Source organism: Microbacterium hanjuni (genome assembly GCF_043556395.1).
Taxonomy (GTDB): domain Bacteria; phylum Actinomycetota; class Actinomycetes; order Actinomycetales; family Microbacteriaceae; genus Microbacterium.
Genome location: NZ_JBIGIK010000002.1, coordinates 840,511 through 933,316 on the forward strand (window position 1 = coordinate 840,511; position 92,806 = coordinate 933,316).

Below are 92,806 nucleotides of genomic sequence, written 5' to 3' on the forward strand. Positions count from 1 at the left end.
CCCCGTCGGTATCTGGTGCTTCGCCGGAGCCGGCGTGGGCGACGAGGTCGTCGAGCATGTCCTGGGTGAAGGCGCCCCGGCTCATCGCCACGAGATTGTCGATCGGCAGCCCCTGGATCGGCGCGAGCGCATCGGCGCTCTGTCCGCCCTGCGCGAGCAGCTCACGAAGGATCGGGCCGCCGTTCGGGTCGCCGAGCCACGTTGCGATCGTCGTCGAGCCGCTGAGCCGTGTGGTGGTTGCCATGACTTCTCCTCCTACATAACCGGACAATGCTGTCCGGTTATAGGCTACCCGGATGTCGCCATTGCCGGAAGAGCTCCCCCGCACCAACCGCGGGCCTGCCGCCGGGCCCGGAAACCGGCGGGCGCTCATCGACGCCGCACGGCGGATCTTCGAGGAGCAGGGGCTCAACGCGCCGCTCAGTGCGGTGGCCCGGCGGGCGGGAGTCGGCCAGGGGAGCCTTTACCGGCACTTCCCCGATCGCGTCGCCCTGGCCACGGCGGCATTCGAGGAGAACGTGGCCGAACTGGAACGGCTGGTGCAGCCTTCGTCCGCGACGCTGGAGGATCTCTTCGATCACGTCGTGGAGCAGGCTCTCCCCTCGACGGCGTTCATCGAGCTGATCGGCGCGAACCGCCACGACCCCGACGTCCTGAGGTTGGGCGAACGTTTCCGCGCGCTGGTCGTGAGCCTGCTGCAGCGCGAGCGCACAGCGGGGCGCGTCGGCGCGCACGTGGAGGTCGAAGACGTCCTGCTCTCGACGGGGATGCTGGCGACCGAGCTCGCCCGCGCCGAACCCGAGGATCGCGAACGGGTGGCCGAGCGTATCCGCGCTCTGCTCCGCCGCGCGCTCGCGCCCTAGCATCCGTTCGCCCGCACCGACGTGCGGCGCTTGCGCCCCGGACACGCGATGTGGTGCGGGGGAGCGGGGTGGGTTCGTGTTCGCCCGCGCCGGAGTGTGGATGCTGTGACCAGCACCCCGCGAAAGGGTGCGGACGAGGTGCTGGGTCAGGCGTCGCGGCGGGCGCCCTCCGAGGGCGTCACGGTGAACGTGTGGGGCGCCGTGTACCCGGCGGCAGCGAAGGCGTCCGCGACGGCGGCCGCAGCATCCTCGATCCGATCAGCGGGGAGGAGCGCGATGGCCGCGCCGCCGAAGCCCCCGCCGGTCATGCGGGAGCCGATCGCTCCGGCGGCGAGCGCCGTCTCGACGGCGAGGTCGAGCTCGGCGACCGAGATCTCGAAGTCGTCGCGCATCGAGACGTGCGAGGCGGTGAGGAGTTCCCCGATCGCGCGGGGCCCGTCGGTGCGGAGCGCTTCGACCGTGTCGAGCACGCGCTGGTTCTCGGTGACGATGTGGCGCACGCGGCGGAAGGTCTCGTCGTCGAGCAGGTCGCGGGCGCGATCGAGGTCGGCCACGGCGACGTCGCGCAGCCAGGGCACCCCGAGTGCCGCGGCGCCCGCTTCGCACGACGCGCGGCGCTCGCGGTATCCGCCCGAGGAGTGCGCGTGTTTGACCAGGGTGTCGATGACGAGGATCTCGAGCCCCGCCGCGCCGAAGCCGAGGTCGACCGAGGCGGTCTCGAGCGAGCGGCAGTCGAGGAAGGTGGCGGCATCGGCGCGCCCGAGCATCGAGGCCATCTGGTCCATGATCCCGGTCGGCGCGCCCACGGCGTCGTTCTCCGCGATGCGGCCGATGCGGGCGAGGGCGACGCGGTCCAGGCCCGCCCCCCACACGTCGTTGAGCGCCGAGGCGACCGAGCTCTCGATCGCCGCCGACGACGACAGGCCCGCGCCCACCGGTACGTCGGATGCGATCGCGATGTCGACACCGCGCGCTGTCCCGTCGCCGGCCGCGGCGCGGAGCGCCCACGCGACTCCGAGCGGATACGCGGCCCAATCCAGCCCGCCCTGCTCGATCGCGTCGTCGAGGTCGGCGAGGGAGACGTCGACGGGCTCGTCGGCGAAATCGCTCACCACCCGCACCAGATCGTCGTCGCGCAGCGCGACCGCCGCGGCGGTGCGGTGCCCGATCGCAAAGGGCAGCACGAAACCCTCGTTGTAGTCGGTGTGTTCGCCGATGAGGTTCACCCGGCCGGGAGCCGACCACACGCCCTCGGGCGTTCGGTCGGTGAGCGTGGCCAGCAGCGCGGCGGCCGCGGGGATCGGGTCGCTCATGCGCTGACCTCCGCGACGGACGCGACGGCAGCGCGAAGGCGCTGCGCCTGGGATTCGGGGGTGACGTCGGCGATCCAGGCGCCCATGGCCGACTCGGATCCGGCGAGGAACTTCAGCTTGTCCGCCGCGCGACGCGGCGAGGTGAGCTGAAGGTGCAGGCGCACCGCGTCACGGCCCACGGTGACCGGTGCCTGATGCCACGCCGCGATGTACGGCGTCGGGGTGTCGTAGAGCGCGTCGACCCCGCGCAGCAGCTGCAGGTACAGCGGCGCGAGCTCGGCGCGTTCGGCGTCGTTCGTGGCGGCGAGGTCGGGGATGTGGCGGTGGGGGAACAGGTGCACCTCGATGGGCCAGCGCGCCGCGAACGGAACGAACGCGGTCCAATGCTCGCCGCGCAGCACGACCCGCTCGGATGCCTGCTCATCCGCGAGGATGCGGCCGAACAGATCGGGGCCGAGCTGCTCGGCCGCATCGAGCTGTCGACGGGTGCGCGGGGTGACGTAGGGGTAGGAGTAGATCTGCCCGTGCGGGTGCGCGAGTGTGACGCCGATCTGCTCACCGCGGTTCTCGAAGGGGAAGACCTGCTCGATGCCGGGGAGGGCGGAGAGGGCGGCGGTGCGATCCGCCCACGCCTCGATGACGGTGCGGGCGCGGGTGACGCTGAGTGAGCCGAAGGATCCCTCGTGCTCGGGGCTGAAGCACACGACCTCGCAGCGTCCGATCGAGGTGCGCGAGCGCCCGAGGCCGAGCTGGGCGAGGTCGTCGGCGCCCTCCGGCGGGTTGATGGCGGCCGGGGCGTCGCCGACCGCGCGTGCGAGCGCCGGGCCGAAGGAGGGTGACTTGTTCTCGAACACGGCGACGTCGTACTGCGAGGGCACCTCCGACGGGTTCGTCGGCGACTGCGGCGCGAGGGGGTCGAGGTGCGCCGGGGGCAGGAAGGCGCGGTTCTGCCGCGCGGAGGCGATCGAGATCCAATCGCCCGTCAGCACGTCCTGGCGCATGGTGGCGGTGGCGGGCCGTGGGTCGAGCGTGCGTTCGTCGACGAAGCGTCGGGCGCCCAGGGTCGAACCGGCGTCGTCGAAGTAGATCAGCTCGCGGCCGTCGGCGAGGTGCGTCGGCCGCTTCACGATGCCGGCGCTCAGGGTCTCGCCCGGCAGATCGACGCTCGCGCGGGGGGCGACAGCATCCGCCCCGTCCTGGGGTACCTCAGCCATGTTCACGTCAACACGCTAGACGACGGCCGTGGTAACGTCAACACGCCTGCCCTGCCCGCCCCGAGGAGCGCCGTGATGACCGAGACCAGCGAGTCGCTCGGCCGCCGCGCGTCGATGGCCGATGTCGCCGCCCGTGCCGGTGTGTCGGGGCAGACGGTCTCGCGCGTCGTGAACGGCAGCCCGCGGGTCGATCCCGCCACGCGCGCCCGGGTCGAAGCGGCCCTGGCCGCCCTCGGCTATCGCCCGCACGCGGCAGCGCGCGCGCTGCGCACGGGGCGCAGCCAGACGATCGGGGTCATCGTGTCGACGCTCGCCTCCGTCGGCAACTCCCGCATGCTCGAGGCCGTCGCCCGCGCGGCGGCCGATCGGGACTACGCGCTCACCGTGGTGACCCTCGGCGCGAACGGCCGCGAAGCGCTCGCCGGAGCGTTCGACCGGCTCCGCGGCCAGGGGGTCGACGGTGCCCTCGTGCTGAACGAAGCCAGCGCGCTCGCCCGCGAGGCCGAACCGCCCCGGGGTTTGCATCTCGTCGTCGTCGACTCGCCCGCCGACGATCGGTTCGCCGTCGTGGAGTCCGACCACGAGGGAGGAGCGCGGACGGCGGTGGAGCATCTGTTGGCTCTCGGGCACGAGACGGTCTGGCACCTCGCCGGGCCCGAAGCGTCCTACGCCGCCGCGGCGCGCGAACGGGGCTGGCGGGCCGCCCTCGAGGGGGCGGGGGTCCTCGCGCCTCCCGTCGTGCGCGGTGACTGGAGTTCAGCATCCGCCCTCGTCGTCGGTGGCAGCATCGCCGACCGTCCCGACGTGTCGGCGGTCTTCGCCGCGAACGATCAGATGGCCCTGGGGATGCTGCGGGCGCTCGCCGAAGCCGGCCGCCCGGTGCCCGGATCGGGGGCGGGCGGGGTGTCGGTGGTCGGCTTCGATGACGTTCCGGATGCTGCGCAGTACGCGCCTTCCTTGACGACGGTCCGCCAGGACTTCGACGTGCTCGGGCACCGCGCCGTCGCCGCGCTGGCGGAGGGCATCGAGTCGGGCGTCGCGCCCGCCGGGGTCTCCACCGTGCCGACCGAGCTCATCGTGCGCGCGAGCACCGCCCCGCGCTGAGCATCCGCCCGCGGCGCGCTTCGTCTGAAGCATCCGTCCCGGCGCTGAGCGCGCAGGATCCGTCCGGGCGCGCTTCGTCTGCAGCATCCGCCCGCCCAGTACGTACGTTCTCGTCGAACCCGCCCCTTATCGCGCGCATGGACGTGCGTGTTCGCCCAGTACGTACGTTTTGGGCGAACGGGCGGCGCGAAGGAGAGCGAACGGGCGGGGCGAACGGGGGCGAACAAGAGCGAACAAGAACACGAGGTCGAGCAGCAGCCGCGAGTTGGCGCGCGACCAATTCGCGGGTCAGGCTCCGCCGATCGCCTCCGCGACCACGGCGCGAGCCTGCTCCTGCACCTCGTGCAGGTGGTCTTCGCCGCGCAGGCTTTCGGCGTAGAGCTTGTAGACGTCCTCGGTGCCTGAGGGGCGCGCGGCGAACCACGCGTCTTCCGTCTGCACCTTGAGCCCGCCGATCGGCGCGCCGTTGCCGGGCGCGTGCGACAGCTTCGCGGTGATGGGCTCGCCGGCCAGCTCGGTCGCGGTCACGGCGTCGGGCGACAGCTTGGCCAGCGCCGCCTTCTGTGCGGGAGTCGCGGGGGCGTCGATGCGCTGGTAGGCGGATGCTCCGTACTCGCCCTCGAGCTCGCCGTAGCGCTGCGACGGGGTCTTGCCCGTGACGGCGAGGATCTCGGCGGCGAGGAGGGCGAGCAGGATGCCGTCCTTGTCGGTGGTCCAGACGGTGCCGTCGAAGCGGAGGAACGAGGCTCCGGCAGATTCTTCTCCACCGAAGGCCACCGAGCCGTCGAGCAGACCCGGGACGAACCACTTGAAGCCCACCGGCACCTCGAGCAGTCTCTTGCCGAGGGATGCTGCGACCTTGTCGATGATCATCGACGACACGAGGGTCTTCCCGACCGCGGCGCCCGTCGGCCATCCCTCGCGGTGCGAGAAGAGGTAGTCGATCGCGACGGCGAGGTAGTGGTTGGGGTTCATCAGACCCGCATCGGGGGTGACGATGCCGTGGCGGTCGGCGTCGGCGTCGTTGCCGGTGAGGATGTCGAACTCGTGGCGGCGGGCGACGAGCGCGGCCATCGCCGAGGGCGACGAGGGATCCATGCGGATCTTCTCGTCCCAGTCCAAGGTCATGAACTTCCACGTCGGGTCGACGTCGGGGTTCACCACGGTCAGATCCAGCCCGTAGTGCTCGGCGATGAGGGCCCAGTACTCCACCGACGCGCCTCCCAGCGGGTCGGCGCCGATACGCACCCCGGCCTTCTTGATCGCGGCGATGTCGATGATGCTGTCGAGGTCGCGCACGTACGCCTCGCGGAAGTCGTACTCGCCCAGCGCATCGCCGTCGAGGTCGGCGTACCGGGTGCGGTGCACGCCGTCGAGGCCGGCGGCGATCAGCTCGTTCGCCCGGTCGGCGATCCAGCTCGTCGCGTCGGTGTCGGCGGGGCCACCGTGCGGGGGGTTGTACTTGAAACCGCCGTCACGCGGCGGGTTGTGGCTGGGCGTGACGACGATCCCGTCGGCGCGACCCGGGTCATCGACCGCGCGGCCGCGGTTGTAGGCGAGGATCGCGTGGCTCAACGCCGGGGTCGGCACCCACGCGTCGCGCGAATCGACGCGCACGTCGACACTGTTCGCGACGAGCACCTCGATCGCGGTGCGTTCGGCGGGGAGCGACAGGGCGTGGGTGTCGCGCCCGATGAACAGCGGTCCGGTGATGCCCTGGGCGGTGCGGTAGTCGACGATCGCCTGGGTCGTGGCGAGGATGTGGTTCTCGTTGAAGCTCGTCGTCAGCGACGAGCCGCGGTGGCCGCTGGTGCCGAACGCCACCCGCTGCTCGGGAATGGTGGGGTCGGGCTTGCGGTCGTAGTAGGCCGAGATCACCTCGTCGACGTCGATGAGATCGGATGCTTCGGCGGGGAGTCCTGCGCGACTGCTCATGCGCACCAGTCTGCCCGTTGCGGCCTCGTCTCGGCATATCGCGATCAAGATTCGCGGCGGAATGCTAGCGGCGACCCCGGGTCTAGGCTGAGCGGGTGACGCTGGACCCCACCGACGCGGATTCCCCCACCCGCCGCACCTACAGCTACCTCGGGCCGGCCGGCACCTTCACCGAAGCGGCGCTCGCACAGGTGGTCGAAGCCCGCGACCAGCACTGGCGGGCCGTGCGCAATGTCGGCGAAGCGCTCGCCGACGTCGTCGAAGGCCGGTCGGACGCGGCGATGATCGCGATCGAGAACTCCGTCGACGGCGGCGTCTCGACCGCGCAGGACGCCCTGGCCACGATGCCCGGCATCCGCATCGTCGGCGAATACCTCGTGCCCGTCAACTTCGTGCTGGTCGGCAGGCCCGGCGCGACCCTCGCCGACGTCTCACTCGTCTCGGCGCATCCGGTCGCGTACGCGCAGTGCCTGCAGTGGCTGACGCGCACGCTGCCCGCGCACGCCCACGTGCCGGCGGCGAGCAACGTCGCCAGCGCCCTCGGGCTGCTCGACGGCAGCAGCGCCGCGGATGCTGCGGTCGCAGCTCCCGGGATCGTCGCCCACCATGACCTCGAGGTGCTGGCCGAGAGCATCGGCGACAACCCCAACGCGGTCACCCGCTTCGTTCTCGTCAGCCGTACGGTCGCGCCGGCTCCACCGACCGGAGCCGACAAGACCTCGCTCATCGTCGAGCTGCCCGAGGATCACCCCGGCGCTCTGCTCGAGCTGCTCGAGCAGTTCGCGACGCGGGGGATCAACCTCAGCCTGCTCGCTTCGCGCCCGATCGGCGATGCACTGGGCCGGTACCGCTTCGTCATCGACGCCGACGGTCACGTCGAGGACGAGCGCATGGCCGACGCCCTGCTGGGCCTGCGCCGATTCAGCCCGAAGGTCATCTTCCTCGGCTCCTACGCCCGGGCCGACCGCGCGATCATCCGCTATCCCGACCGCTACTCCGACGACGTGTTCGTCGAGGCGCGCGACTGGTTACGGGGTCTGCTGAGCGGCGAGCCCGAGGCGTGAGCATCCGCTCGTCCCACCGCGTGAGGTGCGAGAGACGAGCGGATGCTGCCGGTCAGGCGGCGATCGGAAGGACGGCGCCGGCCAGCAGCGCCAGCGTCTGCGCGCGCCCGTCCGCAGCGTCGAGGGACTCGGTCTCGTAGGCTCCCGCGATGGGGGAGATCATGATCTCCTCGACACCGTGCTTCGCGGCGAAGGCGGTCAGTTCGGAGGCGACGTCCGACCCCGATCCCACGAACCACGAGGCGCGCGCCTGCGCCATGATCGAGTCGGCCGAGGCGCCGAGCGGGGCGGACTTCGCCTGCTCGATGCTCTCGAGCGGCACCAGGGGCATGTTGGAGCGCAGCCGCGCCATCATGCGCAACTGCGGGAGCGCCCGCTCCTCCGCCTCCTCGGTGATGGGGGAGGCGATGACGTTGGCCGTGACGAAGGTACGGGGCGCCGACAGCGTCGCGCTCGGCTGGAAGGCCGTGCGGTACAGCTCCAGCGCTCGCTCGAGCCCGGCGCCCGCGAAGTGGTTGGCGAACACGTACGGCAGACCCAGCGCCGCGGCGAGCTGAGCCGAGTAGTCGCTGGAGCCCAGCAGCCACACCTCGGGCGAGCCCTCGGCGGCCGGAGTCGCGTGCACCTGGTACTCGCCGCCCGAGGAGAAGCGCACGGTGGCGCCCTCGGGGGAGGTGAGCGAGAGGATGTCGCGGATGTGGTCGGGGAAGCGCTCCACGTCGCTCGTCGTACCCGAGCGGAACAGCAGCTGCGTGATCACGGGGTCAGACCCCGGTGCGCGCCCGATACCGAGGTCGATCCGGCCCGGGGCGATCGCCTCGAGGGCGGAGAACTGCTCGGCGACGACCAGCGGGGAGTGATTGGGCAGCATGACGCCGCCCGAGCCGACGCGGATACGCGAGGTGCGCCCGGCGGCTGCGGCGATCAACACCGGGGGCGTGGTCGAGGCGACGGCCGGCATGTTGTGGTGCTCGGCGAACCAGTACCGGCGGTAGCCGAGGTCTTCCGCGCGCGCGACGAGGTCGAGGGAGGCGGAGACGGCTTGAGCGCTCGTCTGACCCGCGCGGACGGGCACGAGGTCGAGGACGGAGAGGGCGAGGGGGGATTCAGTGCTCACCTCAGAGCAAACCCCGTAGCCGCCGTTCGCATTCCGTCCCCCCGGACGAATGTGCCCCGGGTCAGCGGGCGCGCTTGACCGCCTCATAGGAGGCGAGGGCCTGCTTGCGCGTCTCGCCGAGGTCGACGATGGGCGCGGGGGCGTCGGCGGCGAGGTGCTCGGGGGCCCAGCGGCGCACGTACTCGTCGTGCACGTCGAACTTCGTGCGCTGCAGCTCGGGGTTGAAGATGCGGAAGTATGGTGCGGCGTCGGCGCCGGACCCGGCCACCCACTGCCAGTTGAAGGGGTTGCTCGCGCTGTCGGCGTCGACGAGCGTGTCCCAGAACCATTGCTCGCCCTCGCGCCAGTCGATGAGGAGGTTCTTGATGAGGAACGAGCCGGTGACCATGCGTACCCGGTTGTGCATCGCGCCGGAGTGCCAGAGCTCCCGCATGCCCGCGTCCACGAGCGCCACTCCGGTGCGCCCCTGCTGCCACGCCTCGAGATGCTCGGTGTTCAGCGGCGGCCAGGGGAACGCGTCGAACCCGCGGCGCCAGTTGCGCGTCGCGAGGTCGGGGAAGTGGAACAGCGTGTGCCACGCGAACTCGCGCCAACCGAGTTCGGAGAGGAACCGCGTCGCCGACGCCGCGTGGGTGCCTGAACCGCGGTGGCGGACCGTCTCGTGCCATACCTGGTACGGGCTCACCTCACCCCACCGCAGGCGCGGCGAGAGGTGGGAGGTCGCGTCGCCCGCCGGTTCGTCGCGCGAGCGGTCGTAGTCGCCGAGGTCGTCGGAGAGGAAGCTCTCGAGGCGCGCGAGCGCCGCCGGCTCGCCCGGCTCCCACGCTTCCCGGAAGCCGCCCGCCCAGTCGGGGGAGGTCGGCAGCAACTGCCAGTCGTCGAGCTCGTCGGAGGCGGGGGCGGACTTCGGGCCGCGGATCTCTTCGGGCTCGGGGAGCGGGGCGCGCGGGGTCGGCATCTCCCGGCAGGCCCGCCAGAAGGGGGTGAAGACGGAATAGGGGCTGCCGGATCCGGTGCGCACCGTCCAGGGTTCGAAGAGGAGGGATGCGGCGTACGACCCGACTTCGAGCCCCTGCTGACGCAGCCCGTTCTTGAGGTCGGCGTCGATATCGCGCTCGGGGCCCCCGTAGCGGCGGTTCCAGAAGACGGCTCCCGCGCCGGCATCCGCCACCACGGCCCGGACCGCGTCGGCCGCCGCACCGCGGCGAAGCACGAGTGTCGTGCCGCGCTCGCGAAGTCGCTCGCTCAGCGAGGTGAGACTGCCGTGCAACCACCACCGGGCGGCGCCGCCGAGCGGACGCACACCGTCGGACTCCTCGTCGAGGACGTACAGCCCGATGATCGGCTCGCCCCGTTCGACGGCGGCCTGCAGGGCGGGGTTGTCGGCGAGCCGCAGGTCATCGCGGAACCACACGATCGAAGGGCTCGTCATCCTGCCACGTTACCCAGGGCCTCCGACCCCGCCTGACCGCTTGACACGCGTTCGCGGCTCGGGGGCTTACAGCTTCGAGGTGTCGTGGCCCCGGGGCAGCACGATCCGAAGGCCCCCGGGGACGATCCAGCAGTGGATGCGGGTCGCCTCGCCGAATTCGTCGCCGTCGAGTTCGACCGGCTGGGCGGGGGCGGTCGCCGTCTCCATCTCGTGACCGCGCAAGTAGCGCACCGAGCTGTCGCGACGCCGCTCGAGCACCCGACGCCCCGCGCGGAACCGGCGCAGCACCGAGTTGTCCCACGCGACCTTGCGCCACACCCCCAACCACCCGAACGGACCCGTCGGCTGGATCACCGCGACATCCATGAGGCCGTCGTCGATCGAGGCGCCGGGGATGAGCTCGATGCCGGCCGGCAGCGTGCCGCAGTTCGCGAACAGGATGCTGTGCACCTTGGCGGCGTGGAGGCGGTGGTCGTCGAGCTGGTACATGATGCGGAACGGTTTGGCTCCGACGAGCGAGCGGGCCGCCCCGTCGACGTACGCCACCCAGCCGACGGTCTTCTTCAGCTGGGGGTTCGTGTTCGCGATCATCGCCGCATCCAGTCCCATGCCGGCCATCACGACGAACCCGTGCTCCTCGGTGGTCCCGTCGGGTCGACGCAGCCGCGCGACGCACGCATCGACGGGGTGGCGGTCGCCGTCGAAGGTGGCTCGGATCATCGCGTCGGGGTCGCCGAGCGGGAGGTTCAGGTTGCGCGCGAGCAGGTTGCCCGTGCCGCTGGGCACGATCGTCATCGGCATGCCGGTGCTGGTGAGGGCTTCGGCCACCGCGCGCACGGTGCCGTCGCCGCCCGCGACGAGAACCGCGTCGACGCCCTCGAGGAGAGCCTGCTCCGTAGCCCTGCCGCCCAGGTCGTCGACCGTGGTTTCGAAGAAGAGCGGTGCGCTCCATCCGGCGGCGGTGGACAGCTGCGTCACACGGGCGCGCAGCGTCGCGGGGTTCACCTTGGTGGGGTTGTACACGAGCGCCACCCGCTGACCGCGGCGTTCGACCGTCGCCGCCGCGGGCTCGGGGCGTTCGTCGGCCATGGCTCCACCCTAGGGCGCGGTCGGGCGGGGTCCGGGCGCGCGGCAGGGGAAGCATCCCGACCCTAGACTTGAGGGGTGATCGACGTGACCCTGCTGCGTGAAGATCCCGCTCTCGTCAAACGCTCCCAGATATCGCGGGGCGCGTCTCCCGACACGGTCGACGAGGCGCTCGAAGCCGAGCGCGTGCGACGAGCGGCGATCACCGCCTTCGAAGAGCTGCGCGCCGCCCAGAACGCCCACGGGAAGCGCGTCGCGCAGGCGCCCAAGGACGAGAAAGCCGCTCTCGTCGCCGAAGCCAAGCAGCTGAGCGAGCGCGTCAAAGCCGCACAGCACGCGTCGACCGAGGCCGAAGCGGCCGCGAACCTCGCTCTGTCGAAGATCGAGAACATCGTGCTCGACGGCGTTCCCGCCGGTGGCGAGGCCAACTTCGTCACGCTGCGTACCCACGGGGAGCCGCCCGTGTTCGACTTCGAGCCGCTCGATCACCTCGCGCTCGGCGAGAAGCTCGGCGCGATCGACATGGAGCGCGGCACGAAGGTGTCGGGCAGCCGCTTCTACTTCCTCACGGGGATCGGCGCGCGCCTCGAGATCGCGCTCATGACCCTCGCGCTCGATCGGGCGATGGCCGCGGGCTTCATCCCCATCATCCCGCCCACGCTCGTGCGCCCCGAGGTGATGCGCGGCACCGGGTTCCTCGGTGAACACGCGGACGAGGTCTACCACCTCGCCGACGACGACCTCTACCTCGTCGGCACCAGCGAGGTGCCGCTTGCCGGCTACCACATGGACGAGATCCTCGACCTCGAGCGTGGCCCGAAGCGCTACGCCGGATGGTCGACCTGCTACCGCCGCGAGGCCGGTTCGTACGGCAAGGACACCCGCGGCATCATCCGGGTGCACCAGTTCAACAAGCTCGAGATGTTCGTCTACACGAACCCCGACGCCGCCGAAGAAGAGCACCTGCGCCTGGTCGAGATGCAGGAGCGCATGATGCAGGACCTCGGTCTGTCGTACCGCGTCATCGACGTGGCCGCCGGCGACCTGGGCTCGAGCGCCGCCCGCAAGTACGACATCGAGGCGTGGGTGCCGACCCAGGACGCCTACCGCGAGCTCACCTCGACCTCGAACTGCACGACCTACCAGGCGCGCCGCCTCGACATCCGCTACCGCCCCGACGGGGGCAAGACCTCGCCGGTCGCGACCCTCAACGGCACCCTCGCCACCACGCGGTGGATCGTCGCCCTGCTCGAGACCCACCAGCGCGCCGACGGTTCGGTGACCGTTCCCGAGGCCCTCCGGCCCTACCTCGGCGGCCTCGAAGTGATGGAGCCCCTGACATGACCCGCGGCGGTGACACCCTGCCCGAGACGGGGAGTGTCGAGGTGACCTCCGTCGCCGATGCCGCCGAGATCGTGGACGGCATCGCCGACAACCCCAGCGTCGGGCGCATGCTCATCGCGCTGGATGTGGACGGCACCGTCATCCTCGAAGACGAGACGCTCTCGCCCGACATCGTCGAGGCGATCGAGCACGCCCGCTCACGCGGCCACGAGGTGATGCTCGCCACCGGGCGCGCCTGGGACAGCACCCACACGATCATGAAGCGCCTGGGGATCTGGCCGGAATACGCGGTCTGCTCGAACGGGGCCGTCGTGATGCGCCGCCTCGGCGACGACACCGGCTCGGTGACCGCGGCCGATTACGAGCGGGCCCACACCGAGACCTTCGACGCGTCCGAGGTGCTTGCGCTCCTGCGCGAGCACCTGAGCGACGCCCGGTACATGGTCGAACTGCCCGACGGCACGCGCCTGTACACCGAGTACCTCGAAGACTGGAACCTGCGCGGCGCCGGCAAGGTGTCGTTCGAGCAGCTGACCCACCAGCCCGTCTGCCGCGTCGTCGTGGTCTCGCCCGACCAGACCGACGAGGACTTCGTCGACCTCGTCGCTCGCATCGGTCTCAACCAGGTGTCGTACGCGATCGGGTGGACGGCGTGGCTCGACATCGCGCCCATGGGCGTCGACAAGTCCACCGCCCTCGAACTGGTGCGCGGTTGGCTCGGCATCGACCCCGCCCACGTGCTGGTCATGGGCGACGGGCGCAACGACATCGGCATGTTCGAGTGGGCTCGACGCAACGGCGGCCGGGCGGTCGCGATGCAGCAGGGCCCCATCGAGGTGCACGAGGCGGCGAGCGAGGTCGGTCTCAGCGTGACCGAGGGCGGCGTGGCCGCGGTGCTGCGCGGGCTCTGACCCCGGGCGGTCGGGCCCGTAGCATCCGCTCGTTTGGCGCGCCTATCAGGGCTTGTCCAGGGGCGATGGTGACAATGGGCGGTAATGAGGGTCGACTAGACTCGACGCCGTTCGACGGATGCTTCCCCGCTCTCACGCGAGATTCGGGGAGGGATCTTCGGGAGGGTTGTCCGAGCGGCCGATGGACCTGGTCTTGAAAACCAGTGGGCAGAGATGTCCCGTGGGTTCGAATCCCACACCCTCCGCACCGTAATTCTCCCTTCCCCCGCACCCGGGGTGGGTAGGGAGCATCCGCCCGAGAGGACCCGAGTGAGCGAGATCGAGCCCGCGCCGCGCGGCCGCCGTACGGTGGCACGCCACGGGCGTCTGACCTCCCCGCATCCGTTCTCCCAGCTCATGAAGATGATCGCCGTGGCGATGGCGGTCGTGCTGGTCGCCGGAGCCGGTGTCGCCGCGTACCTCGTCTACGACCTCTCCTCGGGGTATGTCGAGGGTGCCGTCGACCTCGAGGGTCAATCGCCCGTGCCGCCCGACATCGGTGCGATCGAGGGGGGCGTGAACCTCTTCATCGCCGGGACCGACAAGTGCGAGCCCGAGTACGAGGCCATCTTCGGCGGACGGTGCACCGGTCCCGACGCGGAGAGCGAGCTCAACGACGTCAACATGCTCGTGCACATCTCGGACGAGCCGCGCCGGGTGACCGTCATCTCCTTCCCGCGCGACCTCGAGATCCCGATCCCCTCGTGCACGGACGAGGACGGCAACACCACCTCGGCGATGAGCAAGCAGCAGATCAACACGACCTTCTCCTACGGCGGGCTGTCGTGCACCGTCAAGACGATCTCGGAGCTCAGCGGGCAGAACATCCCCTTCGCAGCCACTCTCACGTGGGGTGGGGTGATCGAGATCACCAACGCGATCGGCGGCGTCGACGTCTGCGTCTCGGGCGGTATCCGCGATCGGTATACGGGCCTGGACCTCAGCCCCGGGATGCACACCATCCAGGGCGTCGAGGCGCTGCAGTTCCTGCGCACTCGTCACGGGGTCGGCGACGGTGGAGACCTCGGCCGGATCTCGAACCAGCAGCAGTACATGTCGCGTCTGGCACGCAAGTTGGTGAGCGACCAGGTGCTCTCCAACCCCGCCACGCTGTACAGCCTCGCCTCCACGGCGCTCGACAGCATCGACCCGTCGACCTCCCTGACGAACCCGCTCACGCTCGCGCAGATCGCGCTCGCCGTGAAGGACGTGCCGTTCGATGAGATCGTGTTCCTGCAGTACCCGACCAGCCCCGATCCGTCCAACCCCAACCGGGTGGTGCCGAACTACGACGCGGCCGATGAGCTGTGGGCGGCCCTCGAGACGAACCGGCCGCTCGAGCTCACCGGCGAGGTGAGCCAGGGAGACGGTGTCGTCGTGGTCGACCCGACGACTGCGCCGACGGATGCTGCGACCCCGCCGCCGACGGACGCCGCTACGCCCACGCCGTCCGAGACGGCGATCGCCCTGCCGGATTCGATCGCGGGACAGACGGCGGCCCAGGAGACCTGCTCCAACGGCAACCTCACCGGCTCGGGCTGACCCGGTCGCGCGTCGCGCGCCCGGCGGGGGCTTCCCCCGCACGGTCCTGGGGGTCTGCACGTATCCCGGCGCATTTCGGTGCGGGGGAGTGCCGGGCGCCTCGCTTCCCCCGCACGGAATTGAGCGCGGTGTCGCCCGCACCCGCGATTCGGTGCGGGTGAGCGAGATCGTCTGGTTTCAGACCACCCGTGCTCTGCCGTTAGGATGGACGCGCGCATCCGGTCGTTTCAACGCCGTTTGCCTGGAGACGTCGCATAGTTCGGCCTAGTGCACCACCCTGCTAAGGTGGAGTCCCCTCACGGGGACCGAGGGTTCAAATCCCTCCGTCTCCGCCACTTGGGGCTACTCAGATGCCCTTTTCGGCCCGGTTTGGCACCGATCGCCACTTCTGGACACCCTGGACCTCGTCTCAGTACGTGGCAAATTCGTGGCACGAAATGTCCTGGTCAGGCATACCTATCGTGCCGGTGTCGCCTAACGGTGGACCCGTTACAGATTGTTGACTCCACGCAGCCCGCCCGCGCCCTTGTGTTGCAGACTTCCGCCCGCGCCACGTTTTTGCCACGAGAGGACCGAGGGGTCGAATCCCTCGGCCTCCCCCTTTCCATGTCGAGCAGCACGGAGGGGCCTGCGGTCAAGCCCGACCCACAGGGGAGCCCTCCAGCCTTCGAGGGGATGTGCGCCTTGGATGCACCAGGCGTGGGGGCGTTGTGGCCTAAAGCGGCCGACAAGTGCAGCACCATCCACCAGGCGGCTGCTGCGGCAGTTCGACATGGTCGCCGATAGTTCTTTTACGTCTCCGTACCGTGTGAGACGTGGCTCGACGTTCGCTCGGCCCGCGATACTGGAGGGCCCTCGTCTCATCGTTCGAGTGCTTCAGTCGGCTACCGGTCGGCGCTCTCATGCCACCAGCTGAGCGAGGAACCGTTCGACGTGCAGACGGCGCGCCGCGTGTCGGCCGGCGTTTGTGTCCGCGGCAGGTATTCGGTATTTCGCAGCCCAATCGGACGTGGACTCATCCGCGTGCTGAGTCTCGACATGGTCGAGGACGGCGCGTGTTCTGTCGCGATCGTCGGCCGGACGTGACCCGGTTCGTGGCGGTTCGATGAGGGCGCCGATGTGGCGGAGGGAGAAGCCGGGCAGGATTGGTGAGGTGAGCGCTCCTTCAGCGAGCGCGAGGATGTCGCCGCGGACCGAGGCCTCGATTGAAATCTTTCTAGAGCGCGCAATGGTGTTGGCACGGAGGGTGGCGAGGGCCACGTGAAGACTCGCGCCGGGACCTTGCGCGAGGCGGCGGTACTCGTGGGTAACCCGCTCTGCGTTCGCGGGTGAGGGATCCGCGCCGGTAAGCAGGAGAGGATCGCGCACGATGACTTCCATCGCCGGAGGCACTTCCGGGTGCGTGGCCAAGCGAGCCCACAGAGTAGCCTCGGCGGCGGCGGCGGGCTGGCTCGGCACGATCCCGGGACCGGTGAACATTACGAGCTCCGACAGGCTCACGCGGGCCGAGATATTCTCGTCTTGGTCCAGTTCCAAGCGCAGCAGTCAAAGGCCTGCCGATTTCGGCGAGGTGGGTGCTTTCCTGCCTATGGGGCAAGAACGGAATCCACGAGCGCGGCGACGCTTGGATCGCTCAGATAGCCGTCGACGTTATGGAACTTGAAGGCGCCGATTCTGGGTTCAAGCTCCAGGTCGACGTCGAAGAATTGTGACAATGGTCGCACGATGGCGACCAAGTCTCCAGGGTCTGCCAGACTAACCCATCGTTTCACCTGTGGTGGCCTGGGTAGTTTGGTGCCAGGCAAAGGTGAGGGAGTGAGTTTCTCGAAGACAACCTGGGGCATTGCTAAGGGCGCGCCTAGTGTGAGCATTAGGTCGATCGTCGGCAGATCAGGATTCGCCATAAGTGTTTCCCAGGTGATCACGGCTCCGAGCGAGTGAGCGATGACGACGCGGGGGCTATTTCGTCCGACGGCGTCTCGCACGATCGATTGGACCCGCAGCCTCTGCTTGGTTCGTTCAGCGTCGAAGTACGTGGCAACTTCGCCGAAGAACATGGCTACGAATTGCCTGACCAAGGTCGGCTCCGCCTTTAGCAGTCGAGCAATGCGTTCGACGCCTTCGCGGATCGGCACGGTCAATTGCCCCTGCGAGACTGTTCGACCCTCATCCAAGCCCGGCACGATTTCCACGTTGCCCAGCCAACTCGCAACCATCTCCCGAACGCCGGGTGTTAGTTGCTCAGGGTCAGGGCCTCCCTGGGTCACTAGGCTTCGAAGGTCGGGCGAGTAGTACGCCACCTCGATTTCAGGGAGGTTGCGATTGTCCGAGCCGCGATAGCCCGACCGGAGGTATCTTGTCCAGGCCTCGCTTAGTCCTTCCGCGGTCTGTGCTCGGTGATAGTTCCACACCCCGTGAACCCCGACGATCGCCGTCATTCGCGACTCCATTCGTAAACGGCGACCTTTCCACCTGATCGCACTGCCAGCCGCCCGTCAAGCGGACCAGCTGATAGTTCTGTAACTGGGCCGATCACCGTGAGTGGCGCATCGAGAGCGCGAAGGGTGAGCAGATCCGACGTCCTCACACTCGCGTCGTCTCCTCCGCTGACCACTACCGCTGTTCCGTCGACGGTCGCGCACGTGATGCTGCTGATTGCTCCGTCGTGACCAGACGGTGATCGGGCGAGTTCAGTGCCGTGAGTCACGTCCCACGCCGTCAGCCCTCCTCGTGCGTCCCCGGCGACAGCAACGAGCCTGCCGCCCACACGAGCACAGCTTAGGGCGCGGATCTGGGCGGCGTGCCCGGACACTACGCTGAGCGGCGTTGAGGTTCCTCGCTTCCAGACTCTTACGTTGCCTCGATCGTCTCCTGTCACGGTGTGCGGGACGCCATCCATCACGCCTGTAGCGATCGCGCGGAAGGGGAACTCGCCTGGGGGGATCCGCCTGACCTGTTCGGTGTCTGAGCGCCATTCGAATGCGCTCCCGTCCACGGTGAGTGCGTAGACAATGAAATGGACGCCGTGTGGCACAGTTCTTAGGGTGCTAACCGCCTTGCCTCCCGTGGAGAAGGCGCTGATCTGCCGACCGGTGCGAAGGTCTGACACGCCCACGCTGCCATCAATGCGGCCTATGGCGGCGACATAACTTTCCTCCACTGCGGCGAGAGCTAGCGATACGACAGCTGAGCCGCGATCCACCGTCCCTCCTACGAGTTCGCGCGACATGACGTCCCAAACTCGCAGCAAACCTGACTCATGTCCCGTGACAACCCGAGCTGACTCCGTCGAAGGGAGGAGTGCGGTGGTGGTAATCCAGTCTTCCAACTTCGACTCTGCGTCCACAACTCTCACCTTGGTGCCGAGTATGGTCCAGGTTGGGTCCCATGAGCTTTGATTCGAAGCGTGGGCTTGCAAAGCGTGGGACAGTTCGTGATCGCCGTCCTCGATTGCGGCCAGCATCAGAAGATCTCGTCGCTGGTGCGGAGTAGTGCCGGCCAGGCGGACAAGACCGTAGGCGGGCGGGGGTGACCAAGCGCGCTCTGAGCGCGGGGCGACGAGCCGCTGGATCGCTGCAGGATCAACTAGTACGAGGACCTCAGGATCTTGGAGCAGTTCTCCCGCGCGCCCGGCGTCTCGCGCGTGCTCGAGCAGGTGCCGCTGGAGGTAGGGCGGTGCATCCGCCCACTGGAGTGCACCACCCAGTCGGCGAGAGTCCATGACAACGTCAAGCACTTTCGACAGATCCGTTTGGACGAGTCGTGCAACCAGGTGACGCGCAATCCCCTCATGGAACGGCCGGTAAAGAGACGTGCCGTCTGTATCTGGCGTCGCCCGGAGGTAAAAAATGATCCGGTCCCGGACGCGTGCAGCCTCCTCCGCTGTCCACAGATCGTCTCCGGCCAGCGTCGCTGCAATGCGGCCTGCCAAGCTGAGGGGGATGCCTTCCCCTTTGGCGAGCGAGAACGCTGTCAGAAGCAAGCGGCTACTCTCACCATCCTCGTTTTGGAGTTGTAATTCGAGCACATCGGGCAGTGATTGCGGGATTCCCTCTAGCGCCGCCGACAGCGCGTGCTCGTTGTCTGGAGCAACGTTGCGGGCGAGGTGATCGACGAACAAACCCGCAACGAGGAACTCGCCCCAACTTTCCGTGTCGTGAGAGAGGGCAAGTTTTCTTGACACTTGGTCAGCGGCAATCTCGGCGTAGCGCGAATGTTGCTGCCCCCATTGTGCGTCTGCAGTCAATGCATCTCGTACATATGCGAAGAGGTCTGACCGTAGAACTAGAGTTGATACGGCACTGAGGTCGATTACCTGGTCGATTCTCGCAAGCTCAATAATTGGCTCCGCCGCCGGCCAGTTCGGACCCGATCTCGTTCCGATCAGCAGTCGGCAAGTTGCGCTCGCATTTCGCCGGTCGCTAGCAAGGGGGATGAGGAGTTGGCGAACTATTTGTGAGGCTTCCGGCGATTCGTCGATGGCATCGACGACTATCGTCGCAGGACGCGGCGCCTCGCCGACCGCATCCACTAGAGCGGCCACCACGCTTCTTGCCCCTTTCTCAATATTGCGCTCCATGGCGCTGGATAGTCCAAGCTGCTCCGCGATCGTGTGAACGATCTCGAGAAGCCCCCTCCCTCTCGCATGGACGGCTGCCGCGCGTTTCAGGGGCGATGGCACGACCGGCAGATGTTGCCAAGCCCGTGCGGTGGGTTGGCGCAGCGGCTCGAGCATCGAGCAGACCAACACACCAAGAAGCGCGGACTTCCCCGACCCTGGATCGCCGGTGACTATACGGATGCGGTCGTTTGGAGAATCGTGGTCTAACCACTGCGAAAGATTGGAGAGCTGGTCGTCACGTCCCCGAAAGAGCCCCGGTGATGAGTCGGTGTGCTGGTGGGCTAGCGCTCGCGTGAGAAAGTGTCCGACGTCAACCCCGTCGACGAACGGGGCAACTGCTACCGGCGCAGCGTCGCGGGCAGCTTCGGCGGGCGATGGTGGGAGGTAATGGGGGTTCGGGAAAAATGGTGCGAACCGGTCAAGGTCCACGACCGTTGGATCGAGGGGAGTGCTCGTTGGGAATTGGGGGTAACCAGTGCCTTCGGCGAGTTCCGCGATCCGATCCCGAAGGGTTCGCGCGACAAGGTCCCACTTCAAGTGAGGAAGAGAGGGAAAGGCGTCGATGGCGTCCGGATCAGAGAGTAGCGAGGTCACCGCCTTGCTTAGACGAAACTCGTATGCACGGTCGTCCCACGCAGACGCTGCGAGCACGACTGCTCGTGGCTCTGTATTCCCTCTCTTGTCGTCCCACGGAACCGTCGTGCTCTTTCCGGCGAAGCACGTATCTAGCACGAAGAGCGTCGGCGGCGACTGCGAGAACTCCACCGCTTCGAGCCAGCGCTCAACGATGGCTCCTGGGTGCGCTGTACTATCACGCCCGATGATATGGAGCTTGTCGATAGAGGGGGAGACGCTGGCGTGACTGATGACGTGGACTATGCGTAAGTCGTCTGCCGCTCCTGAGTGGACGAGGCTTTCCACGTGCGCGCCCAGTTCTTCGGCAGTTGGTTCGCTGTGCAGACGGACGGCGTAGCCGATCCCCTTCAACTGCTCTGCAACCGCTGCTGCGACCTCGCCAGCGCCATCGAGATCTTGATAGCCAGTTGAGGGACCGGGCAGCTCCCCAGGGTTCAAGGGCGCGTCGAAAGAAGTGACGAACAGCACGAGTGCCGTAAGTCGATGCCCCATTGCCGCAGAATAGCGGACCGCCGGTCGCGCGGCGGTAATTAAGGCGGCGGTCATGGAAGTGCTGGTCCGGGCGCGGACTTCTCGAAGATGACTGCCGACGTAAGCAGGGACTTCAACGTTCCCGTGAGCGGGCGGTGTGTGCCCGCGTTCATCGCAGAATCCGGCAGGACGCGATAGGTCGCACCGGGCTCTAGATCCATCTGCAGTGCGCGAGGAATCCAGCTCGATTCGCGTGCAATCGCTTACGACGAGGTCCCGCGACGGCAAGTGCTACATGGGGACTCAGCGCGGCTGAAGCGCGAACTATGAGGCTACCTTGAAGAACTTGGCCGCTGGGTCCTGGGCGGACCGACGGACAGCAGAGAGCTCGCCAACCGGCTGGTGCTCCCGTGCCTTTGGTGCAAAACTATTCCCCCGAGGGAAGGGTTTTGCGCAGGATGGATATCACGACCGATGAGGCGGCCGAACGGCTGGGCGTGTCACGTCGCCGCGTGGTCGAGATGTTGAACTCGGGAGAGTTGTTGGGGCGGCATATTCACCGCACGTGGGCAGTTGATCTCGGCTCGGTGCAACATAAGGAACTCACGCGTGGGAATGGCGGCCGTCCGCTCAGTGTCGCATCGACGCGCACAATGATCGATGTGCTGTCCACGGGCAGCTGCGGGGATGCCCGGAAACTACGAAACACAGCTATGCATCGTCCGGTGTCGGTTTTCGCGTCCGCGCTGGCTCAGGCGGTAACTGTGGACCGGTACGAGACGCGACAGCCCCCGCTCGCCGCTGAACTCATGCATTTGACGGGCGAGAGCGCGTTCGATGAGATCGTCAGCGACCCCGGGGAACGACTTGCGGGGTTAAGCCGCACGGTTCACGGGTATCGACGCGTCGCCTCGATGGAGGAGTTGATCGACGAGGCGCGCTTGGTCCCAAATGCCGAGGGCAACGTGTACCTACATACTTTTCGTGATGATGTCTTTCCTTGGAAGCGTGCGCCGCGAGCGTTGATCGCGGTCGACGCTACGCGTTCGACAAACGCGCGGGTGCGAGGCGCCGGCCTCGAGGCTCTCGAGCAGATGAGGAATCGATGGCTGGGCGCCGGCATGTGATCTCCGTGCCCGGGAGTGTCCCACCCTGGCCGCTCGCATTTGAGATTGCGGAAGCCGCGCCCCCGGGCGGTTGGGTACTCGTGGGTGGGCTTATGGTTCATGCGCACGCGATCCGTGCGGGGGTTGAATCCAGCCGACCTACGCAGGATATTGACATGCTGTTGGACGTCACCGCTACGACGGTGAACGTGGTTGCGGGTGCGATCGTTGGGCTGGGGTTCCAGACCCTCGAACCCACATCGGGGAGCCCTATGCATAGATTCGTGCGCGGGCCGGACGTCGTGGATGTGATGGTGGCACGGAACGTGAATGGACCGACACGATGGCGGGCGAGACCGCTGCTGAGATCGCCCGGCGCGGCTCAAGCGCTGCGACGTCGCGACACCTACACCGTCATGGATGGCGACCGGAGCATCGATGTTGACGTGCCTGACGCTGTGGGCGCGATCGTGGCAAAAAGCGCTGCGTTCACAGTCGATCCGCGCAATCCCGCGCGGCATCTCGAGGATTTGGTCGTGCTCGCCGCGGCTGCGGGGCCCGTGCGTTCGCTCGATCTCGCCTCGCTGAGTCGAAAAGATCGTCGGCATCTCAGCCGTCCCGTCGCCTTGTTGACGAACGCTCGACATCCCGCGTGGGACGTGCTCGACGCCTATGACCGTGTACTCGGCCAACGCGTGTGGGCGGCGATCGAAGAACAGAGCCCGCCTGGCGGCTCCCGCAAGCGCTACGAATGACGCATGTGGGCTTCCGGCCCGGCGTTGCAACACTGAACTTCATGACGCTGGGTCCGCGGGCGCTCGGTGTCGAAAGGGCTATTGCGGGGAGCCAAGGTCGGGAGTGTTTCAGACGGTCGGAGAAATGTGCTCCGCAGCACAGCCACTCATGAGTATGTGCCACCTTCACGCCACGTTTATTGGGGCGTAGCAGGCGCCCCCAGAGGCACCCCGCGGGTCGGATGATACGGACAAACTCGCCTCGCGACGGTTCGATCCGACGGAGTGCTAGTTCAAATCCCTCCGTCTCCGCCAGAGTTCCCTGGTCAATCGGGGGAATTTTCTCGTTCGAGATCCCCGAGAGTGTCGCGCTGATCGACGCCACCGAAACGTGCCCAGAGCGCCGGGATCGCGGCCGCCCGGCCGGGAGCACGTATCGGCGACATCTCCCGCGCGATCGGAACCGTGCTTGACGAGGCGGGCTACCCGGTCAACCTCGAGTTCGGCGGCCACGGCATCGGATCGACGATCCACCAAGACCCGCACGTCGCGAACAGCGGACGCCCCGGCAGGGGCTACCGGTTGGAGCCCGGACCGCTGCTCGCTCTCGAGCCGTGGATGATGGCCGAGAACGCGACGCTGGTCACCGGCCCCGGCGGGTGGACGCCGCGCAGTGCCACCAGCAGCCGCACCGCGCACAGCGAGCACACCATCGCGATCACGGACGGTGAGGCCGAGATTCTGACCCTCCCTTCGCATCTTGGTGCGGCCAACGACCCTGTCAACGGATGAACCGAGAGGGGGGATACCAGTTCGGCGGCCGTTCGGGGTCCGGTTCTGTGAATCCTTCACCGGCGGATAGCCTCGAACGAGGAGCCGGGATGGCCGTCGCAGCGCGACCGAGTGGGCCGATCCCGCACGACGAGGAGAAGCGCACATGTCAGTTGGACTGCTCGCTGTCGTCGACGACATCTTGACCGCGGCGCTCAAGGCCAGCGCGAAGACCGCGGGTGTCGTCATCGACGACGCCGCCGTTACTCCTCAGTACGTGCAGGGCATCACGCCGGCGCGTGAGCTGCCGGTCGTCTGGAAGATCGCGCTCGGCAGTCTCGTCAACAAGTTCGTCATCATCATCCCGATCGCGCTGCTGCTCACGGCCTTCGCGCCCTTGGTGCTGCCGTTCCTGCTCATCCTCGGCGGCGGTTACCTGTGCTTCGAGGGCGCCGAGAAGGTGCTCGAGTGGTTCGGCGCGCACCACGAGGCGGCCGACGACGAACCGCGCGACGAGAAGAAACTCGTCTTCGGCGCGATCCGCACCGACCTGATCCTCAGCACCGAGATCATGCTCATCGCCCTGGCGAGCCTCGACTCCGACTTCGGGATCTGGATGACCCTCGGTGCACTCATCGTCATCGGCCTGGCCATGACGATCCTCGTCTACGGCGCTGTCGCTCTGCTCGTGAAGATCGACGACGTCGGGCTACGACTGATGAAGAGCGAATCCCGCAAGGTGCGCCGCGCGGGTGTGCGCGTCGTGGCCGCGATGCCAGCCGTTTTCCGGGTCATCAGCATCGTCGGCACGGTCGCGATGCTGTGGGTCGGTGGCCACCTCGTGATCGAGAACCTGCACGAGACCTTCTGGTCGGGCCCGTACGACGTCGTTCACGCGGTGACGCACGCGATCGAGGCGGCCGGCCCCGTCATCGTCTGGATCGTGGACACCGCGATGTCGGCGGTCTTCGGACTGGTGCTCGGACTGATCATCGTCGCGATCGTCATGGGGATCTCGCGCGTCCTGCCCCGCAAGCAAGCCGTCGCCGGCGCACCGGCGCCGTCGACTCACTGACCGTCGCTGCCGCGCCCGGTCGACCCAGCGAGAGCGTGGTCGGTGAGGCTGTCGAGCAGCCGTGACAGTCGGTCGAGGACGCCCGTCTGCGGCGCCAGATCGAAGCTCTCAGCCAGGCCGCGGGGGTCGTCGTAAAGCACTTCCGACCCGCCGGCCGGGAGGGCTCTCACGAGCACCCGAAGGGGCAGGTCCAGGCCTGTCCGCGCGTCGGCGAGCATCAGGGGAGTGCCGACCTCAGCGTTGCCGAAGATGACGACGGTCTCGAAGGGCAGGTCCATACCCACGGCGCGGGCACCGGCTGCGTGATCGATCACGGCGAACTCGTGGATACCGCGGGAGCGGATGCCTTCGCGCAGCCGCGCGAGAACGGGCCCGGCCGTGTCCGCTGATGTTTTGACGACCATGCTCCCGTGCGCGCCGTTCCCCGTGTCCATGGCTTCTACGGTGGCAGGTGCCCGACCCGGGTACCAGGGCCCTGTCATGCCCCTTTGTGCAGAGAAAACTTCAGATTTTCCCTCGGCCCGTCCGGAGCAGCGTGCGGCAGAAGTCGGGCGGGGAGCGCCGATCGAGCGACTGTCCGACGCGAATGCACCATCGATCCCGTAGGCAGCCGCTCCTCGGAGTCGCTCCCCGGGACCGCTCACAGGTCTTCGGACGACGAGGCTGACCGTGCTGTCAACTGCCGTCGGAAGTCCGTTCCGGAGGCGGCTGGTCGACCTTTGACGCCCTCTCGACGCCGATGATAGCGTCGCGACCACCAATATGTCGGGTCGAGCAACTTAATGCGCCCGCTGGTTCATGTCAGGCATTCAAGGGAGATTGCTATGAAGAAACCTGTGTCCACATGGGGGGCCGTGGTTGCGGTCGCCGGTGTTGCTGTCGGGCTCGGAGTCGCGCCGAACGCGGCGATCGGTGCGGAGGCGGACGAGGATTATCAGATCCTGGTCGTCGGCGAGACGCTCGGCTTCCGCCACTCGCACATCGATGACACCACCCTCGCGCTGATCAAACTCGGCGAGGAGAACGGCTTCACTGTCGATGTCTGGGACCCCCCGGTCGGACGCTCGCCCGGGCAGCCCGCCCTCTCGATGACCGAGAGCCCGTTCACCTCGACAGAAGACCTGTCGAAGTACGCCACGATCGTCTTCGCCTCCCCTGTGGATGGCACCAACAGTCAGAACCCGGCCAGCCCGCGCCTGCTCGACGATGCCGAGCTCGCGGCGTTCCAGGGGTACATCCGTGGCGGCGGCGGCTACCTGGGTCTGCACGCCGCGACCGACGCGATGCACGCGGTGCCGTGGTACAGCGAACTGACCGGTGGTGGCGCGCGGTTCCGCAGTCACCCCGCTCAGCAGCAGGCCACGATGCGGGTCGAGAACCCGGCACATCCCTCGACGACGATGCTCCCGGCCGAGTGGTCGCGCTACGACGAGTGGTACAACTTCACCACCAACCCGCGCGAAGACGTCCACGTCCTCATCACGCTCGATGAGACGACGTACAACCCGGGCAACGGCGCGATGGGTGCCGACCACCCGCTGGCCTGGTGCCAGAACTTCGAGGGCGGGCGCTCCTGGTACGAAGGAGCCGGCCACGTCGACTCCGCCTGGACCGACCCCATCTTCCTCGAGCACATCCTCGGTGGCCTGGAGTGGACCGCCGGCCTCGTGTCCGGCGGCGGCGACTGCGTCACCTTCCCCGAGGTCGGCGGCGTCCTCGCGGCAGCCACCGGCGACGAGTCGGTCAAGGCCGAAGTGCAGGGTCACCTCGCAGCGGCCAAGACGGCATCGGATGCCGACAAGAATGCCGACGCGATCACCGCACTGATCCTTGCCCAGCGGGCAGCCGGTTCCCTCGAGAACGAGGCGCTCGACGCGAAGATCGACGACCTCCTCGAGTGGCAGCGCGGCCTGACGGCCGACGGTCCGAGCGATGCCGACGGTGTGCCCATCGACGTCACCATCGTCGACGCGCCCGGTGCTCTCACCTTGACCGTCGCCGACGTGAACGACGCGGTGCGCTTGAACCAGGAAGAAGGCTTCGCCGACCGCTGGCGCTTCACGGCCGGTCTTCCCACGGTGAAGGTGTCCGATTCCCGTAATGCCACCCAGGCGGGAAACAGCGGTTGGGCAGCGTCCGGCCAGTCCTCCGCGTTCACCTCCGACGATGACACGTTGGGCGCCGAGAACTTCGGTTGGGCGCCGAAGGTCGTCACACCCCGCGACGGCGTCATTGCCGGACCCCAGGTCAACACCGCGATCGACGGCGGCACCGGTCTGGCTACGGCGTCGCTGCTCGCCTCGGCGACACCCGAGGGGCGCCGCGGCGTGACCGACGTCAACGCGTGGCTGTTCCTCGACGCGCCGCTCGGAACCCCGGAGGGCGACTACTCGGCACGGCTGACACTGTCGCTGTTCCCGACCGACTGATCGGTCGATGCGGGGGTGGAGCCGGCCGACGGCTCCACCCCCGCACTTTCTCGTTCCGGGTCGGTGCTGTCGCCGGCCCTACAGACAGGAGAACCAGGATGCTGCGCACCCGCCCCGTCATCGCCGTCGCCGTCGCGCTCGCCGCTGTATTCGGTGGTGCGACGGCCGCGACGGCCCTGGAAGCTCCGTCGGCCGCTCCGGACGCTGACGCCGGGACGACCTGGGCGATAGCGCCGTCTTCCGCCGAGGGGCCCGATGGTCGGGTGTCGTTTCGACACACGATCGACCCGGCAGCATCCGTCGACGAGTTCGTCGCGGTGACGAACTTCGGCACCGCCCCCGCACCGTTCGCGGTCTATGCCAGTGACGGGGTCGTCACCGAGGCGGGGAACTTCGATCTGCTCCCCTCCGAGGCGGAGCCGGTCGACAGCGGCACCTGGGTGAGCATCGGCGCCGTTGCGGGATCCACCCCCCGCGACGGCGGGGGCATCGTCATCGAGGTTCCCGCCGCCTCGACGACCGTCGTGCCGATCCGCGTCGACGTCCCGACGGAAGCGACGCCCGGTGATCACCCCGCCGGTGTCGTCGCCGAGCTGGTCGCCGCCGACGACAGCTCCGTGGAGGTCACCTCGCGTGTCGGTGTGCGCCTGCACCTCCGGGTCGCGGGCGACGTCGTCGCCTCGGTCGTGCCCGGCTCCGTCGAGGCGTCCTACTCCCCGTCGTGGAATCCGTTCGCCCCCGGCACCCTGACGATCGACTACGTGGTGTCCAACAGCGGAAACGTGCGCCTCGGCTCGACGGTCACCACCCAGGCGGCCGGTCTGCTGGGCGTCGGCGGCGAGAGCGTATCCGGCGAGGTGCGGGAGATCCTGCCCCGCCAACAGGCGGCATCCTCCGTCGCCGTCGACGTGTGGCCCCTGTTCTTCACCTGGGGGGACGTGACCGCCGTACCCGTGATCGTCGGCGAGGACGCGGTGGAAGCCGAGCTCGTGACGGTGACGACTCCGTTCACCGCGTGGACGATCCCCTGGTCCCAGCTCGTGCTGCTCGCCCTCCTCGCCGTCGCCGTCGTGGTCGCTCTGCGCGCACGCAGGAAGGCCGAGGCGCGCGTGCAGTCCCGCATCGACGCCGCCGTGGCGGCAGCATCCGCTCAGAACCCGGTTCCCGATCAGGCTGCCGTTCCCATGACACGACGGTGAGAGGCGGGCTGAGCCGCCGGCCTACTTCGCGGGCGAGCTGCTCTCGTCTTCGGCGGAGACGCGCTCGCTGTGCTTACGTCCGGCGCGGGCGATGAGGTAGAGCACCGAGCCGATCGCGACGTAGATGGCCGCGCTGATCCAGACCTCGAGCGACTGCTGCGTGAGCAGCACGATGCTCGCGATCATGGCGAGCACCGGAACGATGCGCGGCACCGAGAAGTGGGGGTGATCCACCTTGTCCTTCTTCAGCACCAGCACGCTGACGTTCGCCGCGAGGAACACGAGCAGCAACAGCAGCACGGTGGTCTCGGCGAGGGTGGCGACGTCTCCCAGGAAGCTGAGGCCGATGGTGGCGGCGCCCACGACGATGATCGACACCCACGGGGTGCGGCGCTTGGGCAGCACCCGGGCGAAGGCGCTGGGCAGCAGGTTGGCCGTCGCGAGGCCGTAGCCGACGCGGCTGGCCATGACCATGAAGAGCAGGGCGCCGTTGGCGATGGCGACGAGCGCGATCAGTCCGAAGAGCCACGGCGGGATGCCGATGCCACTGGCGGCTACGACGTCGAGCAACGGGCCGGTCGAGGTGGCGAGGTCGGCGGGGGGCACCACGATGACGGCGCCGAGGGCGATCAGCAGGTAGACGGTCGCCGCGGTGAAGATCGCCCCGAAGAGCGCACGCGGGTAGGCCTTCGACGGGTTCTTGACCTCTTCGGCCATGTTGGCCGCGGCCTCGAACCCCAGGAAGGAGAAGAACGCGATGACCGATGCGGCGAAAGCGCCCTGCAGCGGGGGCACGTCGGGCGCGAACTCGAAGATGCGCTGCGGCTCACCCTGCCCGCTGAAGAACACGATCGCCGCCACCACGATGACGATCACGAGCCCGGTGACCTCGATGACGGATGCCACCAGGTTCGCCCCGAGCGACTCCTTCACCCCGCGCAGGTTGATGAGCGTGAGCAGGATGATGAAGACGATCGCGGTGGGGATGGGCGGCACGTCGATCAGCGCGCCGAGATAATCACCGGCGAACGCGTTCGCCAGGGCCGCGGCTGTCGTGATGCCGGACGCCATCATCAGGAAGCCGACGAGGAACGACAGATACGGGATGCTGAAGGCCCGGTCGACATACCGTGCCGCACCACCCGCGTGGGGGTATTTCGTGATGAGTTCGGCGTAGGTTCCGGCCGTCAGCAGGGCGACGACCAGGGCGAGCAGCAGCGGTAGCCAGATCACCCCGCCGACGTCGGCGGCCATCGAGCCGACGAGCGTGTAGATACCGGCGCCGAGAGTGTCGCCGACGATGAACGCGAACAACAGGGGCGTGGTGATCCCTCGCTTGAGGCCGCCCTCGGTCGGGGGAGAGGTCGCTGCGGTGTCCTGTGTCATCCGCCAACTTCACACGCTGGCCGTGCTGCCTGTCACCCCGGTGAGATTGTGAGGTCGTTGCTCTACACTTTTCTGCCGCTCGGGTCGGATTGCTGGGAATTCCCTCTTCCGTGCATCCATCGACGCCCTCGCGGCGGAAGAACTTACGGAAGAGGTCTGCCACAGCCGAAAGGTCGCGTGCCATGTTCCGTAAGCCTGTCCGCACGGAAGTCTTCGAGTACGACGCTCCGGGCGGCGCGGATGCCCTTCACCTGCGCTCCCACGACCTACCGGGTCCGGGGGAGGGGGAGGTCACGGTCGAGGTCGTGACGTCGGCGATCAGCCATGTGGACGAGTTCATCCGCAGCGGCGCGGAAGCGTCGTGGGAGGAGAGCTGGCCGAGGCGCTCGGGCAGCGAGTTCGCCGGTATCGTCGTGGCCCGCGGCGAGGGCGTGACGACTTTCCCGCGTGGTGCGGAGGTGGTCGGCCACGTGAGCAGTGGTGCTCATGCGACCTACGTGACCGTGTCCGTAGACGCCCTCGTGATCAAACCCCGCGAGGTGACGTGGGAGGTCGCAGGCGGCCTCTACCTGGCGGGCGCCACCGCGCTGGCAACCCTCGATGACCTCCGCATCGGCGCGGGCGACACCGTGGTGATCTCGGCGGCGGCCGGTGGTGTCGGCAGCATCGAGGCGCAGGTGGCCAAGCACCTCGGCGCCCGGGTCATCGGCACCTGCGGCGAGCGCAACTTCGACTATCTCCGCCAGCTCGGCATCATTCCCGTGCGCTACGGCGAGGGAATGGCCGACCGCATCCGCAAAGCTGCCGCCGGCCGGGAACTGACCGCGATGATCGACAACTTCGGCAAGGACGGCAGCGGCCTGCACGCCGAGCTGAAGATACCGCCGGCTCGATACCGCTCCAGTGCCGACCGTCGCGAGCTCGAGCTGACCCTGCTCGACGGCAGCCCCGACGCCGTCGCGAAGGGCACCGAGCTGTTGCGTCGTGTCGTCGAGCTCGCTCGCCGGCGGGCCTTCACCCCGCTGATCTCCGGCTTCTACCCCCTCGCCGACATCGCCGAGGCCTACGCCGATCTGGGACGGCTGCACTCGCGGGGCAAGGTCATCCTCGCGACACACCCGGTCACGACGTATCGCACCCTCAAGGCGCGCGACGTCTGGGAAGCCAGCTGAGTCCTCGGGTCCTGGCCGGTCGACCCTCGCAGGGCTCGGCCCCGTCTTCCTCCTCTGTCAGGCGACCGAGCTCAACTCGGTGAGAGCGCGAAGCCGGTAGCGCGTCTGCCGTTCCACGAGTACCGGAATGTAGTCGCGGATCCGCGCCCCGCTGAACGCCTCGAGCTCCTCCGCCATGATGTCCACGATGGCGGCCTCATCGACGGACGGATGTTGCTCGGCGAGACGGTCGATCACGTAGACCAGAGCTTCGTACTCATCGCGTGGCCTGAATCGAGACATCACATCATCATGCGCGATAGGGAGGGGACAGCCGAGCGGGTTGACCGGCCGCGGTTTGCCGATTACGCCGAGACCTTCACCCCTTCCGGGTGGAGGCGCGCTGAGATTCCCCGGCGACCCCCTGTGCACTCAGGATCAGATCTCGCACGTCGGTCGCGGCCACCGAGGTGACCGCATCGTCGATCAGCGAGGCATCCGAGACCAGAAGCAGGGGGGTGTCGGCGGCGGATTCCGGCAGTCGGCCGTGCGTACCCCGCACACAGGTCGGGTCGAGCGGCACCGTGCTCATCGCGTAGCGCAGACCCAGCTTCTTCTTCACGAGGTTGAGGCCCGCCTTCGCCTTCGCCAGGCGGTCGTCCGGGTTGAAGAACAGCTCAGCGGGGTCGTATCCCGGCTTGCGGTGGATGTCGACGCCCCGCGCGTACTCCGGGGCGCGATCGTCGTCGAGCCAGAAGTAGTAGGTGAACCACGCGCCGGGTTCGGCGACCACGACGAGCTCGCCGGACCGCTCGTGGTCGAGGCCGTAGGCGGCTTGGGCGTTGCGGTCGAGCACCTCGTCGACCCCCGGGAGGGAACGCAGCAGGCTCGCGACCCGCGGGATGTCCGCTTCGTCGCCGATGTAGACGTGAGCGACCTGGTGGTCGGCGACCGCGAACGCGCGGGACGTCCACGGATCGAGCTGCTCGGTGCCGGCCTGCACGTAGACCTCGAGCAGTCCCTCGCGCCGCAGCGCCCGGTTGATGTCGACGGGTCGGTCAGCGTCCGCGATCCCATATTCGGCGAGGGCCATCACGGTGTACCCGCGGGCCTCGGCGTCGTCGAGCAGCGGGGCGAGCGACGCGTCCAGTTCCGCCGCCGCGCGATCGGCCTCGGGGGAGTTCGGACCGAAACGCTGCAGGTCGTAGTCGAGGTGGGGGAGGTAGGAGGTGACCAGTTCGGGCGCGGCCGTTCCCCACCGCTCGGTGAGGACGCCGCGGGTGGCGTCGATGAGCCACTGGGAGGAGACGATGGATGCTGTCGGCCCCCAGTACTGGAAGAGGGGGAAGTCGCCGAGATCCCGCACGAGCTGATCGTGGAGCGCGGCGGGGCGGACGTAGGCGTCAGGACTCTTGCGGCCGTCGGCGTGATAGACCGGCCGCGGGGTCACGGTGATGTCGGTGGTCGCCCCCATCGCGTACCACCAGCCCAGGTTGGCCGCCCGGTAGGACGGATCGTGCCGTCGCGCGGTCTCCCAGACCTTCTCCCCGGCGACGAGCGTGTTGTGCTGACGCCAGAGCAGCGGATCTCCGAGGCCGCGGAAGTACCAGCCGTTGCCCACGATGCCGTGATCGCGCGGCATCGTGCCGGTGAGGATCGTCGACTGCACGCTGCAGGTCACCGCCGGCAGGATCGTGTCGAGTTGCACGGTGCGGCCGCGATCTCCGAGCGAGCGGAGGCGGGGCATGGCCGCGAGGGCGCGGGGGGTCAGGCCCACGATGTCGAGCAGCAGCACGTTCTTCACGAGGCCACCGCCGTCGCGGCGTCTGTGGAGATCGCGTGGCCCAGATGCTCGCTCGCCCACCGCAGTTCTGCCGCGATGCCATCGACGAGCGTCTCGGGCTGCAGATGGTCGGGCAGCACCGACCACGTGTAGGTCTCGACGTCGAGGTGAGCGTCGTTGCCGCCCGGCGCACGCAGCACGGCGTCGACAGCGGCGAGCAGCACCTCGGTCGTCGCGCGTAACGGCGGCGCCGGTGTCGCGTGCAGCGGGATGTGCACGTGCACCCGCCACGCTCGGTCGCTCGGCCACGCCGAGCGAGGGTCCAGCACCTCGTCGAGGTCGTCGGCGGCGTAGTCGACACCCTCGCCGGTCGGCCGGGCGCGCACCTGGTGCACGTAGCGTGCCTCGGCGAACGGAGCGAGCGCTGCGAGGGCTCCGGGGGCCGCGGGGTCGCCGAGTTCGAGGGCCACGGATGCCTGCACCTTGACGATGCGCACTCCCGCCGCGGTCGCCTCGGCCACCGCGGCGGCGGGGTCGGCGAAGGAGACGGCGAGGTGGCAGGTGTCGAGACAGAGACCCAGCAGTTCGTCCTCGAGGAGGCGGGGTCGCGCGCTGAGCCACGCGACGATGTCGGCGACGTTGTCGAGGATGCAGCCCGGCTCGGGCTCGATCCCCACCCGCACCGTGCGGCCGGTGCGGTCGCGAACGTCCCGAAGGTGGGTGAGGAGAGCGGCGAGGTTCGCTTCCGCGTCGGCGTCGGCGTCAGCATCCCACCCCTCCCGCCACCCGAGGGGGAGGGTCGAGATGCTGCCGGAGGCGCCGGGGGGGAGCATCGCGGCGAGCACCGTGGCGCAGTCGCGCGTGAACCGCAGACGCTCGGGCGTGGTCCAGTCGGGGCGATAGACCGCGAGCTTCACGACGTCGTCGTGGAAGCCGCGGTACGGGAAGGCGTTGATCGTGCGCAGCACCAGGCCGTTGCGCTCCAGCGCTTCCGAGAGGCGGCCGCGGGACACGGCGTCTTCGGCGAGCAGGGCTGCGGTGTCGGCCGGAAGCCAGAGGCCCACCCCGAGGGAGGCGAGTCCCGCGGCGATCCGCACGGGACCGGCGTGCACGTCGAGCTGCTCGATGATGCCGTCGAGGTCTTCGGCGGGGTGCACGTTGGTGCAGTAGGAGAGCTCCATCGCGTCACGCCCCCTGTCGCGTCGCCATGCCGCGTAGGACGGAGTTGCCCTCGAACGTCTCGGCGCCCTGGTGGGCCGGCTCGAATCCGGGCACCGGTTCGAGCATCAGCCGGCCGCTCTGCCCGTAGAACTCGATCGGGTTCTGCCAGAGCACGCGGTCGACGTCGTCTTCGCTGAATCCGGCATCGAGCATCGCCAGCCCCGTCTTCGCGGTCTTCAGCGGGTCGGAGCGGCCCCAGTCGGCCGCCGAGTTCACCAGCATCCGGTCGATGCCGAGTCGCTGCATGATCGCGACGACGCGCTGCTCGTCCATCTTCGTGTCGGGGTAGATCGAGAAGCCCATCCAGGCGCCGCTGTCGGCCACCATGTCGACGCAGGTCTCGTTGAGGTGATCGACCAGCAGGTGCTCGATGGGGAGGTTCGACTCCAGGGCGACATCGAGGGTGCGCCGGGTTCCGGTGACCTTGTCGCGGTGAGGGGTGTGAACGAGTGCGGGCAGACCGTACTCGACCGCGAGGGCGAGGTGCTGCGAGAGGATGTCGTCCTCCTCGGGGGTCATCGAGTCGTAGCCCGTCTCGCCGACGGCCACCACGCCGTCCTTCATCAGGTAGCGCGGAAGCTCGGCCATCACTTCCCGGCAGCGGGGGTCGTTGGCCTCCTTGGGGTTGAGGGCGATCGTGCAGTGATGACGGATGCCGAACTGTGCGGCCCGAAACCGTTCCCAGCCGATGAGCGCGTCGAAATAGTCGGTGAAGGAGCCGACCGTGGTGCGCGGCTGACCGAGCCAGAATGCGGGCTCGACGAGAGCGCGCACACCCGCGTCGTACATGGCCTCGTAGTCGTCGGTCGTGCGGGAGGTCATGTGGATGTGGGGATCGAAGATGCGCATCGGTTCACCTTTCTGGGGGCGGTGAGGTGGGGACGGCGCCATCACGGCGCGGTGAGGAGATCGAGATCGGCGGGGATGCTGCGACCGGCCGCTCGCCGTTCGGCGGCGAAGCGCGCCGCCATGTCGGAGAGCTCGGCGTCGCGGCGGTGCCGCAGCTCGCTCACGACCGAGAGGGGCACCCCCATGAACACCAGCTTGAGCACACCGTGCCGCCAGGCGTGGTCGTCGAGGTGGGCCGCGGCGAACTCGCCCATCGCGGCGGCCACGAGCCGCGGATCGTTCGTGCGGAGCGCATCGGCGACGACCTCGCGACCCAGGTTCTGCCACGCCTCGTCGGTGCCGTCGCCGTGAGCGATAAGCGCGTTCAGCCCGCGGAGCACGCCACGGCGTTCGGCATCGTCGCCCCCGCGGTAGAGGGCGCCCACGGTCTCGGGCGCGCCGGGGAAGCTTGCCGCGATCGCCTCGACCAGGGCGGCGCGGGCGAGATCGTCGACGGTACCGGCGTGGCCGTGCACGTCGGCGGGGTCGATGCTCTCTCGACCCACCGCGCGGCCGGCCTCGGCGAACAGCCGGGGCAGCCGAGAAGCGTCGGCGCGTACCGTCTCGACCGCCGTCGCGGTCCACGGGTGCGCCAGACGTCGTTCGGCGACGATGACCGCGGCCATGCTGGCCCGTGCGAGCCGCGGGGCGTCGTAGGAATGGCGGGGCAGTTCGACCGCCGCGACACCGCGGTAGTCGATCTCGGCGAGGGCGGCGATCGCGGCCGGCAGGTCGAGCAGTCCCGTGCCGAGTTCGAGGTGCTCGTGCACGCCCGGCATCATGTCGTCGACCTGCACGTTGAAGAGCAGGGGTCCCGCTTCGCGGAGGGCCCCGACCACACCCGCGGGTTCGACCGCGACGCAGTGACCCAGATCGACGGTGATTCCCACGTTCGCCGGGTGTCCCAGCTCGGAGCGGAGGCGCAGCGCGTCCGAGACGGTCTCCACGAGCATTCCCGGCTCGGGCTCGATCGCGAGGCGCACCCCGTGGTGGTCGGCGAACGTGACGATCTCGCTCAGCCGCGACACGAGGAGGCGCCAGCCCTCCGCGGGCGTGACGTCGGCGGGAAGCACTCCGCTCCACAATGACACGCATTCGGCCTGCAGGATCGCGGAGATCTCGACGGCACGGCGGAGGAACCGCATCCGCTCCTCCGCTTCGACGTCGACGAGCGTCGGGCGGTGTTTGTGCCACGGGTCGAGCAGGTAGCGCGCCCCGGTCTCGACGACCACGCGCAGCCCGCGCTCTCGCAGGTCGTCGGCGAGAGCGTCGGCATCGGCGCGCCAGTCGTCGGCGAAGGGATCGAGATGGGGGTGGCCCAGGGTGAGGGCGACCGCGCCGTAGCCCAGGCCCTGCATGACGTCGAGCGCGTCGGTGAGCGTGTGGTCGGCGAAGCCGTTGGTGCCGTAACCGAGGGTCCAGCGGCGGGCGGTCACGTGACGTCTCCTCGGGTGCGCGCGGCGGCGAGCAGGCGGCCGGCCAGCTGGACGCCCAGCAACGCGGCGGTGGTGAACACCGCACCCGTGCGTGCGACGAGCGCGATCTGCAGCGGGATCATCGCGTGGATGCTGTGACGGGCGGCGGAGCGGGCGTGTGCGGCGTCGGGTTCGCGGGCAGCGTCGATCTGTGAAGGGAGGGTCGCTGCCAGGTAGCCGGCACCGCCGACGAGCGCGGCGGAGGTGTGGGCACCCGCGCCGACGACTCCGGCAGCGGCCGCTCCGACGCTCACCGCCGCTGCCGTTGCCGCTGCGGCGCGCGTGGTGCCGTGCACCTCGCCGGCCGCGACGACGGTGAGGGCACCGGTGTGGGCGGCGATGGCGAGCGCCGGGGTGAGGGCGCGCTGCCAACCGGGGCCGGCGGCCCCCATCAGCACGTCGAGGCCCCGGCAGGCCGCCATCACGACCGGTCCGAGCCGGGTGGGTTTGGCCACGAGGTCGTAGGTCCACACGGAGGCCGCGAGAGCCACCGACACCCAGCCCGAAGCTCTTCCCGCGCTGAAGGCGAGCGAGATCCCCGCCACGGTGAGGACACCACCGGTGCGGAGGGCGGTCTTGCGCGAGACGCGTCCGGAAGGGATCGGGCGCTCGGGGCGCTCGAGCGCGTCGAGGTCGGCATCGGCGTAATCGTTGAGCGCCATGCCCGCGGCATACAAGCAGGCGGAGGCGAGGGCGAGGGGGACGGCGGCGCCTCCCGCGGCACCCCGGGCGTTGACGGCGCCGACAGCGGTGTCGCCGAGCACGGTCAGTGCGGCGGGAGCGCGGACGAGGTCGAGAAGGTCGGGCAGACGCACGGTCATCCCGCGCTGACCTCTTCAGCCAGGCGGACGAGCACCCCGGTGCGCTGGGCCCACGAGATGTAGGCCGCGGTCTGGTCGGCGAACGCGTGCACGGTGCTTCCCCACGGGTCCTTGAAGAAGCATCCGAGCTCCGCCACCGCTCCCGACTGCCCGGCTGCGGAAGCCAGAGCCAGCACCCGCACCAGATCGAGGATGAGAGGTGCGGCCAACGTCGAGTCGTAGGCGCTCCACGTCGTCTGCAGCGTCACGCGGCTGCCGAGGAATCCGACCGCGTTGATGTGGTCCCACGCGGTCTTGACGTCGCCGAGGTCGGGCACGTTGTCGATGTGCAAAGGCGCCACGACATCATCGCCGACCAGGGAGTGCAGGCCCCGGTTCTTGGAGACCAGCTTCGAACGCACAGCCTCGGGGTCGGCCAGGGTGGCGCCGTCTCCGCCGCCGAGCAGGTTGGTGCCCGCCCACGACAGCACCTTGAGGTTGCGAGCGGTGAACATCGGCGCCAGCACCGTTCGCAAAAGCGTCTCGCCGGTCTTGCCGTCCTGTCCGGCGAAAGGGATGCCGGCGGCCCGAGCGCGGTCGCGCAGCACAGGCAGGTTCAGCCCCGCGGAGGGCGTGAAGCCGGCATAGGCTGCACCGGCCGCGACCGCGGCGGCCGCAGCGATCGAGCTGGGCGGCAGGAGACGCAGGTCGGGATCGCTCAAGGCGCGGCGCAGCTCTTCCTCGCTGTGGAACGCCGGGTGATCGCTCGGGAGCGGCTCGGTCGAGGAGACGTCGACCACGACCACGGTGCGGAGGTCATGCCGATCGCGGAAGGCGGCGATGTCGGCGGCCATCGCGTCGATGTGCTCCTGCTGCGTGGCTCCGCTCGTGTCGACCACCCGCAGGTTGCCGTCGCTCCTGTCGAGGTCGGAACGCACCGCCTCCACGAGCGCAGGGGGGAACATCCCGCCCGCGGCGAGTCCGGCCGCCTTGACCGCCAGCGGGAGGTCGTACAGATCGTGCCCACCGACGACGATGCGGCCGAGGTCGACGAGCGGGACGTCGTCGAAGGCGGGCGTGGCCGTCGTGAGCCCGATCGGGGGCGTGGCCCCGCGCACGAGGGCGAAGAGCCCGACGGCGGCCGTCGTGGCCAGGGAGCCGCGGGCGCCGATGAACCAGGCACCGACCCGGGCTTCGCCGGTGGAGAACTCGGGAGAGGGGACACTCGCGGTCATCATCGTCCTTGTCGTGTGTGCGCTTCGCTGCGCGGGCGTCTCGCGGGGGCTGAGGCGCTCTCCGACCCTAGGCGGACCTAATGCGCGCGGTCAAGCAAAAGATGCTGCAGCGCTGAGTGAAAGTATGCCGACGGTGGTGATTGGAGGGAGACTGGATACATGCACGAGGATGCGCACGACGAAACCCTGACGGCGATGGATCGCGACCTCGAAGGCGCCATCCGCTCCCTCCTCGCGCAGCGTGCGGCAACTTCCACCATCTGCCCCTCGGACGCCGCGCGCGCTGTCGGGGGTGAGCGGTGGCGCGACCACATGGACGCGGCACGAGCTGCTGCGGATCGGCTGGTGTCGGCGGGCGAGGTCGACATCACCCAGGGCGGGAAAGTGGTCGATCGGGCCACCGTCCGCGGGCCGATCCGCATCCGCACCCGGCCCGCTTCGGGCGCCTGACGCCCACTTCATCCCCACCGGCCGACCGCGACACAGGTGCCCGCGTCTCACACCACCGCGGAACCGTCAACCCTGAGAATGGTTCTCCTCCTTCCCGCTTACAACTGGGCACAGCGCGGTCCCCCCCGGACCGGCAGTCGAGAGGAAGAACATGTCAGAGAGTTATGGAGGCGCCCCGGGCACCACTCCGGGCGCCGGCACCCCCCAGTCGTCTGGCAGCGTCGAGACGGCGAAGAACGAAGCAGGCGAAGTCGCCAGCACGGCGAAGCAGGAGGCGGGTCACGTCGTCGAGACGGCCAAGACCGAAGCCGCCAACGTCACCGGTGAGGCCAAGACGCAGGTCAAGGACCTCTACCGCCAGACGCAGAGCCAGCTCAAGGAGCAGGCCGGCGAGCAGCAGCAGCGGGTCTCCGAAGGCCTCCGGTCGGTCGGCGAGGAACTGCAGTCGATGGTCGACACGTCCGAGACGCCCGGCGTCGCGGCCGATCTCGTGCAGAACGTCTCGTCCCGCCTGAGCAGTGCCGCCACCTGGATCGGCGACCGCGACCCGGGCTCGCTCGTGCACGAGGTCAGCGCCTACGCGCGCCGCAAGCCCGGAACGTTCATCGCGGTCGCAGCCCTCGCGGGTCTCGTCGCGGGACGCCTGACGCGCGCCCTGGCAGACAACGCCGCCGACGAGAAGGCCGCTGCGCCTGCGACCCCTGAGGTCGAGGACGCGTCGTACGCTCCCGCCGTCGTGCCGCCGGTGCCCTCGGTGCCGGCCGTCGATGTCGTCGCCGTGGATTCGGCAGCCGGAACGCCCGTGTACGACTCCTCCCGCGCCGCGTGGGACGAGATCGTGACGGGCGAGGGGAGTGGCGATGTCCGACGCGACACCCTCTGAGCAGAAAGCCGCCAATCAGTCGCTCGGCGAACTGCTGGGCGAGGTGACCAGCGACCTGTCGACACTCATGCGGCAGGAGCTGGCGCTCGCCAAGGCGGAACTCAGCCAGTCCGCGTCGCGCGCCGGAAAGGGCGCGGGTCTGCTGGGCGGGGCGGGATATGCCGCACTGATGGCGGTCTTCTTCCTGACCGTCGCCCTCTGGTGGGCCCTGGGACTGCTGGTCAACCTCGGCTGGTCCGCTGTCATCGTCGCCGTGCTCTGGGGCATTGTGGCCGCCGTCCTGTACCAGTCGGGACGGAAGAAACTCAAAGAAGTACAGGGAGCGCCCAAGACCGTGGAGACGATCAAGCGCATCCCCGACGCCGTGAAAAGAAATGAGGAGAACCGATGAGCGATTCACCCGAAGCCATCCGCGCTGAGATCGAACGGACCCGTGCCGGCCTCGGACTCGACGTCGACGCACTCGCCGACAAGGTCACACCGTCCAAGATCGCGGCCCGTCAGGGCGACAAGGTCAAGGGCGCCTTCGGCTCGGTCCGCGACCGCATCATGGGCGCAGCCGACGACGCCGGCTCCGCCGTGAAGGGCGCCGGCTCGTCCGTGGCCTCGAGCGTCTCCGGCACCAGCCACGACGCGGCATCGAAGGTCAGCGGCAGCCCCCTCGCCGTCGGCCTGATCGCTTTCGGCGCCGGTCTCGTGCTCGCCTCGCTCATCCCCGCCTCGGCGAAGGAGAAGCAGGCTGCTGACGCGGTCAAGGAGCAGGCGCAGCCCCTGCTCGAGCAGGCCCAGAGTGTGGCCAAGGACGTGGGCGAGAGCCTCAAGGAGCCCGCCCAGGAAGCGGTCGCCGCCGTCAAGGACACGGCAACCGAAGCCGTGTCGAACGTCAAGAACGATGCGTCGGATGCTGCGACCTCGGTCTCGGATCGTGCGCAGGACGCGCGCAGCACGGTGACCGACAACAGCTGACACCCCCGGCGGGTGCGGCAGGGTGTGCCCCCTGCCGCACCCGCTCTTTCCCGTTAAGGAGCCCCCCGATGGCTGACACCTCCCCCCTGAATGCGACCGCGCGCACCCCCGACGCGGAAGACTCGGCGAAACCGGATTCCCCCGCCGACCTCACCAAGCGCTCGTGGACCTACGTGCTGCGAAAGACGCTGCGGGAGTTCTCCTCCGACCAGTGCACCGATATCGCGGCGGCACTGGTCTACTTCGGTGTCCTGGCGCTCTTCCCCGGCCTGATCGCCGTCTTCTCCCTGCTGGGAGTCGTCGGTCAGGGCGCGGCCACCGCCGACACCGTGCTCGAGATCATCGGCCAGGTCGCGCCGGGCGGCACCGCCGAGACCCTGCGTGAACCCATCCAGACGATGGCCTCATCTTCCGGAGCCGGCTTCGCTCTGATCAGCGGCATCGTGCTGGCCATCTGGTCGGCGTCGGGCTACGTGGGAGCGTTCAGCCGCGCGATGAACCGCATCTACGAGATCGACGAGGGACGACCGTTCTGGAAGCTCAAGCCGGTTCAGTTGCTCCTCACGGTCATCACCGTCGCGCTCGTGACCCTCGCTGCTCTGCTGCTGGTCGTCTCGGGCCCGATCGCCGAGGCCATCGGCGGCGCGCTCGGGCTCGGCGAGGTCGCGCTCGCGATCTGGAACATCGCGAAGTGGCCGGTGCTGCTGCTCATCGTGGTCCTGACACTCGCGATCCTGTACTACGGCGCTCCGAACGCGAAGCAGCCGAAGTTCCGCTGGATCAGCATCGGCGCGATCCTCGCGATCGTCATCCTCGGGATCGCGACGGCGGCGTTCGGGCTCTACATCGCGAACTTCTCGAACTACGACGCCACCTACGGCTCTCTCGCCGGCGTCATCGTCTTCCTGCTGTGGCTCTGGATCGCCAACCTCGCGATCTTGTTCGGCGCCGAGTTCGACGCGGAGCTGGAGCGAGGGCGCCAGCTGCAGGCCGGCGTCGCCGCCGAGCGCCAGATCCAACTGCCGCCGCGCGACACCAAGAAGATCGACAAGGCGGCGAAGGCCGAGGAGAAGGACATCGCCGAGGGTCGTCGCATCCGACTGCAACGAGGCAAGAGCGAGGGCTGAACGGGCGTAAGGGTGAAGGAGTGGGGAGGCGTCCCCGCTCCTTCACTCGAGGACGTCGACGATGACTGCGGTCAGCTCGGGCAACAGGTCGCCCGCGAGGAACCCCGTGCCCATGGCTTCCTGGCGGCGGTCGCCGGCCCGCGCGTGCACGAACCCGCCCCACGCTGCGGCGCGTTCGGAACCGACCCCGAGAGCGGCGAAGCCCGTGATCGCGCCGGCGAGAATGTCGCCGCTGCCCGCAGTCCCCAAGCCGGGCCCGCCTGATTCGGCTTGCCACGCACGGCCGTCGGGTGCCGCCACCACCCCGTAGCAGTGCACGACCGCTTCGAAGCGCTCGGCGATCTCGCGCACGTCCGCGACCCGATCGTCCGTCAGATCCCGCTGCAGCAGCAGCGCGGCCTCGTCGGTGTTCGCGTTGATGATGAGGTCGGGGGGCAGGATGCTGCGCTCGATGTCCGCCAGGACCCCCAGCGCGAACGCATCCAACACGAGGCAGCCGACGTCGGCATCGGCCAGTCGCACGAGGGCCGATCGGGTCGTGTCCGGATCGGCGAACCCGGTTCCGAACAACACCGCGTCCGCCGAGCCGAGGGCGGACAGCAGGGCGTCGTCCAGGTCGCCCGAACCGGGCAGCACGTAGACACCGGCCTCGGGGAAGGCGAGGCCGAGTCCCGGCTCGATCTCCTCGGGTACGGCCAGTCCGACGCGACCGGCTCCGACGCGCAGCGCCGCCTCTCCGGAGAGGAGCACCGCGCCGGGCGATCGGCGTGAGCCGCCGACGACGATCACCTCTCCGCGCGACTTCTTCGAGTCGCCCGGATCGGGCAATCCCCACTCGCGCAGGAGCGCCCGGGTCAGCGGCTCAGCGGGGCTGGTCATCATCATCACCGGAGTGCACGGTCACGTCGGCACCTTCCCGTTCGAGGTGGTCGACGGCGGAGAACTGCTCCACGCGCCAACCTGAGTCGGTGCGGACGAGTTCCGTCACCGAGGCGTTGCGGACCGTGCGCGTGGACGCGAAATCGAGCAGCTCGGCCTCCGTCAACGGCAACAGGACCGCGACGAGCAGCATCACGACGGCGTCATGAGCGACGACCACGGCGGTGTCGGCCGGTCGGTCGAGCGCGTCGTGGAGGAAGGACCGCAACCGGAGGGCGACGTCGGCCCAGCTCTCCCCGCCGGGCGGCCGGTGGTAGTACTTGCCGAGACGGCGTCGCCGCGCGGCCTCTTCCGGATGACGCTGCTGGACGCCCTGCCAGGTGAGCAGGTCGAGGATGCCGAGCTCCCGGTCCCGGAGGCGCTCGTCGACGAGGGTCGAGGAGCGCGGCGGCCCGTCCTCCAAGGAGAGCGCGAGGGTCTGCCGGGCGCGCAGGTAGGGCGACACCCAGAACTCTCCGATCTCGCCACGGTGTTCTCGCATCCACCCACCGAGCGCCCGTGCCTGCTCCTCCCCGGTGGGGGAGAGGGGCACATCGGCGTCGCGCAGGTCGAGGTCGATCGCTTCGGCGCCCGCTTCTTCGGCGCGCGTGGCGGCCACGTTGCCGAGGCTCTCGCCGTGTCGGATGAGCCAGAGTCGGGTCAGGGCCATGGCGCAAAGCTACGGATCCGACCGAGTTGACCCCCGGGCGTTGACAACGGCCACGGACGTTCGTACATCGCATCTGCACGGGGGTGTCAACCCGCGTGCGGGGCGCCCCGCTCGAGACGACCCTGACGTCATGACCACCGAGACCGAAGTGCCCACCCGGCTGAAGAAGGCCATCACCGGGCCGCTCCTGTTCGCCTTCATCCTGGGCGACGTCCTCGGAGCCGGCGTCTATGCGCTCATGGGGGTGCTCGCCGGTCGTGTCGGCGGGGTGCTGTGGGCGCCACTCCTCGCGGCGTTGCTCCTGGCTCTGCTCACCGCGGGCTCCTACGCCGAACTCGTCACGAAGTACCCGCGGGCGGGGGGCGCGGCGGTCTTCGCCGAGCGGGCATTCCGCAACCGGCTGGTGTCGTTCCTCGTCGGGTTCTGCATGCTCGCCGCCGGCGTGACGAGCGCGGCGGGGCTGTCGCTCGCCTTCGCCGGCGAATACCTGAGCACGTTCATCGATCTGCCCGTGGTGCCCGTCGCGATCGTGTTCCTCGCGCTCATCGCCGCCCTCAACGCGCGGGGGATCAGCGAGTCGATGCGCGCGAACTTCGCCATGACCGCCATCGAGGTGAGCGGGCTCGTGATCGTCGTGGTCGTCGTGGGGATGCTGCTCGCGGGCGGCGGCGGCGACGTCTCGCGGGTGACGGAGCTGCCCGAGGGGACGGGGGCGGCCAGCGCGATCTTGGCCGGCGCGATCATCGCCTACTACTCCTTCGTCGGATTCGAGACCTCGGCCAACATCATCGAGGAGGTGAAGGATCCGACGAAGAACTTCCCGCGGGCGTTGTTCGCCGCGCTCGCCACCGCGGGTGTCGTGTACGTGCTGGTCGGCCTCGCGAGCGCGATAGCCCTCCCCGCCGCGGAGCTCGAAGCATCCACGGGACCACTTCTGCAGGTGGTGGAAGCGAGCGGCGCGGGAATCCCCCCATGGCTGTTCAGTCTCATCGCGCTCATCGCCGTCGCCAACGGCGCATTGCTGACGATGATCATGGCCAGTCGCCTCACGTACGGCATGGCCGAGCAAGGACTGCTGCCCCGAGCCTTGTCGCGGGTGCTGACGAAGCGGCGCACGCCGTGGGTCGCGATCCTGGCGACCACCCTGGTGGCCATGTTGCTGACCCTGGTCGGCGACCTCGCCGTCCTGGCCGAGACCGTGGTGCTGCTGCTGCTTTTCGTCTTCCTCAGCGCGAACGTCTCGGTGCTGGTCCTGCGCCGGGACCGCGTCGATCATTCCCACTTCCGGGTCTGGACCTTCGTCCCGGTACTCGGGATCGGCTCGTGCGTCCTGCTGATGACTCAGCAGCGTCCCATCGTCTGGCTGTTCGGAGCCGCTCTCCTCGCGGTCGGCGCCGTGCTCTATCTGCTTGCGCGCTGGGGCCGGTCTCGCGAAAAGCCGTCGAGCTGAACGTAAGAGAGGGGTGCACCCCTGCGGGTGCACCCCTCTCTTGTTGGGAAGTGGGGACTCAGCTCGCCAGGGTGCGCTGAGCGCTCGCCGAGGCTGCGGCCTGCACCTCGATCTTGCGCGGCTTCGCCCGCTCGCTGAGGGGGATGACCACGCTGAGCACACCGTTGTCGTAGGTCGCCGAGATGCCGGCCGTGTCGACGCCCTCGCCGATGCTGAACTGCCTGAGGTAGCTGCCGCCCGGTCGTTCCTGCGCCAGCCACTTCACGCCGGGCGTCGAGCCCGCCGTGCGCTGTGCGCGGATGGTGAGCAGCTGACCGTCCACATCGATGTCGACCGAACCCGGGTCGATGCCCGGCAGGTCGGCGTTGAGGACGTACCGGTCGGCGTCACGGTACAGATCGACCGGCATCAGCTTCGGACCGGGCCGCGACTGCAGCAGGCCGGAGGCGAGTCGGTCGAGCTCGCTGAAAGGGTCAAAAGTCATTGCCATGAGAAGATCTCCTTCCATCCAGGTATTGAGCCCCCGTGGCTCAACTAAGGAAAGAATAGCAATCTGCTTTCGGGCCGTGCAACCCAGTGCAGGGGTGCGCGTCGATGGTTTTACTCCCTCTCGTGGACCGGGTCAACAAGCAGCGTCGGACAACGGGAAGCGGTAAGAAATTCGGCAGGATGCGGCGTCGCGTCCGGCGAGCAGAGAGGCCCCGCATGTCATCGTCCGCGGCTCAAGTGAAGAAAGTGAAGTCCCTGGTTCCTGCTCGCATGGACCGATTGCCGTGGGCGCGCTTCCACTGGCTCATCATCGTGGGGCTGGGGTTCTCGTGGGTGCTCGACGGCCTGGAGGTGCAGATCGTCGCGGCCAACGGCTACGCGCAGACGCTCGGCATGGGACCGGCAGAGGTCGGCCTCGCGGGCACCTTCTATCTCCTGGGGCAGGTCGCCGGAGCGCTCGTATTCGGCCGGCTCACCGACCGGCTCGGCAGGAAGAAGCTCTTCCTGGTCTCGCTCGTGGTGTACCTGGTCGGCAGCGCCGTAGCGGGCCTGTCCTTCGCGCCCTGGTTCTTCTACGTGTGGCGCTTCGTCGCGGGTGCCGGGATCGGCGGCGAGTACGCCGCGATCAACTCGGCGATCGACGAGATCATCCCCGCCAAATACCGTGGACGCGTCGACATCGCGATCAATGGCACGTACTGGGGAGGTGCCGCGCTCGGCGCGGTGGCGAGTGTGTTCTTCCTCGACACCGCGATCTTCCCGCAGGACATCGGGTGGCGGCTCAGCTTCTTCATCGGACCGATCCTGGGCCTCATGCTCATCTACCTCCGCCGGCACATTCCCGAGAGTCCGCGCTGGCAGATGACCCATGGCCGCGAAGACGAGGCCGAGGAGAACGTCAGTCAGATCGAGGAACGCATCCGCAAGGAAGGCAAGGAGATCCCCCCGGTCGACGAATCCAAGGCGATCACGGTCAAGGAGTACGGGCAGGTTCCGTTCCTCACGATCGCGAAGGTGCTCTTCCAGAAATATCCACGACGCACCCTCGTCGGCGTCACGATGATGGTCACGCAGTCGTTCCTCTACAACGCGATCTTCTTCACCTATGCGTTGGTGCTCGAGAACTTCTACGACACGCCGCCCCAGGCGGCATCCGCCTACCTCATCATCTTCGCGCTCGGCAATCTGATCGGTGCACTCACGCTCAGTCACTTCTTCGATACCTGGGGCCGTCGACGGATGCTGTTCCTCACCTACGTCGCGGCGGGCCTCATCCTGCTGGTCAGCGCATTCCTCTTCAACGCCGGCGTCCTGAACGCCGCCACGCACACGGCGTTCTGGTGCGGGTCATTCTTCTTCGCCTCGGCGGGTGCGTCCGCGGCGTACCTGACGGTCAGCGAGATCTTCCCGCTCGAACTGCGCAGCCAGGTCATCTCGTACGTCTTCTCGATCGGGCAACTGGTCGGCGCGATCGCGCCCGCCCTCTACGGCGCGCTGATCGGAGACGGCACCGACCGCGAGCCGCTCTTCTGGGGGTATGTGCTCGGGTCGGTCATCATGATCTTCGGAGGTGTCATCGCCGGAGTCTTCGGCGTGAGCGCTGCCGGGAAGTCGCTCGAGGACATCGCCGATCCCCTGTCGCTCGTCGAGGGGGCGCAGAAGGGAGTGACCCCCGGCGCCGACACGCCGCGAACCTGACGGGAGCGTGCGCCCTGCGTAGCCGGTCGCGGGCGCCGGGTCAATGCGCACGCGGGTAACGAGCTCGTGCGCACACGATGACCCGGGAGGACGCAGCATGGCGCAGGCGAATCGGTTGGCAGGTGTCGCCGGACGCGCGCTGCGCGCGCTCTTCGCCGCGCTCCTTCTGGTGCGGCGACCCCGTCCGATCCATGCGCGGGGGCGGATGCTGCGGGGCGAGCTCGTGTGGCTCGGCACCCCGGTGCGCTCGGGCATCCAATGGATCGACGAGCCCGCCCCCGGGCCCGTTGAGCTCACCGCTCGGCTGTCGAGATCGATCGGGCTGCCCGCCCCGCTGCCGGATGTCATCGGGCTCGCTTTGCGCCTGGAGGCCGACGGCCGCCCCGCCGATATCGAACTCGCCTCGACGGGTTTCGGCCCCGCGACGCGGTTCGCATTGCTCGCCCATCGTTCGCCCTCGAGCGCTCGCCTGGGCACGTTGCTCCCCTATCGCTCCGATCTCGGTCCGCTGCTGCTGTGCGCGCGAACCGTGTCCGAGCCGCTGCCCTCGGGAGGGAGCGCGCTCGACGAAGCGCTCCGCAGGGCGCCGTGGCGCCTCCGCCTCTCCTTCGCGCACGGGAGAGGGCTGTGGCATCCGTTCGCCGACCTGTCCCTCGCGCTCGTCGACCCGCAACCGATCGACGATCTGCGCTTCGACGCGGTGCGACGCGCGCTGCCCGGGGCGGGCACGTACGCGTGGGTGCGGGCACTGCGTCAACCCTCCTACCACCTGGCGCAGGACTGACGGTGCGCCGATATCGCGCGGGTACGGTGGCCTGATGGCCCGCCGCGAGAAGTACGAGAACGTCGTCGAACACCGCATCGACCTCGATGACCGCGTGTTCCGCGTCCTGTCGACCGACACGGCCGGCGCCGCCGCCGGCTCGCCCTACGTGCTGATCCACGGCATCGGCATGTCCCACCGCTACTTCACGCGCCTGCACGACGAGCTCGCCGCCGACGCCCCCGTGCACTCCATCGACCTCCCGGGGTTCGGGGGCCTGCCGAAGCCCGGTCGAGACCTCGACGTCACCGAGATGGCGACGGCCCTCGCGGAGGTCATCGACCGCGTCATCGGCGAGCCCGTCGTGCTCGTCGGGCACTCGATGGGTGCGCAATGGGTGGTCGAGCTCGCCGTCCTCCGCCCCGACCTCGTGCTCGGTGTCGTCGCGATGGGTCCGGTCTCGGACGATCGTCACCGCACGGTGATGGCGCAGGCGCGCGCTCTCGCGATCGATTCGCTCGGCGAGCCGCCGCGCGCGAACGCGATCGTGTTCGGCGACTATCTGCGCTGCGGGGTGCGTTGGTACCTCACGCAGGTGCGCCACATGGTCTCCTACCCCATCGAGGATCGCGTCGCGCAGTTGCGCGCGCCGCTGCTCGTCCTGCGCGGCGGCAGCGACCCGATCGCCGGGGTCGAATGGTGCCGGCGCCTGCGTGACCGGGCGCTCGACGCTGCCTTCGTCACCGCCCCCCGGGGGTTCCACGTCGTGCAGTGGTCGGCCCCGCGGGCAGTGGCCTCCGCGATCGCGGCCTTCGTCTCGGGCCGGGTCGAGGCGCCGACGCCGTGAATCCGCTGCAGGTGCCGGTGTGGTGGGCGCGCGACTACCTCTATGCCGCGACATGGCAGGTGCGCGCGTTCTTCAACCGCACCGATCCCGCCGTCTTCCTCACCGGTGACCGCGCCGCGATCGTGGTGCTGCCCGGGGTGTACGAGACGTGGAAGTTCCTCCAACCCGCGATCGAGGCGATGCACGAGCGTGGCCATCCCGTGCACGTCATCGACCTGCTGCACCGCAACGACCGCCCGGTCGTCGAGATGGCCGCCCGGGTGTCGGAGTATCTCGACAAGCACGACCTCTCGGACGTGGTGCTCTTCGCCCACAGCAAGGGCGGCCTCGTCGGCAAGCAGGTGATGGCGTTCGGCGAGGCAGGGCGCCGGGTGCGCGGGATGCTGGCGGTCGCGACTCCGTTCGGCGGTTCGGTCTACGCCCGCCTCATGCTCCTCGCCCCGACCCTGCGCAGCTTCTCGCCGCGCGATGCCACCATCGTCGCCCTCGGGCGGGAGACCGCGGTCAACGCGCGCATCGTTTCCATCTACGGCCGCTTCGATCCGCACATCCCCGAGGGGAGCGAGCTGGCCGGAGCGAAGAACGTGCGCCTCGAGACGGGCGGGCACTTCCGCATCCTCTCCCACCCGCGGGTGATGGCCGAACTCGCCGTGCTCGCCGCCGACGAGCCCACGTAACGTCGGCTCATGGCGACCCGGCTGCTCCTCATCTCCGACACGCACATCCCCGGTCGTGCGCGCGTGATCCCCACCCCGGTGCTCCGCGCCGCCGACCACGCCGACCTCATCGTGCACGCGGGCGACTGGGTCACAGCATCCGTCCTCGAGCACCTCTCCCAGCACGGCGAGGTGCTCGGGGTGTGGGGCAACAACGACGGCGCGGACCTGCGTGACCGCCTGCCCGAGATCGCCCGCCGCGAGATCGACGGCGTGCGCGTCGCCGTCATCCACGAGACGGGGCAGGCCCCCACGCGCGACCGGCGGATGGCGGCGGCCTTCCCCGACACCGACCTGCTCGTGTTCGGGCACAGTCATATCCCGTGGGATTCCGTGGCTCCCGGCGGCCTGCGGCTGCTGAACCCCGGCTCGCCCACCGACCGTCGACGCCAGCCCGACCACACCTACCTCACCCTCACGCTCGACGCCGGCACGGTGCGCGACGTGACGCTCCTCACGCTCTAGCCTGCGGCGGCCTCCCGCGCAAGGCGGGGCGATTCTCCCATCCGGCCTGCATAGCCTCCCTGCATGAGCGAAGCACGAGGAACGGCCGTCATCACGGGTGGAACAGCAGGACTCGGGCGGGCGACCGCGCGGGAGTTCGCCGATCGGGGCTGGGATGTCGTCGTGCTCGCCCGCGGTGAGGACGGGCTCGCAGCGACGGTGGCCGAGATCGAGGCGGCCGGCCGGCGCGGACTCGGCATCTCCGTCGACGTCGCCGACGCGGCGGCGGTGGATGCTGCCGCCGACCGCATCGAAGCGGAGTTCGGCGAGATCGACCTCTGGGTCAACAACGCGATGACCGGCACGATCTCGCAGTTCCTCGACACCTCGGCGGCCGACTTCGACCGCGCGACCGCCGTCACCTACTTCGGGGCGGTCAACGGCACCCGCTCGGCGCTGCGCCGCATGGTGCCCCGCGACCGCGGCCATGTCATTCAGATCGGGTCCGCCCTCGCCCACCGCGGCATCCCGCTGCAGGCGGCGTACTGCGGGGCGAAGCACGCGATCCACGGCTTCACGGATTCGATCGTGGGCGAGCTGACGCACAACGGCAGCGCGGTCGCGGTCTCGATCGTCGACATGCCCGCGCTGAACACCGTGCAGTTCAACTGGGTGAAGTCGGAGTTCGACGAGCACCCGCAGCCCGTTCCCCCGATCTATCAGCCCGAGGTCGGCGCCCGTGCGATCGCGGACGTGGCCGACCGGCCCCGCCGTCGCACCTGGGTGGGCGAGTCGACCGTCGGTCTCGTGCTCGGCACGCGTTTCGCGGGCCGGTTCATGGACTGGTACCTCGCCAAGAACGCCTGGGACGGGCAGTTGTCGAAGGATCACGATCAGCCGCAGCTGAAGCCGAACCTCTACGAGCCGGTGCCCGGCGATCACGGGGCCCACGGCATCTTCGACGACGTCGCCCGCGACGGCAGTGTGCAGACGTGGGCCATCCGCCACCGCCGCTCGCTGTCGGCGGCCGGTATCGTCGGGTCCGCAGCGGCAGCCATCGGCGGCCTGGTCGCGCTTCGCCGTCGCTGAGAACCCACGGGAAGGGAGAAGCGGATGTCTCGCAACGTTCGTGTTCTGAAGTGCTCACCCGACGACGTGTTCGCCGTGATCGCGGACGGTTGGCTGTTCCCCTCATGGGTGGTGGGCGCGTCCCGCATGCGTGAGGTCGACGAAGGATGGCCGACGCCCGGCACCGAACTTCATCACTCGTTCGGTGTGTGGCCCGCCGTCATCGACGACACCACGAGCTCGATCGAATGGAATCCGCCGCACCGGGCTGTGCTCAAGGCCCGCGGATGGCCGATCGGCGAGGCTCTGGTCGTCGTCGACGTCAAGCCGCGGGGCGAGGACACGGTCGTGCGCATCCAGGAGGACGCGGTCGCCGGTCCCGGAACGCTCGTACCCAAGCCGCTGCTCGACCTCGCCCTGTACATCCGCAATCGCGAGACCCTGCACCGCTTGGCCTACCTCGCCGAGGGCCGCGCCCATCGCTCCGAGCGCTCCACCGCCGAGCGGGAGATCTCCGAGGGCTCCGAGTGACCGAGAGCTTCGACGCGATCGTCGTCGGGTCCGGACCGAACGGCCTCGCCGCCGCCGTCACCCTCGCGCGCTCGGGCCTGAGCGTGCGGGTGTACGAACGCGCCGCGCTCATCGGGGGCGGCTCGTCCTCGGCCGAACTGACCCTGCCGGGGTTCCTCCACGACATCTGCTCGGCGGTGCACCCGCTGGCCTTCGAGTCGCGGTTCTTCCGCGAGTTCGCCCTCGCCTCCCGAGTGGATTTCGCCGTCCCCGACATCTCCTACGCGCAGCCCCTCGACGGCGGCCGCGCGGGGATCGCCTACCGCGACCTCGAGCGCACGCGCGAGCACCTCGGTCGCGACGGCGACGCCTACGCCCAGCTGATGGGACCGTTGGCGCGTCATGCCTCGGCCGTGGCGGAATTCACCGGTTCGACGCTGGTGCGCGTGCCGCAGCATCCGCTCACCGTCCTCGCCCTGGGCCTGCGTGCGCTCGAACAGGGCGGACCGCTCTGGAACGCGCGCTTCCGCGAGGAGGTCGCGCCGGCGCTCATCACCGGCGTTGCCGCCCACACGATCCTGACCCAGCCGAGCGTGGCGGGGGCGGCGGCGGGACTCACCCTCGCCGCCTACGGCCACGCGCGCGGCTGGCCGATCCCGCGGGGCGGCAGCCAGGCCATCGCCGACGCGATGGTGGATGACCTGCGCGCCCACGGCGGCGAGATCGTCACCGAACACGAGGTGACCTCCCTCGACGAGCTGCCGCCCGCCCGGGCCGTGCTGCTCGATGTCACCCCGAACGCTTTCGTCCGTCTCGCGGGGGATCGGATGCCGAGCGCTTACCGCCGGCGCATGGAGCACTTCCGCTACGGCGGTGGCGTCGCGAAGGTCGACTTCGCCCTCTCGGCGCCGGTTCCGTGGGCGAACGAAGAGGTGCGTCGGGCGGGAACCGTGCACGTCGGCGGCACGCGCGCCGAGGTCGCTCAGGCGGAGAACGACGTGTCGGCCGGTCGTCTCGCCGAACGGCCGTACGTGCTGGTCGCGCAGCAGTCGCTGTTCGATCCCGGCCGAGCGCCGGAGGGAGCGCAGACCCTCTGGACCTACACGCATGTGCCGGCCGGTAGCGCCGCCGACCGCGAGGAGGCCGTGACCGCGCAGATCGAGCGGTTCGCGCCCGGTTTCCGTGACACGATCCTCGCGACGCACTCGCGGTCGGCCGTCGAGGTCGCCGAGTACAACCCCAACTACCCCGGCGGAGACATCGCCGCCGGCGCTCCCACGCTGTCCCAACTCATCCGGCGGCCGGTGCTGAGCACGGATCCCTGGCGCACGCCCGTGCGCGGGGTGTACCTGTGCTCCTCGTCGGTGAGTCCGGGACCGGGGGTCACGGGACTGGTCGGATGGCACGCCGCGCTCAGTGCATTGCGTCACGAATTCGGGACGCGGATGCTGCCGAATCTCTCGCCCGTCTGACGCACCCGCATCCGCGCGGATCGCCGGTGGTCACTGGTGTCGCCGGCACGCCGCATACTGGTGCGTGACCTGCGGGAAGTTGTCCCGGGGTGCGCGCGGTTGGAGCGGGGATGTCGTTTCTCAGTATGGCCACGTTGGAATCGTGGCTCGATGAGTTCCGCTCGCTGGGCTATCCCCTGGTCGGTTCGCTCAAAGTCATCGAGCAGGACGGGGCCGATGGGGCCGACACCGGGCTCGTGGGCGTCCATCTCGTCAACGCTTCGACGGTCACCTACATCCAGCCCGAGTCGCCGACCTCGCGCCGGTGGTTGATCACCTTCGAACGTCGGGAAGAACCGGTCACGCTGCCCGCGGCGCAGGTTCTGACCCTGTCGACCGAACTGGCGACGGCTTCGGCGTTGTGCGCTTTCCTGCAGGCCAAGCACCAGGCCTCGACGGCGCCGATCAGCTGAAGCGGGTCACCCCACGGTCGTGGTCGTGAAGCCCGTGAGCGCCTGAGCGAACCGGTCGTTCTCCTCGGTGTCGCCCGCGGTGATGGCGGAATCGAAGTCGGTGTCGAACCGCGTCAACGCCGACCACGGTTCGATCGCGAGATCGACGGTGACGGTGATTCGGTTCACCCGTCGGTCGTCCGGATCGACATCGCGCCGCACCGCCTGACGGTCGACCAATCGATCGATCAGCGTCGTGACGCCCGCCGAGGTGATGCCCAGGTACCCACGGAGCAGGCTGGGACGAGTGCCGGGGTTGTCGGCGATGTACAGCAGCGCACGGGCGTCGAGCTCACCGATCTTGAGCGTGCGGCGGGCCTCGATGAGGGCGGCGGTGCGCGCATCGACGTAGCCGCGCAGGGCTTGGGCGAGAGGCGAAGTCGTCGCGGAACCGGTCATGAGCGGGCCTCCCCTCCGGGGTGGTGGTGTCGGTAGGTGATGAGGTTACCTAAGTTATCGTATATTTCGCCAGTTTAACTAAATAAGTTAAGTACCTGCTACGCTTCGGGTCGAGGGTTCCCCGAAACGGTGCCAGCGTCTCGTGGTCCACCGGACCCGCGGAAACCTCGCCGATGGTGGCGTGAGCCGCGCAGTACAGGGGAGTCGATCGTGGGAAAATTGTTCTACGGCAGCACGGACCAGCCGATCGACATGCCCGACCGCGTCCTCGCCCACGTCAAGGTGGTCGTCGCCACCAAACTCCGCCGTGGTGAGAGCTTCACGCTCTCCTGGCGCCACCAGCCCGGCACCCCGGGCGGCCGCTCGACGATCTGGATCCAGCCGTCCATTCCGCTGCGCTTCGTCTTCTCGACCGCCGAGCCCGAGCTGCTCGATCCCGAACATCTGAAGCGTCTCGCGATCGAGGCGAGCTCGAGTTCCGGACTCACCGTCGACCTGGCCGCGTTCGACGAGGTCCCCGGCACCCCGCGCGCCGCTGCGCAGCGGCCGACGGCCGAGCGGCGAGCGGTGCGCACCCGCTGACGTGTACTGTGTGGGTGTGCTGACCTGTCGTTGTTGTCGCTGAGTGCTTCGCACTCTCTTTCGCCGACCACCGACAGTCTCCGCGTCCTCGCGCGGACACCCCTCAGGAGCATCACCGTGCGATACGCCCGCACCATCACCGACCTCGTCGGCAATACCCCTCTCGTCCGCCTGAACCGCGTCACCGACGGCGTCGCCGCGACCGTGCTCGCCAAGGTCGAGTACTTCAACCCCGGCGGGTCCTCGAAGGACCGCATCGCGGCCAACATCATCGATGCCGCGGAGCGCGACGGGATGCTGCAGCCCGGCGGCACCATCGTGGAACCCACGAGCGGCAACACCGGTGTCGGACTCGCGCTCGTCGCGCAGCAGCGGGGTTACCGCTGCGTCTTCGTCGTGCCCGACAAGGTCGCCGAAGACAAGCGGGCGGTGCTGCGCGCCTACGGCGCCGAGGTCGTCGTCACCCCGACCGACGTCGAGCCCACCGACCCCGAGTCGTACTACAGCGTGTCCGACCGCCTCGTCGCCGAGATCTCCGGTGCGTACAAGCCGAACCAGTACGCCAACCCCAACGGTCCGCGCAGCCACTACGAATCGACGGGGCCCGAGATCTGGCGCGACACCGACGGCACCGTCACGCACTTCGTCGCCGGCGTCGGTACCGGGGGCACGATCACGGGAACCGCGCGCTATCTCTGCGAAGCATCCGATCATGGCGTCCGCATCATCGGTGTCGACCCGGTCGGCTCCATCTACTCGGGCGGCCCGATCCACGGCTACGACGTCGAAGGGGTCGGTGAGGACTTCTGGCCCCCCGCCTACGACCCCTCCCTGGTCGACGAGATCCATCAGGTCTCCGACCCCGAGTCGTTCGCGATGACCCGCCGGCTCGCGCGCGAGGAGGGTCTGCTCGTCGGCGGCTCCAGCGGCATGGCCGTCGTGGGGGCGCTGCGCGTCGCGCGCGAGCTTCCGGCCGAAGCCGTCGTCGTCGTGATCCTCCCCGACCACGGACGCGGCTACCTCAGCAAGATCTTCGACGACGAGTGGATGGCTGCCCGAGGCCACACCGTCGACGACCCCCGCCCCACCGAATCGGAGACCCTCGCATGACCACGGAGAACCTACGCGGCTTCGACAGCCTCGCCGTCCACGCCGGCCAGCAGTTCGACCCCACCACCGGTGCCGTCATCCCGCCGGTGCACTTCTCGACGACGTTCGCGCAGGACGGCATCGGGGGGCTGCGCGAGGGATACGAGTACGGCCGGAGCGGCAACCCGACGCGCACCGCGCTGCAGACGCAACTGGCCGCGATCGAGGGCGGCGCGCACGCGCTCTCCTTCGCTTCGGGACTTGCCGCCGAAGACGCGCTGCTGCGCGCCGTGCTGCAGCCGGGCGACGAGGTGCTGCTGGGCGACGACGTGTACGGCGGCACCTACCGTCTGATCGCGCGCATCCTCGGACCGTGGGGGGTGAAGCTGCGCGTCGTCGACATGAGCGATGCGGCGGCCGTCGCCGCGGCGATCGCGGAACGCGCCCCGAAGGTGGTCTGGGTCGAGACGCCCAGCAACCCGCTCCTGCGGATCACCGACATCGCCGAGCTCGCTCGGGTGTCGCACGAGGCCGGGGCGCTCGTCGTCGTCGACAACACCTTCGCCTCGCCGGCGTTGCAGCGCCCGCTCTCACTCGGTGCCGACGTCGTCGTGCACTCGACGACGAAGTACCTCGGCGGACACTCCGACGTGGTCGGGGGCGCCCTCGTGATGAACGACGATGCGCTCGCCGAGAAGGCCGGGTTCCTGCAGTTCGCCGCGGGCGCGGTGTCGGGCCCGCTCGACGCCTGGCTGACCACGCGGGGCATCAAGACGCTCGGCATCCGCATGCAGCGCCACAGCGAGAACGGCCAGGCGGTCGCGGAGTACCTGGAGGGGCACGACCGGGTGGCGCGCGTCTACTATCCGGGGCTCGCCTCCCACCCCGGGCACGAGATCGCGGCCCGTCAGATGTCCGCCTTCGGCGGGATCGTGTCGCTCGCGCTGACCGATGGCGCCGCCGCGCGCCGCTTCGCGGAGTCGACGTCGCTCTTCACCCTCGCCGAGTCGCTCGGCGGTGTGGAGTCGCTGCTCAACTACCCCGACGCGATGACCCACGCCTCGGTGCGCGGCACCGAGCTCGCCGTACCCGAAGAGGTCGTGCGTCTCTCGGTCGGCATCGAGTCGCTGGACGACCTCCTCGCCGACCTCGACGCGGCGCTCGCCGCCGTCTGAGGCGGGAAGCGCGACGGATGCACGGTCAATCGGGCGCGGGCCGTCGCATCCGCCCCAGGGGATGACTTCCGTACCGCCGGTCGTGCACACGTCGCACGCCCGGCGGTCGGTCGGTCGGTCAGGTGTCGAGCGCGGCAGCCGCCGTGGCGCTCGACACCGGCACGAGCCGGGTGAGCTGGGTGACGTGGCGCGGCTCGAGTTCCGCGAGCGACGAGACGCCCAGGAGCGTCATGGTGCGCTCGATCTCGGACCGCAGGATCTGAATCGTGCGATCGACGCCCGCCCGACCGCCGGCCATCAGCCCGTAGAGGTAGGCGCGGCCGATGAGGGTGAACTTCGCGCCGAGGGCGATGGATGCGACGATGTCGGCCCCGTTCATGATGCCGGTGTCGACCATGACCGTGGCATCGCTGCCGACCTCGCGCACCACCTGCGGCAGCAGGTGGAACGGGATCGGGGCGCGGTCGAGCTGGCGACCCCCGTGGTTGGACAGGATGATCCCGTCGACGCCCGCGTCGATCAGTCGCTTGGCGTCCTCGACGTTCTGCACGCCCTTCACGACGAGCTTGCCGGGCCACATGCCGCGGATGATGTCGAGGTCGTCATAGCTGATGGTCGGATCCATCGCCGCGTTGAGCAGCTCACCGACCGTGCCACCCGTCGTCGAGAGGGAGGCGAACTCGAGCTTCGGGGTGGTGAGGAAATCGACCCACCACCACGGGCGGGGGATCGCGTTGACGATCGTGCCCACCGTCAGCTGCGGCGGGATCGAGAAACCGTTGCGCTTGTCGCGCAGGCGCGCGCCCGCGATGGGGGTGTCGACCGTGAACTGCAGGGTGTCGAAGCCGGCTTTCGCCGCCCGCTCGACGAGGCCGTAGGAGATGGCGCGGTCACGCATCACGTAGAGCTGGAACCAGTTCCGCCCGTGCGGGTTGGCAGCCTTGACGCCCTCGATGGAGGTCGTGCCGAGCGTGGAGAGGGTGAAGGGGATCCCGGCGGCTGCGGCAGCGGAGGCGCCGGCGCTCTCCCCCTCGGTCTGCATGAGCCGGGTGAACCCCGTCGGCGCGATCCCGAACGGCAGGGCGCTGGGCCCCCCGAGCACCGTGGTCGAGGTGTCGACCTCGGCCGCGGGGCGCAGCACGTCGGGGTGGAACTCGATATCCTGGAACGCCTGGCGCGCGCGGGCGAGCGAGAGTTCCCCCTCGGCCGCGCCGTCGGTGTAGTCGAAGGCGGCCTTCGGGGTGCGGCGCTTCGCGATCGCGCGGAGATCGGCGATCGTGAGGGCGGAGTCGAGTCGACGCCGCTTCAGGTTGAGGTCGGGCTTCTTGAACTGCATGAGCTCCAGGAGCTCACCGACCTGCGGTAGCTGGCGCGTGACCATGGTGCTTCCTTTCGTCCGCCCGGGGGGCGGTGCTCCAAGCGAGCGGTGTCTTCAGTTCGAGGGGGTGTAGCGGCGCGGCGGGAACGCCTGCGCGACAGCCGAACGGAGCGTCTCCAGCGAAGCATCCGGTCCGAACCATCCGTGCACGCGGGCCTGTACGAGCACGTTACCCAGGGCGGTCGCCTCCACGGGGCCGGCCAGCACGGGAAGGCCGGAACGGTCGGCGGTCGCCTGGCAGAGCAGCGCGTTGAGCGAGCCGCCGCCGACGAGGTGGATGACGTCGATGTCGCGGTCGGCGAGTTCGCCCGCGGTGCGGACGGCGCGGGCGAAGGCGGCGGCGATGCTCTCCACGATCAGCCGCACGAACTGCGCGCGCCCCTCCGGCAGCGGCGCCCCGGTGGCGTGGACCACGCCGGCGATACGCCCCGGCATGTCGCCGGGTGCGGAGAGCGCGGGGTCGTCGGCGTCGAAGACCGCGACCGGCGGGTCGACACGAGCGGCGGCGGCGAGCAGAGCAGGCAGGTCGATCGCGGCGCCGTCGTCCTTCTCCCACGTCCGAACGCTCTCGCTCAGCAGCCAGAGGCCCGTCACGTTGTGGAGGAACCGGATGCGGCCGTCGACACCGCCTTCGTTCGTGAAGTTCGCGGCGCGGGCGGCGTCCGACACGATCGGGCTGTCGAGTTCGACGCCGACGAGCCCCCACGTGCCGCAGGAGATGTAGGCGGCGTTCGGCGTCGACAGGGGCACAGCGACCACGGCGGAGGCGGTGTCGTGCGATCCCACGGCCAGCAGCTCGAGCGGCGCCCCGATCCGAGCCACGAGCCCGGGCGACAGCATCCCGAGCGAGGTTCCGGGCTCGACGAGCGGGGGGAGGACAGCGGCGGGGATGCCGAGGAGCTCGGCGAGTGCCCGGTCCCACTCCCCGGAGCGGACGTCGAGGAGTCCGGTGGTGGACGCGTTGGTGCGCTCCGCGCCGACGGCGCCGGTGAGCAGGTGGGCCACGAGGTCGGGGATGAGCAGGCTGACCTCCGCCTCCTCGAGGTGCCCGTCGGCCGCGTACTGGTAGAGGGTGTTGAACGGGAGATGCTGCAACCCGTTGCGCCGGTACAGCTCGTCGAACGGGAGCGCGGCGTGCACCGCGGCCACGCCTCGGGCGGTGCGGTCGTCGCGGTAGTGGAACGGCTCGGCGAGGAGCTCACCGCCGCGCAGCAGACCATAGTCGACCGCCCACGCATCGACGCCGGCGCTGGCCAGTGCGGGTTCTTGCCGCACCGCCTGGGCGAGGCCGTCGACCACGTGTTCGAAGAGCGCCGTGAAATCCCACCGCCAGCCGTCGGGCGTCGCGACCGGGCCGTTCGGGAACCGGGCGGCCGAGGTGAGCTCGAGCACCCCGGGCGCGACCCGCCCGATCATGACGCGCCCGCTGGTGGCTCCGAGATCGACCGCAGCGACGACCCCGCCCTGCGCGGCGGTCATCGCAGGAACGCCGCCGCGACGCCCGAGTCGACCGGAATGTGCAGGCCGGTGGTGCGGCTGAGTTCAGGGCCGGTCAACACGAAGACGGCGTCGGCCACGTTCTCGGGCACGACCTCGCGCTTGAGGATGGTGCGGTTCGCGTAGTACTGCCCGAGGTCCTCTTCCTTCACGCCGTAGGTGGCGGCGCGGTTCGCGCCCCAGCCCGAGGCGAAGATGCCGGATCCGCGCACGACGCCGTCGGGGTTGATGCCGTTCACGCGGATGCCGTGCTCGCCGAGTTCGACCGCGAGCAGACGCACCTGATGGGCCTGGTCGGCCTTCGTGGCGGAGTAGGCGATGTTGTTCGGACCGGCGAAGACGGAGTTCTTCGAGGAGATGTAGATGATGTCGCCGCCCATCTTCTGCGCGATGAGCGCACGCGCGGCGGCTTGGGAGACGAGGAAGGATCCCTTCGCCATGACGTCGTGCTGCAGGTCCCAGTCCTTCTCGGTGGTCTCCAGCAGCGGCTTCGACAGCGACAGTCCGGCGTTGTTCACCACGAGGTCGACGCCGCCGAACGCGAGGAGGGTGGCGTCGATCGCCGCCTGCACCGCCTCAGCATCCGCCACGTTCGCGGCCACGCCGATCGCGACGTCAGCTCCGCCGAGTTCGGCGGCCGCGGCCTGCGCCTTGGCGAGGTCGAGGTCGGCGACGACGACGCAGGCGCCCTCGGCGGCCAGCCGCGTGGCGATGGCCTTGCCGATACCGGAGGCCGCACCCGTGACGAAGGCGATGCGGCCCTGGTGGGTCTTCGGCTTCGGCATCCGCTGCAGCTTGGCCTCTTCCAGCGCCCAGTATTCGATGCGGAACTTCTCGGCGTCCGAGATGGGCGCATAGGTGGAGAGTGCCTCCGCGCCGCGCATGACGTTGATCGCGTTGAGGTAGAACTCGCCGGCGACGCGGGCCGTCTGCTTGTTCGCCCCGTAGGAGAACATGCCGACACCCGGCACGAGCACGATCAACGGGTCGGCCCCGCGGATCGCGGGGGAGTCGGATGTCGCGTGCGCGTCGTAGTACGCCTGGTAATCGGCGCGGTACTGCTCGTGCAGTTCGCCGAGGCGGGCGAGCTGCTCGTCGAGCGGAGCGGTCGCGGGCAGGTCGAGCAGGAGCGGCTTGATCTTCGTGCGCAGGAAGTGGTCGGGGCAGCTCGTCCCGAGGGCGGCGAGGGCCGGCGCCTTCTCGGAGGCGAGGAAGTCGAGCACCTCGGTCGCGTCGGTGAAGTGGCCGATCATGGGGCGATCGTGCGAGGCGATGCCGCGGATCGTTGCGGCGAGGGCGGCCGCCCGATCCCGGCGCTCGGACTCGGGAAGGGCTTCGAAGCCGGCGCGTACGCCGCCGAAGGGGTCGCTCTTGCCGTGCTCGGCGATGTAGCCCGCGGCGGTGTCGATGATCCAGAGCGAGTTCGCCTCGGCCTCGGCGGAGGTGTCGCCCCAGGCCGTGATGCCGTGACCGCCGAGGATCGTGCCGATGGCCTGCGGATGCTGCGCCTTGATCTCGGCGATGTCGAGGCCGAGCTGGAACCCGGGGCGGCGCCACGGCACCCAGACGACCTTCTCGCCGAAGATGACCGCCGTCAGCTGCTCGCCGTCCGCCGCGGTGGCGATCGCGATGCCGGAGTCGGGATGAAGGTGATCGACGTGTGCAGCATCCACCAGGGCGTGCATGGCGGTGTCGATCGAGGGAGCAGCGCCCCCCTTGCCGTGCAGCGTGTAATCGAACGCCGCGACCATCTCGTCCTCCCGCTCGACCCCCGGGTAGACGTCGACGAGGGCGCGCAGGCGATCGAGGCGCAGCACCGCGAGCCCGGCCTCCGTGAGCGTGCCGAGGTCGCCGCCCGAGCCCTTGACCCACATCAGCTCGACGGGCTCGCCCGTCACCGGGTCGGTGTCGGTGCCCTTCGCCGAGGTGTTGCCCCCGGCGTAGTTCGTGTTCCGCGGGTCGGCACCCAGGCGATTACTGCGGGCGATCAGCTCAGCGGCGGTCGGGTTGGTCATCTCGTGCGTCTCTCGGGGTCGTGTTTCACGTGTCGGTTCTCGGCCGTGAGCTGCTCCCCTGTCGCAAACTGCGGGTTCGACCCGCAGAACGTGACAGGGGAGCGGCGGGGGTCAGGCTCCCCAGCCCGCTTGCACGCCACCGACGCGGTCGGCGGCGATGCGCTGCTGGTATCCGGATGCTGCGTACGCGGCCATCGGGTCGGCGGGAAGCCCGCGCGCGGCCCGCCATTCGGCGAGGTCGGGGCGGACGTCGGTGTAGAAGGCGTCCATGAGCACCGCATTCGCACCGAGCACGTCGTTCGCCTCCTGCGCGGCGGCGAGGGCTTCGGTGTCGATCGAGAGCACCCGAGCGGTCATCTCCTGCACGTTCAGCACCGAACGGATCTGGCCCGGGATCTTCTCCTCGATGTTGTGGCACTGATCGAGCATGAAGACCACGTCGGGGTTGTCGAGCCCGCCGCCGCGGTTGACCTCGAAGAGGATCCGGAACAGTTGGAACGGATCGGCCGCGCCCACGATGAGATCATCGTCGGCGTAGAAGCGCGAGTTGAAGTCGAACGAGCCGAGCTTGCCGAGACGCTGCAGCTGCATCACGATGAACTCGATGTTCGTTCCCGGGGCGTGGTGGCCCGTGTCGAGGCACACCATGGCGCGCTCGCCGAGGGCGCTCACCTGGGCGTAGGAGGTTCCCCAGTCGGGAACGTCGGTGTGGTAGAAGGCCGGCTCGAAGAACTTGTACTCCAGCACGAGGCGCTGTTCGCCGGTCAACCGGGAGTAGATCTCCTGCAGCGAATCCTGCAGGCGGTCCTGGCGGGCGCGCAGGTCGCTCTGACCGGGGTAGTTCGATCCTTCAGCGAGCCAGATCTTGAGGTCGCGCGAGCCGGTCGCATCCATCACGTCGATGCACTCGAGGTGGTGGTCGATCGCTTTGCGGCGGATGCGGTCGTCGTGGTGGGTGAGCGCGCCGAACTTGTAGTCGTCGTCCTGGAACGTGTTCGAGTTGATGGTGCCGAGGCTCACGCCCAGGTCTTCCGCATGGCGGCGGAGGGCGGCGTAGTCGTCGACCTTGTCCCACGGGATGTGCAGGGCGACGCTCGGCGCGAGCGCCGTGACGCGGTTCACTTCGGCGGCGTCGGCGATCTTCTCGTACGGGTCGCGCGGCGTTCCCGGCGCGCTGAACACCTTGAACCGGGTGCCGGAGTTTCCGAAGGCCCACGAGGGCAGCTCGATGCCCTGAGCTTCGAGCTTGGTGTGAATCTCGGGAGAGAGGGTCATGCGCTTTCGCTTTCTGAGGGGACGATCTGGTCTTCGAGGTGGAACACCTCGGTGAGGGGGGTGGCGGCTTGATCGGGCCGGCCGTCGAGACCGACGAAGTAGGGCGCCATCTCGGCCTCCCAGTGCGTCGCGACGGGGGATGCTGCGAGGTAGGCCTGTGCTGCCTCGTCGTCGTCCGTTTCGTAGTAGCCGACGAGAAGGCCCTCGTCACCGAGGAAAAGCGTGTAATTGCGCCGGCCGGCCGCGGCGATCTCGGCCAGCATCGCGGGATCGACGGGAGTGTGCCGGCTCACGTAGTCGGCCAGCATGTCCGGCTTGACCCGCAGGGTGAAGCACACCCGAGTGGGCGAGGGCGAGGGGGTCATCGATATCTCTTCGTCGAGGAACGAGGGTGCATGAATCGTTTCACCAACACGGTATGTCATGATCCGGCGCAGCGTCAATAGGGGGTTGATACTGAGGGGGTTCTGTGTGTGTGCTGGACATACCCAAGAGGGAATGCGCGCCCGCGTAGTGTCCTCCACAAGCGGAGAAATCCGCCTGCCACCTCACCCCCAGCGAAGCCCCGGGCTCGCTGCCGAACGACAGGAGCCCCACCACGATGGCATCACCCGTCGCATCGACAACCGCCACCTCCACCATGGGTCCGGTGCGCCAGACCTACGCCTCCGCGAAGGACTTCCCGCCGGTCGCCAAGGCGTACACCCAGGTGTCGCAAGTGGTGAAGGAAACCGGGCTTCTCGCTCGGGCTCCGCGCTTCTACGCGCTCACGGGCCTCGCGATCGCCCTCGGATTCGGTGGCGCGATCACGGGCTTCATCCTGTTGGGCGACTCGTGGTTCCAGCTACTCATCGCGGCTGCCCTCGGCATCCTGTTCACGCAGGCCGCATTCATCTCGCACGAGGCCGCGCACAAGCAGATCTTCGCGTCGGGCAAGGCCAACGACCGCCTCGCGCGCATCATCGGCCCGGGCGTCGTCGGCATGAGCTACACCTGGTGGGACTCGAAGCACTCGCGCCACCACGCGAACCCGAACCGCGTGGGCAAGGACCCCGACATCGAGATCGACACGATCTCCTTCGTCGAGGAGGATGCCGCCAAGGCCAAGGGTCTCCTCAAGGTCATCACGCGCAAGCAGGGCTACCTGTTCTTCCCGCTGCTGACCCTCGAGGGCCTCAACCTGCACTTCCTCGGTATCAAGCACAACCTGCAGCGCGGACCGGTTCCGCGCCGCTGGGAAGAGCTGAGCCTGATCGTGCTGCGTCTGGCCATCGTGATCGTGCCGGTCTTCCTCTTCCTGCCCCTCGGCATGGCGTTCGCCTTCATGGGCGTGCAGCTCGCCGTCTTCGGCGTCTACATGGGCGCCGCGTTCGCGCCGAACCACAAGGGCATGCCGATCATCGCTCCCGATGCGCGCCTCGACTTCTTCAGCAAGCAGGTGCGCACGTCGCGTAACGTCCGCGGCGGCTGGTGGGCCACCGCCCTCATGGGCGGTCTCAACTACCAGGTCGAGCACCACCTCTTCCCGAGCATGGCGCGACCGCACCTCGCGAAGGCTCGCGAGATCGTCATCGAATACTGCAAGACCTTCGACGTGCCGTACACCGAGACGAGCCTCATCAAGTCGTACGGGATCGTCATCGAGTACCTCAACCGCGTCGGCCTCGCCGCCGGTGGAGACCCGTTCGACTGCCCCGCGGCCGCCTCAATGGGCGCGTACCGCAAGGCCTGATCCGGGTCAGTCGACCGGAACGGTCGACTGCCGCGGTACGAGCTCCGGCTGGTAACGGATGCTGCGCTGATGCGCAGCATCCGTTTCCGCGTTCAGGAGCATGTCCACGGCCGCGTATCCCATCGTCGCGGCAGGTTGCCTGACCGAAGTGAGGGGCACGACCGTGGCCGCGGCGAAGTCGATGTCGTCGTAGCCGACGAGGGCGATGTCGTCGGGCACACGTACGTTCGACATCATCGACAGGGCCTGCAGCACCCCCACGGCGAGCAGATCGTTGGCGGCGAAGACGGCGTCGGGGCGATCGGCGGGCGCGCGGCCGCGCAGCGCCTCGCCGGCCGCCCGACCGTGGAGCACGGTGAGGGCCGGCTGCTCGAGCACCTCCAGCGTCGCCCCCGACACCGTCGCGACCGCCTCACGGGCCCCTTCGAGGCGGTCGGCGACCTGCCGGGTGGTGCGGGGTCCCGCGACGAAGGCGAGGCGCCGCCGGCCGAGGGACAGGAGGTGGGATGCTGCCAGCCGCCCGCCCTCCTTGTCGTCGACCGCGACCCACGACAGCGCGAGGTCGTCGGCCTCACGGTCGACCAGCACCACGGGGGTGCCCGCCTCGGCGAGGCGGTGCAGGACCGTGTGGTCATCGCTCGCGGGGGTGATGAGCACGCCGTGCACCCGCTGCTCGAGGAAGAGTTCCAGAAGGCTGCTCTCGCGAGTCGGATCGCCGTCGCTCGTGACGATGAGCACCGCCATCCCGTCTTCCGCGGCGCGGCGTTCGGCCCCGCGGGCGACCTCGGCGAAGAACGGGTTGCCGATGTCGGGCACGACGAGGCCGATGCTGCGGCTGCGGCCGGCCCGCAGTTGGCGGGCGGCGTCGTTGCGCACGTACCCGAGTTCGACGATCGCTTCGCGCACCCGCGCGGCGACGTCGGGGGAGACGTTGTTGCGGTGGTTCAGCACGTTCGAGACGGTGCCGACGGAGACCCCGGCTCGCTCAGCGACATCCCGGATGTTCGCTGCCATCGTGGGTCCTTCCGATCTCGCACGACTGTAGCGCACGGCTCCGCGCGGCAGTCCGTCAACGTCGGCGGGATCTGACATCCTCGGCTCATCGCCAGAAGCGAAGGAGCCTACCCATGCGCGTCGCCGTGCCCACCGAAATCAAGAACAACGAGAACCGGGTCGCCCTGACACCGGCGGGCGCCGACGCGCTGGTGCGCCGCGGGCACGAGGTGATCCTGCAAGCCGGTGCGGGCCTCGGGAGCGGCTTCGGCGACGAGCTCTACACGGCGGCGGGGGCGCACCTGGTCGACACCGCAGCGGAGGCATGGTCGCGGGCCGACCTGCTGGTCAAGGTCAAGGAACCGATCGCCGCGGAATACCCGTACCTCCGCGACGACCTCACGCTCTTCACCTACCTGCACCTCGCGGCCGATCGGGCGTTGACCGATGCGCTGCTCGCGGCGGGGACGACCGCGGTCGCCTATGAGACCGTGCAGACCCCGGATCGCGCGCTGCCGCTGCTGGCGCCGATGAGCGAGGTGGCCGGGCGGTTGTCGATCGTCGTAGGCGCCGCCTCCCTGCTCCGCTTCGCGGGCGGGCGGGGGATGCTCCTGGGAGGCGTGCCCGGCACGCCGAAGGCGAAGGTCGTCGTCATCGGCGGCGGCGTGGCCGGAGAGCACGCGGCCGCCAACGCGCTCGGTCTCGGCGCCGAGGTGACGGTGATCGACATCTCACTTCCGAAGCTCCGACGGTTGGAGGAGCGCTTCGCGGGGGCGATCCAGACCCGCGCCTCGACCCGGTACGAGATCGCCGACCAGCTCGCCGACGCCGATTTGGTGATCGGGTCGGTCCTCATCCCCGGTGCCGCTGCCCCGAAGCTCGTCACCGACGACATGGTCGCCGGGATGAAGGCGGGATCGGTGCTCGTGGACATCGCGATCGACCAGGGCGGGTGCTTCGAGGGCTCGCATCCGACCACCCACGACGACCCGACGTTCGCAGTGCACGGGTCGCTCTACTACTGCGTGGCCAACATGCCCGGGGCTGTTCCGCACACCTCCACCCGCGCTCTCTGCAACGCGACGCTGCCCTACATCGGTGCGATCGCCGACCAGGGGTGGGATGCTGCCGCCGCGGCCGACTCGGCACTCGCCCGCGGGCTGAACGTGCGCGCGGGAGCGATCGTCAACGAGGGCGTCCGCGCGGCGTTCGGGCTGTGACGATGACCGAGGACTGGTGGAAGAGCGCGGTCGTCTACCAGGTCTATCCCCGCAGCTTCCAGGATTCCGACGGCGACGGGATCGGCGATCTCCGTGGCATCCTGTCCCGGCTCGACCACCTGCAACGTCTCGGGGTCGACGTCGTCTGGCTCTCCCCGATCTACCGGTCGCCGCAGGCCGACAACGGCTACGACATCAGCGACTACCAGGAGATCGACGCGGTGTTCGGCACCCTCGACGACTTCGACGCCCTCCTGGCGGCCGTGCACGCGCGCGGGATGAAACTCGTGATGGACCTGGTCGTCAACCACACCTCCGACGAGCACCCGTGGTTCGTCGAGTCGCGTTCGAGCCGTGACAGCCCCAAGCGCGACTGGTACTGGTGGCGCGATCCGCGCCCCGGCACCGTGCCCGGCCGGCCGGGCAGCGAGCCGACGAACTGGGAGTCGTTCTTCTCCGGGCCGACGTGGGAGTGGGACGCGAGCACCGGGCAGTACTACCTGCACCTGTTCGACCGCAAACAGCCGGATCTCAACTGGGAGAACCCCCAGGTGCGTGCGAGCGTGTACGCGATGATGCGCTGGTGGCTCGATCGCGGCGTCGACGGGTTCCGCATGGACGTCATCAACCTCATCTCCAAGCATCCCGAGCTCCCCGATGCGCCCGTACGCGAGGGGGCGCTGTACGGCGACGGGTTCGCCGCCTACTCCGCCGGCCCTCGACTGCACGAGTTCCTGCAGGAGATGCACCGGGAGGTGTTCGACGGGCGCACGGGGCTCATCACGGTCGGTGAGACGCCCGGGGTGACCACCGAGGAGGCGGTGCTCTTCACCGACCCCGCGCGCCGCGAGGTCGACATGGTCTTCCAGTTCGAGCACGTCGGTCTCGATCACGGACCGACGAGCAAGTTCGAGTTCCGCCGGCTCGAGCCCGGCGAGCTCGCCGCATCCTTCACCACCTGGCAGGACGCACTCGCCGAGGTCGGCTGGAACAGCCTGTACCTGGCGAACCACGACCAGGCCCGCGCGGTCAGCCGATTCGGCGATGACGGGCAGTGGTGGCGCGAATCGGCCACGGCGCTCGCGACGATCCTGCACCTGCAGCGCGGCACTCCCTACGTCTATCAGGGGGAGGAGATCGGGATGACGAACGTGCCTTTCGCCGCCCTCGAGGACTATCGCGACGTGGAGTCGCTGAATCACCACGCCGCCGAGGTCGCCGCCGGAAGAGACGCGGGCGAGGTGCTGAGCAGCCTCTCGAGCTTGAGCCGTGACAACGCGCGCACGCCGGTGCAGTGGGATGCGTCGCCCCAGGCCGGCTTCACCACGGGCACGCCGTGGATCGCGGTCAATCCGAACGCCGACCGCATCAACGCGGTGGCGCAGTACGACGTCGCAGGCTCCGTCTTCGAGCACTACCGCTCACTCATCGCGCTCCGTCACGAACGGCCGGTCGTCGCGCACGGCTCGTTCCGTCGCCTCGACGCGGGCGATGCCGCGGTCTTCGCCTTCGAGCGGGTGCTTGAAGGCGAGCGGATGCTGGTGATCGCCAACCTCTCCTCGACACCGCGCGACGTGCGGCTGGCCGACGAGGTTCACGCGTCGTGGGAGGGGGCATCTCTTGTGCTGTCGAACCTCCCGAACGGTGAGGCGTCGGTCGGGAGTGCTCTCTCCCCCTGGGAGGCGAACGTCTTCACGGCGTGAGGGGCTACCGCCTGCGCTGCCACCATCTCCGCGCCGGGGCGGGAGCGGCGGTGGGCGGCGCGGCCTGGCGTTCACGTCGGCGCGCGCGCCAGGCGGCGAGTTCCGCCTCGACCTCTCGTGTGGGCGTGACGACGGGCGGGCCGCCGAGCAACTGCCGCCGCGCCTCGATCACTCGGTGGTTGAAGTCGGCGAGCACCTCGCGCACGTCGTCCTCCCGCGAGAGAGCGTCGAGGCGTGCCTCCATCTCGCGGTGCTCGACCCGGAGTGCGAGGGCGGGGGGACCGAGTCCGCTCAGCTGCTCGGTGGCGATCTTGCGCCTGATCCACCAGTCCGGATCGTGCGAATCGGTGAGCCCGTCCAAGGGCTTGCCCGCGCCCGGGAGATCGTCGAAGTCGCCGCGGCGGATCGCCTGCTGCAGCGCGGTCTCGATGAAGGCGGCGCGCTGGGCCGCCGTCGGCGCACTCGTCCCCTGGTGCGACCCTGCTGGCGCCTCAGCATCCGCCGTCGACCCCTCGCCCCGGGCCGCGGCCTCGCGATCGCGCCGGTACTGGTCGGCTGCCTGTCGGGGATCGTCGCTCATCACGTGCCTTGCGGTGGAGTGTGTCGTGTCGCTCCGCGGCCGGGTCAGTGCGCCTGCGCGAGGCGGCTCAGCCGCTGCCGGGCGAAGTCCTGCGCGCGGGGGCCCGCGCCGAGGGCCCGCTGCGAGATCGCGAGCACGAGGCGGGTCGTGGTCACGACGGGCCACGGAGCCCGGCGCAATCCCAGCATGGCACGCCACCGTCGGGGGAGGGAGGCCACCGCCGCGGCGAACAGCACGCGGTAGGCGATGCCCATCGCTCCCGTGAAGGGGGGTGTGCGCAGGAAGCGCACGACCTCGTCGACCCGTTCGTCGCGGCGCAACTCGCCCCGGTCGAGGAAGCCGTCGAGCTGGGCCTGCAGTTCGGCTTCGCTCGTCGGGGGCGCGGGCACCCGCATGAGCTTGCCGGCGGTCGCCCACTCGGCCACGTACGCGTCGGCCCCGCCGGGGATGGGCGCACCCCACAGCTGGTGGCTGCGCAGGAACGCGTCGGCGAAGGCGAGGTGCACCCAGGTCACGAGGTCGGAGGCGTCTGCGGTGTAGCCGCGGGCCTCGCCGTCACCCGCGGTGTACTCGCCCTTCACGCGCGTGTGCAGGCGGCCGACACGGGCCGTTTCGCGTTGGGCCTGCTCGGTCGAGCCGTAGGTCACGCAGAGGATCCATCGCACGGTGCCCGTCAAGCGGCCGATCGGGTCTTCGCGATACCGCGACCAATCGTGCACCCCCGCGAGTGCGCCGGGGTGCAGCGCCTGCACGAGCAGCGCGCGGATGCCGGCGACGAGCGTTCCCATCCCGCCGTGCACGACCCAGGCGGCCCCGTCTTCGGCGAAGTACCCGGTGTCGTCGCCGTCGGCCAGCGCCCGCACCCAATCGGGGGTGCCGTTCGGATCGCCCGCCAGGGCCGTCAGCATCCGCTCGCGCAGGGTCTGGCGTGCCGCGCCGCCGCCCGCCCGCGCGTCGGGACGAGGAGGAGAGGACACCATGGGCTCCAGCCTGCCATCGCCGGGTGGGAGCCGCTCGAAGTTGGCACGGTGTCGAACGATCGAGCAGGGCGCGGCCGGGGGCGCGGGAGGACTACCGTGATCAGGATGAGCGAGCCGGATGACACCAGCCCCCGTCCCGCCGGGGTGCGGGAGGTCGCAGCTCACGCCGGGGTGTCGACGCAGACCGTCTCGCGCGTGCTGAACGGCCACGCCAACATCCGCTCCAGCACCCGCCAGCGGGTGCTGGAGGCGATCGAGGCGCTGGGCTACCGGGTGAACAACGCCGCTCGGTCGCTGGGCACACGCGAGTCGCGCACGATCGGGTTGATCGCCTCGGATGCGGCGCTGTACGGCCCCTCCGCCGGTATCGCCGCGGTGGAAGCCGCGGCGCGCGCGGCCGGGCGGTGGGTCGCCGCGGCCTACGCTCCGGCCGAGGACGAAGCATCCATGCTCGCCGCCCTCGAGCACCTCCGGGCGCAGGGCGTCGACGGCATCCTGCTCGTCGCCCCCCACGCCCGCACTCTGCAGACCCTCGTCGCAGCCGACCCGGGGCTTCCCGTGATCGCGCTGCACGGCGGCAGCGGCGCCGACCGGCAGGCCGCGGGCGTCGGCCTGGTCGTCGATCACCTCGTGCGGCTCGGGCACCGCCGCATCGCCGAGCTCGCCGGCCCCGACGACTGGCTCGAAGCCGCCGCGCGCAGCCGCGGATTGCGCTGGGCGCTCACCACGCACGACCTCACCGCGGTCGGTCGGTGGGAGGGCGATTGGAGCGCCGCCGCGGGGCACGTGCACGCCGAGGAGATCGCGGCCGCCGTCGCGCGCGACGACGGACCCACGGCGATCGTCGTCGCGAACGATCAGATGGCGCTGGGGCTGATTGCAGGCCTCCGTTCGCTCGGGGTCGAGGTGCCGGGAGATGTCAGCGTGTCGGGGTTCGACGACAACCCGGATGCAGCGTTCTACCGCCCCGCCCTCACCACGGTGCGCCTCGACATCGCCGGGGAGGCGCGCCAGTGCGTGGGTGCGGTGCTCGGCGATCTCGAACCGCCGACCCCCGAGGGCCCCGAGCTGATTCCCCGCGCGTCCACTGCCGCCCCGCGCTCCTGACCTCGCATCCCCCCGCTTGCGCCCCGTGCTTCGCACCCTCACGCGTCCAGAACGTACGTATTGGACGAAACCGCACGTTGTCGTACCCCCACATCGTGTGGTCTCGACGAGTGCGTACGTTCTCGACGGGTGGGGAGGTGGCGGGCGGATGCTGTTACCGGTAACATTTTCGGTGGCCGGACCACTTCGGCCGCCACGAGAACAATGGAGCTGCCCGTGAGCACTGCCGCCCCCGTCTTCACCCCCGAGGTCGAGGAGGCGATCGCCACCGTGCGCGACGACGTCGCCCGTCTGCACGGCGAGCTCGTGCGCTACGGCCTGGTCATCTGGACCGGCGGCAACGTCTCGGGCCGCGTGCCGGGCGCCGACCTCTTCGTGATCAAGCCCTCGGGTGTGGCGTACGACGACCTGGCCCCCGAGAACATGATCCTCTGCCACCTCGACGGCACCGTGGTGGCCGGCACCCCGGGTAGCGAACGCAGCCCCTCGAGCGACACCGCAGCGCACGCCTACGTGTACCGCAACATGCCCGACGTCGGCGGAGTCGTGCACACCCACTCGACCTACGCCGTCGCGTGGGCGGCGCGGGGTGAGGAGATCCCCTGCGTCATCACCGGTATGGCCGATGAATTCGGCGGCCCGATCCCGATCGGCCCCTTCGCGATCATCGGCGACGACTCGATCGGTCGCGGCATCGTCGACACCCTCACCGGCCACCGCTCGCGGGCCGTGCTGATGCAGAACCACGGCCCGTTCACGATCGGCGTTTCGGCGAAGGATGCTGTGAAGGCCGCCGTCATGTGCGAGGACGCCGCGCGCACCGTGCACATCGCCCGAGAGGCCGGCCCGCTGATCCCCATCCCGCAGGACAGGATCGACAGCCTCTACAACCGCTACCAGAACGTGTACGGCCAGAGCTCGGACGTCCGCCGATGAGCGCCGTCGCAGCACCCGCTGGCGCCGACGCGATCACGGCCGGCCGCGCAGCGCTCGGGATCGAGCTCGGCTCCACCCGCATCAAGGCGTGCCTCATCGATCCCGCCGACCCCGCCACCGTGCTGGCCGTCGGCAGCCACGAGTGGGAGAACCAGTTCGTCGACCGCGTCTGGACCTACTCCCTCGACGCGGTGTGGTCGGGGCTGCAAGCAGCCTTCGCCGACCTCGCCGCCGATGTTCAGCGTCGCTACGGCGTGGCGCTGACCTCGCTCGGCTCGATCGGGGTGTCCGCGATGATGCACGGCTACCTCGCGTTCGACGCCGAGGACGAGCTGCTCGTGCCGTTCCGCACCTGGCGCAACACCTCGACGGGGCCGGCCGCGGCCGAGCTGTCCGAGCTGTTCGGGGTGAACATCCCGCTGCGATGGTCGATCGCCCACCTCTACCAGGCGGTGCTCGACCACGAGCCGCACGTGTCGGAGGTGCGCTCCATCAACACCCTCGCCGGCTACGTGCACGCGCGCCTCACCGGGCGCCGGGTGCTCGGGGTGGGAGACGCGTCGGGGATGTTCCCGATCGACGCGGCGACCCGCGACTACGACGCCGCGTTGGCGGCCCGCTTCGACGACCTGCCCGCCGTGCGCGAGGCGGGGCTCACCCTCGCGGAGCTGCTGCCGAAGGTGCTCGTGGCGGGCGACGTCGCGGGCGAGCTGAGCGCCGAGGGCGCAGCCCTGTTGGATCCGACCGGCACGCTGGGGGCGGGCGCGGTCGCCGCCCCGCCCGAGGGCGACGCCGGTACCGGCATGGTCGCCACCCGTTCGGTCGCGCCGCGCACCGGCAACGTCAGTGCGGGTACGAGCATCTTCGCGATGGTCGTGCTCGAGAAGCCGCTGTCGAGCGCCCACCACGAACTCGACCTCGTCACCACGCCCGCCGGCGACCTCGTCGCGATGGTGCACTGCAACAACGGCGCCAGCGAACTCGCCGCGTGGGTGCAGCTGTTCACGCGCTTCGCCGCGGCCTCCGGAGCCACGATCGACGGCGCACCGGTCAGCACCGACGCCGCCTTCGAAGCGCTGTTCCGCGAAGCGCTCGACGGTGCGGCCGACGCGGGCGGTGTCCTCGCCTACAACCAGCTCGCGGGCGAGCCGATCGCCGGAGTCGACGAAGGCCGTCCGTTGGTCGTTCGCACGCCCGACAGCATCCTGAACCTGGGCAACTTCATGCGCGCCCAGCTCTACGGGGTCTTCGCCGCCCTCGCGCTCGGTATGCGCATCCTCGACGGCGAAGGGGTGGCGCTCGATCAGATGTTCGCGCACGGTGGCATGTTCCGCACCGCCGGGGTCGCCCAGCGCTTCCTCGCGGGTGCGCTCGCCGCCCCCGTCTCGGTCGCCGACACCGCCTCCGAGGGCGGGGCGTGGGGCATGGCGGTGCTCGCCGCCTACGCCGCGGACGATTCCGCCGTCGACCTCGACGCCTACCTCCGCGAACAGGTGTTCGCCGGGGCGCGCTTCGAGACCGTCCAGCCCGACCCGGCCGACGTCGCCGGGTTCACCCAGTACCTCCAGCGCTACCGCGCCGGCCTCGCGGTGGAACGCGCCGCCGGCGAAGCGCTCTGACTCTCCTCCCCTCCGACGCAGAAGGATTCACGATGACCCGTACCCCCTTGTCCACCTCGCTCGACGGCTACGAGGTCTGGTTCGTCACCGGCAGTCAGAACCTCTACGGCGAGGAGACGCTGCGCCAGGTCGCCGAGCAGTCCCAGGCGGTCGCCGCCGGGCTCGACTCCCTCCCGGTGAAGGTGGTCTGGAAGCCCGTCCTGAAGGATGCCGAGAGCATCCGCCGGTTCGCGCTCGAGGTCAACACCCGCGACGACGTCATCGGCGTCATCGCGTGGATGCACACCTTCAGCCCCGCCAAGATGTGGATCGCGGGGCTCGATGCGCTGCAGAAGCCGCTCCTCCACCTGCACACGCAGGCGAACGTCGAGCTGCCTTGGGCCGACATCGACTTCGACTTCATGAACCTCAACCAGGCCGCCCACGGTGACCGGGAGTTCGGGTACATCCAGACCCGCCTGGGGATCGCCCGCAAGACCGTCGTCGGCCACGTCTCCAACCCGCTGGTGCGCCAGCAGATCGAGGACTGGGAGCGCGCCGCGGCCGGTTGGGCAGCGGTGCGCTCGCTCAAGCTCGCGCGCTTCGGCGACAACATGCGCTATGTCGCCGTCACCGAGGGCGACAAGACCGAGGCCGAACTGCGCTTCGGGGTGCAGGTCAACACCTGGGGCGTCAATGAGTTGGCGGATGCTGTGGCTGCAGCATCCGACTCCGACGTCGACGCGCTCGTCGCCGAGTACGAGGAGCTCTACGACGTCGCCCCGGAACTGCGGGTCGGCGGCGAGCGGCACCAGTCGCTGCGCGACGGCGCGGCGATCGAGGTGGGCCTGCGCACCTTCCTCGAGGAGGGCGGCTTCGGCGCGTTCACGACGTCGTTCGAAGACCTCGGCGCGCTCAAGCAGCTGCCGGGGCTCGCGGTGCAGCGCCTCATGGCCGAGGGCTACGGGTTCGGCGCGGAGGGCGACTGGAAGACGGCGATCCTCGTCCGCGTCGCGAACGTGATGGGGTCGGGACTGCCGGGCGGGGCGAGCCTCATGGAGGACTACACCTACGACCTCGTGCCCGGCGCCGAGCGCATCCTCGGTGCCCACATGCTGGAGGTGTCGCCCTCGCTGACCACCAGCAAGCCGCGCCTCGAGATCCACCCGCTGGGTATCGGCGGCAAGGAGGACCCCGTGCGCCTGGTGTTCACCGCCGACCCCGGGCCCGCGCTCGTGGTCGCGATGAGCGACATGCGCGACCGGTTCCGCCTCGTGGCGAACGTGGTCGAGAACGTCGAGGCGCCCGACCTGCCGAACCTGCCCGTGGGGCGCGCGGTGTGGGTACCCCAGCCGGACTTCGCCACGTCCGCTGCCAGCTGGCTCGCGGCGGGCGCGGCTCACCACACGGTGATGACCACCGCGGTGGGCATCGAGGTGTTCCACGACTTCGCCGAGATCGCCAAGACCGAGCTCCTCGTCATCGACGACAGCACGACGGTGCGCGACTTCCAGCGCGAGCTGCGCTGGAACCAGGCCTACTACCGCCTGGCTCAGGGGCTCTGAGATGGCGCGCACCCCGGCTTCCGGACAGCAGCACGCGCTGCGGGCGGGCGATTACGAGGCGGTGGTGGCCGGCGTCGGCGCTTCGCTGCGTTCGCTGTCGCACCGCGGGCGCGATCTCGTCGTCCCGTTCGACGCCGACGAGGTGCGGCCGGGCTTCCGGGGCGCGACGCTGGCGCCCTGGCCGAACCGGATCGTCGACGGCCGCTACGTCTTCGCCGACGAGGAGTACCAGGTCGCGCTGACCGAGCCCGAGCGCGGTAACGCCCTCCACGGCCTGCTCGCCTGGACGGAGTACACCCCGATCGACAAGGGCCCGAGTCACGTGACCCTGGCCGCGACGATCGAGCCGCAGGTCGGCTATCCCTGGCGGGTCACCGTCGAGACGTCGTTCACCCTGTCGGCCGAGGGGCTGACCCAGACGGTCTCGGCGCGCAACGAGTCGGACACGCCCGCGCCGTGGGGGACGGGGCCCCACCCCTACCTCGTCGCCGGCCCCGGCCACGTCGATGACTGGACGCTCGCGCTCCCCGCGGCCGACGTGCTCGAAGTGACCCCCGACCGACTGATCCCCACGCGACTGTCGCCCGTCGACGTCGATGCCGAGCGCTTCGACTTCCGCGAGCCGCGCCGGCTCGGAGCGGTGCAGATCGATCACGCCTTCACGGCCTTGCACCGGGACGCGGATGATGTCGCGACCGTGAGGGTGACGAATGCTTCCGGCAGCGGCGTCGCTCTGCAGTGGGACGAGTCGTGCCCGTGGGTGCAGATCCACACGGCCGACGTCGACGGCGATCCCGCCACGCCCGGGTATCGGGCCGGCCTCGCCGTCGAGCCGATGACGTGCGCCCCCGACGCGTTCAACGCCGCGGCCTACGACTTCGACGCCGGACTCCAGCAGCTCAGCCCGGGCACGCAGCATCCGCCCGCCTCCTGGCGCATCTCGGCAATCGCCTGACGCCCGCCGGCGCTGTCACCGATGGCGCCGCTCAACGCCGAATGCACGGCCCGCGAACGTCGCGAAGCCGTGCATTCGCACGTCGGGCGTGCACTCGGCACGGGCCCGGGGTCAGTGGTCGTGGACGACCGTGGGCACCGTTCCGTCGTCGGTGAGCAGCACCGCGTCCTGCGTCGCGCCCAGCGCCGGGGTGACGATCACCGCGATGAAGGCGGCGGCCACGAGCATCCCCACGATGCCGTGCAGCGAACCGGTGTCACGCGGGCGGTCGACACCGCGACGAACGACTCCGGCGCAGGCCGCCCCCACGACCATGGTGAGCAGGGTCCCCGCGGCGACCGCGGCCACACTGGTGCGGGTCGGTGAGACAGCGAGGAGGGCGAACATCGTCAACACGCCGCCGGTCGCCCCCGCGAGGGCGATGCGGGCGATGACCAGCCGTGCGCTCGAGAGCGAGACGGCCCCCCACGCGAGCGTGAGCAACCCCAGCGTGGCGAGAACGACGCCGACCCCCCGGGCGAGTGGACCCGAATCCGCGGCCACGATGGCACCCGCTCCGAGAGCGGTCTGGATCAGCCCGGCGCCCCACGCGGCGAGCGTCGGCCAGGAGCCGGTGAAACGGACGGGCCGAGCGGCCGTGTCAACGCGAGGCGCTGACACGGCCGCCGGGATGTGTTGTTGCACGACCACGGTGTCGATGTTCCGATCAGACCGCTGCGCGACGCGGGACGTTCTTGTCCGCGGCGAGGGCGACACCGAGCAGGATGACCGCGCTGCCGAGGTGCAGGAAGTGGTCGGCGGCGTTCAACGCGAGGATGTTGGCGGCGGTACCGACCAGGAAGAAGCCCACGATGCCCAGCAGCAGGTAGACGGCGCCGACGGTCAGGTTGACGCTCTTGGCGGCCCGCACGTTGGCGAGGCCGGCGATGAGCAGCGCGGCGCCGATCAGGAGGTGCGCGATGTTGTGCAGCGGGTTCACCTCGAAGATGCCGAGGAGCAGGCCACCCTCGGTGGCGATGAAGCCGACGCCGCCGGTCGCGGCGAAGCCGAGCAGACCGACGAGCAGGTAGACGGCGCCGAAGATGGTGGCGACGAGACGATTCGGTGACGAGCCCATGAGGACCTCCGTGATTGGGGACGCAGCAGTGTGCGGCATCTGGTGGTGTTTCGTTCTACAGCGCAGAACGGATTGGGCGGTTTCCCAGGTTCGGGGTCGGCGCGGGCGCGGACACGGGGGTTGCGGCGGCGGCAGCCAGCCGATAGGCGCGCGCGACCTGGCACACTCGAACCATGCGGTTCGACACGAGGCTCCTGTTGCAGGGCAAGAACACCGGGATCGAGGTCCCGCCCGAGATCCTCACCGAGCTGGGCGGGGGCAAGCGTCCGGCCGTGCGGGTCGTCGTGAACGGCTTCGCCTTCCGAAGCACGGTCGGTGCGATGGGCGGTCGAGCGCTGATTCCCTTCTCGGCCGACAAGCGCGCCCAGACAGGGCTCGCCGGGGGAGACCCCATCTCGGTCGAGATCTCGCTGGACGACGCGCCACGGGAGGTCGCGGTTCCCGACGATCTCGCGGCAGCGCTCGCCGCGCTCGACGTGCGGGAGGCGTTCGAGGCCCTCTCTCCGAGCGCCCGCAAAGCGCAGGTGGCGGAGGTCGAAGGCGCAGTGGGCTCGGCGACCCGCACGCGGCGGATCGCGCGGATCGCCGCGAAGCTGCTGCCTTAGCCGCGTTCGACCCCGTCGCGTTCAACCCGGTCGCCGGGCGCTAGCCTCGAAGACGGAGGAGGTGCCGTGGAGACGATGTCGGATGCTGTCGCCGAGGGCGTCTCCATCGCGCTGGCGGCGGCGAGGCTGAGCGTGCGCAATCGCATCCTCGTCGAGACGATCTCCGGGGGCGGGCAGTTCGACCCCGAGGTGTTCGCCGAGGTCGTCCGCGAGACGTTGCACACGCTCGCGGAGGAGCAGACCCGGGCGGCCGAGCGGGCGAAACGCCTGCGCCGAGGCGCGTGGGGGAAGTTCTCCACGTCGTCGGGCACCCACGACTACCGCGACCGTGACACCGCGAACCTGCGCCGCCGACGTAAGCAGTACCTCGGCGTCGCGAAGGAACTGCGCGAACGCGCCGATGACCCCGAGCGCGTCGCCGAGTTGTTGGAAAGCGCCCGCGACGCGGCGTGGGGTGATGTGGAGGCCAACCTGCAGCGGCGCCTCAAGGTCGAGGCGATGACGCCGGAGGCCGATCCGGAGTACGAGACGATGCGGAAGGCGCGGATGGATGCCTTGCGCATGATCGATCTGGCTCGCCTCGCCTCGCAGGCGAAACGACGGGCGCAGAACTCCGCCGACTGACGGCTCAGCGGCCGAGCGCTGCGGGCCTCGGTATGTCGATCTCCTCGAGGAGGTCGGCGAGTCTCCGGTCCAGCTCACGGCCGGCCTGGGTGAGTTTGTTCAGACCGAAGCTGGTGAGCTGGGAACTCGGCTGGTCGAAGGTCAGCGCGACGTGATCGGCGCGCGAGGCCAGCAGCATCCGCAGTGGCAGATAGACGAGAGCGCTCGGCTCGAGACGATGGATGCGTCCGGCCGCCGCCCAGTCGAGGACCGCGTACGAGACGGCGGCCGCAGTCCCGCCGGCCACGCCCAGCACCCGTCCCAGGTCATCCGTCGCGACGCGCACGAATCCGTTCGGCGCCTCCCAGGCGAGCCCGCGGATGAAGTCCTCCCACGCCACCCGGCCGCTCACCACGGCGTCGAGGTCGGCGGGGTCGAGGGTAGGAACGGCCGTCTCGAAGCGGGCCCTCACCTCGTCGAACGGAGCGGAGACGCGCACGGTGATGCGTGTCGCCTCGTAGGCGACGGTGTCGTCGGTGCTGCGGTAACTCACTCGGACATGCTTTCAGAGCGGTGCTCGCGCGTGGGCGGGCAGAGAAAAAGCCCCGGCCCGCTTTCGCGGAGCCGGGGCAGTCACTGTCTCAACACAGTGTGCGCCCGAAGGGACTCGAACCCCCAACCTTCTGATCCGTAGTCAGATGCTCTATCCATTGAGCTACGGGCGCGCGGCCCCCAACACGAAACGGTGCGGAGGCCTTGGACTACATTACCCCACGACAGACCTGCCCGCGAATCGAGGACGGCCCGCTCAATCGTGGCGGGGGAAGCCGAGGTTCACACCCGCGTGCGAGGGATCGAGCCACCGCGAGGTGACGGCCTTCTCCTGGGTGAAGAAGTCGAAACCGTGCGTGCCGTAGGCCTTCGCATCGCCGAAGAGCGACGCTTTCCAGCCCCCGAACGAGTGGTACGCCACCGGCACCGGGATCGGCACGTTCACCCCGATCATGCCGACCTGCACCTCGTGCTGGAACCGCCGAGCAGCTCCGCCGTCGTTCGTGAAGATCGCGGTGCCGTTGCCGAACGCGCCCGAGTTGATCAGCGCGAGACCCTCCTCGTACCCCACGACGCGTACGACCGACAGCACCGGGCCGAAGATCTCCTCCCGGTAGGCAGCGGACGAGGTGGGCACGCGGTCGAGCAGGGTGGGTCCCAGCCAGAAACCGTTCGGGTCGCCGTCGACCTCGATGCCGCGACCGTCGACCACCACGTCGGCTCCGTCGCCGGCGGCGACCTCGACGTAGGAGGCCACCTTGTCGCGGTGCGCACCCGTCACCAGCGGTCCCATGTCGGTCCCGCGCGTGCCGTCGCCGACGCTGAGGCGGGCCATGCGCTCGCGGATCTTCTCGATCAGAGCGTCGGCCACCGAGTCGACCGCGAGCACCACCGATACGGCCATGCAGCGTTCGCCGGCCGACCCGAAGCCGGCGTTGACGGCAGCATCCGCCGTCAGATCCAGGTCGGCGTCGGGCAGCACGAGCATGTGGTTCTTCGCTCCGCCGAGGGCCTGCACGCGCTTGCCGAGGCGCGTCGCGGTCTCGTAGACGTAGCGGGCGATGGGCGTGGAACCCACGAACGAGATCGCGCGCACGTCGGGGTGCTCGAGCAGGGCGTCCACGGCCGTCTTGTCGCCGTGGACGACGGAGAACACCCCGTCGGGCAGCCCCGCCTCCTTCAGGCGCTCGGCCATCCAGATCGCGGCCGAGGGGTCCTTCTCGCTGGGCTTCAGCACGACGGCGTTGCCCGCGGCGATCGCGAGCGGGAAGAACCACATCGGCACCATCGCCGGAAAGTTGAACGGGCTGATGATGCCGACCACGCCGAGGGGCTGGCGGAGCGTGTACACGTCGATGCCGGTCGACACGTTCTCCGAGTAGGCGCCCTTGCTGAGTGGACCGACGCCACAGGCGAACTCGATCACCTCGAGCCCGCGGGCGATCTCGCCGTGGGCGTCGGCGGTGACCTTGCCGTGCTCGGAGGTCAGCAGGGCGGCGAGCTCGTCCTTGCGGGCGTTGACGATCTCACGGAAAGCGAAGAGCACCTGCGTGCGCTTGGAGATGCTCGCCTCCCGCCAGAGCGCCGCGCCGCGCACGGCCGAGGCGACAGCATCCGCCACGTCGTCGACGGAGGCGAAGCGCACGTGCTTCTGCACGACGCCCCGCGCGGGGTCGAACACGTCACCCGTGCGCTCCGAGGAGCCCGCCCAGGGGGCGCCATCGACCCAGTGATCGAGCAGCGGGAGGTCGGTCATAGTGGTGCTCATCGGGTTCCTTCGGCCAGTTCGGTGAATGCTTCGTCGTAGATCGCGGTCGCCTGTGCGACTTCGTCGGCGGTGACGACGCAGGGCGGCACGACGTGGATGCGGTTCTCCGAGACGAACGGGAGGAGGCCCTTCGTCAGGAGGCTGCGCTTGAGGGAGGCCATCGCCGCACCCGGCAACGGCTCTCGCGTGGCTCGGTCGGTCACCAGTTCGAGGGCCCAGAACACCCCTTCGCCGCGCACTTCGCCGATCACGGCGTGCTTCTCGGCGAGGGTCTCGAGCTGCGGCCCGATCTCCTCGGCGCCGATCCGGCGGGCGTGGTCGATGATGCCCTCGTCATCCATGGCGTCGAGGGCGCCGACGATGGATGCTGCCGCCAACGGGTGGCCGCTGTAGGTGAGACCCCCCGGGAACACCTGCTCGTCGAACTGCGCGGCGATGTCCTCGGAGATGATCACCCCGCCGACGGGAACGTAGCCGGAGTTGACGCCCTTGGCGAAGGTGATCAGGTCGGGAACGACGTCGTAGCCGTCGAAAGCGAACCAGCGGCCGGTGCGCCCGAACCCGGCCATCACCTCGTCGAGGATGAGCAGGATGCCGTAGCGGTCGGCGAGTGCGCGGACGCCGGCGAGATATCCCGGCGGCGGAATGAGCACTCCCGCGGTGCCGGGGACGGTCTCCAGCAGGATCGCCGCGATCGTCGAGGGACCCTCCGCCTGGATGACGCGTTCGAGGTGGTGCAGGGCGCGCGCCGACTCCTCCTCCGGGGTGGTGGCCCAGAATTCGGTGCGGTACAGATACGGCCCGAAGAAGTGCACGTGTCCGCGCGCGTACTGGTTCGGGATGCGACGCCAGTCGCCGGTGGAGACGATCGCCGCGCCGGTGTTGCCGTGGTACGAACGGTAGGTCGACAGCACGGTGTCACGGCCGGTGTGCAGGCGGGCGAGACGGATCGCGTTCTCATTCGCGTCCGCGCCGCCGTTGGTGAAGAACACCTTGGCGAATCGCTCGGGCGCCTTGTCGAGAATGCGGCGGGCGGCCTCACCGCGGGTCAGGTTCGCGGTGGCCGGGCCGATGGTGGACAGCGTCGCCGCCTGTTCCTGGATGGCGCGGACGACGGCGGGATGCTGGTGGCCGATGTTCACGTTCACGAGCTGGCTCGAGAAGTCGAGGTAGCGCCGCCCCGCGTGATCCCACACGGTGGTTCCCAGCCCGCCGGCCAGCACGACCGGGTCGAGCGTCGCCTGCGCCGACCAGGAGTGGAACACGTGTTGCCGGTCGAGCTGTTTCGCCAGCGCGTCGAGGTCGGTGGTCGTGTCGGTCATACGTTCTCCTGCGCTTCGTCTCGTCGCTTCGCTCCTCGCTCAGCGACCGGGCGGTGGGGTCTTACGTTCCTCGCTCAGCGACCGGGCGGTGGGGTCTTACGTTCCTCGCTCAGCGACCGGAAGGGAACCCCTCTCCCGTGTCCGGTCGCTGAGCGAGCGTAGCGAGACGAAGCGTCAGCTTCCGCCCTCGGTGGGTGTGACCTCGACGGGTTCGAAGCTCTCGCCGGTGATGTCGACGCCCTCAGCCTCGAGCTCGTCCAGGGCCTGCTGGATGTACTCGTTGGAATACGCGGTCGCGGGCGGTTCGGCCGTGATGAGGTGAGCGCCGGTCTCGTTGACGGCGGCCATCGCTCCCTCCACGGTCTGGGCCCACGCGGCCTCGTCGATGATGCCGATACCGTCGTCGGCCGGCCAGATGAGCTTGTTCGTCTCGTTCATCATCCAGAGCTCGTGGCTCGGGCCCCAGCCCGAACCGGAGGCGAGGGTGATGTCGGCCGCGTCCTGCGGGTTGTCGCGGGCGAAGGCCCACCCCTTCACGACGGCCTTGAGGAACGACACCGCGGTGGCGGCGTACTCCTCGTCGGAATCGAGCCGCTCGGTGTCGGCCCAGATCGCGTCCTGCAGCATCCCGCCGACGGTGTCCTGGTAGCTGATGACGTTGAAGTCCTCCGGCTGATACAGCTCGCCGGTGTCGGGGTTCATCGTCTCGAGCAGCTGGGCGTACTCGTTGTAGGTCATCGCTTGGGCTGCGTCGATGTCGCCCTGCAGGAAGGCGTTCATGTTGAAGTCCTGCGTGATGATCTGCACGGTGCTCGCATCGAGTCCCTCGGCAGCCATCGCCGCGAAGATCTCCCACTCGTTGCCGAAGCCCCACGAACCGATGCGCTTGCCCTCGAAGTCGGCGACGGAATCGATGCCGGAGTCGGCCCACGACACCTGCAGCGTGCCCGAGCGCTGGAAGATCTGCGCGATGTCGGTGAGGTTGGCTCCCGCTTCGATCGAGCCGAGCACCTTGGGCACCCAGGCGATCGCGAAGTCGGCGTCACCGTTGGCGAGGGCGTCCTGCGGAACGATGTCGCCGCCCGAGGGGACGATCTCGACATCCAGGCCCTCCTCTTCGAAGAAGCCTTGATCGACGGCGGCGAAGTACCCGGCGAACTGCGCCTGGGGCAGCCACTGCAGTTGCAGGGTGACGGGGGTGAGCTCTTCTCCTCCGCCATCGCCGGACTCGGAGGGGGTCGTGCCGCCGCCGGAGCAGGCAGCCAGGACGATGGCGGCCGAGACGGCGAGGGCGCCGGTCGTCAGCGCGCGACGTGTGCGGTGTCTCATGTCGTTCCTTTCGGGTAGTGAGTGCGGTGGTGCGGGGACGACCTCGGTGAGCGAGGACGCGGGCACCGTCGTGTGGAGCGCGTCAGCGCGCCCCCTCCGACGGGATGCGGCGGCGGACGATGCGTTCGAGCAGGGCGGTGGCGAGGAAGAAGACGAGCCCGACGACGATGCCCGCCGCGACGTACGCCCAGGCGCGGGCGTAGGCGCTGGTGGCGGCCGAGGTCGAGATGAAGGTGCCGAGACCGCCGCGGGGGCCGCCGAAGTACTCAGCGACGAGCGCTGAGATGACGGCGAGCGAGCTCGCGATGCGGAGGCCGGTGAGCACGTAGGGAACGGCGGTGGGCAGGGTCACGGTGCGGAAGATCTGTCCGGGACCGGCCGCGTACGCGCGGAGGAGGTCGCGGTGGACGGCCCGCGTCTGGCGGAGGCCGCGCAGCGTATTGACGAAGACCGGCACGAAGGCGGCGAGGCCAGCGATCGCCTGCCGGCCGAACTGGCTGTCGGCGCCGAACATGGAGTTCAACACCGGCGCGAGCGCCACGATGGGCACCACCGCGAGCGCGGCGACGATCGGCGTCGACATGCCGTCGATCGGGCGCCACTGCGCGGCGAGAGCGGCGAGCAGCACCCCGAGGGCGCCGCCGACGACGAGACCGACGAGCGCGTTGAAACCGGTGACCACGGCCGCCGACGAGATCGCGGGCCAGAACTCCACGACCTCCGCCGCGATCGAGGCGGGGCTGGGGAGGAGGTAGTCCGATACGCCGCCCACGGTGACCAGCAGCTGCCACGCCGCGAGGGCGATCACCCCGACCGCGATCGGGGTGATGACCCGCAGTCGCGCCTCCGTGGCGGCGCTCAGGCGGCGGCCGTGCGCCAGCGACGTCACCGTCCGTCCACCCCTCGAGCGCCGGTGGGGGCGGGCGCGCCGTGCAGCGCGGCACGCACCGCGGTGACCCGCTCGAAGAACGCCGCGTCTTCGCGCAGCGCCTCGTCGCGTTCGCCGCCGAAGCGGGTCTGCTCGATCGCAGTGATGCGTCCCGGCCGCGGCGACATCACCACCACCCGGTCGGAGAGGAACACCGCCTCGGCGATCGAGTGGGTCACGAACACGACGGCGGCGCCGGTCTCGGCGGCGATCCGCGCGAGCTCGTCCTGCATGCGCTCGCGGGTCATCTCGTCCAGCGCGCCGAACGGCTCGTCCATGAGCAGCAGCCGCGGTCGCTCGGCCAGGGCGCGGGCGATCGCGACGCGCTGCTGCATCCCGCCCGAGAGCTGGTCGGGGTAGCGGCCCGTGAAGTCCGCCAGGCCCACCATCTCGGCGAGCTCCGCCACGCGCGTGCGTCGTTCGCCCGCGCCGACCCCGTGCAGCTCGAGAGGGAGGGCGATGTTGGCGGCGACCGTGCGCCAGGGCAGCAGCCCCGCCTGCTGGAACGCGATCCCGTACTCCTGGTCGCGGCGCGCGCGATCGGGGGTCTTCCCGAACACCTCGACGGTGCCCGACGTCGTCGAATCGAGGTCGGCGATGAGGCGCAGCAGCGTCGACTTCCCGCATCCGGACGGCCCGATGAGCGAGACGAACTCGCCCTCGGCGACGGTGAGATCCACGCCGTCCAGAGCGGTGACCACACCCTCTCGCGTGTCGAACGTCTTGGATACACCGGTGACCACGACCGCGTCGCTCATCAGGCCGCTTCCCCTCGTCGGTACTTCTGCAGAGACAGCCCCAGGAGGGCGATGGATGCTGCGGCCACGAGCCCGAGGGCGACCGCACCGAAGATCGGGCCCCACGGCTTGGCCGGGTCGCCGGACGCTTGCCCCGCGAACTGCACCAGCAGGCGGCCGATGCCGCCCTGCAGACCGGTCGAGACCTCCGCGACGACCGCGCCGATCACGGCGTTGGCGGCGCCGAGGCGCAGGGCGGGAAGGAGGTAGGGGACGGCGGCGGGGAGGCGCAGCGAGAAGAGGGTGCGCCAGTAGCCCGCGGCGTAGGTGTGCAGCAGCTCGACGTGCAGGCGGTCGGGCGACTGCAGGCCCTTGAGGGTGCCGACCGTGATGGGGAAGAACGCCAGGTAGGAAGCGATCAAGGCGACCGACATCCAGTCCTGCCAGTCCACACCGCCCCGCGACAGCTGCGAGCCCCAGCTCTTCACGAGCGGGGCGAAGGCGATGAGCGGCACCGTCTGACTGAGCACGATCCAGGGGAGCAGGCCCCACTCGGCGATCCGCCACCGTTGCATGACGAGGGCGAGTCCCACGCCCACGACGAGTCCGAGCACCCATCCCGCGGCGGCGATCCCGAGGGTGGTGAGGCCCGCGAGGGCGACCACCGTCCACAACGGCACGGCGTCGGGCCCGCGGGTCACCGGCTCGGCGAGCCGCACGACCATCTCCCAGATGTGCGGCATCGCGAGGTCGGTCGTTCGCGGCAGCACCCGCAGTCCGCCGACGATCACGCCGTCCTCCGGCGCGAGCAGCTTGTATCCCTCCCACAGCGCGACGATCGCGAGCAGACCGGTGAGTCCCCAGCCCCAACTGGCGGCGGCCGATGATCCGGGGCGCCGCACGCGGCGGGGGGCGGATGCGACGATCGTCGACGTGCCGAGATCGGTCGAGGTGGTCATACCTTCGCCGTGACGTGCTCGCCGAGGGTGGGGATGATGCGCTCGCCGTAGACGCGCAGGGTCTCTTCCTTGTTGTCGTGCTGCAGGTAGCCGGCGAACTGCGTCACCCCGAGCGCGCGCAGCTGCTCGAGCTTGGCGATGTGCTCCTCGGCGGTGCCGAGGATGCAGAACCGTTCGACGATCTCATCGGGCACGAAGTCGACGTGGTCGTTGTCGGCCTTGCCGTGCGAGTTGTAGTCGTAGCCGGTGCGCCCGGCGATGTAGTCGGTCAGCGCCTCGGGCACCGAGCCGCCCGTGCCGTACTTGCTCACGATGTCGGCGACGTGGTTGCCCACCATGCCACCGAACCAGCGGCACTGCTCGATCATGTGCGCCCGGTCGGTGCCGATGTACATCGGAGCGGCCACGCAGAACGCGATCGAGTCGGGATCACGGCCCGCAGCGGCAGCAGCATCCCGCACCGTCTTGATCATCCACGCGGCGATGTCGACGTCGGCGAGTTGGAGGATGTAGCCGTCGGCGACCTCACCGGTCAGCTTCAGCGCCATCGGGCCGTAGGCGGCCACCCAGACGTCCAGCTCCGACCCGCGACTCCAGGGGAACTGCAGGGTGGCGCCCTTGTACTCGACCGCCCGGGAGTTGGCCAGCTCGCGGATGACGTGGATGCTTTCGCGCAGCTCCGCCATCGACGAGGGGCGGCCGTTCGTCACGCGGACGGCCGAGTCGCCGCGCCCGATCCCGCAGATCGTGCGGTTGCCGTACATCTCGTTGAGCGTCGCGAAGACCGAAGCGGTCACCGTCCAATCCCGGGTCGCGGGATTGGTCACGAACGGACCGACCGTGACCCGACGCGTCGCGGCGAGGATCGCGGAGTAGATGACGTACGGCTCCTCCCACAACAGGTGCGAGTCGAAGGTCCACACGTGGCTGAAGCCGTGCGCCTCGGCCAGCTGAGCGAGCTGGATCGTGCGCGAGGCGGGCGGGTTGGTCTGAAGGACGACTCCGAAATCCATGATCACCTAAAGGTCGTTGAGCGAGGAGCGAAGCTGCGAGACGAGAACGCCTAGATCAGGTATTGGCTGAGGCCGCGCTTGATGAACCGACCGTCGCCCTTGGCGCCGCGGTACGCGCCGTCGTCGACGATCACGCGTCCCCGCGACAGGACGGTGTCGACGTGCCCGTCGACCTCGAACCCCTCCCACGCGGAGTGGTCCATGTTCATGTGGTGGCTCGCCGCGCTGATGGAGGTGTGGCCGGCGGGGTCGTAGACGACGATGTCGGCGTCGGCGCCCGGCTGGATGACGCCCTTCTTGCCGTACATCCCGAACATGCGCGCCGGGGTGGTGCTGGTCAGCTCGACCCACCGCTCGAGGGTCAGCTCACCCGTGACCACGCCCTGGTACATGAGGTCCATCCGGTGCTCCACCGAGCCGATCCCGTTCGGGATCGCGCGGAAGTCGTCGCGGCCGAGCTCCTTCTGGCCCTTCATGCAGAACGGGCAGTGGTCGGTCGACACCATCTGCACGTCGTTGGTGCGCAGCGCCTGCCACATGTGGTGCTGGTGGCCCTCGCTGCGACTGCGCAGCGGCGTCGAACACACCCACTTCGCGCCCTCGAACGCGCCCCACTCTTCACTGAACGCGCCGAGTTGCTCCTCGAGCGAGAGATAGAGGTACTGCGGGCATGTCTCGCCGAAGACGTTCCAGCCTTGATCGCGCGCCCAGGCGAGCTGCTCGACGGCCTGCTTCGCCGAGACGTGCACGACGTACAGCGGTGCCCCGGTGAGGTTCGCGAGCATGATCGCGCGATGCGTCGCCTCCTCCTCCATCTGCCAGGCGCGGGCGATGCCGTGGTAGTACGGCGCTTTCTTGCCGGCCTCGGCGAGCTGGGCGGCGAGCACGTCGATCGCCGGACCGTTCTCGGCGTGCATCATCGTCAACAGCCCGGTGTCGGCCGACTTCTGCATCGCCTTGAGGATCTGACCGTCGTCGGAGTAGAACACGCCGGGGTAGGCCATGAAGAGCTTGAAGCTCGAGATGCCCTCGTCCACGAGCGAGTCCATCGCCCGCAGCGACTGGTCGTCGACACCGCCGATGATCTGGTGGAAGCCGTAGTCGATCGCGCAGTTTCCGGCGGCCTTCTCGTGCCAGGCGGCGAGTCCGTCTTCGACGCGCTCGCCGGTGCGCTGCACCGCGAAGTCGACGATCGTGGTCGTGCCGCCCCAGGCCGCCGCGCGGGTTCCGGTCTCGAAGGTGTCCGACGCGTTCGTGCCGCCGAACGGCAGTTCCATGTGGGTGTGTGCGTCAATGCCGCCGGGGATCACGTACTTCCCGGTGGCGTCGATCACGGTGTCGACGTTGGCTGCGACATCGAAGCCGAGCAGCGTCGATCCCGGCGCCAGCACGGCGGCGATGGTCTCGCCGTCCACGAGCACGTCCGCGAGGCCACGGCCCGTGGCTCCGACGACCGTGCCGCCGGTGATGAGAGTCTTCATCTCGTTCCCTCCGTATGGTTGCGCTGCTCCTCGCGCTGCGCGATGGCACTTCCGGGAACGCATGCCCGCGACGGCCTGCGGCCGTCGCCCGCCAGTCCCGGTGCCAGCGTCCCCGGAAGTGCCATCGCTCCGCTCGGCGCGGTCACGGCTGGGCGATCCTCGTGTAGGAGTCGGGGCGGCGATCGCGATAGAACTGCCAGTCGTCGCGCATCTCGCGCACCATGTCGAGATCGAGGTCGCGAACGAGGATCTCCTCGTGCTCTCCCGAACCGCGCTCGCCCACGAAGTTGCCGCGCGGATCGATCACCTGACTGGTGCCGTAGAAGGTCACCGCGTCGTCGCCGTACTCGTTGTCCTCGCGGCCGACGCGGTTGGGCTGCAACACGAAGTACCCGTTCGCCACGGCCGCCGCCGGACCCTCGACCTCCCACAGTCGGTTCGACAGGCCCGGCTTCGTCGCGTTCGGGTTGAACACCATGTGGGCGTCGTTGAGCCCCAGTTCGCGCCATCCCTCCGGGAAGTGCCGGTCGTAACAGATGTACATCCCGATCCTTCCGACGGCGCTGTCGAACACGGGATATCCGAGGTTGCCCGGGCGGAAGTAGAACTTCTCCCAGAACCGATCGAGGTGCGGCAGATGGTGCTTGCGGTATTTGCCGAGGATCGTGCCATCAGCATCCACCAGCACCGAGGTGTTGTAGTAGACCCCGGTCTGATCCTCTTCGTAGATCGGCAGCACCATCACGGTGCCGAGCTCGCGCGCCACGTCGGCGAAGCGCTGCACGATCGGTCCGTCGGCCGGTTCCGCGTAGCCGTAGTACTTCTTGTCCTGGGTGATGCCGAAGTACGGGCCGTAGAACAGCTCCTGGAAGCACACCACCTCCGCGCCCTGCGCCGCCGCATCCCGCGCGAACTGCTCGTGCTTGTCGAGCATCGACGCTTTGTCACCCGTCCACGTGGTCTGCGTGATTGCCGCTCTCACCGTCGTCATTGGTGCCTCCGTGCTGATCGTGGCGGGACCCGTCGAAGGTGACGGGGCGTCGGGGCGTCCTTGCCCTCTGTCATCGTGCCCTTCGCACGTTTCTCGACCGTTTCGGACTATGACCAATCCGTAACAGCATCGTCCAGTGGCCTAAGTCAGGGATACATCCTCAGACGGATGCTGTCGAGCGCACCGGCGCGTAGCGTGAAACGGATGCTTCGTACCCTGCGCCCGTCTCAGATCATCGTCGACGTCCTCGTCGCCGTCGTCTTCGCGTTCGGGACGGTCGGCCTGGAGGTGTCGGCCGCGTGGACGTCGGTCTCGACATCGTGGAGCGGCGTCACGGTGGCACTGCTGATGTCGCTCGCCCTCGGCATCCGGCGGTGGGCGCCGGGCCCCGCGCTCGGCGTCGCCTGGGCCGGCGCGGTGCTGCAGATGGTCTTCCTGCTCGGCCCCGTCCCCGCGAACGTCGCGATCTTCGCGGTGCTGTACGTCACCGCTGCGTACGGCTCGCGGCTGGTCTACTGGCTGGGTCTGGCCTCGGCGGTGGCGGGGGCCGTGGTCATCACGGTCTATCTCTTCATCGTGCTCAACGGGGTGACCCTCGACAGCCTCCCCACAGCGCTCGCCGTGCTGGTCGCAGCGCTGTTCGCGCTCCTGCTGTCGTGGGTCAGCGGCGCGCTCGTGCGCACCGCGCGTACCGGGATCGAGACCCGGCGGGCGCAGGAGATCGCCGAAGCCCAGGCCGCGGCCGAGGGGGAACGGGTGCGCATCGCCCGCGACATGCACGACGTCGTCGCGCATTCGCTGGCCGTGGTGATCGCCCAGGCCGACGGAGCGCGCTACGCCGCAGCATCCGACCCCGCCGCCGCCACGACCGCGCTCGCGACGATCTCGACGACCGCCCGCGCAGCCCTCACCGACGTGCGGGTGCTGTTGACACAACTGCGGCACAGTCAGAGCGCGGGGCCGCAACCGACGCTCGCCGACGTCGAGGTGCTGTACTCCCGGGTGCGCGAAGCCGGCGTCGAGCTGCGCGTCGACGTCGACCCGGTCGCAGCGTCCGATCCCCCTGCCGCTGTGCAGCTGGCCGTCTACCGCATCCTGCAGGAAGCCCTCACCAACGCGCTCCGGCACGGCGACGGCGGCGTGGTCGCGGTGCACCTGGGGTGGTATCCCGAGCGCGTGGAGCTCACGGTGCGCAACGGGCGCCGCGGCGAGCCGGGGCCGGGCGGGCACGGGCTGATAGGGATGCGCGAGCGCGCGCAGCTCGTGGGCGGGCGGCTCGAGACCGGACCCCAGGGCGGGGTATTCGTGGTCGCCGCGGTGCTACCGGTGGGAGCGACGTCATGAGCAAGCCGATTCGTGTCGCCCTGGTCGATGACCAGGCGCTGTTCCGCGCCGGGATCCGCATGCTGATCGACTCCCAGCCCGACCTCGACGTGGTGGGGGAGGCGGCGGACGGTGCCGAAGGGGTCGAGGTCATCCGCGCCACGCGGCCGGACGTGGTGTTGATGGACATCCGGATGCCTCGGATGGACGGGCTGGCGGCCACCGCCGCGGTGCTCGCGGGCCCGGTGCCCGCCGGCGCCGAGCACCACCCGCGCATCGTCATGCTGACCACCTTCGACCTCGACGAGGCGGCGGCCCGCGCGATCCGGGAGGGAGCGAGCGGCTTCCTGCTCAAGGACGCCGACCCCGAGTTCCTCCTCGCCGCGATCCGCACGGTGCACGCCGGTTCCGCGGTGATCGCGGCGGCCGCGACGCGCGAGCTGCTCGCAGCCCTCACCACCGCCGCGCCCCGGCCGGTTCCCCCGGCGTTCCTCGCGCTGACCGAGCGGGAGCGGGAGATCTTCGCGAGCGCCGCCCGCGGACTCAGCAACGCCGAGATCGCCGCCCGGGAGTTCCTCTCCGAGGCCACAGTGAAAACGCACATCAGCCGGATCCTGGGCAAACTCGCCCTCCGCGATCGTGTTCAGCTCGTGGTCTTCGCTTTCGAGCACGGGCTCGCGTGACCCCGAGCGGGCCACCCTGTACCAGCCGGTTCTCGGGATCGCCGCGGTAGCGTCGCACCATGCGACTGGGGCGACTGCGGCATCCGATCCTCACCCACCGACGAGCCGAGGTGCTGCCCGCGTGGGTGCGCCGAGGCGACCGGGCGGTGAACCGCTGGATCAACGCCTCCGCGGCCGGACGCGGTCTGGACCTCGGCCTCCGCCGCCTCTCCCGTGCCGCCGACCGCGGGCGCTTGTGGTTCGCGATCGCCGCGGCGCTCGTGATCATCGGCAAGCCGCGGGCGGCGCTGCGCGGCGTCCTGTCCCTCGCCGCGTCCAGCGCGGTGGCGAACCTGCTCGGCAAGCACCTCTTCGGCGGTCCGCGGCCGCTGTGGGCCGAGGTGCCCGAGCGGCGGCAGCTGCACCGCTACCCCACATCGGCGTCGTTCCCCTCGGGTCACTCGGCGAGCGCAGCGGGCTTCGCGGTGGGGGTTGCGATCGAGTCGCCGGTCGTCGGCGCCGTCGTGGTGCCGATCGCCGCCGCGGTGGCCTATTCGCGCCTGCACGTCGGGGCCCACTGGGCGTCGGACGTGGCGGGCGGCGTGCTGCTGGGCGCCGGTGTGGCCGCGGCGGGAGCCGTCATCGTGCCTCCCCGCCGCCCGGCCGATCACCCGGAGGGCGCATCGACCACCGACGTGCGCGCGACCCTTCCCGACGCGGGCGACGGCGCGGGAGTGCTCATCGTGCTCAACGAGAAGGCGGGCACGTCCGTCGTGCGCCCCGACCCTCGCCCCGTCTTCGCCGAGCTGCTGCCCGACGCGCGCGTCGCGGAGATGACCCCGGATATGCCGATGGACCGGATCGTGCGCGAGGCGGCAGCATCCGATCATCCTCCCCGCGTACTGGCCGTGTACGGCGGCGACGGCTCGGTGTCGCGGATGGCCGAGATCGCGCGCGACCTGTCGTTGCCGATGCTGGCGATGCCGGGCGGGACCTTCAACCACTTCGTGCGAGCGATCGGTGTCGAAACCCCGGCGGCGGCCATCGAGGCGGCACGCACCGGCCGTGGCGTGCGCGTCGGCGTCGCGTCCCTGCAGGCGGGGGACGCAGCGCCCATCACCGTGCTGAACACCATCTCGGTCGGGATCTACCCCGACTTCGTCGCGGAGCGCGTGCGCCGGCAGGATCGCTGGGGCAAGTGGGTTGCGGCCGTCATCGCCGCGGCGGTCGTGCTGCGCACGGCACGCCCGATCATGATCGAGGTGGACGGTGAGCCGATGCGGGTGTGGTCGATGTTCATCAGCATCGGCCAGAACGCGCCCGGCCGCGTCTCGACCATGCAGCGGCGCAGTCTGAACGCCGACGAGCTCGACCTCCGCATCCTGCACGCCCGCGGTTCCCGGCTGCGGGCCTTCGGCTCACTGGCCTTCGGGCGCAAGACCGCCGCGGTCCTCCGCGCCCTGCACCTGCTGCCCCCCGCCTCCGACGTCCAGCGACTCCTCGTCGATCAGGCGACGGTCGCCGTGCCGCTGCGCGATGGTCGCGTCGTGCCGTATGCTCACGACGGCGAGCTCGAAGAGACTCCGCCGCTCGACGGCGACCACTACGTGCTGCATCTGGCCGCGGTCCCCGACGCGCTCGAGGTCTACGCCCCCTGAGCCCCCTGTGCATCTGTCCTGTCGCCGAGTCGACATCCCGTCGCCGAATCGACAGCGTACCCGCGCGCGGGT

General features: G+C 69.5%; 86 protein-coding genes, 3 tRNA genes and 1 pseudogene (1 of these 90 cut by a window edge). 46 read left to right on the forward strand and 44 right to left on the reverse strand.

Annotation, left to right across the window (positions count from 1 at the left end):
• A protein-coding gene (locus ACFXP5_RS11775; protein ID WP_394544743.1) for an SDR family NAD(P)-dependent oxidoreductase crosses the window boundary here: on the reverse strand, positions 1-244 show its 5' end (the start). The gene continues 797 nt to the left of window position 1, outside the view; only the first 244 of its 1,041 coding nucleotides appear in the window; the start codon lies at positions 242-244; its stop codon lies off the left edge, out of view.
• Positions 245-296: 52 nt separating this feature from the next.
• Between ACFXP5_RS11775 and ACFXP5_RS11780 the strand changes: the two genes are divergently transcribed.
• The gene (locus tag ACFXP5_RS11780) at positions 297-863 is read left to right on the forward strand and encodes a TetR family transcriptional regulator (protein WP_394544744.1); all 567 of its coding nucleotides are present in this window, start codon (positions 297-299) and stop codon (positions 861-863) included.
• 146 nt (positions 864-1,009) lie between these two features.
• Here the strand turns inward: ACFXP5_RS11780 and galK are convergent, their stop codons facing one another.
• Entirely contained in the window at positions 1,010-2,176 is a 1,167-nt protein-coding gene (galK, locus tag ACFXP5_RS11785) for a galactokinase (protein WP_394544745.1), read from the reverse strand.
• A complete protein-coding gene (gene galT, locus ACFXP5_RS11790; protein ID WP_394544830.1) occupies positions 2,173-3,390 on the reverse strand; it encodes a galactose-1-phosphate uridylyltransferase in 1,218 nt (405 codons plus the stop codon). The genes galK and galT overlap by 4 nt, the downstream gene beginning before the upstream one ends.
• 75 nt (positions 3,391-3,465) lie before the next feature.
• Between galT and ACFXP5_RS11795 the strand changes: the two genes are divergently transcribed.
• Positions 3,466-4,494, forward strand: a complete 1,029-nt coding sequence (locus tag ACFXP5_RS11795) for a LacI family DNA-binding transcriptional regulator (protein ID WP_394544746.1) — start codon at positions 3,466-3,468, stop codon at positions 4,492-4,494.
• A 288-nt stretch (positions 4,495-4,782) separates the two neighbouring features.
• Here the strand turns inward: ACFXP5_RS11795 and pgm are convergent, their stop codons facing one another.
• Entirely contained in the window at positions 4,783-6,429 is a 1,647-nt protein-coding gene (gene pgm, locus ACFXP5_RS11800; protein ID WP_394544747.1) for a phosphoglucomutase (alpha-D-glucose-1,6-bisphosphate-dependent), read from the reverse strand.
• A gap of 95 nt (positions 6,430-6,524) precedes the next feature.
• Between pgm and pheA the strand changes: the two genes are divergently transcribed.
• The gene (pheA, locus tag ACFXP5_RS11805; RefSeq protein WP_394528415.1) at positions 6,525-7,493 is read left to right on the forward strand and encodes a prephenate dehydratase; all 969 of its coding nucleotides are present in this window, start codon (positions 6,525-6,527) and stop codon (positions 7,491-7,493) included.
• A gap of 52 nt (positions 7,494-7,545) precedes the next feature.
• On the opposite strand, the gene ACFXP5_RS11810 is transcribed toward pheA, so the two are convergent.
• The 3 genes from ACFXP5_RS11810 to ACFXP5_RS11820 all read right to left on the reverse strand — a co-directional run bounded on the left by ACFXP5_RS11810 (position 7,546) and on the right by ACFXP5_RS11820 (position 11,131).
• Positions 7,546-8,610: an LLM class flavin-dependent oxidoreductase gene (locus ACFXP5_RS11810; RefSeq protein ID WP_394544748.1), complete on the reverse strand. Its 1,065-nt coding sequence runs from the start codon at positions 8,608-8,610 to the stop codon at positions 7,546-7,548.
• A 61-nt stretch (positions 8,611-8,671) separates the two neighbouring features.
• Positions 8,672-10,042 carry a cryptochrome/photolyase family protein gene (locus ACFXP5_RS11815; protein WP_394544749.1) on the reverse strand — a complete coding sequence of 457 codons (1,371 nt, stop codon included), beginning with the start codon at positions 10,040-10,042 and terminating at the stop codon, positions 8,672-8,674.
• Positions 10,043-10,108: 66 nt separating this feature from the next.
• Positions 10,109-11,131, reverse strand: coding sequence for a diacylglycerol/lipid kinase family protein (locus tag ACFXP5_RS11820; protein ID WP_394544750.1), 1,023 nt, complete (start codon positions 11,129-11,131; stop codon positions 10,109-10,111).
• A 75-nt stretch (positions 11,132-11,206) separates the two neighbouring features.
• On the opposite strand from ACFXP5_RS11820, the gene serS reads away from it, so the two are divergent.
• From serS to ACFXP5_RS11845, 5 genes are all read left to right on the forward strand, one after another.
• Complete coding sequence (gene serS, locus ACFXP5_RS11825; protein WP_394528411.1) at positions 11,207-12,472, forward strand: serine--tRNA ligase; 1,266 nt, start codon at positions 11,207-11,209, stop codon at positions 12,470-12,472.
• Positions 12,469-13,383, forward strand: coding sequence for an HAD family hydrolase (locus tag ACFXP5_RS11830; protein ID WP_394544751.1), 915 nt, complete (start codon positions 12,469-12,471; stop codon positions 13,381-13,383). The genes serS and ACFXP5_RS11830 overlap by 4 nt, the downstream gene beginning before the upstream one ends.
• Positions 13,384-13,543: 160 nt before the next feature.
• A tRNA-Ser gene (locus ACFXP5_RS11835) sits at positions 13,544-13,628 on the forward strand.
• 64 nt (positions 13,629-13,692) lie between these two features.
• Positions 13,693-14,964: an LCP family protein gene (locus ACFXP5_RS11840; protein ID WP_394544752.1), complete on the forward strand. Its 1,272-nt coding sequence runs from the start codon at positions 13,693-13,695 to the stop codon at positions 14,962-14,964.
• Positions 14,965-15,207: 243 nt separating this feature from the next.
• Positions 15,208-15,299: transfer RNA gene (locus ACFXP5_RS11845), tRNA-Ser, on the forward strand.
• Positions 15,300-15,864: 565 nt separating this feature from the next.
• Here ACFXP5_RS11845 and ACFXP5_RS11850 read toward each other — a convergent pair.
• The 3 genes from ACFXP5_RS11850 to ACFXP5_RS11860 are packed head-to-tail and all read right to left on the reverse strand — an operon-like array spanning position 15,865 to position 20,689.
• Entirely contained in the window at positions 15,865-16,500 is a 636-nt protein-coding gene (locus ACFXP5_RS11850; RefSeq protein ID WP_394544753.1) for a hypothetical protein, read from the reverse strand.
• A gap of 50 nt (positions 16,501-16,550) precedes the next feature.
• Positions 16,551-17,402: a hypothetical protein gene (locus ACFXP5_RS11855; RefSeq protein WP_394544754.1), complete on the reverse strand. Its 852-nt coding sequence runs from the start codon at positions 17,400-17,402 to the stop codon at positions 16,551-16,553.
• Positions 17,399-20,689 carry an AAA family ATPase gene (locus tag ACFXP5_RS11860; protein ID WP_394544755.1) on the reverse strand — a complete coding sequence of 1,097 codons (3,291 nt, stop codon included), beginning with the start codon at positions 20,687-20,689 and terminating at the stop codon, positions 17,399-17,401. Before ACFXP5_RS11860 ends, ACFXP5_RS11855 begins: the two co-directional genes overlap by 4 nt.
• A 461-nt stretch (positions 20,690-21,150) precedes the next feature.
• Between ACFXP5_RS11860 and ACFXP5_RS11865 the strand changes: the two genes are divergently transcribed.
• The 4 genes and pseudogenes from ACFXP5_RS11865 (at position 21,151) to ACFXP5_RS11880 (ending at position 24,378) form a co-directional block, all read left to right on the forward strand.
• Entirely contained in the window at positions 21,151-21,819 is a 669-nt protein-coding gene (locus tag ACFXP5_RS11865; RefSeq protein WP_394544756.1) for a helix-turn-helix domain-containing protein, read from the forward strand.
• 155 nt (positions 21,820-21,974) lie between these two features.
• Complete coding sequence (locus ACFXP5_RS11870) at positions 21,975-22,553, forward strand: hypothetical protein (protein WP_394544757.1); 579 nt, start codon at positions 21,975-21,977, stop codon at positions 22,551-22,553.
• Positions 22,554-22,891: 338 nt separating this feature from the next.
• Positions 22,892-23,324 (forward strand): annotated as a pseudogene (locus tag ACFXP5_RS11875) (M24 family metallopeptidase); the annotation flags it as partial.
• Between the two features lie 145 nt (positions 23,325-23,469).
• Positions 23,470-24,378, forward strand: coding sequence for a DUF808 domain-containing protein (locus ACFXP5_RS11880; RefSeq protein WP_394544758.1), 909 nt, complete (start codon positions 23,470-23,472; stop codon positions 24,376-24,378).
• Here ACFXP5_RS11880 and ACFXP5_RS11885 read toward each other — a convergent pair.
• Positions 24,372-24,812, reverse strand: coding sequence for a DUF302 domain-containing protein (locus tag ACFXP5_RS11885; RefSeq protein WP_394544759.1), 441 nt, complete (start codon positions 24,810-24,812; stop codon positions 24,372-24,374). The genes ACFXP5_RS11880 and ACFXP5_RS11885 overlap by 7 nt on opposite strands.
• Before the next feature lie 390 nt (positions 24,813-25,202).
• Between ACFXP5_RS11885 and ACFXP5_RS11890 the strand changes: the two genes are divergently transcribed.
• Both ACFXP5_RS11890 and ACFXP5_RS11895 read left to right on the forward strand, forming a co-directional pair.
• Complete coding sequence (locus ACFXP5_RS11890) at positions 25,203-26,807, forward strand: ThuA domain-containing protein (RefSeq protein ID WP_394544760.1); 1,605 nt, start codon at positions 25,203-25,205, stop codon at positions 26,805-26,807.
• A 98-nt stretch (positions 26,808-26,905) separates the two neighbouring features.
• Positions 26,906-28,006: a hypothetical protein gene (locus ACFXP5_RS11895; RefSeq protein WP_394544761.1), complete on the forward strand. Its 1,101-nt coding sequence runs from the start codon at positions 26,906-26,908 to the stop codon at positions 28,004-28,006.
• A gap of 21 nt (positions 28,007-28,027) precedes the next feature.
• Here ACFXP5_RS11895 and ACFXP5_RS11900 read toward each other — a convergent pair whose 3' ends face one another.
• On the reverse strand, positions 28,028-29,392 hold the full coding sequence (locus ACFXP5_RS11900; protein ID WP_394544762.1) for an APC family permease: 1,365 nt from the start codon (positions 29,390-29,392) through the stop codon (positions 28,028-28,030).
• Positions 29,393-29,574: 182 nt separating this feature from the next.
• Here ACFXP5_RS11900 and ACFXP5_RS11905 point away from each other — a divergent pair, with 182 nt between their 5' ends.
• Positions 29,575-30,564, forward strand: coding sequence for an NADP-dependent oxidoreductase (locus tag ACFXP5_RS11905; RefSeq protein ID WP_394544763.1), 990 nt, complete (start codon positions 29,575-29,577; stop codon positions 30,562-30,564).
• A 57-nt stretch (positions 30,565-30,621) separates the two neighbouring features.
• Here the strand turns inward: ACFXP5_RS11905 and ACFXP5_RS11910 are convergent, their stop codons facing one another.
• The 7 genes from ACFXP5_RS11910 to ACFXP5_RS11940 all read right to left on the reverse strand — a co-directional run bounded on the left by ACFXP5_RS11910 (position 30,622) and on the right by ACFXP5_RS11940 (position 37,945).
• Positions 30,622-30,846, reverse strand: coding sequence for a three-helix bundle dimerization domain-containing protein (locus ACFXP5_RS11910; protein ID WP_394528401.1), 225 nt, complete (start codon positions 30,844-30,846; stop codon positions 30,622-30,624).
• 76 nt (positions 30,847-30,922) lie between these two features.
• Positions 30,923-32,347: an alkaline phosphatase family protein gene (locus ACFXP5_RS11915; RefSeq protein ID WP_394544764.1), complete on the reverse strand. Its 1,425-nt coding sequence runs from the start codon at positions 32,345-32,347 to the stop codon at positions 30,923-30,925.
• Complete coding sequence (eboE, locus tag ACFXP5_RS11920) at positions 32,344-33,507, reverse strand: metabolite traffic protein EboE (RefSeq protein WP_394544765.1); 1,164 nt, start codon at positions 33,505-33,507, stop codon at positions 32,344-32,346. Before eboE ends, ACFXP5_RS11915 begins: the two co-directional genes overlap by 4 nt.
• A 4-nt stretch (positions 33,508-33,511) precedes the next feature.
• Positions 33,512-34,396, reverse strand: a complete 885-nt coding sequence (locus tag ACFXP5_RS11925) for a TatD family hydrolase (RefSeq protein ID WP_394544766.1) — start codon at positions 34,394-34,396, stop codon at positions 33,512-33,514.
• A 41-nt stretch (positions 34,397-34,437) separates the two neighbouring features.
• Complete coding sequence (locus ACFXP5_RS11930; protein ID WP_394544767.1) at positions 34,438-35,871, reverse strand: EboA domain-containing protein; 1,434 nt, start codon at positions 35,869-35,871, stop codon at positions 34,438-34,440.
• On the reverse strand, positions 35,868-36,731 hold the full coding sequence (locus ACFXP5_RS11935) for an SCO3242 family prenyltransferase (protein WP_394544768.1): 864 nt from the start codon (positions 36,729-36,731) through the stop codon (positions 35,868-35,870). The genes ACFXP5_RS11930 and ACFXP5_RS11935 overlap by 4 nt, the downstream gene beginning before the upstream one ends.
• The gene (locus ACFXP5_RS11940; protein WP_394544769.1) at positions 36,728-37,945 is read right to left on the reverse strand and encodes an inositol-3-phosphate synthase; all 1,218 of its coding nucleotides are present in this window, start codon (positions 37,943-37,945) and stop codon (positions 36,728-36,730) included. The genes ACFXP5_RS11935 and ACFXP5_RS11940 overlap by 4 nt, the downstream gene beginning before the upstream one ends.
• Positions 37,946-38,104: 159 nt before the next feature.
• On the opposite strand from ACFXP5_RS11940, the gene ACFXP5_RS11945 reads away from it, so the two are divergent.
• The 5 genes from ACFXP5_RS11945 (at position 38,105) to ACFXP5_RS11965 (ending at position 41,371) form a co-directional block, all read left to right on the forward strand.
• Positions 38,105-38,395 carry a DUF3253 domain-containing protein gene (locus ACFXP5_RS11945; RefSeq protein WP_394528394.1) on the forward strand — a complete coding sequence of 97 codons (291 nt, stop codon included), beginning with the start codon at positions 38,105-38,107 and terminating at the stop codon, positions 38,393-38,395.
• Positions 38,396-38,546: 151 nt separating this feature from the next.
• Positions 38,547-39,278, forward strand: a complete 732-nt coding sequence (locus tag ACFXP5_RS11950) for a hypothetical protein (protein WP_394544770.1) — start codon at positions 38,547-38,549, stop codon at positions 39,276-39,278.
• A complete protein-coding gene (locus ACFXP5_RS11955) occupies positions 39,256-39,669 on the forward strand; it encodes a phage holin family protein (RefSeq protein ID WP_394544771.1) in 414 nt (137 codons plus the stop codon). Before ACFXP5_RS11950 ends, ACFXP5_RS11955 begins: the two co-directional genes overlap by 23 nt.
• Positions 39,666-40,244, forward strand: coding sequence for a DUF3618 domain-containing protein (locus ACFXP5_RS11960; protein ID WP_394544772.1), 579 nt, complete (start codon positions 39,666-39,668; stop codon positions 40,242-40,244). Before ACFXP5_RS11955 ends, ACFXP5_RS11960 begins: the two co-directional genes overlap by 4 nt.
• Positions 40,245-40,312: 68 nt before the next feature.
• Positions 40,313-41,371, forward strand: a complete 1,059-nt coding sequence (locus ACFXP5_RS11965; RefSeq protein WP_394544773.1) for a YihY/virulence factor BrkB family protein — start codon at positions 40,313-40,315, stop codon at positions 41,369-41,371.
• 42 nt (positions 41,372-41,413) lie between these two features.
• Here the strand turns inward: ACFXP5_RS11965 and ACFXP5_RS11970 are convergent, their stop codons facing one another.
• Complete coding sequence (locus ACFXP5_RS11970) at positions 41,414-42,256, reverse strand: ADP-dependent NAD(P)H-hydrate dehydratase (RefSeq protein ID WP_394544774.1); 843 nt, start codon at positions 42,254-42,256, stop codon at positions 41,414-41,416.
• Positions 42,234-42,959 carry a histidine phosphatase family protein gene (locus ACFXP5_RS11975; RefSeq protein WP_394544775.1) on the reverse strand — a complete coding sequence of 242 codons (726 nt, stop codon included), beginning with the start codon at positions 42,957-42,959 and terminating at the stop codon, positions 42,234-42,236. Before ACFXP5_RS11975 ends, ACFXP5_RS11970 begins: the two co-directional genes overlap by 23 nt.
• A 130-nt stretch (positions 42,960-43,089) precedes the next feature.
• Here ACFXP5_RS11975 and ACFXP5_RS11980 point away from each other — a divergent pair, with 130 nt between their 5' ends.
• Positions 43,090-44,409, forward strand: a complete 1,320-nt coding sequence (locus ACFXP5_RS11980; protein WP_394544776.1) for an APC family permease — start codon at positions 43,090-43,092, stop codon at positions 44,407-44,409.
• A 58-nt stretch (positions 44,410-44,467) separates the two neighbouring features.
• Here the strand turns inward: ACFXP5_RS11980 and ACFXP5_RS11985 are convergent, their stop codons facing one another.
• Positions 44,468-44,899, reverse strand: a complete 432-nt coding sequence (locus ACFXP5_RS11985; RefSeq protein ID WP_394544777.1) for an Hsp20/alpha crystallin family protein — start codon at positions 44,897-44,899, stop codon at positions 44,468-44,470.
• Between the two features lie 269 nt (positions 44,900-45,168).
• Between ACFXP5_RS11985 and ACFXP5_RS11990 the strand changes: the two genes are divergently transcribed.
• The 9 genes from ACFXP5_RS11990 to ACFXP5_RS12030 all read left to right on the forward strand — a co-directional run bounded on the left by ACFXP5_RS11990 (position 45,169) and on the right by ACFXP5_RS12030 (position 52,868).
• Complete coding sequence (locus ACFXP5_RS11990; protein WP_394544778.1) at positions 45,169-46,596, forward strand: MFS transporter; 1,428 nt, start codon at positions 45,169-45,171, stop codon at positions 46,594-46,596.
• A gap of 97 nt (positions 46,597-46,693) precedes the next feature.
• On the forward strand, positions 46,694-47,380 hold the full coding sequence (locus tag ACFXP5_RS11995) for a hypothetical protein (RefSeq protein WP_394544779.1): 687 nt from the start codon (positions 46,694-46,696) through the stop codon (positions 47,378-47,380).
• A 34-nt stretch (positions 47,381-47,414) separates the two neighbouring features.
• Positions 47,415-48,206 carry an alpha/beta fold hydrolase gene (locus ACFXP5_RS12000; protein WP_394544780.1) on the forward strand — a complete coding sequence of 264 codons (792 nt, stop codon included), beginning with the start codon at positions 47,415-47,417 and terminating at the stop codon, positions 48,204-48,206.
• Entirely contained in the window at positions 48,203-48,883 is a 681-nt protein-coding gene (locus ACFXP5_RS12005; RefSeq protein WP_394544781.1) for an esterase/lipase family protein, read from the forward strand. Before ACFXP5_RS12000 ends, ACFXP5_RS12005 begins: the two co-directional genes overlap by 4 nt.
• 9 nt (positions 48,884-48,892) lie before the next feature.
• A complete protein-coding gene (locus ACFXP5_RS12010; RefSeq protein WP_394544782.1) occupies positions 48,893-49,387 on the forward strand; it encodes a metallophosphoesterase family protein in 495 nt (164 codons plus the stop codon).
• Positions 49,388-49,450: 63 nt separating this feature from the next.
• Complete coding sequence (locus ACFXP5_RS12015; protein WP_394544783.1) at positions 49,451-50,455, forward strand: SDR family oxidoreductase; 1,005 nt, start codon at positions 49,451-49,453, stop codon at positions 50,453-50,455.
• A gap of 24 nt (positions 50,456-50,479) precedes the next feature.
• Positions 50,480-50,965 (forward strand): SRPBCC family protein, encoded by a 486-nt coding sequence (locus tag ACFXP5_RS12020; protein WP_394544784.1) that lies wholly within the window; start codon positions 50,480-50,482, stop codon positions 50,963-50,965.
• Positions 50,962-52,416 (forward strand): phytoene desaturase family protein, encoded by a 1,455-nt coding sequence (locus tag ACFXP5_RS12025; RefSeq protein ID WP_394544785.1) that lies wholly within the window; start codon positions 50,962-50,964, stop codon positions 52,414-52,416. The genes ACFXP5_RS12020 and ACFXP5_RS12025 overlap by 4 nt, the downstream gene beginning before the upstream one ends.
• Positions 52,417-52,526: 110 nt before the next feature.
• Positions 52,527-52,868, forward strand: coding sequence for a hypothetical protein (locus ACFXP5_RS12030; protein WP_394544786.1), 342 nt, complete (start codon positions 52,527-52,529; stop codon positions 52,866-52,868).
• Positions 52,869-52,874: 6 nt separating this feature from the next.
• Here the strand turns inward: ACFXP5_RS12030 and ACFXP5_RS12035 are convergent, their stop codons facing one another.
• Complete coding sequence (locus tag ACFXP5_RS12035; RefSeq protein ID WP_394528376.1) at positions 52,875-53,306, reverse strand: MarR family transcriptional regulator; 432 nt, start codon at positions 53,304-53,306, stop codon at positions 52,875-52,877.
• Positions 53,307-53,516: 210 nt separating this feature from the next.
• Here ACFXP5_RS12035 and ACFXP5_RS12040 point away from each other — a divergent pair, with 210 nt between their 5' ends.
• From ACFXP5_RS12040 to ACFXP5_RS12050, 3 genes are all read left to right on the forward strand, one after another.
• On the forward strand, positions 53,517-53,888 hold the full coding sequence (locus ACFXP5_RS12040; protein WP_394544787.1) for a DUF7882 family protein: 372 nt from the start codon (positions 53,517-53,519) through the stop codon (positions 53,886-53,888).
• Positions 53,889-54,005: 117 nt separating this feature from the next.
• Positions 54,006-54,998 (forward strand): pyridoxal-phosphate dependent enzyme, encoded by a 993-nt coding sequence (locus ACFXP5_RS12045; protein WP_394544788.1) that lies wholly within the window; start codon positions 54,006-54,008, stop codon positions 54,996-54,998.
• On the forward strand, positions 54,995-56,152 hold the full coding sequence (locus ACFXP5_RS12050) for a cystathionine gamma-synthase (RefSeq protein ID WP_394544789.1): 1,158 nt from the start codon (positions 54,995-54,997) through the stop codon (positions 56,150-56,152). The genes ACFXP5_RS12045 and ACFXP5_RS12050 overlap by 4 nt, the downstream gene beginning before the upstream one ends.
• A 118-nt stretch (positions 56,153-56,270) precedes the next feature.
• Here ACFXP5_RS12050 and ACFXP5_RS12055 read toward each other — a convergent pair whose 3' ends face one another.
• The 5 genes from ACFXP5_RS12055 to ACFXP5_RS12075 all read right to left on the reverse strand — a co-directional run bounded on the left by ACFXP5_RS12055 (position 56,271) and on the right by ACFXP5_RS12075 (position 62,682).
• The gene (locus tag ACFXP5_RS12055) at positions 56,271-57,533 is read right to left on the reverse strand and encodes an alpha-hydroxy acid oxidase (RefSeq protein WP_394544790.1); all 1,263 of its coding nucleotides are present in this window, start codon (positions 57,531-57,533) and stop codon (positions 56,271-56,273) included.
• A gap of 51 nt (positions 57,534-57,584) precedes the next feature.
• Positions 57,585-59,009, reverse strand: a complete 1,425-nt coding sequence (locus tag ACFXP5_RS12060) for a rhamnulokinase (RefSeq protein ID WP_394544791.1) — start codon at positions 59,007-59,009, stop codon at positions 57,585-57,587.
• Positions 59,006-61,042: a bifunctional aldolase/short-chain dehydrogenase gene (locus ACFXP5_RS12065; RefSeq protein ID WP_394544792.1), complete on the reverse strand. Its 2,037-nt coding sequence runs from the start codon at positions 61,040-61,042 to the stop codon at positions 59,006-59,008. The genes ACFXP5_RS12060 and ACFXP5_RS12065 overlap by 4 nt, the downstream gene beginning before the upstream one ends.
• Positions 61,043-61,153: 111 nt before the next feature.
• Positions 61,154-62,317: an L-rhamnose isomerase gene (gene rhaI / locus ACFXP5_RS12070; protein ID WP_394544793.1), complete on the reverse strand. Its 1,164-nt coding sequence runs from the start codon at positions 62,315-62,317 to the stop codon at positions 61,154-61,156.
• Positions 62,314-62,682, reverse strand: a complete 369-nt coding sequence (locus ACFXP5_RS12075; RefSeq protein WP_394544794.1) for an L-rhamnose mutarotase — start codon at positions 62,680-62,682, stop codon at positions 62,314-62,316. Before ACFXP5_RS12075 ends, rhaI begins: the two co-directional genes overlap by 4 nt.
• Positions 62,683-62,918: 236 nt before the next feature.
• Between ACFXP5_RS12075 and ACFXP5_RS12080 the strand changes: the two genes are divergently transcribed.
• Complete coding sequence (locus ACFXP5_RS12080; protein WP_394528367.1) at positions 62,919-64,049, forward strand: fatty acid desaturase family protein; 1,131 nt, start codon at positions 62,919-62,921, stop codon at positions 64,047-64,049.
• Between the two features lie 6 nt (positions 64,050-64,055).
• Here the strand turns inward: ACFXP5_RS12080 and ACFXP5_RS12085 are convergent, their stop codons facing one another.
• A complete protein-coding gene (locus tag ACFXP5_RS12085) occupies positions 64,056-65,063 on the reverse strand; it encodes a LacI family DNA-binding transcriptional regulator (RefSeq protein ID WP_394528366.1) in 1,008 nt (335 codons plus the stop codon).
• Positions 65,064-65,176: 113 nt separating this feature from the next.
• On the opposite strand from ACFXP5_RS12085, the gene ald reads away from it, so the two are divergent.
• On the forward strand, positions 65,177-66,262 hold the full coding sequence (ald, locus tag ACFXP5_RS12090) for an alanine dehydrogenase (RefSeq protein ID WP_394544795.1): 1,086 nt from the start codon (positions 65,177-65,179) through the stop codon (positions 66,260-66,262).
• A gap of 2 nt (positions 66,263-66,264) precedes the next feature.
• Positions 66,265-67,965 (forward strand): alpha-glucosidase, encoded by a 1,701-nt coding sequence (locus ACFXP5_RS12095; protein ID WP_394544796.1) that lies wholly within the window; start codon positions 66,265-66,267, stop codon positions 67,963-67,965.
• Positions 67,966-67,969: 4 nt separating this feature from the next.
• On the opposite strand, the gene ACFXP5_RS12100 is transcribed toward ACFXP5_RS12095, so the two are convergent.
• Together ACFXP5_RS12100 and ACFXP5_RS12105 are read right to left on the reverse strand one after the other, a co-directional pair.
• A complete protein-coding gene (locus ACFXP5_RS12100) occupies positions 67,970-68,545 on the reverse strand; it encodes a DnaJ family domain-containing protein (RefSeq protein WP_394544797.1) in 576 nt (191 codons plus the stop codon).
• A gap of 44 nt (positions 68,546-68,589) precedes the next feature.
• Positions 68,590-69,525 carry an oxygenase MpaB family protein gene (locus ACFXP5_RS12105; RefSeq protein ID WP_394544798.1) on the reverse strand — a complete coding sequence of 312 codons (936 nt, stop codon included), beginning with the start codon at positions 69,523-69,525 and terminating at the stop codon, positions 68,590-68,592.
• Between the two features lie 105 nt (positions 69,526-69,630).
• Here ACFXP5_RS12105 and ACFXP5_RS12110 point away from each other — a divergent pair, with 105 nt between their 5' ends.
• The 5 genes from ACFXP5_RS12110 (at position 69,631) to ACFXP5_RS12130 (ending at position 75,686) form a co-directional block, all read left to right on the forward strand.
• Complete coding sequence (locus ACFXP5_RS12110) at positions 69,631-70,632, forward strand: LacI family DNA-binding transcriptional regulator (protein ID WP_394544799.1); 1,002 nt, start codon at positions 69,631-69,633, stop codon at positions 70,630-70,632.
• A gap of 204 nt (positions 70,633-70,836) precedes the next feature.
• Positions 70,837-71,568, forward strand: coding sequence for an L-ribulose-5-phosphate 4-epimerase (locus tag ACFXP5_RS12115; protein WP_394544800.1), 732 nt, complete (start codon positions 70,837-70,839; stop codon positions 71,566-71,568).
• Positions 71,565-73,187, forward strand: a complete 1,623-nt coding sequence (locus ACFXP5_RS12120) for a xylulokinase (RefSeq protein ID WP_394544801.1) — start codon at positions 71,565-71,567, stop codon at positions 73,185-73,187. Before ACFXP5_RS12115 ends, ACFXP5_RS12120 begins: the two co-directional genes overlap by 4 nt.
• Before the next feature lie 32 nt (positions 73,188-73,219).
• On the forward strand, positions 73,220-74,731 hold the full coding sequence (gene araA, locus ACFXP5_RS12125; RefSeq protein WP_394544802.1) for an L-arabinose isomerase: 1,512 nt from the start codon (positions 73,220-73,222) through the stop codon (positions 74,729-74,731).
• Position 74,732: 1 nt separating this feature from the next.
• Positions 74,733-75,686 carry an aldose 1-epimerase family protein gene (locus tag ACFXP5_RS12130; protein WP_394544803.1) on the forward strand — a complete coding sequence of 318 codons (954 nt, stop codon included), beginning with the start codon at positions 74,733-74,735 and terminating at the stop codon, positions 75,684-75,686.
• A gap of 111 nt (positions 75,687-75,797) precedes the next feature.
• On the opposite strand, the gene ACFXP5_RS12135 is transcribed toward ACFXP5_RS12130, so the two are convergent.
• Together ACFXP5_RS12135 and ACFXP5_RS12140 are read right to left on the reverse strand one after the other, a co-directional pair.
• Positions 75,798-76,376, reverse strand: a complete 579-nt coding sequence (locus ACFXP5_RS12135; RefSeq protein ID WP_394544804.1) for a hypothetical protein — start codon at positions 76,374-76,376, stop codon at positions 75,798-75,800.
• Positions 76,377-76,392: 16 nt separating this feature from the next.
• Positions 76,393-76,803, reverse strand: a complete 411-nt coding sequence (locus ACFXP5_RS12140; protein WP_394528355.1) for a DUF4383 domain-containing protein — start codon at positions 76,801-76,803, stop codon at positions 76,393-76,395.
• Between the two features lie 173 nt (positions 76,804-76,976).
• Between ACFXP5_RS12140 and ACFXP5_RS12145 the strand changes: the two genes are divergently transcribed.
• Both ACFXP5_RS12145 and ACFXP5_RS12150 read left to right on the forward strand, forming a co-directional pair.
• Complete coding sequence (locus ACFXP5_RS12145) at positions 76,977-77,408, forward strand: YdeI/OmpD-associated family protein (protein ID WP_394544805.1); 432 nt, start codon at positions 76,977-76,979, stop codon at positions 77,406-77,408.
• 75 nt (positions 77,409-77,483) lie between these two features.
• Entirely contained in the window at positions 77,484-78,032 is a 549-nt protein-coding gene (locus tag ACFXP5_RS12150; RefSeq protein ID WP_394528675.1) for an asparagine synthase, read from the forward strand.
• Positions 78,033-78,036: 4 nt separating this feature from the next.
• Here the strand turns inward: ACFXP5_RS12150 and ACFXP5_RS12155 are convergent, their stop codons facing one another.
• The 11 genes from ACFXP5_RS12155 to ACFXP5_RS12205 all read right to left on the reverse strand — a co-directional run bounded on the left by ACFXP5_RS12155 (position 78,037) and on the right by ACFXP5_RS12205 (position 89,091).
• A complete protein-coding gene (locus tag ACFXP5_RS12155; protein WP_394544806.1) occupies positions 78,037-78,564 on the reverse strand; it encodes a hypothetical protein in 528 nt (175 codons plus the stop codon).
• Between the two features lie 99 nt (positions 78,565-78,663).
• Positions 78,664-78,736, reverse strand: a tRNA-Arg gene (locus ACFXP5_RS12160).
• 83 nt (positions 78,737-78,819) lie between these two features.
• Positions 78,820-80,319 (reverse strand): CoA-acylating methylmalonate-semialdehyde dehydrogenase, encoded by a 1,500-nt coding sequence (locus ACFXP5_RS12165; protein ID WP_394544807.1) that lies wholly within the window; start codon positions 80,317-80,319, stop codon positions 78,820-78,822.
• 8 nt (positions 80,320-80,327) lie between these two features.
• On the reverse strand, positions 80,328-81,653 hold the full coding sequence (locus ACFXP5_RS12170; protein WP_394544808.1) for an aspartate aminotransferase family protein: 1,326 nt from the start codon (positions 81,651-81,653) through the stop codon (positions 80,328-80,330).
• 174 nt (positions 81,654-81,827) lie between these two features.
• Entirely contained in the window at positions 81,828-82,982 is a 1,155-nt protein-coding gene (locus ACFXP5_RS12175; RefSeq protein ID WP_394544809.1) for an ABC transporter substrate-binding protein, read from the reverse strand.
• Between the two features lie 82 nt (positions 82,983-83,064).
• The gene (locus ACFXP5_RS12180) at positions 83,065-83,871 is read right to left on the reverse strand and encodes an ABC transporter permease (RefSeq protein ID WP_394528350.1); all 807 of its coding nucleotides are present in this window, start codon (positions 83,869-83,871) and stop codon (positions 83,065-83,067) included.
• Positions 83,868-84,668, reverse strand: a complete 801-nt coding sequence (locus ACFXP5_RS12185; RefSeq protein ID WP_394544810.1) for an ABC transporter ATP-binding protein — start codon at positions 84,666-84,668, stop codon at positions 83,868-83,870. Before ACFXP5_RS12185 ends, ACFXP5_RS12180 begins: the two co-directional genes overlap by 4 nt.
• On the reverse strand, positions 84,668-85,606 hold the full coding sequence (locus ACFXP5_RS12190; protein WP_394528348.1) for an ABC transporter permease: 939 nt from the start codon (positions 85,604-85,606) through the stop codon (positions 84,668-84,670). The genes ACFXP5_RS12185 and ACFXP5_RS12190 overlap by 1 nt, the downstream gene beginning before the upstream one ends.
• A complete protein-coding gene (locus tag ACFXP5_RS12195; protein WP_394528347.1) occupies positions 85,603-86,619 on the reverse strand; it encodes a TIGR03842 family LLM class F420-dependent oxidoreductase in 1,017 nt (338 codons plus the stop codon). The genes ACFXP5_RS12190 and ACFXP5_RS12195 overlap by 4 nt, the downstream gene beginning before the upstream one ends.
• Positions 86,620-86,669: 50 nt before the next feature.
• Positions 86,670-88,100, reverse strand: coding sequence for a dihydropyrimidinase (hydA, locus tag ACFXP5_RS12200; RefSeq protein ID WP_394544811.1), 1,431 nt, complete (start codon positions 88,098-88,100; stop codon positions 86,670-86,672).
• Between the two features lie 142 nt (positions 88,101-88,242).
• Positions 88,243-89,091, reverse strand: coding sequence for a nitrilase-related carbon-nitrogen hydrolase (locus ACFXP5_RS12205; protein WP_394544812.1), 849 nt, complete (start codon positions 89,089-89,091; stop codon positions 88,243-88,245).
• Positions 89,092-89,295: 204 nt separating this feature from the next.
• On the opposite strand from ACFXP5_RS12205, the gene ACFXP5_RS12210 reads away from it, so the two are divergent.
• Genes ACFXP5_RS12210 through ACFXP5_RS12220 form a run of 3 tightly spaced genes read left to right on the forward strand, consistent with a single transcriptional unit; the run spans position 89,296 to position 92,734 of the window.
• Positions 89,296-90,435, forward strand: a complete 1,140-nt coding sequence (locus tag ACFXP5_RS12210; protein ID WP_394544813.1) for a sensor histidine kinase — start codon at positions 89,296-89,298, stop codon at positions 90,433-90,435.
• The gene (locus ACFXP5_RS12215; RefSeq protein WP_394528343.1) at positions 90,432-91,097 is read left to right on the forward strand and encodes a response regulator; all 666 of its coding nucleotides are present in this window, start codon (positions 90,432-90,434) and stop codon (positions 91,095-91,097) included. The genes ACFXP5_RS12210 and ACFXP5_RS12215 overlap by 4 nt, the downstream gene beginning before the upstream one ends.
• A 59-nt stretch (positions 91,098-91,156) precedes the next feature.
• The gene (locus tag ACFXP5_RS12220; protein ID WP_394544814.1) at positions 91,157-92,734 is read left to right on the forward strand and encodes a bifunctional phosphatase PAP2/diacylglycerol kinase family protein; all 1,578 of its coding nucleotides are present in this window, start codon (positions 91,157-91,159) and stop codon (positions 92,732-92,734) included.
• The last annotated feature ends 72 nt before the right edge of the window (positions 92,735-92,806 follow it).

Excerpts from the sequence above, each read along its gene's own strand:
- ACFXP5_RS11780 (WP_394544744.1), top strand. The coding sequence starts at position 297 with ATGTCGCCATTGCCGGAAGAGCTCCCCCGCACCAACCGCGGGCCTGCC.
- galK (WP_394544745.1), bottom strand. The coding sequence starts at position 2,176 with ATGAGCGACCCGATCCCCGCGGCCGCCGCGCTGCTGGCCACGCTCACC.
- galT (WP_394544830.1), bottom strand. The coding sequence starts at position 3,390 with ATGGCTGAGGTACCCCAGGACGGGGCGGATGCTGTCGCCCCCCGCGCG.
- ACFXP5_RS11795 (WP_394544746.1), top strand. The coding sequence starts at position 3,466 with ATGACCGAGACCAGCGAGTCGCTCGGCCGCCGCGCGTCGATGGCCGAT.
- pgm (WP_394544747.1), bottom strand. The coding sequence starts at position 6,429 with ATGAGCAGTCGCGCAGGACTCCCCGCCGAAGCATCCGATCTCATCGAC.
- ACFXP5_RS11815 (WP_394544749.1), bottom strand. The coding sequence starts at position 10,042 with ATGACGAGCCCTTCGATCGTGTGGTTCCGCGATGACCTGCGGCTCGCC.
- ACFXP5_RS11820 (WP_394544750.1), bottom strand. The coding sequence starts at position 11,131 with ATGGCCGACGAACGCCCCGAGCCCGCGGCGGCGACGGTCGAACGCCGC.
- ACFXP5_RS11830 (WP_394544751.1), top strand. The coding sequence starts at position 12,469 with ATGACCCGCGGCGGTGACACCCTGCCCGAGACGGGGAGTGTCGAGGTG.
- ACFXP5_RS11855 (WP_394544754.1), bottom strand. The coding sequence starts at position 17,402 with ATGACGGCGATCGTCGGGGTTCACGGGGTGTGGAACTATCACCGAGCA.
- ACFXP5_RS11865 (WP_394544756.1), top strand. The coding sequence starts at position 21,151 with ATGGATATCACGACCGATGAGGCGGCCGAACGGCTGGGCGTGTCACGT.
- ACFXP5_RS11870 (WP_394544757.1), top strand. The coding sequence starts at position 21,975 with ATGCTGTTGGACGTCACCGCTACGACGGTGAACGTGGTTGCGGGTGCG.
- ACFXP5_RS11880 (WP_394544758.1), top strand. The coding sequence starts at position 23,470 with ATGTCAGTTGGACTGCTCGCTGTCGTCGACGACATCTTGACCGCGGCG.
- ACFXP5_RS11885 (WP_394544759.1), bottom strand. The coding sequence starts at position 24,812 with ATGGACACGGGGAACGGCGCGCACGGGAGCATGGTCGTCAAAACATCA.
- ACFXP5_RS11890 (WP_394544760.1), top strand. The coding sequence starts at position 25,203 with ATGAAGAAACCTGTGTCCACATGGGGGGCCGTGGTTGCGGTCGCCGGT.
- ACFXP5_RS11895 (WP_394544761.1), top strand. The coding sequence starts at position 26,906 with ATGCTGCGCACCCGCCCCGTCATCGCCGTCGCCGTCGCGCTCGCCGCT.
- ACFXP5_RS11900 (WP_394544762.1), bottom strand. The coding sequence starts at position 29,392 with ATGACACAGGACACCGCAGCGACCTCTCCCCCGACCGAGGGCGGCCTC.
- ACFXP5_RS11905 (WP_394544763.1), top strand. The coding sequence starts at position 29,575 with ATGTTCCGTAAGCCTGTCCGCACGGAAGTCTTCGAGTACGACGCTCCG.
- ACFXP5_RS11910 (WP_394528401.1), bottom strand. The coding sequence starts at position 30,846 with ATGTCTCGATTCAGGCCACGCGATGAGTACGAAGCTCTGGTCTACGTG.
- eboE (WP_394544765.1), bottom strand. The coding sequence starts at position 33,507 with ATGGAGCTCTCCTACTGCACCAACGTGCACCCCGCCGAAGACCTCGAC.
- ACFXP5_RS11925 (WP_394544766.1), bottom strand. The coding sequence starts at position 34,396 with ATGCGCATCTTCGATCCCCACATCCACATGACCTCCCGCACGACCGAC.
- ACFXP5_RS11935 (WP_394544768.1), bottom strand. The coding sequence starts at position 36,731 with ATGACCGTGCGTCTGCCCGACCTTCTCGACCTCGTCCGCGCTCCCGCC.
- ACFXP5_RS11940 (WP_394544769.1), bottom strand. The coding sequence starts at position 37,945 with ATGACCGCGAGTGTCCCCTCTCCCGAGTTCTCCACCGGCGAAGCCCGG.
- ACFXP5_RS11945 (WP_394528394.1), top strand. The coding sequence starts at position 38,105 with ATGCACGAGGATGCGCACGACGAAACCCTGACGGCGATGGATCGCGAC.
- ACFXP5_RS11950 (WP_394544770.1), top strand. The coding sequence starts at position 38,547 with ATGTCAGAGAGTTATGGAGGCGCCCCGGGCACCACTCCGGGCGCCGGC.
- ACFXP5_RS11955 (WP_394544771.1), top strand. The coding sequence starts at position 39,256 with ATGTCCGACGCGACACCCTCTGAGCAGAAAGCCGCCAATCAGTCGCTC.
- ACFXP5_RS11960 (WP_394544772.1), top strand. The coding sequence starts at position 39,666 with ATGAGCGATTCACCCGAAGCCATCCGCGCTGAGATCGAACGGACCCGT.
- ACFXP5_RS11965 (WP_394544773.1), top strand. The coding sequence starts at position 40,313 with ATGGCTGACACCTCCCCCCTGAATGCGACCGCGCGCACCCCCGACGCG.
- ACFXP5_RS11970 (WP_394544774.1), bottom strand. The coding sequence starts at position 42,256 with ATGATGATGACCAGCCCCGCTGAGCCGCTGACCCGGGCGCTCCTGCGC.
- ACFXP5_RS11975 (WP_394544775.1), bottom strand. The coding sequence starts at position 42,959 with ATGGCCCTGACCCGACTCTGGCTCATCCGACACGGCGAGAGCCTCGGC.
- ACFXP5_RS11980 (WP_394544776.1), top strand. The coding sequence starts at position 43,090 with ATGACCACCGAGACCGAAGTGCCCACCCGGCTGAAGAAGGCCATCACC.
- ACFXP5_RS11985 (WP_394544777.1), bottom strand. The coding sequence starts at position 44,899 with ATGGCAATGACTTTTGACCCTTTCAGCGAGCTCGACCGACTCGCCTCC.
- ACFXP5_RS11990 (WP_394544778.1), top strand. The coding sequence starts at position 45,169 with ATGGACCGATTGCCGTGGGCGCGCTTCCACTGGCTCATCATCGTGGGG.
- ACFXP5_RS11995 (WP_394544779.1), top strand. The coding sequence starts at position 46,694 with ATGGCGCAGGCGAATCGGTTGGCAGGTGTCGCCGGACGCGCGCTGCGC.
- ACFXP5_RS12000 (WP_394544780.1), top strand. The coding sequence starts at position 47,415 with ATGGCCCGCCGCGAGAAGTACGAGAACGTCGTCGAACACCGCATCGAC.
- ACFXP5_RS12010 (WP_394544782.1), top strand. The coding sequence starts at position 48,893 with ATGGCGACCCGGCTGCTCCTCATCTCCGACACGCACATCCCCGGTCGT.
- ACFXP5_RS12015 (WP_394544783.1), top strand. The coding sequence starts at position 49,451 with ATGAGCGAAGCACGAGGAACGGCCGTCATCACGGGTGGAACAGCAGGA.
- ACFXP5_RS12020 (WP_394544784.1), top strand. The coding sequence starts at position 50,480 with ATGTCTCGCAACGTTCGTGTTCTGAAGTGCTCACCCGACGACGTGTTC.
- ACFXP5_RS12030 (WP_394544786.1), top strand. The coding sequence starts at position 52,527 with ATGTCGTTTCTCAGTATGGCCACGTTGGAATCGTGGCTCGATGAGTTC.
- ACFXP5_RS12035 (WP_394528376.1), bottom strand. The coding sequence starts at position 53,306 with ATGACCGGTTCCGCGACGACTTCGCCTCTCGCCCAAGCCCTGCGCGGC.
- ACFXP5_RS12050 (WP_394544789.1), top strand. The coding sequence starts at position 54,995 with ATGACCACGGAGAACCTACGCGGCTTCGACAGCCTCGCCGTCCACGCC.
- ACFXP5_RS12055 (WP_394544790.1), bottom strand. The coding sequence starts at position 57,533 with ATGGTCACGCGCCAGCTACCGCAGGTCGGTGAGCTCCTGGAGCTCATG.
- ACFXP5_RS12060 (WP_394544791.1), bottom strand. The coding sequence starts at position 59,009 with ATGACCGCCGCGCAGGGCGGGGTCGTCGCTGCGGTCGATCTCGGAGCC.
- ACFXP5_RS12065 (WP_394544792.1), bottom strand. The coding sequence starts at position 61,042 with ATGACCAACCCGACCGCCGCTGAGCTGATCGCCCGCAGTAATCGCCTG.
- rhaI (WP_394544793.1), bottom strand. The coding sequence starts at position 62,317 with ATGACCCTCTCTCCCGAGATTCACACCAAGCTCGAAGCTCAGGGCATC.
- ACFXP5_RS12075 (WP_394544794.1), bottom strand. The coding sequence starts at position 62,682 with ATGACCCCCTCGCCCTCGCCCACTCGGGTGTGCTTCACCCTGCGGGTC.
- ACFXP5_RS12080 (WP_394528367.1), top strand. The coding sequence starts at position 62,919 with ATGGCATCACCCGTCGCATCGACAACCGCCACCTCCACCATGGGTCCG.
- ACFXP5_RS12085 (WP_394528366.1), bottom strand. The coding sequence starts at position 65,063 with ATGGCAGCGAACATCCGGGATGTCGCTGAGCGAGCCGGGGTCTCCGTC.
- ald (WP_394544795.1), top strand. The coding sequence starts at position 65,177 with ATGCGCGTCGCCGTGCCCACCGAAATCAAGAACAACGAGAACCGGGTC.
- ACFXP5_RS12095 (WP_394544796.1), top strand. The coding sequence starts at position 66,265 with ATGACCGAGGACTGGTGGAAGAGCGCGGTCGTCTACCAGGTCTATCCC.
- ACFXP5_RS12100 (WP_394544797.1), bottom strand. The coding sequence starts at position 68,545 with ATGAGCGACGATCCCCGACAGGCAGCCGACCAGTACCGGCGCGATCGC.
- ACFXP5_RS12105 (WP_394544798.1), bottom strand. The coding sequence starts at position 69,525 with ATGGTGTCCTCTCCTCCTCGTCCCGACGCGCGGGCGGGCGGCGGCGCG.
- ACFXP5_RS12110 (WP_394544799.1), top strand. The coding sequence starts at position 69,631 with ATGAGCGAGCCGGATGACACCAGCCCCCGTCCCGCCGGGGTGCGGGAG.
- ACFXP5_RS12115 (WP_394544800.1), top strand. The coding sequence starts at position 70,837 with ATGGAGCTGCCCGTGAGCACTGCCGCCCCCGTCTTCACCCCCGAGGTC.
- ACFXP5_RS12120 (WP_394544801.1), top strand. The coding sequence starts at position 71,565 with ATGAGCGCCGTCGCAGCACCCGCTGGCGCCGACGCGATCACGGCCGGC.
- araA (WP_394544802.1), top strand. The coding sequence starts at position 73,220 with ATGACCCGTACCCCCTTGTCCACCTCGCTCGACGGCTACGAGGTCTGG.
- ACFXP5_RS12130 (WP_394544803.1), top strand. The coding sequence starts at position 74,733 with ATGGCGCGCACCCCGGCTTCCGGACAGCAGCACGCGCTGCGGGCGGGC.
- ACFXP5_RS12140 (WP_394528355.1), bottom strand. The coding sequence starts at position 76,803 with ATGGGCTCGTCACCGAATCGTCTCGTCGCCACCATCTTCGGCGCCGTC.
- ACFXP5_RS12145 (WP_394544805.1), top strand. The coding sequence starts at position 76,977 with ATGCGGTTCGACACGAGGCTCCTGTTGCAGGGCAAGAACACCGGGATC.
- ACFXP5_RS12150 (WP_394528675.1), top strand. The coding sequence starts at position 77,484 with ATGTCGGATGCTGTCGCCGAGGGCGTCTCCATCGCGCTGGCGGCGGCG.
- ACFXP5_RS12165 (WP_394544807.1), bottom strand. The coding sequence starts at position 80,319 with ATGACCGACCTCCCGCTGCTCGATCACTGGGTCGATGGCGCCCCCTGG.
- ACFXP5_RS12170 (WP_394544808.1), bottom strand. The coding sequence starts at position 81,653 with ATGACCGACACGACCACCGACCTCGACGCGCTGGCGAAACAGCTCGAC.
- ACFXP5_RS12175 (WP_394544809.1), bottom strand. The coding sequence starts at position 82,982 with ATGAGACACCGCACACGTCGCGCGCTGACGACCGGCGCCCTCGCCGTC.
- ACFXP5_RS12185 (WP_394544810.1), bottom strand. The coding sequence starts at position 84,668 with ATGAGCGACGCGGTCGTGGTCACCGGTGTATCCAAGACGTTCGACACG.
- ACFXP5_RS12190 (WP_394528348.1), bottom strand. The coding sequence starts at position 85,606 with ATGACCACCTCGACCGATCTCGGCACGTCGACGATCGTCGCATCCGCC.
- ACFXP5_RS12195 (WP_394528347.1), bottom strand. The coding sequence starts at position 86,619 with ATGGATTTCGGAGTCGTCCTTCAGACCAACCCGCCCGCCTCGCGCACG.
- hydA (WP_394544811.1), bottom strand. The coding sequence starts at position 88,100 with ATGAAGACTCTCATCACCGGCGGCACGGTCGTCGGAGCCACGGGCCGT.
- ACFXP5_RS12205 (WP_394544812.1), bottom strand. The coding sequence starts at position 89,091 with ATGACGACGGTGAGAGCGGCAATCACGCAGACCACGTGGACGGGTGAC.
- ACFXP5_RS12210 (WP_394544813.1), top strand. The coding sequence starts at position 89,296 with ATGCTTCGTACCCTGCGCCCGTCTCAGATCATCGTCGACGTCCTCGTC.
- ACFXP5_RS12215 (WP_394528343.1), top strand. The coding sequence starts at position 90,432 with ATGAGCAAGCCGATTCGTGTCGCCCTGGTCGATGACCAGGCGCTGTTC.
- ACFXP5_RS12220 (WP_394544814.1), top strand. The coding sequence starts at position 91,157 with ATGCGACTGGGGCGACTGCGGCATCCGATCCTCACCCACCGACGAGCC.